At 58.5% G+C, this 114,074-nt stretch carries 102 protein-coding genes (1 of these 102 running past the window's edge); 39 read left to right on the top strand and 63 right to left on the bottom strand.

The annotated features are described in order from the left end of the window. Positions 1–355: 355 nt before the first annotated feature. Together ACP7E4_RS20460 and ACP7E4_RS20465 are read right to left on the bottom strand one after the other, a co-directional pair. The gene (locus ACP7E4_RS20460) at positions 356–1,579 is read right to left on the bottom strand and encodes a CaiB/BaiF CoA transferase family protein (protein WP_426118258.1); all 1,224 of its coding nucleotides are present in this window, start codon (positions 1,577–1,579) and stop codon (positions 356–358) included. A gap of 11 nt (positions 1,580–1,590) precedes the next feature. Further along, complete coding sequence (locus ACP7E4_RS20465; RefSeq protein WP_065833841.1) at positions 1,591–2,772, bottom strand: acyl-CoA dehydrogenase; 1,182 nt, start codon at positions 2,770–2,772, stop codon at positions 1,591–1,593. A gap of 159 nt (positions 2,773–2,931) precedes the next feature. Here ACP7E4_RS20465 and ACP7E4_RS20470 point away from each other — a divergent pair, with 159 nt between their 5' ends. From ACP7E4_RS20470 to ACP7E4_RS20515, 10 genes are all read left to right on the top strand, one after another. Continuing rightward, positions 2,932–3,852, top strand: a complete 921-nt coding sequence (locus ACP7E4_RS20470; RefSeq protein WP_426118252.1) for a LysR family transcriptional regulator — start codon at positions 2,932–2,934, stop codon at positions 3,850–3,852. A 416-nt stretch (positions 3,853–4,268) separates the two neighbouring features. After that, a complete protein-coding gene (locus ACP7E4_RS20475; protein ID WP_426118250.1) occupies positions 4,269–5,390 on the top strand; it encodes a Re/Si-specific NAD(P)(+) transhydrogenase subunit alpha in 1,122 nt (373 codons plus the stop codon). An 11-nt stretch (positions 5,391–5,401) separates the two neighbouring features. Continuing rightward, positions 5,402–5,725, top strand: coding sequence for an NAD(P) transhydrogenase subunit alpha (locus ACP7E4_RS20480; protein ID WP_003438157.1), 324 nt, complete (start codon positions 5,402–5,404; stop codon positions 5,723–5,725). Next, positions 5,722–7,167, top strand: coding sequence for an NAD(P)(+) transhydrogenase (Re/Si-specific) subunit beta (locus ACP7E4_RS20485; RefSeq protein WP_426118248.1), 1,446 nt, complete (start codon positions 5,722–5,724; stop codon positions 7,165–7,167). The genes ACP7E4_RS20480 and ACP7E4_RS20485 overlap by 4 nt, the downstream gene beginning before the upstream one ends. Positions 7,168–7,350: 183 nt before the next feature. After that, on the top strand, positions 7,351–8,844 hold the full coding sequence (locus tag ACP7E4_RS20490) for an acetyl-CoA hydrolase/transferase family protein (protein ID WP_426118246.1): 1,494 nt from the start codon (positions 7,351–7,353) through the stop codon (positions 8,842–8,844). Between the two features lie 319 nt (positions 8,845–9,163). After that, a complete protein-coding gene (locus tag ACP7E4_RS20495; RefSeq protein WP_020291569.1) occupies positions 9,164–9,379 on the top strand; it encodes a DUF1127 domain-containing protein in 216 nt (71 codons plus the stop codon). Between the two features lie 380 nt (positions 9,380–9,759). Beyond that, positions 9,760–10,077, top strand: a complete 318-nt coding sequence (locus ACP7E4_RS20500; protein WP_020291570.1) for a DUF2388 domain-containing protein — start codon at positions 9,760–9,762, stop codon at positions 10,075–10,077. A 102-nt stretch (positions 10,078–10,179) separates the two neighbouring features. Further along, positions 10,180–10,485 (top strand): DUF2388 domain-containing protein, encoded by a 306-nt coding sequence (locus tag ACP7E4_RS20505; RefSeq protein ID WP_426118244.1) that lies wholly within the window; start codon positions 10,180–10,182, stop codon positions 10,483–10,485. A gap of 38 nt (positions 10,486–10,523) precedes the next feature. After that, positions 10,524–10,844 carry a DUF2388 domain-containing protein gene (locus ACP7E4_RS20510; RefSeq protein WP_426118242.1) on the top strand — a complete coding sequence of 107 codons (321 nt, stop codon included), beginning with the start codon at positions 10,524–10,526 and terminating at the stop codon, positions 10,842–10,844. After that, complete coding sequence (locus ACP7E4_RS20515; RefSeq protein ID WP_426118240.1) at positions 10,841–12,802, top strand: DUF4105 domain-containing protein; 1,962 nt, start codon at positions 10,841–10,843, stop codon at positions 12,800–12,802. Before ACP7E4_RS20510 ends, ACP7E4_RS20515 begins: the two co-directional genes overlap by 4 nt. Before the next feature lie 10 nt (positions 12,803–12,812). Here ACP7E4_RS20515 and ACP7E4_RS20520 read toward each other — a convergent pair whose 3' ends face one another. The 17 genes from ACP7E4_RS20520 to tssA all read right to left on the bottom strand — a co-directional run bounded on the left by ACP7E4_RS20520 (position 12,813) and on the right by tssA (position 33,006). After that, positions 12,813–13,193, bottom strand: coding sequence for an SCP2 sterol-binding domain-containing protein (locus ACP7E4_RS20520; protein ID WP_426118238.1), 381 nt, complete (start codon positions 13,191–13,193; stop codon positions 12,813–12,815). 206 nt (positions 13,194–13,399) lie between these two features. Next, positions 13,400–13,855, bottom strand: a complete 456-nt coding sequence (locus ACP7E4_RS20525; protein WP_047577457.1) for a hypothetical protein — start codon at positions 13,853–13,855, stop codon at positions 13,400–13,402. A 231-nt stretch (positions 13,856–14,086) separates the two neighbouring features. Beyond that, entirely contained in the window at positions 14,087–15,067 is a 981-nt protein-coding gene (locus ACP7E4_RS20530; RefSeq protein WP_426118236.1) for a serine/threonine-protein kinase, read from the bottom strand. Then, positions 15,064–15,789 (bottom strand): PP2C family protein-serine/threonine phosphatase, encoded by a 726-nt coding sequence (locus tag ACP7E4_RS20535; protein ID WP_426118234.1) that lies wholly within the window; start codon positions 15,787–15,789, stop codon positions 15,064–15,066. Before ACP7E4_RS20535 ends, ACP7E4_RS20530 begins: the two co-directional genes overlap by 4 nt. After that, positions 15,789–19,301: a type VI secretion system membrane subunit TssM gene (tssM, locus tag ACP7E4_RS20540; RefSeq protein WP_426118232.1), complete on the bottom strand. Its 3,513-nt coding sequence runs from the start codon at positions 19,299–19,301 to the stop codon at positions 15,789–15,791. Before tssM ends, ACP7E4_RS20535 begins: the two co-directional genes overlap by 1 nt. 14 nt (positions 19,302–19,315) lie before the next feature. After that, positions 19,316–20,185, bottom strand: a complete 870-nt coding sequence (gene icmH, locus ACP7E4_RS20545; protein ID WP_426118230.1) for a type IVB secretion system protein IcmH/DotU — start codon at positions 20,183–20,185, stop codon at positions 19,316–19,318. A gap of 6 nt (positions 20,186–20,191) precedes the next feature. Continuing rightward, positions 20,192–21,523 carry a type VI secretion system baseplate subunit TssK gene (gene tssK / locus ACP7E4_RS20550; protein ID WP_426118228.1) on the bottom strand — a complete coding sequence of 444 codons (1,332 nt, stop codon included), beginning with the start codon at positions 21,521–21,523 and terminating at the stop codon, positions 20,192–20,194. After that, positions 21,520–22,008 carry a type VI secretion system lipoprotein TssJ gene (tssJ, locus tag ACP7E4_RS20555; protein WP_426118226.1) on the bottom strand — a complete coding sequence of 163 codons (489 nt, stop codon included), beginning with the start codon at positions 22,006–22,008 and terminating at the stop codon, positions 21,520–21,522. Before tssJ ends, tssK begins: the two co-directional genes overlap by 4 nt. Before the next feature lie 10 nt (positions 22,009–22,018). Next, positions 22,019–23,221, bottom strand: a complete 1,203-nt coding sequence (gene tagH / locus ACP7E4_RS20560; RefSeq protein ID WP_426118224.1) for a type VI secretion system-associated FHA domain protein TagH — start codon at positions 23,219–23,221, stop codon at positions 22,019–22,021. Between the two features lie 19 nt (positions 23,222–23,240). Continuing rightward, the gene (locus ACP7E4_RS20565) at positions 23,241–23,381 is read right to left on the bottom strand and encodes a type VI secretion protein (RefSeq protein ID WP_426118222.1); all 141 of its coding nucleotides are present in this window, start codon (positions 23,379–23,381) and stop codon (positions 23,241–23,243) included. A gap of 89 nt (positions 23,382–23,470) precedes the next feature. Beyond that, the gene (gene tssH / locus ACP7E4_RS20570) at positions 23,471–26,086 is read right to left on the bottom strand and encodes a type VI secretion system ATPase TssH (protein ID WP_426118220.1); all 2,616 of its coding nucleotides are present in this window, start codon (positions 26,084–26,086) and stop codon (positions 23,471–23,473) included. After that, positions 26,077–27,099, bottom strand: a complete 1,023-nt coding sequence (gene tssG / locus ACP7E4_RS20575; RefSeq protein ID WP_426118218.1) for a type VI secretion system baseplate subunit TssG — start codon at positions 27,097–27,099, stop codon at positions 26,077–26,079. Before tssG ends, tssH begins: the two co-directional genes overlap by 10 nt. Continuing rightward, positions 27,063–28,850, bottom strand: a complete 1,788-nt coding sequence (gene tssF, locus ACP7E4_RS20580; protein ID WP_426118216.1) for a type VI secretion system baseplate subunit TssF — start codon at positions 28,848–28,850, stop codon at positions 27,063–27,065. The genes tssG and tssF overlap by 37 nt, the downstream gene beginning before the upstream one ends. Before the next feature lie 137 nt (positions 28,851–28,987). Next, positions 28,988–29,395: a type VI secretion system baseplate subunit TssE gene (gene tssE, locus ACP7E4_RS20585; RefSeq protein WP_426118214.1), complete on the bottom strand. Its 408-nt coding sequence runs from the start codon at positions 29,393–29,395 to the stop codon at positions 28,988–28,990. 13 nt (positions 29,396–29,408) lie between these two features. Next, positions 29,409–30,884: a type VI secretion system contractile sheath large subunit gene (gene tssC / locus ACP7E4_RS20590; RefSeq protein WP_426118212.1), complete on the bottom strand. Its 1,476-nt coding sequence runs from the start codon at positions 30,882–30,884 to the stop codon at positions 29,409–29,411. Between the two features lie 28 nt (positions 30,885–30,912). After that, positions 30,913–31,419: a type VI secretion system contractile sheath small subunit gene (gene tssB, locus ACP7E4_RS20595; protein ID WP_426118210.1), complete on the bottom strand. Its 507-nt coding sequence runs from the start codon at positions 31,417–31,419 to the stop codon at positions 30,913–30,915. Positions 31,420–31,452: 33 nt separating this feature from the next. Next, entirely contained in the window at positions 31,453–33,006 is a 1,554-nt protein-coding gene (gene tssA / locus ACP7E4_RS20600) for a type VI secretion system protein TssA (protein ID WP_426118208.1), read from the bottom strand. Positions 33,007–33,437: 431 nt separating this feature from the next. Between tssA and ACP7E4_RS20605 the strand changes: the two genes are divergently transcribed. Together ACP7E4_RS20605 and ACP7E4_RS20610 are read left to right on the top strand one after the other, a co-directional pair. After that, positions 33,438–33,956: an Hcp family type VI secretion system effector gene (locus ACP7E4_RS20605; protein WP_426118206.1), complete on the top strand. Its 519-nt coding sequence runs from the start codon at positions 33,438–33,440 to the stop codon at positions 33,954–33,956. A gap of 426 nt (positions 33,957–34,382) precedes the next feature. Beyond that, entirely contained in the window at positions 34,383–34,664 is a 282-nt protein-coding gene (locus tag ACP7E4_RS20610; protein ID WP_426118204.1) for a hypothetical protein, read from the top strand. Between the two features lie 98 nt (positions 34,665–34,762). Here the strand turns inward: ACP7E4_RS20610 and ACP7E4_RS20615 are convergent, their stop codons facing one another. The 3 genes from ACP7E4_RS20615 to ACP7E4_RS20625 form a co-directional block, all read right to left on the bottom strand. Then, complete coding sequence (locus tag ACP7E4_RS20615; RefSeq protein WP_003213368.1) at positions 34,763–35,038, bottom strand: HU family DNA-binding protein; 276 nt, start codon at positions 35,036–35,038, stop codon at positions 34,763–34,765. 188 nt (positions 35,039–35,226) lie between these two features. After that, complete coding sequence (locus ACP7E4_RS20620) at positions 35,227–36,375, bottom strand: NAD(P)/FAD-dependent oxidoreductase (RefSeq protein ID WP_426118202.1); 1,149 nt, start codon at positions 36,373–36,375, stop codon at positions 35,227–35,229. 38 nt (positions 36,376–36,413) lie between these two features. Next, positions 36,414–36,581 carry a rubredoxin gene (locus ACP7E4_RS20625; protein ID WP_426118200.1) on the bottom strand — a complete coding sequence of 56 codons (168 nt, stop codon included), beginning with the start codon at positions 36,579–36,581 and terminating at the stop codon, positions 36,414–36,416. Positions 36,582–36,781: 200 nt separating this feature from the next. Between ACP7E4_RS20625 and ACP7E4_RS20630 the strand changes: the two genes are divergently transcribed. Continuing rightward, on the top strand, positions 36,782–37,342 hold the full coding sequence (locus tag ACP7E4_RS20630) for a chorismate--pyruvate lyase family protein (protein ID WP_426118198.1): 561 nt from the start codon (positions 36,782–36,784) through the stop codon (positions 37,340–37,342). After that, positions 37,342–38,232 (top strand): 4-hydroxybenzoate octaprenyltransferase, encoded by an 891-nt coding sequence (gene ubiA / locus ACP7E4_RS20635; RefSeq protein ID WP_426118196.1) that lies wholly within the window; start codon positions 37,342–37,344, stop codon positions 38,230–38,232. Before ACP7E4_RS20630 ends, ubiA begins: the two co-directional genes overlap by 1 nt. Positions 38,233–38,273: 41 nt before the next feature. Here the strand turns inward: ubiA and ACP7E4_RS20640 are convergent, their stop codons facing one another. Next, complete coding sequence (locus ACP7E4_RS20640) at positions 38,274–38,651, bottom strand: COG4315 family predicted lipoprotein (protein ID WP_426118194.1); 378 nt, start codon at positions 38,649–38,651, stop codon at positions 38,274–38,276. Positions 38,652–38,811: 160 nt separating this feature from the next. Here ACP7E4_RS20640 and phoB point away from each other — a divergent pair, with 160 nt between their 5' ends. From phoB to ACP7E4_RS20655, 3 genes are all read left to right on the top strand, one after another. After that, entirely contained in the window at positions 38,812–39,501 is a 690-nt protein-coding gene (gene phoB, locus ACP7E4_RS20645) for a phosphate regulon transcriptional regulator PhoB (RefSeq protein ID WP_020291598.1), read from the top strand. A gap of 51 nt (positions 39,502–39,552) precedes the next feature. After that, positions 39,553–40,866, top strand: coding sequence for a phosphate regulon sensor histidine kinase PhoR (gene phoR, locus ACP7E4_RS20650; protein WP_426118191.1), 1,314 nt, complete (start codon positions 39,553–39,555; stop codon positions 40,864–40,866). A 110-nt stretch (positions 40,867–40,976) separates the two neighbouring features. Continuing rightward, positions 40,977–42,317 carry a hemolysin family protein gene (locus ACP7E4_RS20655; protein WP_331149753.1) on the top strand — a complete coding sequence of 447 codons (1,341 nt, stop codon included), beginning with the start codon at positions 40,977–40,979 and terminating at the stop codon, positions 42,315–42,317. 213 nt (positions 42,318–42,530) lie between these two features. On the opposite strand, the gene ACP7E4_RS20660 is transcribed toward ACP7E4_RS20655, so the two are convergent. The 8 genes from ACP7E4_RS20660 to ACP7E4_RS20695 form a co-directional block, all read right to left on the bottom strand. Then, positions 42,531–43,427 carry a peptidoglycan DD-metalloendopeptidase family protein gene (locus tag ACP7E4_RS20660; protein ID WP_426118189.1) on the bottom strand — a complete coding sequence of 299 codons (897 nt, stop codon included), beginning with the start codon at positions 43,425–43,427 and terminating at the stop codon, positions 42,531–42,533. Between the two features lie 342 nt (positions 43,428–43,769). Continuing rightward, positions 43,770–44,663: a response regulator gene (locus tag ACP7E4_RS20665; RefSeq protein ID WP_426118187.1), complete on the bottom strand. Its 894-nt coding sequence runs from the start codon at positions 44,661–44,663 to the stop codon at positions 43,770–43,772. Positions 44,664–44,869: 206 nt separating this feature from the next. Then, positions 44,870–45,631 carry a phosphate signaling complex protein PhoU gene (gene phoU / locus ACP7E4_RS20670; protein WP_426118185.1) on the bottom strand — a complete coding sequence of 254 codons (762 nt, stop codon included), beginning with the start codon at positions 45,629–45,631 and terminating at the stop codon, positions 44,870–44,872. A gap of 75 nt (positions 45,632–45,706) precedes the next feature. Further along, positions 45,707–46,540 (bottom strand): phosphate ABC transporter ATP-binding protein PstB, encoded by an 834-nt coding sequence (pstB, locus tag ACP7E4_RS20675; protein WP_426118184.1) that lies wholly within the window; start codon positions 46,538–46,540, stop codon positions 45,707–45,709. 73 nt (positions 46,541–46,613) lie between these two features. Further along, positions 46,614–48,230, bottom strand: a complete 1,617-nt coding sequence (gene pstA, locus ACP7E4_RS20680; protein ID WP_426118256.1) for a phosphate ABC transporter permease PstA — start codon at positions 48,228–48,230, stop codon at positions 46,614–46,616. Positions 48,231–48,299: 69 nt separating this feature from the next. After that, positions 48,300–50,585 carry an ABC transporter permease subunit gene (locus tag ACP7E4_RS20685; protein WP_426118182.1) on the bottom strand — a complete coding sequence of 762 codons (2,286 nt, stop codon included), beginning with the start codon at positions 50,583–50,585 and terminating at the stop codon, positions 48,300–48,302. A gap of 137 nt (positions 50,586–50,722) precedes the next feature. Continuing rightward, positions 50,723–51,718, bottom strand: a complete 996-nt coding sequence (locus ACP7E4_RS20690; RefSeq protein ID WP_426118180.1) for a phosphate ABC transporter substrate-binding protein PstS family protein — start codon at positions 51,716–51,718, stop codon at positions 50,723–50,725. Positions 51,719–51,878: 160 nt separating this feature from the next. Continuing rightward, entirely contained in the window at positions 51,879–53,171 is a 1,293-nt protein-coding gene (locus ACP7E4_RS20695; RefSeq protein ID WP_426118178.1) for an MFS transporter, read from the bottom strand. Between the two features lie 440 nt (positions 53,172–53,611). Here ACP7E4_RS20695 and ACP7E4_RS20700 point away from each other — a divergent pair, with 440 nt between their 5' ends. Then, positions 53,612–54,013: an acyl-CoA thioesterase gene (locus ACP7E4_RS20700; RefSeq protein WP_020291610.1), complete on the top strand. Its 402-nt coding sequence runs from the start codon at positions 53,612–53,614 to the stop codon at positions 54,011–54,013. 97 nt (positions 54,014–54,110) lie between these two features. Then, a complete protein-coding gene (locus ACP7E4_RS20705) occupies positions 54,111–55,016 on the top strand; it encodes a D-hexose-6-phosphate mutarotase (RefSeq protein ID WP_426118177.1) in 906 nt (301 codons plus the stop codon). 96 nt (positions 55,017–55,112) lie between these two features. Here the strand turns inward: ACP7E4_RS20705 and ACP7E4_RS20710 are convergent, their stop codons facing one another. From ACP7E4_RS20710 to purE, 4 genes are all read right to left on the bottom strand, one after another. After that, positions 55,113–55,646 (bottom strand): DUF3299 domain-containing protein, encoded by a 534-nt coding sequence (locus ACP7E4_RS20710; protein WP_426118176.1) that lies wholly within the window; start codon positions 55,644–55,646, stop codon positions 55,113–55,115. Between the two features lie 86 nt (positions 55,647–55,732). Further along, a complete protein-coding gene (locus ACP7E4_RS20715; protein ID WP_020291613.1) occupies positions 55,733–55,978 on the bottom strand; it encodes a GlsB/YeaQ/YmgE family stress response membrane protein in 246 nt (81 codons plus the stop codon). Between the two features lie 205 nt (positions 55,979–56,183). Then, positions 56,184–57,266 carry a 5-(carboxyamino)imidazole ribonucleotide synthase gene (locus ACP7E4_RS20720; protein ID WP_426118175.1) on the bottom strand — a complete coding sequence of 361 codons (1,083 nt, stop codon included), beginning with the start codon at positions 57,264–57,266 and terminating at the stop codon, positions 56,184–56,186. A 9-nt stretch (positions 57,267–57,275) separates the two neighbouring features. Continuing rightward, positions 57,276–57,767, bottom strand: coding sequence for a 5-(carboxyamino)imidazole ribonucleotide mutase (purE, locus tag ACP7E4_RS20725; protein ID WP_020291616.1), 492 nt, complete (start codon positions 57,765–57,767; stop codon positions 57,276–57,278). A gap of 375 nt (positions 57,768–58,142) precedes the next feature. Between purE and ACP7E4_RS20730 the strand changes: the two genes are divergently transcribed. Then, complete coding sequence (locus ACP7E4_RS20730; RefSeq protein WP_426118174.1) at positions 58,143–58,784, top strand: hypothetical protein; 642 nt, start codon at positions 58,143–58,145, stop codon at positions 58,782–58,784. A gap of 47 nt (positions 58,785–58,831) precedes the next feature. Here ACP7E4_RS20730 and ACP7E4_RS20735 read toward each other — a convergent pair whose 3' ends face one another. Further along, positions 58,832–59,743 carry a LysR substrate-binding domain-containing protein gene (locus ACP7E4_RS20735; RefSeq protein ID WP_426118173.1) on the bottom strand — a complete coding sequence of 304 codons (912 nt, stop codon included), beginning with the start codon at positions 59,741–59,743 and terminating at the stop codon, positions 58,832–58,834. Positions 59,744–60,046: 303 nt separating this feature from the next. On the opposite strand from ACP7E4_RS20735, the gene aspA reads away from it, so the two are divergent. From aspA to ACP7E4_RS20750, 3 genes are all read left to right on the top strand, one after another. After that, positions 60,047–61,471, top strand: coding sequence for an aspartate ammonia-lyase (aspA, locus tag ACP7E4_RS20740; protein ID WP_065833974.1), 1,425 nt, complete (start codon positions 60,047–60,049; stop codon positions 61,469–61,471). 229 nt (positions 61,472–61,700) lie between these two features. Beyond that, positions 61,701–63,152: an alanine/glycine:cation symporter family protein gene (locus ACP7E4_RS20745; RefSeq protein WP_426118172.1), complete on the top strand. Its 1,452-nt coding sequence runs from the start codon at positions 61,701–61,703 to the stop codon at positions 63,150–63,152. A gap of 56 nt (positions 63,153–63,208) precedes the next feature. Then, positions 63,209–64,201 carry an asparaginase gene (locus ACP7E4_RS20750; RefSeq protein ID WP_426118171.1) on the top strand — a complete coding sequence of 331 codons (993 nt, stop codon included), beginning with the start codon at positions 63,209–63,211 and terminating at the stop codon, positions 64,199–64,201. 69 nt (positions 64,202–64,270) lie between these two features. Here ACP7E4_RS20750 and ACP7E4_RS20755 read toward each other — a convergent pair whose 3' ends face one another. The 5 genes from ACP7E4_RS20755 to ACP7E4_RS20775 are packed head-to-tail and all read right to left on the bottom strand — an operon-like array spanning position 64,271 to position 69,315. Continuing rightward, entirely contained in the window at positions 64,271–65,230 is a 960-nt protein-coding gene (locus tag ACP7E4_RS20755) for an isoaspartyl peptidase/L-asparaginase family protein (RefSeq protein WP_426118170.1), read from the bottom strand. Next, entirely contained in the window at positions 65,227–66,000 is a 774-nt protein-coding gene (locus tag ACP7E4_RS20760; protein ID WP_020291623.1) for an amino acid ABC transporter ATP-binding protein, read from the bottom strand. Before ACP7E4_RS20760 ends, ACP7E4_RS20755 begins: the two co-directional genes overlap by 4 nt. After that, a complete protein-coding gene (locus ACP7E4_RS20765) occupies positions 65,997–67,091 on the bottom strand; it encodes an amino acid ABC transporter permease (RefSeq protein WP_426118169.1) in 1,095 nt (364 codons plus the stop codon). The genes ACP7E4_RS20760 and ACP7E4_RS20765 overlap by 4 nt, the downstream gene beginning before the upstream one ends. 2 nt (positions 67,092–67,093) lie before the next feature. Next, entirely contained in the window at positions 67,094–68,248 is a 1,155-nt protein-coding gene (locus ACP7E4_RS20770; RefSeq protein ID WP_426118168.1) for an amino acid ABC transporter permease, read from the bottom strand. Between the two features lie 29 nt (positions 68,249–68,277). Then, positions 68,278–69,315, bottom strand: coding sequence for an amino acid ABC transporter substrate-binding protein (locus ACP7E4_RS20775; RefSeq protein ID WP_426118167.1), 1,038 nt, complete (start codon positions 69,313–69,315; stop codon positions 68,278–68,280). A 156-nt stretch (positions 69,316–69,471) separates the two neighbouring features. Here ACP7E4_RS20775 and ACP7E4_RS20780 point away from each other — a divergent pair, with 156 nt between their 5' ends. The 3 genes from ACP7E4_RS20780 (at position 69,472) to ACP7E4_RS20790 (ending at position 71,435) form a co-directional block, all read left to right on the top strand. Beyond that, complete coding sequence (locus ACP7E4_RS20780; RefSeq protein ID WP_426118166.1) at positions 69,472–70,344, top strand: LysR family transcriptional regulator; 873 nt, start codon at positions 69,472–69,474, stop codon at positions 70,342–70,344. 183 nt (positions 70,345–70,527) lie between these two features. Then, entirely contained in the window at positions 70,528–71,115 is a 588-nt protein-coding gene (locus ACP7E4_RS20785; RefSeq protein ID WP_426118165.1) for a hypothetical protein, read from the top strand. A 2-nt stretch (positions 71,116–71,117) separates the two neighbouring features. Continuing rightward, a complete protein-coding gene (locus ACP7E4_RS20790; protein WP_426118164.1) occupies positions 71,118–71,435 on the top strand; it encodes a hypothetical protein in 318 nt (105 codons plus the stop codon). Between the two features lie 337 nt (positions 71,436–71,772). On the opposite strand, the gene ACP7E4_RS20795 is transcribed toward ACP7E4_RS20790, so the two are convergent. Then, on the bottom strand, positions 71,773–72,657 hold the full coding sequence (locus ACP7E4_RS20795) for a bestrophin family protein (RefSeq protein WP_331151402.1): 885 nt from the start codon (positions 72,655–72,657) through the stop codon (positions 71,773–71,775). Between the two features lie 240 nt (positions 72,658–72,897). Here ACP7E4_RS20795 and tkt point away from each other — a divergent pair, with 240 nt between their 5' ends. Continuing rightward, on the top strand, positions 72,898–74,982 hold the full coding sequence (gene tkt, locus ACP7E4_RS20800; RefSeq protein WP_426118163.1) for a transketolase: 2,085 nt from the start codon (positions 72,898–72,900) through the stop codon (positions 74,980–74,982). Between the two features lie 13 nt (positions 74,983–74,995). Here the strand turns inward: tkt and ACP7E4_RS20805 are convergent, their stop codons facing one another. Both ACP7E4_RS20805 and ACP7E4_RS20810 read right to left on the bottom strand, forming a co-directional pair. Beyond that, positions 74,996–76,207: a YeeE/YedE family protein gene (locus ACP7E4_RS20805; protein WP_426118162.1), complete on the bottom strand. Its 1,212-nt coding sequence runs from the start codon at positions 76,205–76,207 to the stop codon at positions 74,996–74,998. Positions 76,208–76,485: 278 nt separating this feature from the next. Further along, positions 76,486–78,033 (bottom strand): PLP-dependent aminotransferase family protein, encoded by a 1,548-nt coding sequence (locus ACP7E4_RS20810; protein ID WP_426118161.1) that lies wholly within the window; start codon positions 78,031–78,033, stop codon positions 76,486–76,488. Positions 78,034–78,121: 88 nt separating this feature from the next. Here ACP7E4_RS20810 and ACP7E4_RS20815 point away from each other — a divergent pair, with 88 nt between their 5' ends. Genes ACP7E4_RS20815 through ACP7E4_RS20825 form a run of 3 tightly spaced genes read left to right on the top strand, consistent with a single transcriptional unit; the run spans position 78,122 to position 79,886 of the window. Then, positions 78,122–78,745 carry an FMN-binding negative transcriptional regulator gene (locus tag ACP7E4_RS20815; RefSeq protein ID WP_426118160.1) on the top strand — a complete coding sequence of 208 codons (624 nt, stop codon included), beginning with the start codon at positions 78,122–78,124 and terminating at the stop codon, positions 78,743–78,745. Positions 78,746–78,756: 11 nt separating this feature from the next. Further along, the gene (locus ACP7E4_RS20820) at positions 78,757–79,203 is read left to right on the top strand and encodes a GNAT family N-acetyltransferase (protein ID WP_426118159.1); all 447 of its coding nucleotides are present in this window, start codon (positions 78,757–78,759) and stop codon (positions 79,201–79,203) included. A gap of 11 nt (positions 79,204–79,214) precedes the next feature. Then, positions 79,215–79,886, top strand: coding sequence for a GNAT family N-acetyltransferase (locus ACP7E4_RS20825; protein ID WP_426118158.1), 672 nt, complete (start codon positions 79,215–79,217; stop codon positions 79,884–79,886). A gap of 217 nt (positions 79,887–80,103) precedes the next feature. On the opposite strand, the gene ACP7E4_RS20830 is transcribed toward ACP7E4_RS20825, so the two are convergent. The 4 genes from ACP7E4_RS20830 to ACP7E4_RS20845 form a co-directional block, all read right to left on the bottom strand. Further along, complete coding sequence (locus tag ACP7E4_RS20830) at positions 80,104–80,382, bottom strand: helix-turn-helix transcriptional regulator (protein ID WP_426118157.1); 279 nt, start codon at positions 80,380–80,382, stop codon at positions 80,104–80,106. After that, a complete protein-coding gene (locus ACP7E4_RS20835) occupies positions 80,379–81,653 on the bottom strand; it encodes a type II toxin-antitoxin system HipA family toxin (protein ID WP_426118254.1) in 1,275 nt (424 codons plus the stop codon). The genes ACP7E4_RS20830 and ACP7E4_RS20835 overlap by 4 nt, the downstream gene beginning before the upstream one ends. 451 nt (positions 81,654–82,104) lie before the next feature. Then, the gene (gene oadA / locus ACP7E4_RS20840) at positions 82,105–83,913 is read right to left on the bottom strand and encodes a sodium-extruding oxaloacetate decarboxylase subunit alpha (RefSeq protein WP_426119279.1); all 1,809 of its coding nucleotides are present in this window, start codon (positions 83,911–83,913) and stop codon (positions 82,105–82,107) included. Between the two features lie 103 nt (positions 83,914–84,016). Further along, entirely contained in the window at positions 84,017–85,432 is a 1,416-nt protein-coding gene (locus tag ACP7E4_RS20845; protein WP_065832691.1) for an acetyl-CoA carboxylase biotin carboxylase subunit, read from the bottom strand. Positions 85,433–85,651: 219 nt separating this feature from the next. On the opposite strand from ACP7E4_RS20845, the gene ACP7E4_RS20850 reads away from it, so the two are divergent. Beyond that, the gene (locus ACP7E4_RS20850) at positions 85,652–86,596 is read left to right on the top strand and encodes a LysR family transcriptional regulator (protein WP_331151409.1); all 945 of its coding nucleotides are present in this window, start codon (positions 85,652–85,654) and stop codon (positions 86,594–86,596) included. Here the strand turns inward: ACP7E4_RS20850 and ACP7E4_RS20855 are convergent. From ACP7E4_RS20855 to ACP7E4_RS20865, 3 genes are all read right to left on the bottom strand, one after another. Further along, entirely contained in the window at positions 86,556–86,774 is a 219-nt protein-coding gene (locus ACP7E4_RS20855; RefSeq protein ID WP_426119281.1) for a PA3496 family putative envelope integrity protein, read from the bottom strand. The two genes, ACP7E4_RS20850 and ACP7E4_RS20855, sit on opposite strands and share 41 nt — an antisense overlap. A gap of 192 nt (positions 86,775–86,966) precedes the next feature. Then, positions 86,967–87,833, bottom strand: coding sequence for a transcriptional regulator HexR (hexR, locus tag ACP7E4_RS20860; protein ID WP_065832694.1), 867 nt, complete (start codon positions 87,831–87,833; stop codon positions 86,967–86,969). 151 nt (positions 87,834–87,984) lie between these two features. Next, positions 87,985–90,492, bottom strand: a complete 2,508-nt coding sequence (locus tag ACP7E4_RS20865; protein WP_426119283.1) for a putative bifunctional diguanylate cyclase/phosphodiesterase — start codon at positions 90,490–90,492, stop codon at positions 87,985–87,987. 244 nt (positions 90,493–90,736) lie between these two features. On the opposite strand from ACP7E4_RS20865, the gene uvrD reads away from it, so the two are divergent. The 3 genes from uvrD to ACP7E4_RS20880 all read left to right on the top strand — a co-directional run bounded on the left by uvrD (position 90,737) and on the right by ACP7E4_RS20880 (position 94,643). After that, positions 90,737–92,920 carry a DNA helicase II gene (uvrD, locus tag ACP7E4_RS20870; protein WP_426119285.1) on the top strand — a complete coding sequence of 728 codons (2,184 nt, stop codon included), beginning with the start codon at positions 90,737–90,739 and terminating at the stop codon, positions 92,918–92,920. A 329-nt stretch (positions 92,921–93,249) separates the two neighbouring features. Next, positions 93,250–94,101, top strand: a complete 852-nt coding sequence (locus ACP7E4_RS20875; protein ID WP_426119286.1) for a Tim44 domain-containing protein — start codon at positions 93,250–93,252, stop codon at positions 94,099–94,101. 134 nt (positions 94,102–94,235) lie between these two features. Beyond that, entirely contained in the window at positions 94,236–94,643 is a 408-nt protein-coding gene (locus tag ACP7E4_RS20880) for an SMI1/KNR4 family protein (RefSeq protein ID WP_020291645.1), read from the top strand. Between the two features lie 38 nt (positions 94,644–94,681). On the opposite strand, the gene ACP7E4_RS20885 is transcribed toward ACP7E4_RS20880, so the two are convergent. Beyond that, on the bottom strand, positions 94,682–96,445 hold the full coding sequence (locus ACP7E4_RS20885; protein ID WP_426119288.1) for a cation:proton antiporter: 1,764 nt from the start codon (positions 96,443–96,445) through the stop codon (positions 94,682–94,684). A gap of 298 nt (positions 96,446–96,743) precedes the next feature. On the opposite strand from ACP7E4_RS20885, the gene ACP7E4_RS20890 reads away from it, so the two are divergent. After that, complete coding sequence (locus ACP7E4_RS20890; RefSeq protein ID WP_027901706.1) at positions 96,744–97,229, top strand: acyl-CoA thioesterase; 486 nt, start codon at positions 96,744–96,746, stop codon at positions 97,227–97,229. 155 nt (positions 97,230–97,384) lie between these two features. On the opposite strand, the gene pdxY is transcribed toward ACP7E4_RS20890, so the two are convergent. Further along, complete coding sequence (gene pdxY / locus ACP7E4_RS20895; protein ID WP_426119289.1) at positions 97,385–98,251, bottom strand: pyridoxal kinase PdxY; 867 nt, start codon at positions 98,249–98,251, stop codon at positions 97,385–97,387. Positions 98,252–98,365: 114 nt separating this feature from the next. On the opposite strand from pdxY, the gene ACP7E4_RS20900 reads away from it, so the two are divergent. After that, positions 98,366–98,758, top strand: coding sequence for a DUF3301 domain-containing protein (locus ACP7E4_RS20900; protein ID WP_426119291.1), 393 nt, complete (start codon positions 98,366–98,368; stop codon positions 98,756–98,758). Positions 98,759–98,786: 28 nt separating this feature from the next. Here ACP7E4_RS20900 and ACP7E4_RS20905 read toward each other — a convergent pair whose 3' ends face one another. Then, positions 98,787–99,758 (bottom strand): CobW family GTP-binding protein, encoded by a 972-nt coding sequence (locus ACP7E4_RS20905; protein ID WP_426119292.1) that lies wholly within the window; start codon positions 99,756–99,758, stop codon positions 98,787–98,789. Between the two features lie 62 nt (positions 99,759–99,820). On the opposite strand from ACP7E4_RS20905, the gene ACP7E4_RS20910 reads away from it, so the two are divergent. After that, positions 99,821–100,192, top strand: a complete 372-nt coding sequence (locus ACP7E4_RS20910; protein WP_426119293.1) for an NADH:ubiquinone oxidoreductase — start codon at positions 99,821–99,823, stop codon at positions 100,190–100,192. A gap of 123 nt (positions 100,193–100,315) precedes the next feature. Here ACP7E4_RS20910 and ACP7E4_RS20915 read toward each other — a convergent pair whose 3' ends face one another. The 3 genes from ACP7E4_RS20915 to ACP7E4_RS20925 form a co-directional block, all read right to left on the bottom strand. Then, a complete protein-coding gene (locus tag ACP7E4_RS20915) occupies positions 100,316–100,966 on the bottom strand; it encodes a DUF1826 domain-containing protein (RefSeq protein WP_426119294.1) in 651 nt (216 codons plus the stop codon). Next, on the bottom strand, positions 100,966–102,174 hold the full coding sequence (gene zigA, locus ACP7E4_RS20920) for a zinc metallochaperone GTPase ZigA (RefSeq protein ID WP_426119295.1): 1,209 nt from the start codon (positions 102,172–102,174) through the stop codon (positions 100,966–100,968). Before zigA ends, ACP7E4_RS20915 begins: the two co-directional genes overlap by 1 nt. A gap of 145 nt (positions 102,175–102,319) precedes the next feature. Further along, positions 102,320–103,552 carry an N-acetylmuramoyl-L-alanine amidase gene (locus ACP7E4_RS20925; protein ID WP_426119296.1) on the bottom strand — a complete coding sequence of 411 codons (1,233 nt, stop codon included), beginning with the start codon at positions 103,550–103,552 and terminating at the stop codon, positions 102,320–102,322. 103 nt (positions 103,553–103,655) lie between these two features. Between ACP7E4_RS20925 and folE2 the strand changes: the two genes are divergently transcribed. Next, positions 103,656–104,552 (top strand): GTP cyclohydrolase FolE2, encoded by an 897-nt coding sequence (gene folE2 / locus ACP7E4_RS20930; RefSeq protein WP_426119298.1) that lies wholly within the window; start codon positions 103,656–103,658, stop codon positions 104,550–104,552. Positions 104,553–104,566: 14 nt separating this feature from the next. On the opposite strand, the gene ACP7E4_RS20935 is transcribed toward folE2, so the two are convergent. Continuing rightward, positions 104,567–105,088 (bottom strand): DUF3617 domain-containing protein, encoded by a 522-nt coding sequence (locus tag ACP7E4_RS20935; protein WP_426119300.1) that lies wholly within the window; start codon positions 105,086–105,088, stop codon positions 104,567–104,569. A 169-nt stretch (positions 105,089–105,257) separates the two neighbouring features. On the opposite strand from ACP7E4_RS20935, the gene cls reads away from it, so the two are divergent. Further along, positions 105,258–106,697 (top strand): cardiolipin synthase, encoded by a 1,440-nt coding sequence (gene cls / locus ACP7E4_RS20940; RefSeq protein WP_426119301.1) that lies wholly within the window; start codon positions 105,258–105,260, stop codon positions 106,695–106,697. Between the two features lie 117 nt (positions 106,698–106,814). Here the strand turns inward: cls and cfaB are convergent, their stop codons facing one another. The 5 genes from cfaB to hflK (ACP7E4_RS20965) form a co-directional block, all read right to left on the bottom strand. After that, a complete protein-coding gene (gene cfaB / locus ACP7E4_RS20945; protein ID WP_426119302.1) occupies positions 106,815–107,999 on the bottom strand; it encodes a C17 cyclopropane fatty acid synthase CfaB in 1,185 nt (394 codons plus the stop codon). 276 nt (positions 108,000–108,275) lie between these two features. Then, positions 108,276–110,219, bottom strand: coding sequence for a heavy metal translocating P-type ATPase (locus ACP7E4_RS20950; protein WP_426119304.1), 1,944 nt, complete (start codon positions 110,217–110,219; stop codon positions 108,276–108,278). After that, complete coding sequence (gene hflK / locus ACP7E4_RS20955) at positions 110,216–111,292, bottom strand: protease modulator HflK (protein ID WP_426119305.1); 1,077 nt, start codon at positions 111,290–111,292, stop codon at positions 110,216–110,218. The genes ACP7E4_RS20950 and hflK (ACP7E4_RS20955) overlap by 4 nt, the downstream gene beginning before the upstream one ends. Continuing rightward, positions 111,289–112,314 carry a protease modulator HflC gene (gene hflC / locus ACP7E4_RS20960; RefSeq protein ID WP_426119307.1) on the bottom strand — a complete coding sequence of 342 codons (1,026 nt, stop codon included), beginning with the start codon at positions 112,312–112,314 and terminating at the stop codon, positions 111,289–111,291. The genes hflK (ACP7E4_RS20955) and hflC overlap by 4 nt, the downstream gene beginning before the upstream one ends. A gap of 11 nt (positions 112,315–112,325) precedes the next feature. Next, positions 112,326–114,074, bottom strand: partial view of a protease modulator HflK gene (gene hflK / locus ACP7E4_RS20965; RefSeq protein WP_426119309.1) — the 3' portion only. The gene runs 198 nt beyond the window's last position; only the last 1,749 of its 1,947 coding nucleotides appear in the window; its start codon lies off the right edge, out of view; its stop codon occupies positions 112,326–112,328.

Raw genomic sequence — 114,074 nt, forward strand, 5'->3', positions numbered from 1 at the left:
CAGCGCCAGTTACTGTCAAGCGGTTATTTTCTGAAGCTTTCAAAGTTTCCTCTGCAACTTCAACCACTTGCGCTTCGATCAACTTCACGTTGCTCGTGAGCGGGAGGCGAATTCTACAGCGTTACAACCTGCTGTCAACCACCTTTTTTCACCGCCTCCGATCAACTCATCGAAACCTCTTCCTCGCCAATCAACCCGGCTAACTACTTGATTACCAAGGAGTTTTCCGTTTCATCTGCTCCGGAAGAGGTGCGAATTATAGACAGATTAGAGAGACCGTCAACCGTTAATTCATGCTTTTTGCAAAAACGCTTAAAAGGGCCTGGAAAAGGCGCTTCTTCTATATATAGAAGAACTACAAAACCCCCGCCTCACGCAGCAGGCATACCTCTTCCGCCGGAAGCCCTAATACAGCCTGAAGCACTTCGGACGTATGCTCACCCAATAGAGGCGGCGCAAAGCGATACTCAACAGGCGTTTCGGAAAGTCGGATCGGGCTGGCAACTGAAGGCACGTTCCCGCCCAGCGCATGGGGCAGGCTCATCGCGAGACCCCGCGCCTGGACTTGCGGATCAGTGAACACCTGCGCAAGGTTATTGATCGGCCCACAAGGCACACCAGCCACCTCCAGCTCGCCAACCCACTGCGCGGTCGTCTTGAACACGGTCGCCTGGCGAATCAGCGGGATGAGCTGCGCCCGATTGGCCACTCGCAGCTTATTAGTAAGGAAACGCGGATCGTCCGCCCACTGCGGCTGCCCCGCAACTTCGGCAAACTTGCGGAATTGATTGTCATTGCCCACCGTCAGAATGAAATCGCCGTCCGCAGTAGGAAAATCCTGATAGGGGACAATATTAGGATGCGCATTACCCAGTCGATTTGGCGCAGCTCCCGTGGTCAGGTAGTTCATTGCCTGATTGGCTAGACATGCCACCTGCACATCCAGCAACGCCATATCGATATGCTGACCTGAGCCGCCCTGATCACGATGCGCCAAGGCAGCCAATATCGCAGTAGTCGAATACAGCCCAGTCAGAATATCCGTCAGCGCAACGCCAACTTTCACCGGCCCCGCGCCCTCTTCTCCCTCAGGCCGCCCGGTCAGGCTCATCAGCCCACCCAAGCCTTGAATCATGAAGTCATAGCCGGCGCGCCTGGCATAAGGTCCAGTTTGTCCGAAGCCAGTGATCGAGCAATAGATTAGCCGCGGATTAACTGCTTTCAGCGACTCGTAATCCAGACCGTACGCAGCCAGGCCGCCCACTTTGAAGTTCTCTATCACGATGTCAGATTTGCCAGCCAGCTCCCTCACCAGTTTCTGACCTTCAGGTCGGGTGAAGTCGATGGTGACTGACTGCTTGTTCCGATTCGCGGAAAGGTAGTACGCCGCCTCGCTGGTATTTTCGCCATCGGCATCTTTCAGAAAAGGAGGCCCCCAGGCACGTGTATCGTCGCCATTGCCCGGACGCTCTACCTTGATGACCTCGGCACCAAGGTCCGCCAGGATCTGCCCGGCCCACGGCCCAGCCAAAACCCGCGATAGATCCAACACTCTTATATGTGAAAGCGCGCCCATGATCGGCCCCTCTATTAATAGAAAGCCTGGATACCGGTTTGGGCGCGCCCGAGAATCAGCGCATGGACGTCATGCGTCCCTTCATAGGTATTAACCACTTCCAGGTTGACCAGATGGCGCGCGATGCCGAACTCGTCGGAGATCCCGTTACCGCCCAGCATGTCGCGAGCCATACGCGCGATATCCAGCGACTTGCCGCAAGAGTTGCGCTTCATGATGGAAGTGATTTCCACCGCCGCAGTGCCTTCGTCCTTCATACGACCCAGACGCAAGCAGCCTTGCAATGCCAAAGTGATTTCAGTCTGCATGTCTGCGAGCTTTTTCTGGATCAGCTGATTCGCTGCCAGCGGGCGGCCGAACTGATGGCGATCCAGCGTGTATTGCCGAGCGGTGTGCCAGCAAAATTCGGCGGCGCCCAATGCGCCCCAGGAAATACCGTAGCGAGCCGAGTTCAGACAGGTGAACGGACCTTTAAGGCCGCGCACATCCGGGAAAATGTTCTCTTCCGGCACAAACACGTTATCCATGACGATTTCGCCGGTGATGGATGCGCGCAAACCAACCTTGCCATGAATCACCGGCGCACTCAGCCCAGACCAACCCTTCTCCAGGACGAACCCGCGAATATCACCCGCGTCGTCTTTACCCCAGACCACGAAGACATCGGCAATCGGGCTGTTGGTGATCCACATCTTGCTACCCGACAACCGATAACCGCCGTCGACCTTTCTGGCACGGGTGATCATCGCGCCAGGGTCCGAACCATGATTGGGCTCGGTCAGGCCGAAACAGCCGATCCATTCGCCGGAAGCCAGCTTGGGCAGGTACTTCTGTTTTTGTGCCTCGGTGCCAAACTCATTGATCGGCACCATCACCAGCGAGGATTGCACGCTCATCATCGAACGATAGCCGGAGTCCACGCGCTCTACTTCCCGAGCGATCAATCCGTAACACACGTAATTCAGGCCGCTACCGCCGTATTCCTCGGGAATCGTTGCGCCCAGCAGGCCGATTTCACCCATCTCGCGAAAAATCGCCGGATCGGTTTGCTCATGACGAAATGCTTCGAGGACTCTGGGCGCCAGCTTGCCTTGGGCGAACTGCGCGGCGCTATCGCGAACCATGCGCTCTTCTTCAGTGAGCTGTTGATCCAGCAGCAGTGGATCGATCCAGTTGAAGCTTGCCTTGGCACCCATGAAAAAACCCTCACTCAGTCATGCAGATTTGTTGTGCATTGATCCTAGCCCCGCATCGGCCTTGCCACAAACGAGGATTTCGCAAGCTCTTGTGCTAATTTCTCACTCCGAGATTGTTCAAACCACTACATTGACTGCTGATTAGTGAGCGCTACGAACATGCGTCGCAAAATACCCAGCACCGCCGCCCTGGTCAGCTTTGAAGCCGCTGCACGTCATGAAAGCTTTACCAAGGCCGCTGACGAACTTTCGCTGACCCAAAGCGCTATTTGCCGACAGATCGGCAGCCTTGAGTCTTTCCTCGGCGTGGAGTTATTCCGACGCTCACGGCGCGGGGTGAAACTGACAGAAGCAGGCCTTTCCTACAGTCGACGCGTAGCGATGCAACTGGACGCTGTCGAGCGGGACACCTTGTCAGTCATGGGCCAGCAAGGGACAAACGTCATCGAACTGGCGGTCGTGCCGACTTTCGGCACTCAGTGGCTGCTGCCACGCCTCAAGGATTTTCAAAAACTACATCCTGAAGTGACGGTCAATCTCACCAACCGCACGCGTCCTTTTCTATTTGCAGATACCGAATTCGACGCTGCGATTTATTTTGGCGATGCCGACTGGCCGGGCACAGAGTCTTATCGTTTGATGGGCGAAAATCCCATGCCTGTGTGCAGCCCGACACTGCTGATTGGGCGAAGCGTTCTAACTCCCGACGAAATAGCCGAGCTGCCGCTCTTGCAGCAAACCACGCGCCCCTATGCGTGGCGGCAGTGGTTCGGCGGGCTTAACTTCACTGTCCCGCGCGATATGACCGGCCCGCGCTACGAACTGTTCTCGATGCTTGCTCAGGCCGCCATTCATGAAATGGGCGTTGCGCTGATACCGCCCTTCCTGATTCAGCGGGAGCTGGCAGAACGGCGCCTGGTGATTGCCAATGCTTACGCGCTATCGAGCATCAAGGCCTATTACCTGATGATTCCGGTACGAAAGGCCGAATCGGCCTCTTTACGAGCATTTCGGGACTGGCTGATAGAACAGGCAAAAGCCTACGAACTAATGAAAGCAGGGGCTTCAGCGCCTCCATAATTATGTAGCGCTACATTTTAATAACTACATATATAAACTTATGTCGCCTTGATGAAATTGCATTCCCGTCAGGAATAGCAGCTATAAAGTGCCGGAATACATGGCCTGCAGGCCTATTTGAGCCAACTTTTGTTGTTTTTCATTTTTTAAATCATCAACTTCTAAAAAATCGTCTATTTTCCCTTAAAGCCCCGTATATAAAGGGCTGTGGTCGACCGTTGCGACATTAGGTCACAGCATGACTTGTAGTTAATTTATGGTCTCATTACAGAATCTGTTGAAGAGACCGAACTTCGCCTGCAAAATGCCGCGCCCGCCCTTGTTCGGCTGGGTCGTGCTGATCGGCAGCTTAAAAGCACCGCTTTGGCGCTCTCGACTCATTGAGAACTATAAAAAGATCACGCAGGAGACTTCACGTGCATATTGGCGTTCCTCTCGAGACCCAAACGGGTGAAAAGCGGGTAGCTGCAACTCCGGAAACCATCAAGAAATTGATCGGTCATGGCCACCGCGTCACGGTGCAAAGTGGCGCGGGCGTCAACGCCAGCGTCCCGGATAGCGCTTATGAAGCGGCCGGAGCCGTGATTGGTACGCTCAGCGACGCCTTGGGCGCCGAGTTGCTGCTCAAGGTCGCAGCCCCCAACGATAGCGAGCTGTCGCATATAAAGAGCGGCGCGATCGTTGTCGGAATGCTCAACCCCTTCAACAGCGAAACCATCGGCAAGATGGCCGCGCAAGGCATCACCGCTTTCGCCCTCGAAGCCGCGCCGCGTACCTCCCGCGCACAGAGCCTCGATGTGCTGTCTTCGCAAGCCAACATCGCCGGTTACAAAGCCGTGCTGCTCGGCGCGCATCACTATCCGCGCTTCATGCCGATGCTGATGACCGCCGCCGGCACCGTAAAGGCGGCTCGTGTTCTGGTGCTGGGCGCTGGCGTGGCAGGTTTGCAGGCCATCGCCACGGCGAAACGTCTGGGCGCAGTAGTCGAGGCATCCGATGTGCGTCCTGCCGTGAAGGAGCAGATCGAATCGCTGGGCGCCAAGTTTATTGATGTGCCTTACGAAACCGACGAAGAACGCGAATGCGCGGTCGGGGTTGGCGGTTATGCGCGCCCGATGCCCGCAAGCTGGATGCAGCGCCAGGCCGTTGCGGTGCACGAGCGCGCCAAACAATCGGACATCGTCATCACCACGGCGCTTATTCCCGGTCGCAAGGCACCGGTGCTGCTCAGCGCAGAAACCGTGGCGCAGATGAAGCCCGGTTCGGTGGTCATCGACCTGGCAGCGGCGCAAGGTGGCAATTGCCCACTGACGGTTGCTGATCAAGTCGTGGTCGAGAACGGCGTGACCATCGTTGGCCACACCAACCTGCCCGCGATGGTCGCCGCTGACGCGTCAGCGCTTTACGCCCGCAACCTGCTGGATTTCATGAAGCTGCTGTTCGACAAGGACGGGCAACTGCACATCAATCTGGAAGACGACATCGTCGTCGCGTGCCTCATGTGCCGCGATGGCCAAGTCATCCGCAAGAACGGTTAAGGATAAAAATAATGGAAGAGCTGATCTCCCCAGGTATCTACAACCTGATCATCTTCGTTCTGGCGATCTACGTGGGTTATCACGTGGTCTGGAACGTTACACCCGCCTTGCACACTCCGCTCATGGCCGTGACCAACGCGATCTCGGCCATTGTGATCGTCGGCGCCATGCTGGCCGCTGCACTCACCGTTACACCGCTGGGCAAAACCATGGGCACGCTGGCCGTTGCCCTGGCCGCCGTCAATGTGTTCGGTGGCTTTCTGGTCACCCGACGCATGCTGGAGATGTTCAAGAAAAAAGCACCTAAAGCCAAGGAAGAGGTGCGCAAGCCATGAGCATGAATCTCGTCACCGTGCTGTATCTGGTCTCTGCGATCTGCTTCATTCAAGCGCTCAAGGGGCTCTCTCATCCGAACACATCCCGCCGGGGTAACCTGTTCGGCATGCTGGGCATGGGGCTGGCGGTGATTACCACCATCGGCCTGGTCTACAAACTGGCGGCGCTGTCCAACACCAGCGCTGGCATTGGTTACATCGTGATCGGCTTGCTGGTCGGCGGCACCGCTGGCTCGATCATGGCCAAGCGCGTCGAAATGACCAAGATGCCGGAACTGGTTGCCTTCATGCACAGCATGATCGGCCTGGCTGCGGTGTTCATTGCCATTGCTGCAGTGGTCGAACCGCAATCGCTGAATATTGTGCCGAACCTGGGCGATGCGATCCCGGCGGGCAATCGCCTGGAGTTGTTCCTCGGCGCAGCTATCGGCGCAGTGACCTTCTCCGGCTCGGTGATCGCGTTCGGCAAGCTTTCGGGCAAGTACAAGTTCCGCCTGTTTCAAGGCGCACCGGTACAGTTTGCGGGTCAGCACAAGCTGAATCTGATGATTGGCCTCGCCACGCTGTTTTTCGGCCTGATCTTCATGTTCACCGGCAACCTGAGCGCTTTTGCCGTGATGCTGGCTCTGGCGTTCGTGATCGGTGTACTGCTGATCATCCCGATTGGCGGCGCAGACATGCCGGTCGTGGTGTCGATGCTTAATAGCTATTCAGGCTGGGCAGCGGCGGGTATCGGCTTTTCGCTGAACAACTCGATGCTGATCATTGCCGGCTCGCTGGTGGGATCTTCCGGCGCGATCCTCTCGTACATCATGTGCAAGGCGATGAACCGTTCGTTCTTCAACGTGATCGGCGGCGGCTTCGGCGGGGCCAAGGACGTTGCCGGCCCGGCGGGTGCCACGGAAGCACGCCCGGTCAAGTCCGGTTCAGCCGACGACGCGACTTTCCTGCTGACCAATGCCGACACCGTGATCATCGTTCCCGGCTACGGCCTGGCAGTGGCGCGGGCGCAACATGCGCTTAAAGAGCTCACGGAAAAACTCACCCATCACGGCGTCACGGTGAAGTACGCGATTCACCCGGTTGCCGGACGCATGCCCGGCCACATGAACGTGCTGCTGGCCGAGGCCGAAGTGCCTTATGACCAGGTGTTCGAGATGGAGGACATCAACTCCGAGTTCGGCCAAGCCGACGTGGTGTTGGTACTGGGCGCCAACGACGTGGTCAACCCGGCGGCGAAAAACGATCCCAAGTCGCCCATCGCCGGGATGCCGATCCTGGAAGCGTTCAAGGCCAAGACCATCATCGTCAACAAGCGCTCGATGGCCAGCGGCTATGCCGGTCTGGACAACGAGTTGTTCTATCTGGATAAAACCATGATGGTGTTCGGAGACGCCAAAAAGGTGATCGAGGACATGGTGAAGGCAGTCGACAACGCGTAGCCTCTAAACGCGCTTTTCGAAGCCCCAGCACGCTAGTCGGCTGGGGCTTTTTACATTCCATGTAACAGTGTTTTGCGTTGCAACCCGCTAATTAGAGCCTCCAGATGCGACCTTGGTAGCGGGACGAAAAACGCCCAAATCACTAAACTGGGCCCTCGCTTCCACCCCCGAGATAAGAATCCAATGTACCGTGACCGTATCCGCATGCCTTCGCTCATGAGCAAGGTGATGAGCGCGGCAGATGCCGCAGCCTTGATCCAGGACGGCATGACCGTCGGCATGAGCGGCTTCACCCGTGCAGGTGAAGCCAAGGCGGTGCCCAAGGCACTGGCCGAACGTGCCAAAGATTTCCCACTCAAGATCAGCCTGATGACGGGCGCCAGCCTGGGCAACGACCTGGATAAACAGCTGACTGAAGCCGGCGTGTTGTCGCGGCGCATGCCGTTTCAGGTCGATAGCACACTGCGCAAGGCCATCAACGATGGCTCGGTCATGTTCATCGACAGCCACTTGTCCGACACCGTCGAGCAACTGCGTAATCGGCAGATCAAGGCCGTGGATCTGGCCGTGATCGAATGCGTGGCGATCACCGAGGAAGGCCATTTGGTCCTGAGCACCTCGGTGGGCAACTCCGCGAGTTTCGCCATCCTAGCCAAAGAAGTGATCGTCGAGATCAACCTCGCCCAGCCGCTGGAGCTGGAAGGCCTGCACGACATCTATATACCCAGCTACCGCCCGACCCGCTTGCCGATTCCGGTACTCAACGCCGATACGCGAATTGGCAACACCGCCGTGCAGATCGACCCGGCGAAAATCGTCGGCATTGTCATCAGCAATCAGGCCGATTCGCCTTCCACAGTGCTGCCGCCGGACACCGACACCCAGGCCATCGCCAATCACCTGGTCGAGTTCTTCAAGAAAGAAGTGCGCGAAGACCGGCTGACCAACACGCTCATGCCGCTGCAGGCCGGGATCGGCACCATCGCCAACGCGGTGATGCATGGCCTGGTTGATTCGCCGTTCCACGACATGACCATGTATTCCGAAGTCTTGCAGGATTCAACATTCGAACTGTTTGACGCAGGCAAACTCAGTTTCGCCTCCGGCAGCTCGATGACCTTGTCGGCGAGCAAACACGCTGAAGTCTTCGCTGACTTCAACCGCTACAAGTCGCGACTGGTGCTGCGTCCTCAGGAAATATCCAATCACCCGGAAATCATCCGCCGCCTCGGCATCATTGGCATCAACACCGCCCTTGAGTTCGATCTGTACGGCAACGTCAACTCCACTCACGTGTGCGGCACACGCATGATGAACGGCATAGGCGGCTCCGGCGATTTCTCGCGAAACGCGCACCTGGCGATTTTCGTCACCAAGTCGATTGCCAAAGGCGGCGCTATTTCCAGCGTCGTGCCCATGGTTAGTCATGTGGATCACACCGAGCACGACGTGGACATTCTGGTTACCGAGCAAGGCCTGGCCGATCTGCGTGGCCTCGCACCTCGGGAACGCGCCCGGGTAATTATCGACAACTGTGTGCACCCAGCCTATCGCGACGCGCTCAACGCCTACTTCGAAGCCGCTTGCGCCAAAGGCGGACACACCCCGCATGTGCTGCGCGAAGCACTAAGTTGGCACTTCAGGCTGGATGAAACCGGAAGCATGCTGCCGGCCTGATACAAACAGTTGCGAGTGAGCTATACAATTTCTCGCCCGCCCGCAAACTGAAATCGCCATAACCGGCAAAACTGTACTTCTGTACCGGTCATTTCCAAGCCCTAAAACGTCAATTTCACTGCTTTAGCGCACAAAACGCACCACTTAGGTGCAGACCGGTACAGTTGCCCCATTTATGAACAAAACAGTGCCTTTAAACAGTTAACTGAACCCTCACAATACAAGTGAACTGTGTCTACAGAGACTGGCCAACTGAGAGGAAGATTGGCACCAGTCAAGCCACTATCTAAACCCGCCACAAGCGGAAGGAAGTCACACCATGGAACGTACAGTCAGTTCCGACATGTTCTACGAAAACACCGCTACTACCGCTCAAGCTGCATGGCCAATGCGCGCATTCGCTAACCTGATGCTCTGGCAGCGTCGCCTTTCCAGCCGCCACCAATTGGCTCGCCTGGATTCGCGTTTGCTGGCTGATGCTGGTATCAGCGAATCGCAACGTTACGAAGAGCTGAGCAAGCCGTTCTGGCGCTGATTTAGCGCACGCTGGTCCCTGACCTTCCAGGTCTCTCACCAGCAACCCGAATTGCTACATACAAGACCCGTCGCAGGCAACTGCCGACGGGTTTTGTCATTTCAGCATCTGTGATTTCGCCTGGGCAAATGGCACACGCAGAACCAGTCGACGCCATCGGGGACAAGTCCCCTCCTACCGAAACAGGTACAGTTTTAGCTAATCAAATAACTACCTGTACAGTTTTGCCACGGTCACCGGTTATCCGCCGCGATGGCACAGGTGCGATTGCTGGGATAGGCTTAATGGTTATTACGGCCACGCCTGATGAGACAAACTCCCTGGCTTGGCCTTGTTCGGACCAAAAAACACCCGCGTTTCCTTACTAATGGAGTTTCACCATGTCCCGCCTACGTTTGCTCAGCGCTGTAGTCCTGCTGGCCGCCGCAACGAGCGCCAGCGCTTCCAGCTTTGTCGTCACTACGGATGCGGTCGTGCGTGCAGTGGATGCTTCCACCAACGCCACATCGAACATTTCGTCCTCTTTCAAGGATGACAAAATCGTGCGCGCTGCTCGCGACGACGCGGCAAGCTTCGTTGCCAGTGCCGGCGAGATCCGTGGCGTTCAGCTGGAAGGCGCCTTCCAGCACATCCGTCAATTGGCCCCACAGCTGGACGCTACCGATGCTCAGCTGGCTCAAGCCATCCTGACCATCTGATTGACCTGGGCGGCAGTCGACACTGCGTCGTCGATCTGCCGGGCTGGCTCTGGAACGGGCATTGCGCTAGCCTTGCGCCTCGTTTTGCCAGTTCTCGAGACCATGCGTTTACTGCCACTCCTATTGCTGACGCCCTTGGCGACCCTGATTTGGGCCGCCCAGGCCCAGGCGTTCGATATGACCACGCAAAGTCTGGTGATCAGTGGTTATGCCACCAGCCAGGTGACGACCGGCCCGTTCGATAACAAGCTGATAATTGCCGCCCAGGATGACGCTGCAGTGTTTATCGCCACTGATGGCCAACTGCGAGGAGCACAGCTTGAGTCGGCGCTGCTGTATTTGCGTCAGGCCCAGCCAAAACTTCGTGCCAGCGACCTTGAACTGGCGCAGGCAATCCTCGTCCAATAACCGCTTTCTACTCTTCTGCATTTTTTTGGAGACGTTTCATGCGTACCCCGCTGATTGCCGCCACCTTGGGCCTGCTGTTGCTGGCCAACGTTGCCCAGGCTGAAACCGTCGTACAGACCAGTCACATCATTGTTAACGCGTTTGCCCGCACCATCGACTTCACGTCGGACACCACCACCTCGGTGCGCGATTCCAAACTTGTCGTCCAAGCCAAGGACGACGCAGCCAGCTATGTCGCCAGCCGTGGCGATATCCGTGGCGCACAACTCGAAGCCGCCTTCGACATGCTGCGCACCCGCGTTCCCGAAGCCCGCAATGCCAGCGACCAAGCCCTCGCCGAAGCCATCCTCGCACTGTGAGGCACCTGGGTGCCTGGCTGTTGGCGTGCGCACTGGCGCTGACCGCCACGAGCGCCTTCGCCAGCCTGAGCCTGTCGCTGACAACCGACGGGCTTGACGCTGCGCAACAGCAAGCGACCCAGACGCTGCTTGACGAAGCGCTGCTCGCGCTGCCGCCGAGTTTTGTCCGCGACCTGGATCGGCGCGTTGAAGTGCGCTGGTCCGCCGACATGCCGGCCAACGCCTATGGCCAGGCGTCCGGGCCTTATCGATTGGACCTCAACAGCAGTCTGCTGGCCGGCCTTACTGACGGCTCGGCGGCCACCGCGAAAACCAATCGCCCCCACGGCACCGTGCGCAACGAAATGCTCGCGACCGTGCTGCATGAACTGACTCACGTTTATGATCGCGCCCGACTCTGGCAAGCGCCGCAACGCTCGCTGATTATCAAGTGCTCGCGACGCAGCAACACCTTGGGCAAAGTCGGCTTGCCGGAAGACTGCCGGGGCGAAACCGATCGGCGCTTCACCCTCAGCGACGACCCGCGCCTGCTGGACCTTGCCGGCTGGCCGCAATACGTCGGCCGTCGAGGCGAGCGTGAACAGCACAATGGACAGGTCGCGCGCAGCCCGGACATCTACGAAATCACCAGTCCGCTGGAATTCGTCGCGGTCAACATGGAGTATTTCCTGCTTGATCCGGCCTACGCCTGCCGCCGCCCGGCGCTGTATGACTATTACAAGCAGCACTTCGGCTGGGCACCCAAGGCGAAAGACGCTTGCCCGACGTTCTACCCCTACCTGAACGCCGGCAGCGACTTCGGTCGCCAGCCGCTGGGCAAGCTCGATCCCGAGCGCGTCTACGAGGTCGACTACCTGCTGGCCGAAGCCAACCAGAACATGATGAGCCGCTGGGGCCACAGCATGCTGCGTCTGGTGATCTGCAAACCCGGTCGCCCGCGCGGGCCCGACTGCCGACTGGATCTGGACCAGCATCTGGTGTTGTCCTATCGAGCTTTCGTCGGCGACGTGCAGTTGTCGAGCTGGGATGGTTTGATGGGCGCTTATCCATCACGGCTGTTCGTCCTGCCGCTGGGCCAGGTCATCGACGAATACACCAAGACCGAACTGCGCAGCCTGGCCTCGGTGCCACTCAAGTTGTCCCGCCCGGAAATCGAAGGACTGGTGCAACACGCGGCAGAAATGCACTGGAGCTACGACGGCAATTACTTCTTCATCTCCAATAACTGCGCCGTGGAAAACCTCAAACTGTTGCGCAGCGGCACCAATAATCCACAGCTTGGCGATCTGGACAGCATCCTGCCCAACGGCTTGCTGGAAGTGTTGAAGGGTCGCGGACTGGCTGACACCAGCGTGCTGGACGATCCCAAGGAAGCCTTGCGCCGGGGCTATCGATTTGACTCCTACCGTGACCGCTATCAAGCGATGTTCGAAGTCGTGCGCAAGCGCCTGCCTATCAAGCAGACCACGGTCGAAGACTGGCTTTCGCTACCCGCTCAGGAGCGCAAGCCATGGTTCGCCAAAGCCGACCTGCAGAGCAGCGCGGCGATGCTGCTGCTTGAACAAGCCAGCCTGCGTCGGCAATTGCTGACCGCTCAGGATGAGGTGAAGCAACGCTACCTGAGCGCGCGCGAACAAAAAGACGGCAGCGTCTCCAAAGCCACCCAGACGCTTCAGGAAATTCTCGCCAGCAGTGGCTTCCTGAGTCGACCGGCCGAACTGCTGGACAGTGGCGGCTATGGCTTGCCGCAAGCAGCGGAATGGAAACGCCTGGAAGATGAAAGCGGCCAGCGCCAGAAGCAACTCCAGCGCCTGAGCGGTGACCTCGACAAAGAAGTCCGCGCGTTGCTAGAGCCCGAACGCGCCGCCGAAATCGCCGCCAACGAAGCCAACCTCAAACAACTGGGCGAGCACCTGCGGGCACTGCATAAAGCGGCGGGCGGGCTGGAGTTGCCTTGATTCAGCCGTCTCAGTCGACCTTCTTCTTTTTCGGCTTCAGGTACTTCATCAAGCCCTGAAACCAGATCACCAGACCGGGATTGCCCTTGATCTGGATATCCTGATCCTGAATACCCTTCATGAATGCCAACTGCTTGTTCCTGGCCTGCATCGTGGCAAACCCGAAAGCGGCATCCTTGAAACAAATGGCGAACGCTGGTTCAGCAACGGCACCGGCACGACTGGTGATGCGCTGGTCACTGACCACGAAATGCCGCGCCACCTTGCCATCGAAGGTTTGCAGCTGAAAAGTCAGCGCCTTGCCGGCTAACTGTTGTTGAAACGCAGGATTGCTGCGACTGGCCCGAGACATCAAAAGGCCGAGCATCCAGAGTAGAAAACGAAACTTCATGACACTGCCTCGGTAGAGAATTCCGGTCGGAGCAACCGGCGCAGCAGTGTAGCGGTTCGCATGATGCACTTCAGCAGGAAAATGATTCCTGTTCGGCGAAGATAGCGACAATACCGTGACTGATCGGTCACTATTTTCCTCGACAAGCAAAGCGCCAAGCTGAGAAAGAATGGCGCTTGCCGGGGGTTCAACGGATCAAACAGGAATCAGCGAATGCTGCTGATGCTGCCTTTGTTGCCAGTAACCTTGACGTCGACCTTCTTGAAGATGAAGTAGTCTTTGATGTTCACTTCATAACGAGGTGCAACGATCAGGTCAGCACCCGAAGACTTCACAGCCTTGTAGGCCGCAGCTGCCTTGGCCTGTGCCACAGGATCAGGGATTGGCAGACCCAGGCCGCCCAATGCGCCGCCACCACCGCCGCCAGCGCCATACACCACGCCGTCCGCGAATTGAGTGTCGCCACCAAAGGCAAAGAAGTTGAACAGGATATTGGTCGACGATTGACCACTGATGGATTCGCCAACCTTGACGTCTGCTTTCAGATCACTTTTGACAACGCCTTCCAACGGCGCACTTGGCTGACTCATGTTGTAGCTGACGCAGCCGCTGGTGGTCGCAATCAAGGTCGCAATCGCAGCAGACATCCATAGCTTTTTCATAACACTTTCCTGGGTAGTTTTTTAGGGGTTATCAACAGCGGCGGAACTTTAAGGGAATAAGAAATTTTAAAAAGTCGGAAAATTCCTAGGATTACGTAGTCCCCAATACTTAGTTGTAGGGAAATTTCGGACACAGCAATACCCGGACAAAACTTGAAAAGTCCTGACATAAAGTAGGAAAAATATTGCCAGGACGTAGTTGATTGACAGACGAAGTGCCGGGGTCGTCGATCAGAACTGCATGCGGCCGATGGGCACGGTGCTGAACGCATCGCGCAGTTCGCGGGCGGTGATGGTTCGGATGTCTGCATCCAGCGCCAACGCCAGACGTAGGGCGGGCCAGAAGCGAATGGGGAGATTGGCAGGAGGACGCAGCCGGGCCCAAAGCCGTTCCGCTTTGGCCTGAGTCGATAGCATCTGCGGGAAGGGATGTTTGCCGCACGCCAGTTCATAAAGAACACAGCCCATGGCAAACACATCCGTGCGAGTAGATAGCGGAGCCCCCTCAAGCAGCTCCGGGGCGGCATAGCCCGGCGTCCAGGCCTTGAAACGCTCACGGCTCAATTTGGGCAGTCCAGGCAAGACGCCCTCCAACGCCCGCCCCAACCCGAAGTCAAAGATTCGCGGGCCGTCATCCGTAAGCATCAGATTGCCTGGCTTCAAGTCTCCGTGCAGCACGCCACGTTCGTGGGAATAGGCGAGTGCATCTAGTAATGGCACAGCAACGCGTTGCAATTCGCCGACGCAAAATCCGGCTAGCCGCTCAATCAGCAGCTTGTCCAGCCCGATACCCCGCATCAATTCCTGGGTAACAAAAGCTCTTTGGCACTCCGGTTCGACCTCGAATGCATGCAGGCGGATCACATTGGGATGGCGCAAATGCCGCGTCAGGGCAAATTCGCTGTACAGCAATACGTCCGCATCCGGTGCGTCGACAAATTCATCGCTGAGCAGCTTCACCGCCAGGTAAGGGTCCGGCTCGCCGTGCTGCTCATGGACCAGATCCCTGGCGCGATACACCACGCCCATGCCACCAGCGCCCAGCACGTCCTCCAGTTGATAGCGCCCGCAGAGTATCTGCGGTAAATCAGCCAACAGCGCTTTGGACGATGCCGGCAAAGGCTGCGCCGAGCCCAGCCCTCCGGCTAAAGCAAAACAGGTCAACTGGCCAGCCTGATCCTCACTGCCGACGAGGGCCTTGGGCTCGCTCATGGCCGAATCACCACCGCAGTCAGATTGTCGCTGGCCGGGCCGAGCAAAGCGCGTTCGAATAACAGGTCCAATGCCAGGCCGGAAGAATTCATGCTCAGCGCGTCGCTCAACGCATGGGGCCCGAGCGCTTGATAAAGCCCGTCGGAGCACAGCAGGAACACATCGTCTCGCTGCAGATCGAGTTCGATCACATCCAGGCGAAGTGAATCATCGGCACCAACGGCGCGGGTCAAGGCATGAGCGGCCGGATGCTGCGTGGCCTGATCCAGGGTCAACCGCTTGCTGTCCATCAGATGCTGCAACATCGAGTGATCGCGTGAAAGTTGGTAGAGCCGGTGATCTCGCCATAGGTAACACCGGCTATCTCCAGCCCACAAACAGGCAGCACGCTTGCCCTCGACCAACAGCGCGACCACCGTGCTGCCGATGGTTGAGTCCTGTCCGGGAATGACGGTCATTTCCCGGCCAAGACGCCGATTGACCCATTGCAGGCACTGACGCACCGCATCCAGTCGCTCGTCAAGACAACCCAGCCAGTCCAGCCCGGCAAGACTGCTCACGATCAACTGGCTGGCGATATCTCCGCCTCGGTGACCGCCCATGCCATCGGCGACCACCCAGAGACCACGGTCGGGGCAGTCGAGAAATGCATCTTCATTGCGCGTCCTGACCTTACCCTGATCAGTTCGCGCCATGCTTCGGTGAGCGCGTAGGTAAGTCATCAAAGCTGTCCCGGCAACCGGAAACGCCGGACGGCGCTCAGATCAAAGGGGTTCGGTGAACGCTGACTGGTGAGCAGATAGTTGGCCCGCAAGCCACCGACGTTGGCCTTCAGAATCATGACGTCGCGCCCTCGCAAATATTCGGTCTGCATCAGATCGAACAGTCGGAACAGCGACCAGGGCCCGGTATTTTCTTCCAGCCCCAAAGCTCGACCGGCGATTTTCTCCAGTACCAGACTGGTGCGACCATCGTCTGCGTCAGTAGGCCATTTGAAGGAGGCCGGGACGACCGGACCATGGCGATATTCCATCTGCTGGTGCCCCAATCGAAACTCGGCACGGCTGACACTCGGGTCCAGCGTGTACGGCTCAAGCTTGAACAGAATCTGCGGCTCGTTCGGGTTCTCGGCAAAGAAGCTGCGACGTATTACGCTTGCATGTGACATCTGCTCCAGAAACACCCGTGACATCGGCAGCGTCCGTCCATCAACGCTGCGCAGGCGGTAACTGCCGGGGTCACCACTGACGAAGGGACGCATCAAGGTGTCGAAAAACTTGTCCGCGACACCCTGAGCCCGGAAGAACTCGCGGAAGTCATTGAGCGCCACATCGCTGGTGCTGTGAGCGTTGAACGGATAACGCTTGTCGATGGCCTTGCCGTAGAAACTGTACAGCTCGTTCTGGTAACGCTGATTGAGGTATTGATACGCGTCGCCTAGCACCATCGACCACGTGTCATCGGCAACTGCGCTGAACCAACCGTTGACCGGCTGCGGCAAGCGCGCGGATGTATTGCGCAAAGCGCTCAACACATCACGCTGACCTCCCATGCGCGCCTTGGCCAACTCATAGGCGCTTTGATCCTGCTGACTGGAACGCGCCAGACTCGACAGCTGCAACTGCAGCTCATTGAGCGCTTGAAACGCCGGGGCCAGATCGGCAGCCGGGCCATTGCTGTCATCGAGCAATCGATGCAAAGGCTCAAAACGACGTTGCATCGACTTCTTGGCGGTGTCGGGCAGGTTCTTGGCCAAGGCATCCTTGGCCTGTTCGGCGGCAGCGGCGGCGACTTTACCGAGTGCGCCAGCCTTGGCAGGCTCGGCAGGCGTAAGCGCCTCGACACTTTCAGCGGTGGCCTGGAAGCGGGTGTGATCCCGCACCTCCATGAGCAACTGCAACAACGGTGAACTGGCGGCGGTCAGACTCGCCACCTGATCGGCACCGTCGGCGGCAAAGGTAAACGACTGCAATCGCACCCGACCGACCGCCTCACTCCAATGATTGGAATAATCCCGGAAATAGAACTGTTCAAGCTCGACCATCAAACGACGCAGATCCATGCCGCTGATCTCGGTCCCCTCCCCCAGAACCCAGTTATCGCGCAGGATGCCAGTCACCAGCGCGGGGCCTTTCACCACGAAGTTCTGCTGATAACCGCGTTGGGTATAGAAGCCCGGAATAGCGTAATCAGTCCCGGTAAATATCGAACCTTGCGGCCCGAGATGCTGATTCAGGCGATACTGCGGCAAGTCCTGAGCCTGATCACGCAGCGCGCGATAAACCACGGTCGCCAGCGACTCACTGCGCAATACCTGACGCGCCTGCGAGACCAGCTCGGTGTTCAGCGAATGGCTGAACGGGCGATTGAGCAGGCGCTGCAAATGTTCGTTGAGACTATTTTGTGCCACTGTGTTTCCGCTGAAACGCACAGACCAATCCGCTGCAACCCACTCCTTGAGCCATGCCGCATCCCGGCGCTCCTGAAGGCTAAGCATCAGATAAGCGCGCAGGCTGCCTGTTAGCTGTTCGCGATCCTGAAGGTTCGAGCGAATCTGCACCTCCAGAAGGCGGGCAACCCGCGGTAATAACAGAGTTTCCAGTTCGCCCCGGTAAGCCGCATCCAGCACGAGGTTACTGGGCTCACCCTGATACAGGCCGTTGCGCTCATGCAAACCGATCTGCTGCTTGTCAGGGAATACATTGCTGGCTTGATAGCTCAAGTCCAGAGCCTTGAGCGCCGCCAGCTCATCATCCTGCGACCTCAGCGCCGAGCGCTCCTGGGTCAGCTGTCTGGCCAGGTCGCGCAAACTCTCAAGCCGCTGATGGTTCGCCGAAAAGCCACTCGCCCAGGCCAGTGCGAACAGGCTTAAAGCCGCTAGCGACCCACCGTACAGAACACGATGTCGCCAGTGGATGCGGTGCGCCTCACGCTTGTCGAGTCCGGCCAGTTCGGCCTCAGGAAAGATCACGCGAGCCAACAGATTATTGATGAACAAGGCGCGCCCGCTACGCAGGGTCGGCAATACGCTGCTTGCCATGCCGGAACTTGCGCCGATGGCGGCGGTGTCCTTGTTCAACTTATTGGCAAGGTGAGGCGCGCTGGTCAGGTAAAACCCGCGCAATTGGCTGCAGCGCTGATAGCGGCTGCCGGTGAAGGCCATGTCAACGAACAGGCAAAGCCGTTCGCCAACCATCCCGAGGCGATTGGGAAACTCCAGAATCAAACCTCGGCGTTTGACATCCCGATCAAGATGCATTCGGCTGACCACCTGCTTGTTCAGGCGTTGCAACAGAGCGTCGAACGCGGCGCGCAGGATGACCGCGTCAGTTCCGTTCTGACCCTTGCGAAAAGTCGCCCCTAATACTTGCTCGGTCTCTTCGCGGGAAAGTTGATCAAAAAACGTGCTGAAACCAGGCAGCTCGTCCGCTTTGCTCAACACCAGATAGATCGGAACATCCACATGCAACCGTTGATGGATTTCCTGCAGACGCGAACGCACCTGACGGGCCAGGTTTTCCAGTTCGTCCTCGGAGCCGCCCAGGGTTTCGATGTCCACCGACACCAGAATCCCATTGAGCGGGCGATTGCGGCGGCGCGTACGCAGCAAGCCAAGCAGCGTTGACCACGACGCTCTATCGACTTCTTCTTTTTGAGACAGATATCGGCCAGCCGTGTCGATCAGCACCGCGTTATTGGCGAAGTACCAATCGCACTGACGCGTGCCTTGAGTATCGCGGGTCAGCTTGCGTTCTATTTTATTGAGCGGGAAATCCAGCCCGGAAAAATCCAGCAGACTGGTCTTGCCTGTTCCAGTTGGCCCAATGACCAGATACCAGGGCAATTCATCGCGCCAGCGTTCACTGCGACCACGGTACAGGCTTGAGGTTTTCAGGGTATGCACCGCCTCGGCAAACCGGCCGTGCAGCTCTTTCTGTTCATCGGCTATTTTCTCGGCATTCTGCAAGCGCTCCTGCCCGACGGCACTTTCCTCTTCCCGTTGCTTGCGAACATTGCCACGCCAACTGACGAACACCATCAGCAGCGCCCACAGCAACAGCACCACGCAGATGCTCAGCAGCCGGGTAGCAGAATCCTCCCAGAGTCGATGATCCGAAATCGCAACCAGCGGCCCGACACACCAGATCAATAGTGCAACCGACAACACCAGAAGCAACGACCAGACCCAGGTTTTGCGCAGCGCAGCGGCCAGCTTCTTAAAAAAATCTTTCATGACACTTCTCTGTATTACGACCGGGGCTGACCCGATAAAGGATCGAGCAACTGATAAGGCTGGAGGACTGTTTCGCGCTGCTCGCCCAACACCCAGGCAAAACCGGAATACATCGCCGCAAGGCTGATCAGCGTGAAGATCACCACCAACCACCAGGGAACAATACGTATCAGGCTGCGACGCCCGTCATTGAGGCCTTCCCAGTGAGGTGAAAGCTCGCGTGGAATCTCGCCTCGCTGGTTGAGGATCTGGCGGTACAGGCTGTCGCGTATGGCTTCCAGCTCGACGTTGCCTCGGGGGACGACTCGGTACTTACCCTCAAAGCCGAGTGAAAGGCAGACGTACATAAGCTCAAGCAAGGGCAGATATTTCGACGGGCTTTGCAGGACTCGATCGAGCAGATGAAAGAACTTCTCTCCGCCGGACGTCTCGCCCTGGAATTTACTCAGCAGACTCATCTTCGACCATTCGCTGCGATCGCCCCAGGGCGACATCACCACTGCCTCATCAAGGACAGTACACAGCACATAGCGAGCGGCCTGAACCTGGCTGCTCTCGGCGCCGCCTTGCGCGGCAGCCACATCAAACGCCCGCATGCTTTCGCACAACCGGGCATTAAGCTCGGCGAGTCCTTCCTTTTTATCCTCGCGCTTGAGACTGGTCACTTCGCCAAGCAGTGGTGCAGCCGCAGCGACCAGCACGTTCATGCTGACGCTGAAGGACTCTGCCGGCCGGATGCGCGCGGCATACACCAGACGATCTTCAAGGCGCTCGACGCGTGACTCCGGTTTGAAATCAGTCAGCGGGCTTTGGGGCGGTCCTGGCCGGTCCGTACCCAGAAAAACCGTCTTGTTGTCCCCAGGATTTTCGATATCCATGCTCATTCAGGTTCAGCTCCTTATGGCCCAGAAGTTCAGATCAAGCCCGTCGAAGTCTCCGGAAACGTGGAAGGCAAAACCTCCAGAGCTTTCCAGCTGGGCGAGTTCCTGCGAATGAAGTTCGAGCAGGAAATAGGTTTTATTGGCATGAAAGGGTATTTGCCGCGGTGCGACCGGCAGCGGCTTGACCTTGATGCCGGGCAGGTGCAGGTTCACCAACTGACGGATGCTTTCGACGGGCGCGACCTTCAGGTGTGCGGACAGGCGCTTGCGCAACTCTTCGGAATCGCAGTGCGCGCTGGCGGCAAGGACAAAAATGGAAGAACCCAACAGTGATCGATCCAGCAACGGCGCGACGAGAATGCCGTACTGGCGCTCCTGCAAAGGCAGGGCAACCGCATGTTGCTCAAGTACCATCGACAGCAGTTGTCGGGCCTCGCCCATCAGCTGCCGCAAGCAGCCCGCCTGATCAGCGTGTGAATAAAACGTTTCCAGACGTGGACGCTTGCTGTCACTGGCAAACGTCGACAACTCGCCCAGCATGCCTAGCAACACGGTGTACAACTCTTCGGGATGGACCTGATCAAGCTCCAGCATTTGCCGCAACACCAGCTCCGTGCGATTGATCAGCTGCAACATCATGAAGTCACCCACTTCCGCCGCGCCGCCTTTGCCGCTGGCCTGAATACGCTCGGCGATGGCTTCACCACGCAGGGTCAACAACGCAATGACCTCGTTGAGACAGGCCAGCAGATACTCGCCGTGGCGCAGATGCAGAAACGTCGCGCAGAACTCGGAGTTGAGCGTGATCCCGCTGTTGGCCGTCACTCCCGTCAATTCGCACAGCTTGAGCTTCACAAACGCCTTGTCGGTGAGCTCATCCCCCACCAGCAGCCGGAAATCCGGGCGTCCACAGCTGATATCACTGCGCGAATCACTGCCAGCATTTGAATCGGAAATCTCGTCTGTATAGCGGGTGTAGCGGGCCAGCACGTCGACCTGCTTCGAATCCCGGGACTCAACGCTATCGCCCGCCGACAGCGGCAAGGCGAGGTACACCGAGGTGTTACCACTGTCCGGCGCGATATCCAACGTGAGCAACTGCTTGCTGAAGGCCAAATCAAAGAAAGTGCCGTCCGGAAACACGCCAGAAGCGTGAGTGACGACGATCTTGCTCATATTGAAGTACTGCGGATCAATCGCCAGATTGAAGAAGCCCCACGCGTTGCGTTTGAGCCGCAAAGTGTGTGCCTTGATTTGACTCTCGAAATAACGATCGTTGTGTTGAAAATGCTGCGGGCGAAGCAGCATGCCTTCCTGCCAGATGACTTTATGGTTGTTCATTGGCCATCCACCCTGGCGAGCGCCTCACTGCCATCGCGGATACCACGGTGATCGAGGCTCAGCTCTGCACGGGTCATGTCGTCCGGCGTCACGCGGATCACATGACGCCATTTGGTTTCTGGCAGATCACGATAAGCCGCCAGCACGCCGACGTAGCGACTGCCTTCCTTTACGTGCAGCTTGAGCTGCAACCGCTCCCCGGGCCGCAACTCAAGCTCCTCGCTGGCGACCAGATCCGGCGCCAGTAGCTCCTTTGACTGGCTATACAGGCCAAAGAAGTCCACGGTCTCGAACAAGACCGGACTTTTCAGTTCCAACAGGCGCAACACAATGGGCGACGGGCGACCGTTGATATCGGGGTTTAGATGATCGCTGGCAGTGAGTTCAAGCTCCAGACGAGTCTGGGTCGAATATGGCGAAAGCGCCGAGCAGCCGACAAGCAGCAAAACAAGGCCCAACAGGATCGGGGCACAAAAACGCAACATGGGGATATCCTCAGTTTCCGGAATGCAGAGTGGCAATCAAACGCACTTGATCGGCGTAGACCTGGGCAAAGTCGCGGGCCAGCAATCGCTCGCTCCAGTCATCGTCCTGGCGCAACGTCTGGTAGTACCGCTCATAGGCGCGCCAGCGCATGCCTGCAGTGGTGAGCAGCGATTTGCGAGTGTCGCGTTCGAAACGCAATGTCAGCTGCGCGGGCGAAAAATGCTCAAGAGCGCCACGCAGCGCCGCCCGGCTTGCCGCCAACATGGCCACCTGATGGGCTTGAACATCTCGAAATCCCTGGGCGACCGTCTGTTGCGCGGTTCGCTGCCCTGATTTTGGGGGTTGCAGCAAAAGGCCGAGCGCTTCACCGGCATCCCCGGTGTACTTGAGGGGATTAAGGCTGCTGTGTTGCGCGGTGCTTTGCGCCAGGCGTAACTCGTTTTTCAGCTCGCTTCGGGTGCGCAGGCTCTGCTGCAAACCACCAATACTCTGCTTGAGCAGTCGCGCAGCTTCGATCGCCAACGTCTCGCGACTGTCCTGATCCATTGCATCCATTTCGACCCCAAGCGCCGCCCCAAAACGCTGCCAGAAATTATCGCTTTGGCGCTCGGGCTCCACCGGATCGGGCGGCAACAAAATTTGAGGGGCGGCGATTAGCTCCGGCACGAGCAGGCTTTGTGTATCGGCCGGCCCGTAATCCACCCCTTGCTCGGAGGCTTGCTGAGCCAGGCGTGGAGACAGAAGTTCGTCGAAATCCGAACCGCGACTCGCCTGTTGAGCCATATCCGCCAGCAGATCGAGTTCAAGAAAAGCATCATCCGGAATGAGATGCCCGGCCAATGGCGGGCGATCAACGACAGCGACATCCATACCGATAAAACTGCCAGGATCCCTAATCAGACGCGCACGGATCTCGAACTTGCCCAGCCGATAGATGCTGCCATGCTCAATACGATGACTTTCGCCTCTGCGCAGGGACTGTTCATTCGCGGCGACACACGTGCCATTTGTGCTGAAGTCGGTCAGGTAGAAATCGCCATCACGGAAAGTCACCTGTGCGTGCGTGCCGGACATGTAGCACTCGTGATCCAGAATCATCCACTCGCAGTGCTTGTCTCGACCGATCAAACCTCCCGCTTGCTTGAACACCCTGTGCAGTGCCTGTCCAGCAGCGATGTGACCGTTATCAAGCAACTCGAAAATCAGCTCCATATTGAGTTTCTCCTTGTTGTCAGTTGCCGCGATTAATGGTTTGCGGATCACCGAGAGCACGGTATTCGTCGTCGCTGAATTTGTACTGGCCCGCGCAGCCAGTCAGGCCAAACGCGACAATGAGCGAAACCAGCACGATTTGCCGGAGGCGAGCAGACATCAAAGAGTTCTCCAAAAACACAGAATGGAAGCAGCGGCCATGAGTCTTGCAAGGCCGCGCAAAGGAGTTGTAGAAAGGGAATTTCATGATCACGCGAACTCACACGCGACGCTGTTTTCATCGAGCGTGGCGTGCACTTGAGCCAAGGTTTGCCCAGCTGCCATCACCTCCAGGAGTCGGTCGGCAATCAGTGGCAATAGGTGAAGGTCAATCAGGTGATCGATAAGCCGGGCGCCGCTTTCGCCTTGCACGCAACGCTCGGTCAGGTGATCGACCAGTAACGGGCTATAGCTGAACGCGAGCTTGCGTCGACGCAGACGCTCACCGAGGCGTTGAAGCTTGAGCTCGACCAGCTCGCGCATCACCGGACCGCCGACCGGGTAGTAAGGGACAACTCGCATCCGTGCCAACAGGGCGGGTTTGAAATGCTTGCTCAGTGTCGGCCGAATGGCAGCCTCAAGCACATCTGCTTCGGGTCGATTGCCATCCCGGCACAACGCTTCGATCCGGTCACTCGCCAGGTTCGACGTCATCAGGATCAACGTATTGCGGAAATCGATTTCGCGCCCTTCACCATCGTTGGCGATGCCCTTGTCGAAGATTTGGTAAAACAGGTTCAACACGTCCGGATCGGCTTTCTCGACCTCATCGAGCAGCACCACCGAATAAGGTTTCTGGCGTACCGCCTCGGTGAGCATCCCGCCCTCGCCATAACCGACGTAACCCGGAGGCGCACCGATCAGGCGTGACACAGTATGTTTTTCCTGGAACTCCGACATATTGATGGTGGTGACGAAGCGCTCACCACCATACAAAAGGTCGGCCAATGCCAATGCGGTTTCGGTCTTGCCTACCCCACTGGGGCCGACCAGAAGAAGCACACCTACTGGCGCATCGGTCTTGTTCAAACCTGCTGCGGTGGCGCGCATCGACCGGTCGAGCGCATGCACCGCCTGATCCTGACCGCGAATGCGTTGGCGCAAGTCCACCGCGAAACTCGCGACCCTGGCGTTGTGCTCCCGTGCCAGTTGCTCGAGCGGAACGCCCGTCCACGCACTGACAACTTCGGCGACCAGCCTTGGGCAAACTTCAAAGCTCACCAGACGCTCGACGGCCTGCGCTTGCGTCAGCGCCTGCTGGATTTGCTGCAGTCGGGTCTCAATGCTGGCCAGATTCGCAATACTGCCTTGCGACGCGTCATCTACGGATGTCTCGCTGCCAGCGACCGGCGCACTCGCCCGCAGCTGGCGCAATTCAAGAAGCTGCTGCGCCAAACGCTGTTGTGCGAGCCAGCGTTGTTGCAGCTCCTCTTCCTCGCTGCGGGCCTGAGCGAGACGACTGCCCAGCGCATCAAGGGCCTCTCGGGCCACGGGCAGACCGGCTTCGGCATCGCGACACAACGCTTGTTGTTCCCGGCTACCCTCGGCCAATTCACTGCGTAGACGTTCCAGACTTTGCGGCGCGGCGGCGAGGCTGATGCGGACTCTGGCACACGCCGTATCCAGTACATCCACCGCCTTGTCGGGCAGTTGCCGCCCCGTCAGATATCGCGCCGACAACTCGGCGGCGGCCACCACCGCATCGTCCCGCAGATAGATGCCATGGCTTTGTTCGTAGACCGATGCCAGGCCACGCAATATGGTTACCGCTTCGCTTACCGTGGGCTCATGCAGTTGCACAGGTTGAAAACGTCGCGCGAGCGCCGGATCTTTTTCGAAATATTTTTTGTATTCCGCCCATGTAGTCGCAGCGATCGTGCGCAGCTCGCCCCGAGCCAGTGCTGGCTTGAGCAGATTCGCCGCGTCCGAGCCACCGGCCTGCCCGCCTGCACCGATCAAGGTATGGGCTTCGTCGATAAACAGCACGATGGGCTTTGGCGACGCCTTGACCTCATCGATCACCCCTTTGAGTCGGCGTTCGAATTCACCTTTGACACTGGCGCCCGCCTGCAGAAGGCCCATGTCCAGAGACAGCAGCTCGACACCTTTGAGGGCTTGCGGCACTTCGCCAACAGCGATCCGCGACGCCAGCCCTTCCACTACGGCGGTTTTGCCCACGCCCGCTTCACCCACGACAATCGGGTTGTTCTTGCGTCGACGCGCGAGGATATCGATCATCTGGCGGATCGCATCGTCACGGCACAGAACCGGATCCAGGTTGCCGTCCCGCGCTTGCTGGGTCAGATTGTGTGTGAAGCGCTGCAATAGGGATTCACGCTGCGGCCCAGAGCCTTTTGAGGTTGGATCGGATTTCTCGGATAACGCAAAATCACGTAGCCGCTCGCTGTTCAATCGACTCAGCAACGGTTGGTAGCGAGTGCCCGCATAACGAAGCGGATTACGCAGCAAAGCGAGGATCAGCGCTGCTTGCTCGACCTGGCTCTGACCCAGTTCAAGATTCGCAACCAACAGTGCATCCTGCAGCCATTGCACCAGTTCGGGGGCAAATACCGGGTTGCGCGACCCGCTGTGTTCCACATGCGGATGCAACGCCGCCGCCAGCTCTCCTGCGTCAACTTCGGCATCCAGCATCGCGCGAGCCAGAAGCCCTTGGGGTCGCTCCAGCAGCGCCAGCAGCAGATCCTCGATCAGGATTTTGCTGCCACCGCGCGCCACACAACGCTCGGCGCAAGCTTCAAGGTCGCGCCGGGTTTCGGCGTCCAGCGCCTGAATCAGCTGTTGCAGGTCTACATTGATCATGGGCATCGGTCCTTATGAATATGTCTGCCGAGGGTCACAATTCCGTCGGCCGTTTCGCGTCCAAGCCAGCTGGTCCAGCCAAGACGGCAAGCGCTCTGCGCGCACAGGCGTAACTCGTGGATTTCTTCATGGCGCAGCGCCAGACGAATGTCGTAGTCCAGCGGGTCTCGCAGACTGAATCTCACCAGTGCGCAGAGCGGCTGATAGCCGGTGCCGATTGGCAGGAATTCATGAAAGCGCTGCCAATCAAGCTCACGAATGTGAACCCGGAATTTGCCGCTGCGGTCACGCACACGCTCGCCAAGCACCAGGTTGTGGTTCAGATGGCTGTTCTTCTGGCCGAGGCTGTTTTGCTGATCCTTGAGAATGTCCACAACACGCGGTACGCATTGCTCGATATCCAAGTCGGCGTGCTTGAAGTAGTAACGCAGCACCGCCTCGATCAACGCGGCGGAGTGGGCGCGCAGGCTGAGCAAACCGAGGTATGGCAGCAGACGTTTCCAGTTGATCTCCTTGGCCAGGCGAATCTTGTCGCCACCCAGTCCGACCAAGGCGAACAAGCGTTGTGAAAAGGGATCGACCGCGCCTTTCTGAAAACTTGCTCGATAGCGATACTTGCACCAGATTGGCGTCATCAAACGGTGCAGCCGATGATTGATCAGATCAAGAAACATCCGAGTCGTATTGGCATCATCACCATCGCCCAATGACTGTTCCGCGTAGAACACCGGCAACGGCGATCCAGCGCCAGAGAGGCCGAGCAGGTTGAGCCGCATGCGTGCGCGAAGCTTCCCGTCCTCCCTGAAAAACTGCACACGGTCGACATCGCTCCCCGGAAATCCAAGGCTCGGATTGGCCTGAAACTCGAGCTGATCGTAAAGCTGTTCTTCGCTCAGATCCGGACAGGCTTCGCGCACAGTGTCCAGCGCCAGCAGCACGGCCTGGAACAGCGAATACTCGCGGATCGTCCGCGTCAGCCCATTCAGAGCAGGGGTTGTTGCCCCATTCGTGGCGTCCATGAATACACCTCTCCTTTAATGGTTTTGACGCGAAGCTCGTGAAACGAATTGAGGCTGGCGTACAGCGCAAAGAACTCGTTGAGCACCGAGGCGAAGACGAACACATCCCCTTCGCAGATGAACTGTTCCGAATCGATCAACAATTCGGTGCGCACCCCACGCAGCGGCAATCCCTCGAACAAGCGATCGGTCGCTACATGACGAATCGACTTGAGTCCGCCAAGCATCTTGCGGGTGACGCTTGCCGCATTGCGGTCGTAGTACTGTGCGAAGTCGTAGGTTTCGAGAATGACTTTCAGCGCATCGACGTTCTCCAGAGAGAGGTAGTTCAGCGACATATTGCTGATCAACTTCCAGAGAAAGTCCTGCGTTAGCGGCGGTGCGTAGTGGGGAGTGCAAGCCGTAATATTCCGAAAACCAGCGGTCTTGGGCGCGCCCTCGCCGCCTAAGCGTATGTCCCCATCCTTGAGCCGTAGCGGCAGATTCTGGTTGGTGCAGACAATATCAATGGACAGCGCCTCCTGCCTGTCGCAGTGACGAATATCGAAACCAAGATAGGTATCCAATCCGCTGTGGGACAGCGACGTCCGATGCCGAACGCTGTAATACGGGGCCGCCTGCAGCACGTCGAAACTGGGGTCATGCTTGAACGATTCGAAAGGCACGTAATGCCTCTCGCCGCCGCCCGTTTGCTCGCGGCCAATGACACTTTCAATCGAGTAGACGCCGCAATGTTTCTGCTCAAGTCTGGAAGGCAACAACAAATACTCATCCTGCTTGCCATCAAGGCGAATAGGCAGGGCATCTTCATTGAAAAGGTTCACCACAGGCGTGCAATACAGCCTGATGTTGTCCCTGGTAGGGCGCGCCCGCTGGATGGCGTTTTTCTGAACCGTGAAACGCAATTCAAAACCGACCGCCTGCTTGAGAATGTCTTCCGGCACTGCACCAATCTTCTCCAGGCCATTAACGTCGACGAAAAGAAACTTGTCCTGCAACGCAAAATATTCCTGGAGGTATCGATAACCCCGGAAGGTGTTCAGCGGATAGGGAATCAGTGCCTGATCGTCGGCGAAACCCACCGGCTGAACATCTGTAACTCCAAGTTTGAATGACACCACACTGCCGCCATCGGGCTTGAGTGGTTTGTGATCCGAATCAAGCAACACGACTTCAATGCTGCCGAGATTGCGCAGCATGTTCAGATAAAGCGTTTGGCTGATGTAACGCTCTCCGGCGAAATGCAGCCGCAGGCGATCAAGCGTTAGCTGGCCGAGATGGCCGCTGCCTTTGAGGGTGAGTTGCACGCTCAGCAAAGCGCCTTCACCCTGCGCCGAGTAATTCAAGTCACTCAGTTCAAGAGGCTGAACCTCGGTAGCGAAACAGGTGCGAAAACGACAACCGACGCCTTCAACTTCTTCGCTGCTGACCGGCGTTTCGCGCTCTACATGGACTGCCGGCCCTGCCTGATCCAAAGGCTGAAACTGCACAATGCTGAATGATGGCAATGGCCGCATGTAGTTGGGCCACAGCAACTGCATCAGGGAATGCGTCAGCTCTGGCCATTCATCGTCGAGCTTCTGACGCAGGCGCCCGGTGAGGAACGCAACGCCTTCCAGCAGACGCTCGACATCCGGATCGCGACCACTTTGTCCAAGGAAAGGCGCCAGTGCGGGATTACGCTCAGAAAAGGTGCGACCCATCTGCCGTAAAGCAGTCAACTCGCTTTGATAGTAATCATTAAAAGACATGGAGCGTCCTGTTCCCTGGAAGCACGGAAAAACGCACTGACAAAACTGGCAGCACTTGGTTGGTCAACTGGATGCAATGGCTGAAACGGGTAATCTCGAAACTCTTGAAACAACAAAACTTCTTAGTGCCTGATGCCTCAAGTAACCTTCACGTTCCCGGAAGCATCCAGGCGCGCGGAAAAGCTGACTTGCCGTTTGACTCCGGCAACTTCAAGCAACCCATGAATCGCGAAGGCGAGACGAAACGGATCGCCATCTTGGGGAAGGGAAATAACCTCCACTTGTGTAAGACGCGGCTCATACAACCCGATGAAACTTTCAATGGCCTGACGCGCTTGCATCAGCGAGTCATGCAGACTCAGGCGCATGTCATTCAGGTCCGGTAGGCCATAAGCGGGCAGCGTCTGCACACTGCCCGCGCGGGTACTGAGCATTTTCGCCAAGTGAGCAGCCACTGAGGCAACGGCACTATCTTCGTGTTTCCAACTGGCGCGCTTGTCGGCTTCGCCAGCAAGACGCTCAAAAAGGCTGCCATACCCGGACATCGCTCAGCTCCGCTTACTCTTTGTCGAGTTTGCCAACCAGCGACAAGGTGAAGTCGGCACCCATGTACTTGAAATGCGGTCGCACGTTTAGATTGACGCGATACCAGCCCGGCTCACCTTCAACATCGCTGACGACAATTTTGGCGGCGCGCAATGGACGGCGACCACGTACCTCAGCGCTGGGATTTTCCTGATCCGCTACGTACTGACGAATCCACTTGTTCAGCTCCTGCTCAAGATCCGTGCGCTCTTTCCAGGAACCGAGCTGTTCACGCTGCAGCACTTTCAAGTAATGAGCCAGACGATTAACGATCATCAGGTACGGCAGCTGAGTACCGAGTTTGTAGTTGAACTCCGCATTTTTGCCTTCTTCACTGATACCGAAGAATTTCGGCTTCTGGGCCGAACTGGCTGAGAAGAACGCTGCGTTATCGCTGCCTTTGCGCATGGTCAGGGCGATAAAACCTTCTTCGGCCAACTCGTACTCACGGCGGTCGGAAACCAGCACTTCGGTCGGAATCTTGGTTTCGATCTCACCCATGCTCTGGAAGTGATGCAGGGGCAAATCTTCAACTGCACCACCGCTTTGCGGGCCGATGATATTCGGGCACCAGCGGAATTTGGCAAAGCTGTCGGTCAACCGCGTACCGAATGCATAGGCGGTATTGCCCCACAGATAATGCTCGTGGCTATTGGCAACGTTTTCCCGATAAACGAACGTCTTCACCGGGTTTTCTTCAGGGTCGTAGGGGTTGCGCAGCAGGAAGCGTGGCATGGTCAGGCCGACGTAACGCGCATCTTCCTGCTGGCGGAAACTTTGCCATTTGGCAAACTGCGGGCCTTCGAAATGATCCTTGAGATCTTTCATGTCCGGCAGGCCGGTGAAACTTTCCAGGCCAAAGAATTTCGGACCTGCTGCCGCGATAAATGGCGCGTGGGACATGCAAGCGACGCTGGAAACGTACTGCATGGTCTTCACGTCAGGTGAGCTTGGAGAGAAGAAATAGTTGGCGATGATTGCGCCTACTGGCTGGCCACCAAACTGACCGTACTCGGCGGTGTAGATATGCTTGTACAGGCCAGCCTGCATCACTTCGGGCGAGTCTTCGAAGTCGTCCAGCAGGTCCTGCTTGGAGACGTTCAGCACCTCGATTTTGATGTTTTCGCGGAAATTCGTGCGCTCAACCAACAGCGACAGGCCACGCCATGAAGACTCCAGCGCCTGGAATTCCGGATGGTGCAGGATCTCGTCCATTTGCCGACTGAGCTTGCTGTCGATCTCGGCAATCATGCGATCGACCAAGGCCTTTTTGACAGGCTCTTCACTGTTATGAGGCTTGAGCAATTCTTCGATGAATGCCGCGACGCCGCGCTTGGCGATGCCATAGGCATCGTCAGTCGGTGTCAGACTGGTTTGGGCAATGATCTGGTCAAGTATGCCGAACTCGGTGGCTTCGCTGTTTTTCTGCTGTGCTGCACGGGTGCTCATGGTGTTGGCTTCCTTATCTGTTACAGACTCAAGCGTCCTTCAGGGCGGGCGCATCCAGACCGATCTCACCCAGCACTCGGCTGCGCGAATCCTCGTCTTCCAGAACGCTTTCAATAGCCTTGCGGAATGCTGGAGCATTGCCGAGGGGTCCTTTGAGGGCCATCAATGCGTCGCGCAGTTCCATCAGCTTCTTCATCTCCGGCACTTGCTCCACAAGGCTTGCCGGATTGAAATCCTTCATCGAATTGATACGCAGATCCATCGCCATTTCCTGAGAGTCGTCCTCGTCCTGCAGACGGTTCGGCACACTCAAGGTCAGGCCTAGCTTCTGGTTGGCGAGCACTTCGTCGAAGTTATTCTTGTCGATACTGATGGGCTTGCGATCTTCCAACTTGCGCTCATCGGCCTGCTGGGTGAAGTCACCCAAAACCAGCAATTTCAGCGGCAGCTCAATTTCTTCCTGGGCACCGCCGATTGCGGGCTTGAAAGTAATATTGATGCGTTCCTTTGGGGCTACCGAGCCTTCTTTGGCCACAGTTTTTCTCCTTCACTGTTATGACCCGAGGGCCTATTCGAGTACCACTTCAAGATCCAGGTGGCACAACCTGCGATAAATCTCGTCCTTGCGCTCCCGTACCTCGTGACCTTGGGACAGCAATCCGTAACAGCCGTGGAGCAGGTGCAGGACTTCCAGTGCCAGATCCGGTTCCCAAAGATGCAAACCTGATTGCTGCAGCTGTTGATCAAGGGTTTCCAGCTGCGCCCTTGCCAGGTCGTATTTCTTGGCCCGGTGACACAGGCGAGCGAGGCTGAACTGCCAGAAAAACCGCTCACGGCCGCCTTGAGCGCTCTGCAAACCTTGCTTCATTTCCTGAACCGCAGCCTTCAAACCGCCCTTGCGCAACATGGGGATGCTTTTCTCCAGGGCGATTTGCCAGGCAGGTGCAATACCGGCGTCTTCTACCTTACGGGGCGCCGCGATTGGCTGGACACGCGGCATCACATGCACAGCTATCCAGTCCCGCGTCTCGACGTTCGCGAACTCCACGCCATCGTGAAACCGCAGCTCGACGACTCCCGGCAGTCGCTGCAGGAATAGCGCGAAATGAATCTCCAGCTCTTGTTTGGCAACCTCGGCATCAAGAGCATCCAGACACTCCCAGACCATGCGCTGACCATCAAGCCAGAACGGCGCTCGGGCTATGCTGGCTTCGAGCTGGACGAGCAGGTCCGCGTACTGCCCCTGCTCGAACAGGCTGCGATAGCTTTTGAGCTTGTCCGTCGGTGGCGCTCGAAGATCGGTAACTCGCTCCGCGCTCTGCTGGGGTACTGAAGTTATCGATAGCCAGGTCAGGGTCCGATTGAGCCGCAAAGCACGAGGGTCGGTCGCGTTCTGGCGTAGCCACCACGCACACAACGCAAGGCCATTTTCCTGCTGGCCACGCAATGCCTTCTGCGCATCCTTTTCATTTTCGATCACAGAGTCGCCAGCAAACCACTGCGTGGCGGTCTGCTTGACCTGCGCTATCGCGGCTTCCACTGGACCCGGTTCAGGCCGGTTATCCGAGGCACGCTGGACCATGCTCGCCAGGCGCCTGCGCAACGGCAATATCAGCGGGGCGTCGGCCTTCAGATACTGCGTAAGAACCGCATCCAGCTCCTCAAGCAGTTTTACCAACTGGCGGAATAATTCCAGTTGATCCTTAACGGGAACATTGGAGTCCAGCGCCTTTTCGAGCCTCATGATCAACCAGCTGATTGCAGCCGAACGCGTACTCGATTTGGCTGGATGAATTAGCGCCCAGTGGTGTGTGCAGAAATGGCAAAGCATGCCGAAACCGGCAACCAGCCCCGCAAACGACTGGAGCTGGTAAAGCGCCCAACTCAACCAGCAGACGACGCGTAAATCCTTGGAAAGGGTCGTGAGAATAGCCTCGCTGTGCTCCTGTACCTTTTGCCAGTCGACTCTGCCGTTTTCATGCAACGACAACACTTTCGACAACTCGACTTCAAGCGCCTCATACTCTGGCGAATAGCGAACATCCAGCCCTGAATAATTGCCTTTGGAAATTGGAGTCTGGGCGATTTTCAGATAGCGGGCAGCAGCGTTAGTTGGGGACATAGCTTTTAGACTTCGCTAAAACAGGTATGGAGAAACATCAAATATGCATAACAACGAGCACGATGCCATAAACAAACTATAGAAAGTGTTTAAACATGTTTAAAACCCGCGAACCTGGCACATCACGACTCAAGAGCGGGCCGGAGTAAGTGCGGCAATACTAGCCAGCAAAAGCCAAAGCGCGCAAGAAAAAAATCCGGGAAATTAGATAATTAACACATCGAACAACATCTCACTCTCTTTAATGATTTTTCCTACAGCATCGTACAAACAAGGACTACAGAGTTGCCCATTTAAAACTCGTAAAGTGCGCGAGCGTGCTGAAGATCACCCTCACCACGGATGCCTGCTTCTTACGATCGCGTCCAATTACAAGTCAGTCGCCATGAAGAGTTACTCCATTATCGTTATAAGCCGTCAGGAGCTCATAGATGCCAACACCAGCGTATCTTTACATCGAATCAGAGAAAAATGGGAATATCACTAAGGATACGTTTACTGCAGACTCTGTAGGTAACATCTATCAAGAGGGGCATACGGACGAGATTCTCGAGCAAGCTTTTGACCATCAAGTCATTATCCCACGCGATCCACAGTCTGGCCAACCGACAGGCCAACGCGTTCACAAACCGCTGATGATTACCAAAGTCTTCGATAAATCTTCACCTCTGATACTCGGCGCACTTACAACCGGCGAACAGCTTACTAAAGTACTACTAAAATGGTATCGAACATCATCAAAAGGGACTCAGGAGCACTATTTCTCGACTGAGCTGGTGGACGCAATCATTGTAGATGTGCGTTCATATATGCCGAACTGTCAAGATCCTGGTCAGTCTCACTTCACCCATCTGGAAGACGTCTATTTCACATACCGTAAAATCATCTGGACCCACGAAGTATCCGGCACTTCTGGCTCCGATGACTGGCGCGAACCTGTAGCAGGTTAAAGCCAACGCAACTACTGCTGATAGAAAGGGCACCCAACTTAATGTTGGCGTGCCCTTTCTTGTGCTACACATTTCAAATCCCCCTTCGCAGGAAAGCCTCGCGCCAACGGGCGCGTTTGCAGTACGCACTCGCCACGCCTTGTTGCACTTCGCCACTTCAAATATTTCGAACAATAGTTATAAATACCGCACTTGCGCTCTGCTGGACCTTTAACCTTTGCATCGTCGTTGTTAGTCAACGACCGGATTTGACGATCCGACAAGGGACGGTACTGCAGAAACCATGTTATGGCGGCTGCACGCGGGAGACCTTCGGGTCTACCGGGTTCATGTACCTCCTACCGGTTCGTCAACCCGCGTTCAGCCGCCGCCTTATTTGCTTGACGACATTAGAGGCGGTTTCATTTAGTAAAGGAGGTTCAATCTATGACCCACAACCCCCGCTACATCCCCCTAACCCATCACGGCCTCGACGGCGCCGTTCTGCTGCTCGACAGCCAGGCGCCGCTCAAAGACCTGCACGCCTGCGTCGAATTGCGGGTGCGTCTGGCCACGGAGTTCCTCGACGCCGTGTCAAGCAAGAAGCCGGGGAGCGCCGACGATTACGATCTGAGCGCCATGGCAGGTACGGCTCATTTATTGATGCAGGAAGCCTGCGATATGAATCGCGTAATTGAAAAAAGGCTGTGGGAACGTAGCCCGGCCTAGGTGCGTATAAAAAAGCGCCCACAAAAAACGGGCACCCAACCTCGTTGGTGTGCCCGCTCTTTCACTGCTCGCCTTGCGTCAAGGCGTACAGCTGGTATCTATGGATTCACGCTGTCCTTGAGTGACTTGCCGGGTTTGAAGGCTACCGTGTTGCTGGCCTTGATTTTCACAGGCTCGCCCGTTTGCGGGTTTTTGCCGGTGCGGGCGCCGCGATGGCGTTGCAGGAAGGTGCCGAAGCCGACGAGCGTGACGCTGTCCTTGCGGTGCAGGGCGCCGGTAATTTCTTCGAGGACGGCATTAAGAACGCGGTTGGCTTGTTCTTTGGTGAGGTCCGCCTTTTCAGCAATGGCGGCTGCAAGTTCTGGTTTACGCATATGAAGCCTCTTTTACGGTTTTTTGTTTTTATGTCCCGTGCTGCCCATCCGGAGCAGCCCAAGGCGCCGCAACGGCTCTACGTTGCGGCAGTCAAGAATGAGGATGGCACGCCGTACAGGCCCGCGCCAGTGCGGGCTTGAGGTTTATGTGAACAAAATCGCGGCTTATCCGACAGAACGACCCGTATTCAGGCCAGCAAAGCCGGGAGCGTCTTGTTGAGGGCGAGCTTTTCCATCACGGCGGTGCCGGTCAGCGCATAGCCCAGCAGGTTGCCATCCGCGTCGTGGCACAGCGCTTTGATGTCGGCGCCCTGCCCTTCGACGCTCCACACGCCGTTGGTCCCGCGCGGCGGCGGGGAAACCACCAACGGGCACACCGGGGTTTTGACCGTGATCGGCATCGGCCCGTATTTAACGGCAGTCGGCGTGCCCGCCAGGGTTTGCGCCAGCGCACGGGCGCAGCTCATCAGCGGCATGACGTAAAGCAGGTTCAGGCCATCGACTTCCGCACAATCGCCCAGGGCATAAATGTTGGCGTGGGAGGTTTTCAGTTCGCGGTCGACGAGGATGCCCCGGCTGGTCTGCAAGCCTGCCGCTGCAGCGAGATCAACACGTGGGCGCAGGCCGATGGCCGACACCACCAGATCGCAGGCAATCACTTCGCCATCGGACAGATGCGCTTCGAGCCCGCTGTTGGTGCGCAGCAAGCGGGTCAGTACCGGTCCGAGGTGGAAGCGCGCGCCGAGGCTTTCGAGGCCTGCGCGCACCGCCGCCGCTGCGGCCGGGTGCAGCAAGGTGGGCATGACTTGCTCACAAGGCGCGACCAGATCGACTTCGTAACCGCCGAGGATCAGGTCATTGGCGAATTCACAACCGATCAGGCCGGCACCGAGGATCAATACGCGCCGCTTGCCCGCCGCCGCGTCACGAAACAACGCGTAATCTTCCAGATCGTTGATCGGGAAGACAGCATCGGCTGCATCGCCTTCGATGGGCACGCGAATGGTTTCCGCGCCCCAGGCCAGGATCAGGTCGCGGTAGTACACCGCTTCTTCGCCGATCCACAGGCGTTTGTGCCCCGCATCAATCCCGCTGATGCGGGTGTGGGTGCGCACTTCGGCGTTGAGTTGCACGGCCATGGCGCCTGCCTCGGCCATGCTCAGGCCGTCAGCGGGTTTGTTTTTGCCGAAGCCCGTGGAGAGCATCGGCTTGGAATAGGAGCGACCGTCATCGGCCGTGATTAGCAGCAGCGGCGTTTCGCCATCGAGCTTGCGAAATTCCCGGGCCAGGTTGTAGCCCGCCAGGCCAGTGCCAATTATCACGACAGGTGCGTTCATTCGGTTTTCCAGGAAGTTAAGGACAGTTGAGGCCTGAATCAGTTGATTTCGATCATTTCGAAATCGATTTTGCCAACGCCGCAGTCCGGGCACAGCCAGTCTTCTGGAACGTCTTGCCACTGCGTGCCCGGCGCGATGCCGTCATCCGGCCAGCCATCAGCTTCGTTGTAGATCAGGCCACAGACAATGCATTGCCACTTTTTCATCAGAATTTCTCTCAGGTTTTCAGGGTGTCGCCGGCATGGCGGTCGATGGTATCGCGCTTGCCACCGTGCTCAGGGCGTTTTGTACTGATCGGGGCGCCGAGATGCAAGCCCGGGATTGTCGCGAGACGTTGTGGGTCATCGGTTGCGACGGTCAATCATGCTAAGCTCGCCGCCTTTATAAATGCCAATAACTGCTCATTGTGACCCAGCTAAAACCTGCATTTCCCACCCCGATCTGGCTGGAGCGCGAGTCTCTCATCGAGACGCCTGCGCCGGTGGTCCTTGAGTGGCTGTTCCATGAGGATTCTCTGACTCGCCGCCTGACCGCGCTGTCGGGCAAGCGCTTTAGTGTCACGCCGCTTTTCGAGGGCTGGCAACCGCTTCGCGACGACGAGTGTGCGGCGCTGGATCTGCCTGAACAGAGCATCGGCTGGGCCCGCGAGGTGTACCTGCGCGGCCATGACGAAAAGTGGGTGTTCGCCCGCAGTGTCGCGGCGCGCAGTGCCTTGCACGAAGGCGGCTTGAATATGGATGAGCTGGGCACGCGCTCACTGGGCGAATTGCTGTTCTGCGACGAGGCCTTTCTGCGCGGCCCGTTGCAGATCTGTCATTACCCTGCGGCCTGGCTGCCAACGCCGGACGCCGCCGACAATTTATGGGGACGCCGCTCGTGCTTCAGTCGCGGCCCTTTGCAAATACTGGTCGCCGAAGTGTTCTTGCCAACGCTCTGGCAGGCGATTCAATCCGGGGAACCCTGCTGATGTACCTGACGCTGCTCAAATCCCTGAATCACCTGAATCCACGCGCCTGGGATTTCATCCAGTTGATGCGCGTGGATAAACCCATCGGCATTTACCTGCTGCTGTGGCCGACGCTGTGGGCATTGTGGATTGCTGGTAAAGGTGCGCCGTCGCTGGCCAACATCCTCATTTTCGTCGTCGGTGTGTTCCTGATGCGCGCCGCCGGTTGCGTGATCAATGATTTCGCCGACCGCAGAGTCGACGGCCACGTCAAACGTACGGAACAGCGACCGCTGGTCAGCGGCAAAGTCAGCTCGAAAGAGGCGTTGATGCTGTTTGCGCTGCTGGTGATCGTCAGTTTCCTGCTGGTCCTGCTGACTAATCCCACAACGATCTGGCTGTCGTTCGGTGGCCTGGCGCTGGCCGCGTGCTATCCGTTCATGAAGCGTTACACCTATTACCCGCAAGTGGTGCTGGGCGCGGCGTTTTCGTGGGGCATGCCGATGGCGTTCACCGCGCAAACCGGGGATCTGCCTGCCGCAGCATGGCTGCTGTATATCGCCAATCTGCTGTGGACCGTCGCCTATGACACGTACTACGCGATGGTGGATCGTGAAGACGATCTGAAAATCGGTGTGAAATCTACGGCGGTGCTGTTCGGCGATGCTGATCGGGTGATCATTGTGACCCTGCAAGGTCTGGCGCTGGGCTGCTTGCTGCTGGCGGGCGGGCGCTTCGAGATGGGAATTTGTTTCTACCTGGGCCTGCTGGTGGCGGCCGGGTGTTTCGCCTGGGAGTTCTGGTCAACCCGCAGTCGTGATCGACAGGCGTGCTTCAAGGCGTTTCTGCATAATCATTGGGCGGGGCTGGCGATCTTTGTCGGGATTGTTGCCGATTACGCGCTGCGCTGACTGACAGGTTCGTGGCCGGCAGTCAGCGCTGATGCTGGCGGTTATGGCTTGGCTACGTGCCAGACATCACCTTTGCCATCACCGGTATCGTCGCCTTCTTTCTTGTCATCCTTATAGAAGTACAGGGGTTTGCCGTCATAGGCCCACTGCATGGTGCCGTCGTCACGCTTGATGACGGTCCATTTGCCCGAGGCTTTGTCAGCCGCCGAGGCAGTCAAAGGCGGCCAGTTGACTGCGCATTTGTCGTTGCAGACCGATTTTCCAGCAGCATCTTTATCAAAGGTATAAAGCGTCACGCCTTTGTGATCGACCAGGATGCCATCCTTGGTCATCGCAGGCTCGGCAGCAAACGCCAGGCCGGAGGATGCCAGTGCAGCGGCGGCCAGCAGGCCCAGCAAAGTGGATGAAAATTTAGCCATTTCGTAATCCTCTATTGTTGTAAAAATTATTCCAGGACAGACCCGCAAGCTTAGACCTGTAACAACGTGGCATGCTAGCCCTGTCCACAGCTGTCACACGACTGCAATAATTCCGTTATCTAATGCGCCCCAAGACAGTTAAATGACAAGAGGTTCGAGCATGGTTGGCAGGAGCATTCTGATCGTTGACGACGAAGCGCCTATTCGCGAAATGATCGCCGTTGCATTGGAAATGGCCGGCTATGACTGCATGGAAGCAGAGAACTCTCAGCAAGCCCATGCAATCATTGTCGACCGCAAGCCGGACCTTATTCTGCTCGACTGGATGCTGCCCGGCACATCAGGCATCGAGCTGGCTCGCCGCCTCAAGCGTGACGAGCTGACCTGCGACATTCCAATCATCATGCTCACGGCCAAGGGCGAGGAAGACAACAAGATCCAGGGCCTGGAAGTCGGTGCCGATGACTACATCACCAAACCCTTTTCGCCACGCGAACTGGTCGCACGCTTGAAAGCCGTGCTGCGTCGCGCCGGTCCGACGGATGGCGAATCGCCGATTGAAGTGGGTGGTCTGTTGCTTGATCCAATCAGTCATCGGGTCACCATCGACGGCAAGCCTGCGGAAATGGGGCCGACCGAATACCGTTTGCTGCAATTCTTCATGACCCATCAGGAACGCGCCTACACGCGCGGCCAACTGCTGGACCAGGTCTGGGGTGGCAATGTCTATGTCGAAGAACGCACCGTTGATGTTCATATCCGTCGCCTGCGCAAAGCCCTCGGCGATGCCTACGAAAATCTGGTACAAACCGTGCGCGGCACGGGTTATCGGTTTTCCACCAAGAATTGATTGCCGTTTTGTTAGCAGACAGCGCAACCGCGAAGCCCGCGCTCGACAAGGATGTGCTTTCAATTGAATCAAAACTGGTATGGCACCCTGATCCGCCACATGTTGATGCTGGTTACGGCCGCTCTCGTGGCCGGCCTGATCAGCAATCAATATGGCTGGAGCCTGGCAATCGGACTGGGGCTTTATCTGGCCTGGACCCTCAAGCAGCTATTGCGCCTGCATGACTGGCTGAGCAGTCATAAAGCCGATGAGCCGCCGCCGGATGGCTACGGTTTGTGGGGCGAGGTCTTCGACAGCATCTATCATCTGCAACGCCGCGACCAACGGGTGCGCGGGCGGCTGCAAGCGGTGATCGACCGCGTTCAGGAATCCACGGCGGCCCTCAGAGATGCCGTGATCATGCTCGACAGCGAAGGCAATCTTGAGTGGTGGAACCGCGCCGCCGAGACACTGCTCGGGCTCAAGACTCCGCAGGACAGCGGCCAGTCGGTGAGCAACCTGGTGCGCCATCCGCGCTTCAAGGAGTATTTCGAGCAGGGCAACTATGCCGAACCGCTGGAAATCCCCTCGCCGACCAACGATCGGATGCGCATTCAGCTATTGATTACCCGCTACGGCAATAACGAGCATTTGATGCTGGTCCGTGACGTCACGCGGATTCATCAACTGGAGCAGATGCGCAAAGATTTCGTCGCCAACGTTTCCCATGAGTTGCGCACGCCGCTGACGGTGATTTTCGGCTATCTGGAAACCCTGCTCGACAACGTCGAAGAGGTGAATCCGCGCTGGGTCCGCGCCCTGCAACAGATGCATCAACAAGGCGGCCGTATGCAAACGCTGCTCAATGATTTGCTGTTGCTGGCCAAACTTGAAGCCACTGACTATCCGTCAGACAGCTATCCCATCGAAGTGGACACGCTGCTCAAGACGATCAAGGGTGATGCGCAGGCGCTGTCGGCCAACAAGAATCAGCAGATCAGCCTTAACATCGAAAGCGAAGTGCAGCTCAAGGGCAGCGAAACCGAGCTGCGCAGTGCATTCTCCAATCTGATCTTCAATGCGGTGAAATATACGCCGGCCGAAGGCACGATCCACATTCGCTGGTGGGCCGACGAGCATGGCGCGCATTTGAGCGTGCAGGATTCGGGGATCGGCATCGAAACCAAGCATCTGCCCCGCCTCACCGAACGCTTCTATCGCGTGGATTCCAGCCGTGCGTCGAATACCGGCGGCACCGGGCTGGGCCTGGCAATCGTCAAGCATGTGCTGCTGCGCCATCGCGGCACACTGGAAATCAACAGCGTACCGGGCAAGGGCAGCGTTTTTATCTGCCATTTTCCGGCCATCCAGCTGATCAATCCCTGAAGCGCGACTAGGCAAGCTGGCTTCTAGCCGCTACATTGCCGTTCTTATGCCCTCGATCCTGATGCGGCAGCCTTCTTCTTCAGTCATAACGGAACCTGTAAACCTCCACCATGGACCCATCCCCTAGTTTTAACTTCGCGTCACTTTTCGCCGACTTCGGCATGATTCTCTTCGCAATGGTTCTGGTCTTGCTCAACGGCTTTTTCGTTGCGGCAGAATTCGCCATGGTCAAACTTCGTTCGACCCGGGTCGAAGCCATTGCTGAAAAAAACGGCTGGCGCGGACATATCCTGCGCACCGTACACAGCCAGCTGGACGCTTATCTGTCGGCTTGCCAGCTCGGTATCACCCTCGCTTCCCTCGGCCTGGGCTGGGTCGGCGAACCGGCGTTCGCGCACCTGCTGGCGCCGCTGCTGAGCGCCGTGGGCGTGGACTCGCCGGAAGTGGTCAAAGGCGTGTCGTTCTTCTCCGCCTTCTTCATCATTTCTTACCTGCACATTGTGGTCGGCGAACTGGCCCCCAAATCCTGGGCCATTCGCAAACCCGAGCTGCTGTCGCTTTGGACGGCCGTGCCGCTGTACCTGTTTTACTGGGCCATGTACCCGGCGATCTATCTGCTCAACGCCAGCGCCAACGGCATTTTGCGCATTGCAGGCCAGGGCGAACCCGGCCCGCATCACGAGCACAGCTATAGCCGCGAAGAATTGAAGCTGATCCTGCATTCCAGCCGTGGCCAGGACCCGAGCGACCAAGGCATGCGCGTGCTGGCGTCGGCGGTGGAAATGGGCGAGCTGGAAGTGGTCGACTGGGCCAACTCCCGTGAAGACCTGGTGACCCTGGATTTCAACGCGCCACTCAAGGAAATTCTCGCGCTGTTTCGTCGCCACAAGTTCAGCCGCTATCCGGTCTACGACGCGGTACGTGGCGAATTCGTCGGTCTGTTGCACATCAAGGATCTGCTGCTGGAGCTGGCCGCGCTGGATCACATTCCCGAATCGTTCAATCTGGCCGAGCTGACGCGCCCGCTGGAGCGCGTCTCCAAGCACATGCCGCTCTCGCGTCTGCTGGAACAGTTCCGTCAGGGCGGCGCGCATTTTGCGCTGGTGGAGGAAGCCGACGGCAAGATCATCGGTTACCTGACCATGGAGGACGTGCTGGAAGTGCTGGTCGGCGACATTCAGGACGAACACCGCAAGGTCGAGCGCGGCATCCTCGCGTATCAACCGGGCAAGCTGCTGGTGCGTGGTGACACGCCACTGTTCAAGGTCGAGCGCCTGCTGGGCATCGATCTGGACCACGTGGAAGCCGAAACCCTGGCTGGCCTGATCTACGAAAGCCTCAAACGGGTGCCGGAAGTCGAGGAAGTCATGGAAGTCGAAGGGCTGCGCATCATCATCAAGAAGATGAAAGGCCCGAAAATCGTGCTGGCCAAAGTGGTCAAGATCGATTGATGGCCTGACTCAATTCAACCGTGGGAGCGAGCTTGCTCGCGAAGGCATAGGGTCAGCCTGATGTATCTATTCGCGAGCAAGCTCGCTCCCACAGGTGAAATGCGGCCATCCTGTGGGACCGGATTTATCCGGGAAGGCGTCGGTGCAGACACCACATCTGCGGCGTCTGTGGGTTGCCCTCAAACATAGAGTCTCCCACAGGTTCTTCAACCCTCAATTCCCGCCCACCGCAAAGTTGGGCAGGCTTTGTACCGGTTGGGCGAATTCGTAGGGGATGGATTCCAGCGCCAGACCGACGTTGCGCTGGATCACGAAATGGAGGTGCGGGCCGGTGCTGTTGCCGGTGTTGCCGGAGCGCGCCAGTGCGCTGCCGACACTGACATGCTGACCTTCCTTGACGCTCACCGAACCTTTCATCAAGTGCAGATAGACGCCCATCGTGCCGTCGTCGTGCAGGATGCGCACGAAGTTGCCTGAAGCGTTTGATCCCTTGCCACTCTGCTCATTCTCGGTCTTGATCACCACGCCGCCCCGCGCCGCGACAATGGGCGTGCCTTCGGGCATGGCAATGTCCATGGCGTACCGGCCCTTGGCACCGAAATGGCTGTATTTGCCGTTCGGCCCCTGACTCAGTCGAAACGGTCCACCAATCCACGGCAGTGGATAGCGGTAAGCCAGGCTCGAACGCTGGGGATCCCCCACGATGGAGCGCAGGCTGGTCTTGTAACTCATGGCCCGACTGGCCACCTGCGGACTCAACACCACCAGCCGCTCGTTACTGCGCGGGGCAATGGTGCGCCGGATGGATCGGTCCGACACGCCGAGCACATTCTTCACACCGGAAAGCTTGAGTTCGACTTCAACCGGCGCGTACAGATCGTTGCGCACGTACAGGCTGTCCACGCCCTTTTCTTTCTTGGTGGTCAGACGTACCTGACGCTCGATGTGCTCAACCATGCGATCGCGAAACACCATCACCGACGCGCCCGGTGTCGGCCGGTCGGTAAACGACACGACGCCATTGGCATCGGTGAATTTATAGATAGTGACGGCCCCGGCCGATTGGGCGGCCAGCAACAGAGCACACAAGATCAATAAGCGCTCAAGCATGGGATTCAGTCTGGGTTGTAAAGAAGTTGGGCCAGCCTACCAGTGATCCGTGCAGATGAGGACTTAGCTGTTTCAATCGGTAATAGAAGGAGCGTCAAGGAAATCGCGCCAGATGCTGAGTGGAGCGTTTTGGCGCGAGGCTCGCCCGCGAAGGCCTCGTTCGCAGGCAAGCCTCGCCAACGGATCTGCACGTACAGCCGATGCATTTGCGTCTACTGGAATGCCGTCTTCCCGGCTAAAGCCGGTCCCACAGTGGGACCGGCTTTAGCCGGGAAGACGTCAGTTCAGACAATACGTCTGGCGCCTGGCGGTTGCCCCCAGACATAGAATCTCCAACAGGTTTCAGCCGCCCGGCACAAAGTGCTTCTGAGCGGTGCCACGCGCAATCAGGCGGGACACGTAGTCCAGCTTTTGCGCATCCTGGTCAGTAAAGCGGAAGGTCAATTGCAGCCAGTCGCTGTCGGGCTTCTGCTCAAAGGCCACAATGGCGTGCAGATAGCCGTTAAGGCGTGCAACTTCAGCGTTTTCGCCCTGCTCCAGATCAAGCACTGCCTGTTCAAGGATCTGCGGCAGGCTGTCGGTGCGGCGCACGATCAGCAAAGCTTCCTTGAGTGTCAGGGCCTTGATCACACACTGCTGAATGCCGCTGGACAGACGCAACTGGCCTTGCCCACGACCCGTTGGCGCTTGTGCAGGCGCTGCCGCGACCACTGGAGGCGGCTTGGCGATGCCGGCCGAGGCGCTTGCTGCCGGCCTGATGACTTCGGCTCTGCCACCCGTGAGCGCGCTGAGCGACTCATTGATGGGCGATGCCATCCGGCTTGGGGCGCTGGTCATCACGGCATCGAGTTTGCCGACCCTGGCCAACGCCTTCTTGACCTTGCTCAGCAGCTGTTCATTGGTGAACGGCTTACCGACGAAATCGGTAACGCCTGCCTGGATGGCCTGTACGACGTTTTCCTTGTCGCCACGGCTGGTCACCATGATGAACGGCACAGTCTTCAGATAGCCGTCCTGCTGGCGACACCAGGTCAGCAGCTCAAGGCCTGACATTTCCGGCATTTCCCAGTCGCACAGAATCAGGTCGAAGCTCTCCCGGGTCAACATCGTCTGGGCCTTGCGACCATTGACGGCGTCTTCGGTATGAATCCCGGGAAAATAATTGCGTAGGCCTTTCTTTACCAGATCGCGAATGAAAGTCGCGTCATCCACAATCAATACACTGACTTTACTCATCGACGCTCCTGCGGGCGTGTCCGCCATGACTGGCGAACCGCGGTGATGCTGACACGCCCTTTATTTCGGCAAGCATAGCGCTGGCTGATGGCCAGCGGCCAAACTGTTGACGACGCCAGGACATTTAATTCGCGGGCGGCTGAAAAATTCAAAGCCGGAGAATGCAAAACGCCCAGCATGCTGGGCGTTTTTTTTCGCAGGCAGTCTTATTTATCGTCAGGTTGGGCCGGAACATTAGGAGTTTCGGTCGATATACCCTGCACTTCTTCTTTCATGCGCTTGAGGCCCATGTGGCGCACGTCGGTGCCGCGCACCAGATAGATGACCAGCTCGGAAATATTGCGCGCATGGTCGCCGATGCGTTCCAGCGAGCGCAGCACCCAGATCACGTTGAGAACCCGGGAAATGGAGCGCGGGTCTTCCATCATGTACGTCGCCAGCTCACGTAGCGCGGTCTTGTATTCGCGGTCGATGATCTTGTCGTATTGGGCAACCGACAAGGCCAGCTCGGCGTCGAAGCGCGCAAAGGAGTCCAGCGCATCACGGACCATGTTGCGGACCTGATCGCCGATGTGCCGCACTTCGACGTAACCGCGCGGCGATTCGCCTTCTTCGCACAGCTGGATGGCGCGACGGGCGATCTTGGTGGCTTCGTCACCGATGCGCTCCAGGTCGATCACCGACTTGGAGATGCTGATGATCAGGCGCAGGTCCGAGGCCGCGGGCTGCCGACGGGCAAGAATGCGCAGGCATTCCTCGTCGATATTGCGCTCCATCTGATTGATGCGGTCGTCAACCTCACGAACCCGCTGGGCCAGCCCCGAATCGGCTTCGATCAAGGCGGTCACCGCATCATTGACCTGCTTCTCGACCAATCCGCCCATTTCGAGCAAATGGCTACGCACTTCTTCGAGCTCGGCGTTGAACTGTTGTGAGATGTGATGCGTGAGGCTGTCTTTATGGATCATGCTTGGTGTCCTTGGAACGTCCGATTGAGTGCAAAAACGCAGCGGTGGTTCAGGGGCTGACGAAGCACATCTCACCTAGCCATAACGACCGGTGATGTAGTCTTCCGTCTGTTTTTTCGCCGGATTGGTGAACAGTGTGTCTGTATCACCGAACTCGACGAGTTTGCCCATGTACATGAATGCGGTGTAATCCGAGACCCGCGCCGCCTGCTGCATGTTGTGGGTAACGATCACAATGGTGTATTTGGATTTCAGTTCGTAGATCAGTTCTTCGACTTTTAGCGTCGAAATCGGATCAAGCGCCGAACAGGGTTCGTCCAGCAGCAACACTTCAGGCTCGACCGCAATAGTGCGAGCGATGACCAGACGTTGCTGCTGACCGCCGGACAAGCCCAAAGCGGACTCGTGCAGGCGATCCTTGACCTCGTCCCACAACGCTGCACCCTTGAGCGCCCATTCCACGGCCTCATCGAGCACGCGTTTCTTGTTGATGCCCTGAATCCGCAAGCCGTAGACCACGTTTTCGTAGATGGTCTTGGGGAACGGATTGGGCTTCTGGAACACCATGCCGACGCGGCGGCGCAGTTCGGCAACATCTTCGCCCTTGCGATAGATGTCATGGCCCCACAAGTTGATTTCACCGTCCACACGGCAGCCATCCACCAGATCATTCATGCGATTGAACGTGCGCAGCAGCGTTGACTTGCCACAACCGGACGGACCGATGAACGCCGTCACGCGTTGCTTGGGAATATTCAGGCTGATATCGAACAGCGCCTGTTTGCCGTCGTAAAACAGATTCAGCCCCGGCACTTCGATGGCCACGGTTTCGTCGGCCAGATGCAGGCTTTGTCGCTTGCGTCCCAGTGTCGTCATGTTGACACCGTGGGTCGGGTTGTCTTGCTGCATGGATTGCTCCCTACGCTAACCATTCTGTTCATCGAACCGCCCTCCTTCTGTGAGGGAGCGGTGCTGTTGCAAATCAGCTGTCCAGCGCTTTGTATTTCTCGCGCAGGTGGTTACGAATCGCCACCGCAGACAGGTTGAGCAAGGCGATCACCAATACCAGCAGCAACGCCGTGGCGTACACCAGCGGACGCGCGGCCTCGACATTCGGGCTTTGGAAGCCGACGTCGTAAATATGGAAACCCAGGTGCATGATCTTCTGGTCCAGATGCAGATAAGGGTAGTTGCCATCCACCGGCAGCGACGGTGCCAGCTTGACCACACCCACCAGCATCAGCGGCGCCACTTCACCAGCGGCGCGGGCCACGGCGAGAATCAGGCCAGTCATCATCGCCGGGCTGGCCATGGGCAAAACGATCTTCCACAGGGTTTCAGCCTTGGTTGCGCCCAGCGCCAGCGAGCCTTCGCGCAACGTACGCGGTATGCGCGCCAGGCCTTCTTCGGTGGCGACGATCACCACCGGCACGGCCAGCAGCGCCAGCGTCAAGGACGCCCAGAGCAAGCCCGGCGTGCCGAAGGTCGGCGCAGGCAAGGCTTCGGGGAAGAACAGCCGATCCAGCGAACCACCCAGCACATAAACGAAGAAACCCAGGCCGAACACGCCATAGACAATCGCCGGAACGCCGGCCAGATTGTTCACGGCGATTCTGATCAGGCGCGTCACCGGGCCTTGCCGGGCGTATTCGCGCAGATAAACCGCCGCCAACACGCCAAATGGGGTAACGATCACCGCCATGATCAAAGTCATCATCACGGTGCCGAAAATCGCCGGGAAGATCCCGCCTTCGGTATTGGCTTCACGCGGGTCTTCGCTGAGGAATTCCCAGAGTTTCTTGAAGTAGAAGCCGAGCTTGGTAAACGTACCCATCGCATTGGGCTGGTACGCATGCACCACTTTGCCAAGGCTGATTTCGACTTCTTTGCCGTTGGCATCCCGCGCGGTCAGGCTGTCGCGGTCGAAGGCGGTGTGCAGCGCACCCAGTTGCGCTTCGATGTCTTTATAGCGATGGTCCAGCTCCGCGCGCTCGCTGGCCATGTCGGCCTGGGCTTGCGGGTCCAGCTTGCCTTCCAGCTCCAGTTTGCGAGCCTGCAGGCGCAAGCGTTCAATGCCGTGGTTGATGGCGCCGATGTCTTTCTTTTCCAGCCCGTTCAATTCACGAGCCAGACCATTGATGCGCTGGATGCGTTCCTGCAAGGTCGGCCAGGCCGCTTCGCCTTCAGCAACGACTTTGCCGTTTTCCTTCACGTTGACCAGATAACCGTAGAAGTTGCCCCACTCGCGGCGTTCCAGGGTCATCAGTTCCGGCGGTTTGCTCTGCTCGGTCAACCATTCGCCCACCACCCAGGTGAAATCACTGGGGTTGAGGTCGCGATTGCCGACCTTGACCAGCTCGCGGGTCATGAATTCCGGGCCTGCATCGGGCACCGGCAAGCCTGAGCCTTTCAAGCGTGCGCGCGGCACTTGTTCCTGCTCGACCACTTCACCGATCAGAACATGCTTTTCCTGATTGGGTACGTCGTACTGCGCGTAGGTCAGGTCCGCCGGCCAGAAATGCCCGAGGCCGCGCACGGCGATGACCGCCAGCAGGCCGATGGTCATGATCACGGCAATGGAGACGGCACCCGCACTCATCCAGACGCCGGGGGCGCCGCTTTTGAACCAGCTCTTGAGGGAGTTCTTTTTCACGAACTTCTACCTTCCTTAGAGAGACGAGTATTGCTTGCGCAGACGCTGACGAATCAGCTCCGCCAAGGTGTTCATCACGAACGTGAACGTCAGCAGCACCAGGGCTGCGAGGAACAACACTCGATAATGACTGCCTCCCACTTCCGACTCCGGCATCTCCACCGCGACGTTCGCCGCCAGCGTGCGCATGCCTTCAAACAGGTTCATGTCCATGATCGGCGTGTTGCCGGTGGCCATCAGGACAATCATGGTTTCGCCCACTGCACGGCCCATACCGATCATCAGCGCCGAGAACATCCCCGGGCTGGCGGTGAGGATGACCACGCGGGTCAGGGTTTGCCACGGCGTGGCGCCCAGCGCCAGCGAGCCAAGCGTCAGGCCGCGCGGCACGCTGAACACCGCGTCCTCGGCAATCGAATAAATATTGGGGATGACCGCGAAACCCATGGCGATGCCGACCACCAGCGCGTTGCGCTGATCGTAGGTAATGCCCAGGTCATTGGAGATCCACATACGCATGTCGCCGCCGAAGAACCAGTTCTCCAGATGCGGACTCATGCCCAGCGACGCCCAGCCAATCAGCAGCACTACCGGCAGCAGAATCGCGCTTTCCCAGCCATCGGGGACGCGCAGACGAATCGAATCAGGCAAGCGGCTCCAGGCGAAACCGGCCACCAGAATGCCAATCGGGGTCAGCAGCAACAGGCTGAAAATCCCCGGCAAATGCCCTTCCAGATACGGTGCCAGGAACAGCCCGGCGAAGAAGCCGAGAATCACCGTCGGCATGGCTTCCATCAGTTCGATCACCGGCTTGACCTTGCGGCGCATCCCCGGTGCCATGAAGTAAGCGGTATAGATTGCTGCCGCAATGGCCAGCGGCGCGGCGAGCAACATGGCGTAGAACGCAGCTTTCAGCGTGCCATACGTCAGTGGCGCGAGGCTCAGCTTGGGTTCGAAGTCGCTGTTGGAAGCCGTGGACTGCCAGACGTATTTGGGCTCGTCGTAGTTTTCGTACCAGACCTTGCCCCACAGTGAACTCCAGGACACTTCCGGGTGCGGATTTTTCAGGATCATCGGCAATAACGCACCGCCCTGCTCGACCACGATGCGATCCGCGCGCGGCGACATGGCAAAGATTCCGGCGCCGTCGGCCACCTGATCGACCAGCAAGGTGCGATGCGCCGTGCTGTGGAACACGCCGAGCTTGCCGGAGGCATCCAGCGCGATGAAGCCCTTGCGCCGTTGTTCAGCGGTGATTTTCACGATGGGCGTGGTGCCCATCCGGAAATCGCGGATGTGCATGAAACGTTGTTCGCCATCGACGTCGCGGGCCATGAACCACTGGGCCATGCTGCCTTTGGAGTTGCCGATAACCAGCGAGATACCGCCCACCAGTTGCGTGCTGGCGGTGATTTCGGCGTTGCCGTCTTCAAGCAGTTTGTAGCGGCCATTGAGCGTGCGGTCGCGCAGGCTGAACACGTCCGCTTGTGCGCGGCCGTTGATCACATAGAGCCATTGCTGGCGCGGATCGATGTAGATCGCTTTGACGGCGGCCGACATCTGCGGCAATTCAATACGGCTCAACTCGCTGCTGAGCTCGCCGGTCATCATGTTTTGTTTGCGCTCAAGGGACAGCACGTGCAGCTCGGATCCCGTCGAACCGGCTATCAACAGGCTTTCCCCGTTGGCGTTGAGGCTGACATGCTCCAGCGCACGCCCCTGTCCATCCAGCACCAGCGGCGCTTCGCCGTAGGGCCAGCTGATGGTCGGCGAGATGGTTTTCTTGTTGTCCGGGTAAGTAACCGGATAGTTGTGCTTGAACACCAGCACCTGTCCGTTGGACAACCCAAGAGCAATCAGCGGCGTACCAGGCTGATCTTCGCCAAGCGAGGCAACGCTGACCCCTTCGGCCAGCGGCAAGCGGATGCGCTTGAGTTCAGCCCCGTCCTGAATGCTGAAGAACACCGCTTCGCCCTTATCGGAAATCCGCATGCCGACCTGATTCTGTTCCTCGATGGACAGCATCAGCGGCTTGCCGGCGTCGTTCAGCCAGGCGGGTTTGACCGGGGTTTCCTGAGTCAGGCTCGCGCCTTGAAACAGCGGTGCCACGACGTAGGCCAGATAAAAGAAGATCAGGGTAATTGCCGCAAGCACGGCAAGGCCGCCGATGGCCACGTACCAACGGGTCAAGCGGTCCTTGAAAGCACGCACGCGGCGCTTGCGCTGCATCTGCGGCGTATTGAAATCAATGCGCTTGGCGGGTGAATTCTGATTCATCGAAGGCTTGGCCAAATCATTCATGCGCACACCCTAGCGGTCCTGTATGACAAAAACATTACAGCGAGGTGACGCAAAAAAGCCCGCCACCCACGATCCTGGCAGCGGACTGTACAGTTAATAGCGAAGCCTGATTCAAGCAAGCCTCGTCGGGTTCACGCTTATTTCGCCGCGACTGCACCTTCCTGCAAGCCCAGATCCGCCAATGCCTTGGCTACGACCTTCGATGGCAGCGGAATATAGCCGTCTTTCATGACCACTTCCTGACCTTGGCGAGACAACACCAGCTTGATGAATTCGGCTTCCAGCGGCGCCAATGGCTTGTTCGGTGCCTTATTAACATAGACATAAAGGAAGCGCGCCAGCGGATAGGTGCCGTTGAGCGCGTTGGCCTCGTTGTCTTCGACAAACTCGGCGCCTTCTTTCTTGGCCAGCGGCACTGTGCGCACACTGGACGTTTTATAACCGATGCCCGAATAACCGATGCCGTTCAGCGAACTGCTGATGGAGCTGACCACCGAAGCCGAGCCGGGTTGTTCATTGACGTTGGCCTTGAAGTCACCTTTGCAGAGCGCTTCTTCCTTGAAGTAGCCATAAGTGCCGGACACCGAGTTGCGACCAAACAATTGAATCGGCTTGCCTGCCAGGTCGCCGGTAACTCCGACGTCGGCCCAGGTCTTGGCATCAGTCTTGGCACCGCACAGACGCGTGACGGAGAAAATCGCGTCCACTTGCGCCATGGTCAGGCCTTTGATCGGGTTGTCCTTGTGTACGAAAACCGCCAGCGCATCGACCGCAACCGGGATCGCCGTAGGTTTGTAGCCGTGCCGTTGCTCGAAGGCCGACAGTTCACCGTCCTTCATCTTGCGGCTCATCGGCCCAAGGTTGGCGGTGCCTTCGGTCAAGGCAGGAGGCGCAGTGGAAGAACCCGCCGCCTGAATCTGAATGTTCACGCTGGGATATTCTTTTTTGTAGGCCTCGGCCCACAAGGTCATGAGATTCGCCAGGGTATCGGAACCCACACTGGACAGATTGCCCGACACGCCGGAGGTCTTCACATAAGGCTTGATCGCAGGATCAACAGCGGCAAAGGAATGGGCAGTCGCCACGCCAGCGGCTACGAAGGTCAGTGCAGTCATCAAACGCTTGAGTTTCATACCTTGCTCCGAGCGAGGTGAGTCAAAAAATCCGTGACCGTCAGTATTGGCGGGCCGCGTGACGACTTTATGAAAAGATTGTGACAATTAAATGAAAGGCCGCCACTCGTTTCCAAGTGGCGGCCTTTTATCTGCAGCGATGCGAAGTGCGTAATGCCGCTTAGCGTTTTTTGCTCAACAAATACACACCCAGCGCCATACCCATGCAGCACAGCGCCGCGACATACCACGCCGGCCCCATCGGGCTGGACTTGAGCATGAAGGTCACGACCATCGGTGTCAGACCGCCGAAGATGGCGTAGGACAGGTTGTAGGAGAACGACAGACCCGAGAAGCGCACCGCTGCCGGGAATGCCTTGACCATCACGTATGGCACCGCGCCGATGGTGCCGACGAACAGACCGGTTACCGCGTACAGCGGGAACAACCAGTCCGGATGCGCGCCGAGGCTGTGATACAGCGTCCAGGAACTGATCAGCAAACCGAGGCTGCCCAACAGGAACACCCAACCCGCGCCGAAACGGTCGGCCAGCGCACCGGCCGCCACGCAACCCAGGCTCAGGAAGACAATCGCCAGGCTGTTGGCTTTCAACGCAACAGCAGCCGGGAAGCCGAAGGTCGCGCTTTGCAGAATGGTCGGGGTCATCAGAATGACCACAATGATGCCCGCCGACAGCAGCCAGGTCAGCAGCATCGAAATGGCGACGGCGCCGCGATGATCACGCAACACAGCCTTGAGCGGCACTTCGTCGGCCAAGGCCTTGCGCAGTTGCAGCTCGGCAAACACCGGCGTTTCGTGCAGCCAGCGACGCAGGTAAACCGACAACAGGCCAAATACGCCGCCGAGCAGGAACGGGATACGCCAGGCGAAGTCGGCGACTTCAATCGGGGTGTAGATGCTGTTGATAAAGGTAGCGACCAGCGAGCCCAGCAAAATCCCGGCGGTCAGGCCGCAGGTCAGCGTGCCGCAGGCGTAACCGATATGCCGCGCAGGAACGTGTTCGGAGACGAACACCCAGGCGCCTGGCACTTCGCCGCCAATCGCCGCACCTTGAATAACGCGCATCAGCAACAGCAGGATGGGTGCCCACATGCCGATTTGTGCGTAAGTCGGTAACAAACCCATGATCAGGGTAGGGACCGCCATCATGAAAATGCTCAGGGTGAACATTTTCTTGCGCCCCAGCAGGTCGCCGAAGTGCGCCATGATGATGCCGCCCAGCGGTCGAGCCAGATAACCGGCAGCAAAGATGCCGAAGGTCTGCATCATGCGCAGCCATTCGGGCATGTCCACGGGGAAGAACAGCTTGCCGACCACGGTCGCGAAAAACACGAAAATGATGAAATCGTAGAATTCCAGCGCGCCGCCCAATGCGGACAGCGACAACGTCTTGTAGTCGTTACGGGTCAGCGGGCGCGAGGGCTGCGCGGTACTTGAGGGCACTGTTGACATGGCAAGGCTTCTTCTCTTGTGAACATCTCTTTTATGGGTAAGCGATAGCAATGCTGACTGCGGCGGGGTGGCGTGCAGAAGCGATTCTCTCAGGCAAGAGGTGCAGATAGGCACCAAAATTGCGTGATACAAGCAGTCATGCCGCCTGATCGGGTCCGGCACGATAGCAAATTGTTTCAAAAAGCACACAGATAGAAGCTGCAAGTGGTCTAAATCGCCAGTCAACGGGTCGTAGCCTGACGCGTCGCCCGATATACTCGCAGACCGCGAATTGCTACATCTTGTGTGAAAACGTATCGGGGTACTGTGCGAAATCAACTGTCCGACAGCCGCTTTCGCAGAGTTTCCCTTCAGACGCCTCGCCCCATCAACCGGGTCGTGTCGAGCGTCTGTCCACCGCGGCAAAGACTTAAGCGTCATGGGTCAGAGGCACCCTATGCATGATCGAGCTCGAACAAGAAGATCCAATTCCACAAGGCGACCTGGCCTTGCAAATCACCGCATTGCCCCGTGAAACAAATGGTTTCGGCGATATTTTCGGCGGCTGGCTGGTGTCCCAGATGGACCTGGCTGGCACCGCAATGGCCAGCAAGGTCGCGGGCGGGCGCGTTGCGACAGTCGCTATCGACCGCATGGCGTTTCTGGTGCCGGTTGCCGTTGGCGCGCAGTTGTCCTTCTACACCCAGGCCCTGGAAATCGGCCGCAGCTCCATCCAGATGATGGTTGAAGTGTGGAGCGATGACCCGCTGTCCAGCGAATGGCGCAAGGTTACTGAAGCAGTGTTCGTGTTCGTTGCCATCGACGGCAGCGGTCGCACGCGTTCAGTCCCCGCGCGGCGGTAATTTGCCGCACCTGAGGCATGCAGTGGCCGCTTCACGGTAAACTCGACGACTTTTGCACGGTCTACTACTGTCACCGTCCTTGAGCGAGAACTTACCTATGCCAACGCCCCAGGTTGAAACCGTCACTATCGATGAGCTGAATTGCTGGCGCATCCGTCACGGCGACGCCGAGCTGGTTGTTGCCCAGCAAGGCGCGCACATCGTCAGTTATCAGGTTGACGGCCAACCGCCGCTGATCTGGCCCAACGAGCAAGCCGCGTTCAAAAAAGGCAAAGCGATTCGCGGCGGCATGCCGGTTTGCTGGCCCTGGTTTGGCAACCTTGAGCGCAATCCGCAAAGTGTCCAGGCCATGCGCCACAGCGACGAACCGGCCAAAGCCCACGGTGAAGTGCGGGCCATTGATTGGGAATTGCTGGGGGTTGGCGAAGATGGCGACGCGCTGCTCGTCGAGTTCATCCAGCCCCTGGCCGAAGGTCAGTTGCCGGGTTGGCCGCATAACGTGGCGCTCAAGCTGAGCATTCGCCTGGATGAAGCGCTGAACGTCAGCCTCGTCAGTTACAACAGCGGCAGCGAAACCGTGAGCTTCAGCCAGGCATTGCACAGCTACTTCGCTGTCAGCGATGTCCGCGAGATCAGCATCAAAGGCCTCGACGGCCTGCGCTATATCGAAACCCTGGAAAACTGGGAAGCGCGCGAGCAATCCGGCGAACTGCAATTTGCTGGCGAGACCGACCGCATCTACCTCGACACTCCCGACATGCTGAGCATCGTCGACCCGCAATGGCAGCGCAAAATCCACATTTGCACCAGCGGCTCGAAGTCAGCCGTGGTGTGGAACCCGTGGACGGAAAAAACCAAAAAGTTTGACGACATGGCCGCTGATGGCTGGCAAGGCATGGTCTGCGTCGAAACCGCCAACGTGCTGGACGACATCGTGACGCTCGCGCCGGATGAGATGCATGTGTTGGCGCTTAGCGTGTGGGCTGAGGCGATCGAAGCCTGAAATAAGTAATCAGCCGGGAAGACGGAATATCTGGCAAAAAAATGCCGTGAATGTCCCAATCTCTTCCCGGCTAAAGCCGGTCCCACAGAATTCGGGCTAAAGATCCGCCTCAACCACAACCCGCACCTTCGCCGCTTCCATTGCGTAAGCCGCATCCGCCAGATCATTACTGACCTTCTCGACTTTCAGCGTGCCGATCACCCAAAGCGGTGTGTAGATGTCGTCGATTTTCAGGCCTTTCGGGTAACGCACCAGGACGAGCTGGTTCGGCGGCGGTGGTGGCACGTGGATGCAGGCGCCTGGATATGGCACCAGGAAAAATAACGTGCTGCGGCCTTTCGCGTCGGTTTCCAGCGGAACCGGATAACCACCCAGACGAATCTCTCTGCCATTCATGGTCGGCACAGTCTTGGCCGAATACATCACCGCGGGCAGACCTTTGCTCTGCTTCAAGCCGCCCTTGCTGTCGAACGTTCCCTGCGCTTCGGGCGAGTTGTGGTCGATTTCGGGCATGGCCTCAAGGGCTTTTTGATCCGACTTGGGCATCAGTTCCAGCCAGTCGGTTTCGGGAATTTCAGCGTGTGCCAGGCCGCAGGTCAGCAGCACAGCAATAAAAAGAAGACGTCGCATTGGCAAGCTCGGCTAGGGGAAGTTGAAACAAGCCCGGCATTCTAGCCCTCTACGCGCCGAGTGCGCAGAGGGCCAGCTACTGACTGTCAGTTCTTTCTGATCAGGCCGTACAGCACCAGCAGCACAACTGCGCCAACCAGCGCGCCGAGGAAACCTGCGCCCTCGCCTGCCTGATAGATACCCAAAGCCTGGCCACCGTAAGTTGCTGCCAGAGAGCCACCGATACCCAACAGAATGGTCATGATCCAACCCATGCTGTCATCACCTGGCTTAAGGAAGCGAGCCAGCAGGCCCACGATCAAGCCAATGAAGATGGTTCCAATAATACCCATGTCATTCCCTCTGTATGAATTGGACACACCAAAGTGCAGATAAGACGCTTGGTGTCCTGCCATCTGAGAACGTACAGCCCAGAATGGTTCCACACTATAGGCGTTGCATTGCAATTTGATGGGGCGTAAATCGGCGGAGGAAGCAGCGTGCAGATGAATCAGCCCGACCTCCCGTTGCAGGAGGCCAGGTATTGGTGACCAGCAATCAGCCTTTGATCAGCGCTTCGACCAACTTCACCTGACGATCCAGGGTTGCACGGTCGGCGCTGCGCACAGTCGCATGACCCACTTTGCGACCGACCTTGAAAGCCTTGCCGTAGTGGTGCAAATGGCAATCGTCGATGGCGATGACTTTATCCACCGCTGGCACTTCACCGATGAAGTTGAGCATCGCGCTCTCGCCTATCTTGGCGGTTGAGCCCAACGGCAAACCCGCTACTGCCCGAAGATGGTTCTCGAACTGGCTGCATTCGGCGCCTTCGGTGGTCCAGTGCCCGGAGTTATGCACGCGCGGTGCGATTTCATTGGCTTTCAGGCCGCCGTCGACTTCGAAGAACTCGAATGCCAGCACACCAACGTAATCCAGCTGCTTGAGCACGCGACCGGCGTAATCTTCAGCCAGCGCCTGCAACGGGTGATCGGTGCTGGCGATGGAAATGCGCAGGATGCCGTTGTCGTGGGTGTTGTGCACCAGTGGATAGAAGCGTGTTTCGCCATCGCGAGCACGTACCGCGATCAGCGAGACTTCGCCAGTGAACGGCACGAAGCCTTCCAGCAGGCAGGCAACGCTGCCCAGCTCGGCGAAGGTTCCGGCGACATCGGCCTGGGTGCGCAGTACTTTCTGGCCCTTGCCGTCGTAACCCAAGGTGCGGGTTTTCAGCACCGCAGGCAGGCCAATGCTGGCGACTGCTGCGTCCAGATCCGCCTGGGACTGGATGTCGGCGAACTCAGGCGTGGGAATGCCCAGGTCCTTGAACATGCTCTTCTCGAACCAGCGATCACGGGCGATGCGCAAGGCTTCGGCGCTCGGGTAGACCGGCACGAACTGCGACAGGAACGCCACGGTTTCGGCGGGCACGCTTTCGAACTCGAAGGTGACCAGATCCACTTCATCGGCCAACTGGCGCAGGTGATCCTGATCGCCGTAATCGGCGCGTAAATGTTCGCCCAGCGCAGCCGCGCAAGCGTCTGGCGCCGGGTCCAGGAATGCGAAATTCATCCCCAGCGGGGTGCCTGCCAACGCCAACATGCGACCCAACTGGCCGCCACCGATTACACCGATCTTCATGGAAAAACCTCAGGCGTCGCGCGGGTCTGGATTGTCCAGGACGCTGTCTGTCTGCTCAGCGCGGAATTTCTTCAGCACTGCGTGGAATTGAGGATGCTTGGCGCCCAGGATGCTCGCCGACAACAATGCGGCGTTGATCGCGCCAGCCTTGCCGATGGCCAGGGTCGCAACCGGAATACCCGCAGGCATCTGCACGATGGACAACAGGGAATCGACACCGGACAGCATCGAAGACTGCACCGGAACGCCGAGTACCGGCAGGTGCGTCTTGGCCGCACACATGCCCGGCAAATGCGCCGCGCCGCCCGCGCCCGCGATGATGACTTCAATGCCACGGCCTTCGGCCTGCTCGGCGTACTGGAACAGCAAATCCGGTGTCCGGTGGGCCGAAACCACTTTGACTTCAAATGGAATGCCGAGCTTTTCCAGCATGTCGGCGGTGTGGCTAAGGGTGGACCAATCGGACTTGGAGCCCATGATCACGCCAACCAGTGCGCTCATCGTCGTGCCTCTTCATCGGGCGCCCGCAGGCGCGTCAAAAAACAAACAAGCCACGCGGGAGACCGGCGTGGCTTGCTGTACGAATAATGACCGATCGAACCGGCCAAAGGCCGCGCAGTATACCGTAAAGCTGACAGATGACAGCCCCCTTCACGACCATCTGCATGCAGGCGGTTTTCGGGCTCGTTCAGGTGCACGGCTGGCCGACACACATTGCAACCAACATCCTACGTACCCGATCCTGAGCTTATGACTGTAGCTGTCGAACCCGTGAACTTTATAACCGGGGCTGGTTGTATTTAACTTTGCTTATTCCGTTATGGATTGACGGATTCCCACTTTTAAAAACACAAACCAGTTAATGGACCCACTCAAATGAAAATGGATTTTCAGAAACCGATGATGCTGCTTCTTGTACTTTTTGCCCTGCTCTGGCAACCCGCTGTTGCAGATAATCCACGGGAGAGGCACCCGATTTTTCTTACTGTGTTCCTGCACGACGATATCCCCCAGGCCGAGCGCCAGACTATTCGCCGCGATTATTTTGTCTGGCTGCTCAAAGACCTTGAAAGCGTCAGCGGACGCACGGTTTACCTGGATTTTGTCGAGCGCCGAGGGGCGCTCACGGCCTTTTCTTATCAGGGTGAAGACGATGCAAGAGCGCTTGGCAATTGGACACGGTTGGTCGATCAATACATTGATGAGAATAATCGCCCAAGGGTGAGCACTCAGAAATACTTGCTTCTAACCCGCAACAGAATCAATGAATCCACCTTGGGTCTTACCCGGTCCGGCCATTTTGCGGCAATCGCATCGATGGCAACCTACACAGCGCCAGCCCATGAAATAGGTCATATGTTCGGCGGCAGCCACGAAGCGTCGGAAGTCATCTACAAGGACGGCTGGTGGTGCGAAACAAACATCACGCCAACGCGCCTGAACCTTAGAGCCAATTGCTACCTCTACAGTGATCAAAACAGAAAGATCATGCTCGGCTATTTAAACAAGGCACCTTGAAGTGACGCCTGGGCCGCTCGATTACACAAGCAATCGAGCGGCCCACTTCAACTCTGCTCCTGCGCCGCCCCGCCTTCCAGCTTGCGCCAAAGCAGGCGCACGTTGGCCTTGCGCACCAGTGCGCAACGATAAAGCCGAATCTCCAGCGGCACCTGCCATTGCGCGCCGCCGCAGACCACCAGTTCGCCCCGCGCCAGCTCGGCACGCACGCTTAACTGCGGCACCCATGCGATGCCCAGACCTTCCAGAGCCATGCTTTTCAGGCTGTCGGCCATGGCGGTTTCATAGACCGTCGTGAAGCGCAGGCTGCGTTGACGCAACAGCAGATTCACCGAACGGCCCAGAAAAGCGCCGGCGCTGTAGGCCAATAACGGCACGCTGCCTTCGCCTTCCAGATCAAACAGCGGCTTGCCCTCAGCGTCCGCCGCGCAGACCGGCAGCATTTGCGTATCGCCAAGGTGCAGCCACGGGAAAATTTCGGCGTCCATTTGCAAAGCAGCGTCCGGGTCGTAGAACGCCAGCATCAGATCGCAGCCGCCTTCACGCAAGGCATGCACCGCATCACCGACGTTGGTCGCCACCAGTCGCGTGGCGATGTTCAAGCCTTCGTTGCGCAATTGGGCAATCCAGCGCGGGAAGAAACCCAGCGCCAGCGAGTGCGCGGCAGCAACCTGCATGACTTCACCCTGCCCGCCTTCCAGGTGATGCAAATGCCGCAGCACCTCGCCCAATTGTTCGACCACGGTGCGCGCCGTAACCAGAAACAGCTGGCCGGCGGCGGTCAGCTCAATGGGCGTGCGCGAGCGATTGACCAGCGTCAGCCCCAACGCGGCTTCCAGGCTGCGAATGCGCCGACTGAACGCCGGCTGCGTGACGAAGCGCCGCTCGGCAGCCTGTGAAAAGCTGCGAGTGGCGGCCAGGGCACTGAAGTCCTCAAGCCATTTGCTTTCCAGATTCATCGGGTTCTCCGGGGCCATTGCTTGTCAAAAAGTTTTTGAGAAACCGTGGGAGCGAGCTTGCTCGCGAAAGGGCTTATACAGCTGGCAAATCTACCAATCTGAACCATTGCCTTCGCGAGCAAGCTCGCTCCCACAAATAAACATCGCAACGCTTCACACGTTCGTCACATCTTGCGCGTCACAACCACATTATGCCGATTGTGCATGGGCCAGCGGTTAACAGCATTGGTCAAGTTTAGCCTGAAAGCCCAGTATTCGAAGCGCTCCGGCATGTCCCATGCCCTTTTTGAGATTATCTCTATCATGTCCTCGCCTGCATCATCGCGCATCGAAAAAGACCTGCTTGGTGTTCTCGAAGTACCCGCTGACGCGTATTACGGTATTCAGACCCTGCGAGCGGTGAACAATTTTCACCTCTCCGGCGTTCCGCTTTCCCACTACCCGAAGCTGGTTGTAGCGCTGGCGATGGTCAAGCAGGCAGCCGCCGATGCCAACCATCAGCTGGGCCACCTCAATGCGACCAAGCATGCAGCGATCAGCGAGGCGTGTGCGCGTTTGATCCGTGGCGATTTCCACGATCAATTCGTGGTGGACATGATTCAAGGCGGCGCTGGCACTTCGACCAACATGAATGCCAACGAAGTGATCGCCAACATCGCCCTTGAAGCGATGGGCCTTGAGAAAGGCGATTACAACCAGTTGCACCCGAATAACGACGTGAACATGGCGCAGTCGACCAACGATGCTTACCCGACGGCCATTCGCCTGGGTCTGCTGCTGGGTCACGACGCCCTGCTCGCCAGCCTCGACAGCCTGATCCAGGCGTTCGCGGCCAAGGGCCAGGAATTCAACCACGTGCTGAAAATGGGTCGTACCCAGTTGCAGGACGCTGTGCCGATGACCCTCGGCCAGGAATTCCGCGCCTTCGCCACCACACTCAACGAAGACCTGAACCGCCTGCGCAGCCTCGCGCCGGAGCTGCTCACCGAAGTGAACCTGGGCGGCACCGCCATCGGCACCGGCATCAACGCCGATCCGGGCTATCAGCACCTGGCTGTTTCGCGCCTGGCGACCATCAGCGGTCAACCGTTGGTTCCGGCGGCCGACTTGATCGAAGCCACGTCCGACATGGGCGCCTTCGTGCTGTTCTCCGGCATGCTCAAGCGCACTGCGGTCAAGCTGTCGAAGATCTGCAACGACTTGCGCCTGCTGTCCAGCGGCCCACGCACCGGTATCAACGAAATCAACCTGCCAGCGCGTCAACCCGGCAGCTCGATCATGCCCGGCAAGGTCAACCCGGTTATCCCGGAAGCGGTCAATCAGGTGGCCTTCGAAATCATCGGCAACGACCTGGCGCTGACCATGGCGGCTGAAGGCGGCCAATTGCAGCTCAACGTGATGGAGCCGCTGATTGCCTACAAGATTTTCGACTCGATCCGCTTGCTGCAACGCGCCATGGACATGCTGCGCGAGCACTGCATCGTCGGCATCACCGCCAACGAAGCACGCTGCCGTGAACTGGTGGAACACTCCATCGGACTTGTCACTGCGCTGAACCCATACATCGGGTACGAAAACGCCACGCGTATCGCCCGAATTGCCCTGGAAAGCGGTCGGGGCGTTCTGGAACTGGTGCGCGAAGAAGGCTTGCTCGATGACGCCATGCTGGCCGACATCCTGCGCCCGGAAAACATGATCGCTCCACGCCTTGTGCCGCTGAAGGCATAACGCAATCCGTTTTACGCACCACGCTCACCAGGCTGAGGGCCTAGACACCCCTCTCCCTTTTGAGGGTCCAGAGATCATTCTCTCGGACCCTTTTTTTTACCCGCAAAACCGAAAGCGGCTACAAACCTCAAGGAAGTCAGTGCGTTACAAAAAGGAAACCGATTGCAGACGCAACACCAGCGCACCGGTATAGTGCGCGCCCCCTAAAAACAACAGCGAGGATTTACCAATGCTTGAAGTCATCAACGACTTCCTCTCGGGCAAAGTGCTGATCGTACTGATCGTAGGGCTAGGCAGCTATTTCACGATTCGTTCGCGATTCGTGCAGTTCCGCCACTTTTTCCATATGTTTGCCGTTTTTCGGGACAGCCTGCGCAGCAGCTCGGGCCAGCTCAGTTCATTCCAGGCATTGATGCTCAGCCTTGCCGGCCGCGTCGGCGCGGGGAACATTGCCGGTGTCGGCATAGCCGTCACCATGGGCGGCCCGGGGGCCGTGTTCTGGATGTGGGTCACCGCACTGGTCGGCATGGCCAGCAGCTTCTTCGAATGCTCGCTGGGTCAGCTGTACAAACGTTGCGACTCCGAAGGCCAGTATCGCGGCGGTCCGTCGTATTACATCCAGCACGGTCTGGGCAAACGCTGGCTGGGCATGGTCATGGCGGTTTTGCTGCTGGTGACCTTCGGCTTCGCGTTCAACGGCCTGCAATCCCACGCCGTGACCGACTCGCTGAACGCTGCATTCGGCATTGACCCGCTCAAGACCGGGATTGCCCTGGCGGCGTTGCTGGGTCTGGTGTTCGTCGGCGGGATCAAGCGTATCGCGGCCATCGCTGACTTGCTGGTTCCGGTCAAGACGCTGGTTTACATCGCCGTCACCATTTACGTCATCGTGCTGCAGTTCGACCATGTTCCGGCCATGCTGGAAACCATCGTCAAGAGCGCCTTCGGTCTGGACCCGGTATTCGGCGGCCTGATCGGCAGCGCCATCGTGATGGGCGTGAAGCGCGGCGTATTCGCCAACGAAGCGGGTCTGGGCAGCGCGCCCAATGTGGCGGCGGTAGCACAAGTCGAGCACCCGGTTGCACAAGGTGTGGTCCAGGCATTCAGCGTGTTCCTCGATACCTTCGTGATCTGCACCTGTACCGCCTTGCTGATTCTGCTCTCGGGTTTCTACACGCCCGGCTTCGAAGGCAACGGCATCGCTTTGACCCAGAACTCCCTGGCGGCAGTGGTCGGCGACTGGGGCCGGATGTTCATCAGCGTCGCGCTGGCGTTGTTCGTGTTCACCTCGATCCTCTACAACTACTATCTGGGCGAAAACAGCCTGCGCTTCCTGATCGGCGAGAGCCGCAAGGCATTGATCGGCTATCGTGCGCTGGTGTTGGTGCTGATCATGTGGGGCGCTGTGGAAAACCTCGGTACTGTGTTTGCGTTCGCCGACATCACCATGACCTTGCTGGCCTTCGTTAACCTGATTGCGTTGGCGATGCTGTTTAAAGTGGGGATGCGTATCCTGCGGGACTACGACGACCAGCGTAAGGCGGGGATCAAGACGCCAGTGTTCGATTCGAGCAAGTTCCCGGATCTGGATCTGGACCTCAAGGCCTGGCCGAAAAACCCGACCGTTCAGGCTGAAGCCGAAACGGCGGTTGCCGGCAAGCCCGTCACCGACGCCCGTTAATCATCCGGCAGGCTTTGCCGGCCTGCCGTTTGTTTGATCACTCAGAGGAAAAGCGTATGCATCGCGAAGCTCGAAACGTCATGGTCCTCTACACCGGCGGCACGATTGGCATGCAAGCCACTGCCAATGGCCTGGCTCCGGCATCGGGCTTTGATGCGCGAATGGCCGAGCAATTGGCTGATCAGCCCGAGCTGGTCGTTCCGCAGTGGCGCTTTCGCGAGATGTCGCCGCTGATCGACAGCGCCAACATGACGCCGTCCTACTGGCTGCGCCTGCGCGAAGCGGTGGTCGAAGCCGTTGATGTCGATGGCTGCGATGCGGTGCTGGTGCTGCATGGCACCGATACCCTGGCCTACAGCGCGGCGGCGCTGGGTTTCCAGTTGTTGGGACTCGACGCGCCGGTGGTATTCACCGGGTCCATGCTGCCAGCGGGCGCGCCCGGCAGCGATGCCTGGGAAAACGTCAACTGTGCCTTGCTCGCCCTGGGTAAAGGTCTCGCGCCGGGAGTGCATCTGTACTTCCACGGCGAACTGCTGGCACCGACACGCTGCGCGAAAATCCGCAGCTTCGGACGCCATCCTTTCGCTGCGCTGAATCGCTCCCATGGCGGCGAGTCCGCCTATCCGCGCCCTGCACAGCTGGATTACCGTCAGCCAAAAACCCTGGCCAGCGTTGCCGTCCTGCCGCTGTTCCCCGGTATCGGCGCCGCTCAGGTGGATGCCATCATCGAAAGCGGTATTCAGGGGCTGGTGCTGGAATGCTTCGGCAGCGGCACCGGGCCGAGTCATGACGCCCAGTTCCTTGCAAGCCTCGACCGGGCCTACCGTCGCGGGATCTGCGTCGTGGCGATCACTCAATGCCATGAAGGTGGTGTCGAGCTGGACGTCTACGAAGCAGGCAGCCTTTTGCGTGGAGTCGGCGTGCTGTCCGGCGGCGGCATGACCCGCGAAGCGGCGCTGGGCAAACTGCATGCATTGCTGGGTTCAGGGCTGGATACCGAACAGGTGCGGCAGTTGGTTGAGCGGGATTTGTGTGGGGAACTGCGTTAAACAGCAGATTGCCGGCAGCCAGGGATGTAGGACTTGTCCCTGGCTCCGCGCTTACCCACCGCCTACAACTCAAGCGCGGTGACAGCGATCATCCTCGGCATAAATCGCCGTATGCAGATCACCTTCCGCATCACGCCATGCCCGATACATGCCAGGCGTATTGAAGCTCAGCACCGTCTCACCTGAGGGAGAGACTGCGATCACCCCGCCATTGCCGCCCATGGTTTTCAGTTCGCCACAGACAACGGTATCGCAAGCAGTGTGAAGGTCTTCGCCGACCAATAGCACGCGGGACGCGATGTTGTGCGCGACCACTGTGCGAATGAAAAACTCGCCGTGCCCGGTCGCCGAAATGGCTGCGCTGCGGTTATCGGCCCAGGTGCCGGAACCAATCAACGGTGAGTCGCCGATTCGTCCGTAACGCTTGTTGGTGATGCCGCCCGTGGAGGTGGCCGCTGCGACATGGCCGTGGCGATCCAGGGCAACCGCACCAACGGTTCCGAACTTCTTGTCGATGCCGCCCGGCTCCAGAGAGACGCTATCCGGTTGTTGGCGTTGCATTTCCCATTGCCGACGGCGCAGGTCAGTGTCGTACCAGTCGTTATCGACCCGCTCCAGATTCTGCTCGGCAAGAAAGCTGTCCGCGCCAACGCCAGCAAGCAAGACGTGCTCGCTGTGTTCCAGTACCGCTCGCGCCGCCAGAATCGGATTGCGCACGTTGTGAATACCGGCCACAGCGCCAGCTTGGCGATTGCCGCCGGTCATGATCGCCGCATCCAGCTCGTGATCGCCCGCATGGGTGAACACCGCGCCTTTGCCCGCATTGAACCAGGGACACTCTTCTAGCTCGACGACCGCTGCCTGCACGGCATCCAGACTGCTGCCATCCTGCTCCAGCAATGCCAGCCCGGCTTTGAGGGCACGCAACAACGCGTCGTGAATTGCGTTTTCATCGTCCACGGTCAACAAACCGGGGGTCAGTACGCCTGCGCCGCCATGCAGCGCGATAGCGATTGGATTGGCCATCATGCATGGACTCCGTGATCGAGAATCTGATTGAGAAAGCGTCGGGTGCGCTCTGATTCGGGCGCCGAGAAAAAGCGTTCCGGCGTGGCTTGCTCGACAATTTCCCCCTGATCCATGAACACCACGCGATCCGCGACTTTGCGGGCGAAGCCCATTTCGTGGGTCACGCAGATCATGGTCATGCCGTCCTGGGCAAGACCGGTCATGACCTCCAGCACTTCGGCGATCATTTCCGGGTCCAGGGCCGAGGTCGGTTCGTCGAACAACATGACTTTGGGCTGCATGCACAGCGCCCGGGCGATGGCGATGCGTTGCTGCTGGCCGCCGGACAGCTGGGAAGGAAACTTATTGGCGTGGGCGCGCATCTGGACTTTGTCCAGCAACGTCAGCGCGCGCTCAATCGCTTCATCCTGCGGCACACCGAGGTTGGAGGTTTGCGGCAAGGTGCAGTTTTTCAGCACGGTCAGGTGAGGGAACAGATTAAAATGCTGGAAGCACATGCCGACCTGGCGACGAATCCGCTCCAGCCGCTTCACGTTGTCGTCCAGCACTTCGCCCAGCACCTCGATAACGCCCTGCTGGTGGTGTTCCAGCTGATTGATGCAGCGGATCAGGGTCGATTTTCCCGAACCCGAAGGCCCGCAGATCACGACCTTTTCGCCTGGCTTTACCGAAAGGGAGATGTCCCGGAGCACATGCGCGTTGCCGTACCATTTGTTCAGGTTTTCGATGCGCACGATGGGCGCTGCGTCAGTCTCGCGATGATCAGTCATGAGCGGTTCTGTTCCAGTTTCTTTTCAAGGTGCCGGGCATAGCGCGACAGTGCGAAGCAGACGACGAAGAAATAAATCGCCAGGAATATGTAGATCTCATGGCCATAGCCCACCCATTCCGGTGCGGCCGCCGTACTCATGGCGATGCCGACGATATCCAGCACACCCACGATCATCACCAGCGTGGTTTCCTTGAACAGGCCGATGAACTGCGTCAGCAGCGGTGCAATCGACTGCTTCAGGACTTGCGGCAGAACAATCTGGCCCATGGTTTTCCAGTAGCCGAAGCCCAACGCCAGCGCCGCTTCGTATTGGCCCTTGGGCAGGTTCTGCAAGCCGCCGCGCAGGGTTTCCGCCATGTACGCCGCCGTGAACAGGATCAGGACCAACTGCACCCGCAGCAGGATGTCGAACATCGAACCCGGTGGCAGGAACAGCTGGATCATCAGCGACGCCATGAACAGCAACGAAATGACCGGCACCGAGCGCACCAGCTCGATATACATCACGCTAAGGATGCGAATCACCGGTTTCTTCGACCGCCGCCCCAACGCCAGCAGGATGCCCAGCGGCAAGGCGAAGATCATGCCCACGGTGCCGAGGAACACCGTGACCATCATCCCGGCGAACTTGGTCGATGAAATTTCCGGCAGGCCAGCGCCGCCCTTGAGCAGCCACCACATGACCACTGGCAGCAAGGCCAGATAGCCGATCAGCAGGCGACGATCCAGACGCCGGAAAAACAGCAGCACAAACGCGGCGACGGCCAACACCAGCGCCAGCGTCACCCGCCAACGCTCGGCTTCGGGATAGAAGCCGTAGACGAACAGATTCCAGCGTTGGGTAATCGGCAACCAGCACGCCCCGTGGGGATTGCATTCTGTGCGGCTGGTGCCGACGAACGTGGCATCAAAAATCAGCCAGCTCATCGCTTTTGGCACCAGCCAGAACAACAGGCCGAGCACCAGCACAGTCAGCAGGCCGTGGCCGATGCTGGGAAATAAATGTTTATGGGTCCACGTCTGAGCGCGTACCAGCAATGGCTGGCGCGGCGGCAAGCGTAAGGCGGCAGCTTGATTGATCGCGTTCATCCTCAATGACCCCGCAGGCTGATACGGTGGTTGTAGATATTCATCGCAATGGAAATCAGCAGGCTGATCACGCAATACGTGCCCATGACCAAGGCGATGCATTCAATGGCCTGTCCGGTCTGGTTCAAGGTAGTGCCGCCGGTTGACGACACCAGTTCCATGAAACCCACCACGACGCCCAGCGAGGAGTTCTTGACGATGTTCAGGTAGGTGTTGGTGATCTGCGGAATCATCGGGTAAACCGCTTGCGGCACGATGAGCTGGCGCATGGTCGACCCGTATTCGAAACCCAGCGCCCTGGCCGCTTCGTACTGGCCGCGCTGTACCGATTGAATGGCGCCGCGCACGGTTTCAGCGATGTAACTGGCGCTGTAGAACGACAAGGCCAACCACAAGGCGAGCATCTCCGGCACCAACGCTACGCCGCCGTGGAAACCGAAGCCTTTGCGGGCCGGGACTTCCCAGGTCAACTGCGCATCGCTCAGCGCATAGACCAGCAGCGGCAACAGCACAGCGCCCGCCAGCAGCCAGGGCCAACGCCGCCCGGCAAAACCATGCCACGGCGCTTTGGCTTCCCGCACACGGCAGCTGACATAAGCCAGCAATGCGCCGATCACCATCAACAGCACGCCCCAACCGACCAGCGAACCCTGGGCCAGCCACGGCAACATCAAGCCGCTGTTGCTCAAATAAGCCACATCGAACAACGAAATCGCCTGCCGCACGCCGGGCAATGCCAGCGCCAGCCCGTACCACCAGACCAGATGCACCACCAACGGCACGTTGCGCAGAAATTCGATACAGGCACCGGCCAGGCGACTGATCAACCAGTTCTCCGAAACCTTACACAGGCCCAACGCCACGCCGAGCACCGTTGCCATCACGATGCTCATCACCGACACCAGCAAGGTGTTGAGCAGCCCCACCAGATACGCACGAGCGTAGGTATCGTTAGGGGTGTAATCGATCAATTTGAAGCTGATGTCGTAACCGGCACGCTCATCCAGAAAGCCAAACCCAGAGGCGATATTCAGCGCTTTCAAATTGAGGCTGGCGTTGTGCGCCAACAGGTAAAACACAGCTGCAACAACGGCCAGCACAAGCCCTTGTTGCAACACGCTCAGCACTCGAGCGCTCTGCAGGCGTTGGGTCCACATGACAGTAATTCCGTTCGGTGGTGATTCGATCAGCGAATAGGCGGCGCGTAGAGCAAGCCTTGGTCTTTCCACGAGCGGTTCAGGCCACGGGGAAAGTTGAGGACGGTTTTTTCGCCCAGATTGCGCTCATAGATTTGCGCGTAGTTGCCCACTTGCTTGATCGCCCGATACGCCCAGTCGTTATCGAGGCCGAAGGATTTGCCGACAGTCCCTTCCTTGCCCAGCAAACGTGCAACGTCAGCTGATCCACCCTTCTTGTCGCGCATCTCATCGACGTTTGTCGAGCTGATGCCGAACTCTTCGGCAGTCATCAATGCATAGGCGGTCCAGGTCACCACGTTGCGCCAGACCGTATCGCCCTGCGCCACGAATGCGCCCAAAGGCTCTTTGGAAATCACTTCAGGCAGCAGCGCGTAGTCTTGCGGGTTGTTCATGATTGCACGGCGCGAAGCCAGACCGGACAGGTCGTTGGAGATGGCATTGCAACGCCCGCTTTGAAAGGCCGCAAACAGCTCGGGGCTCTTTTCAATGATCACGGTTTTGTACGTCAGGCCGCGCTGGCCGAAATAGTCTTCCAGGTTCTGCTCTGAGGTGGTGCCCGGTGACAGGCAGAACGTTGCACCATCCAGATCTGTGAGTTTCGCGATACCGTCCTTGGCGTGAGTCATGAAACCCTGGCCGTCGTAGAACCACACGGTGGTGAAGTCCACACCAAGGCTGGCAACACGATCAGCAGTCCAGGACGTGGCGCGCGACAGCACGTCGATTTCACCGGACGCCAGGGCCGTGAAACGATTCTTCGCGGTAGTCGCGATGTACTCGACCTTATTGGCGTCGCCCAACACCGCAGCGGCTACGGCACGGCATAGATCTACATCCATGCCCGTCCATTGGCCTTTGTCGTCGATCAACGAAAACCCTGGCTTGTCACTGGCAACACCACAGCGCACCGCGTCGTGGGCCTTCACTTTATCCAGCACACCTGCCTGCGCAGCGGCAGCGCCCAGAAGGCTGGCCAGCAGCATTGATGAAGTCAGAAAATTCTTTAGGCCATTCCGTTTTTGCATAACATGCTCCTTCTACAGCGTTCTAATTCTTATTGGGATGAACCACGACGTATCGGCAGGTGGCGACTGCCTGCACAATAACGACAGAAAACAGGCATGTGTTAGTAACTGTTGATCCACTATGCTGAACAGGCTATCGAATTTCGGAATAACACCATGGACATCGATTGGTATCAGGATTTTCTTGCGCTGGCCGACACCGGTAAATTCACGGCAGCGGCCAGCATGCGCGGCTCGTCACAATCGGCGCTCAGCCGGCGTATTCAACTGCTGGAAGCGTATCTGGGCGCGACCCTGATTGATCGGAGCAAGAACCCGATCCGCCTGACCGCCGCCGGTGAAGCGCTGCTGCCCAATGCGCTGGAACTGGTGCGCCTGGCCCGCGATTGCGAGCAAAGCGTGAAGATCCTCGATAGGCCGCTGACCTTTGCGTCGCTGCATACCCTGGCGTGTAACTTCTTCCCGGACTGGATCAGCCAATTCTCGTCGCCGCAAATCCCGATGTTCACCCGAATCGATACCGGCTACCGCAGCACCGACGATTACTACATGGCGCTGATGTCGGGACGTTGCGACTTCATTCTGTTTTATGGCGATGCGCAGACCGAGCCGTATTCGCGGCAGAGTGAGTTTGAAGTGTTATCCCTGGGACATGACGAGCTTTATTGGGTGGCAACGCCCGAGCTGGCGGCACGCTGTGCGGCGTCGGACGAACCCATTCCCTGGCTGACTTACGCCCGCAGCGCGCAGTTGCACGATCTATCCCGCGTTCAAATCGAGCGCCATCCCGAACCGCATCGCTTGCGACGGGTGTTCGAAGCCACCGTTTCCGAAGCGCTCAAGCCAATGGCGGCCAGCGGCCATGGCGTCGCCTGCATGCCACACACGATGGTCGCGCCCTTGATCGAACGCCAGGAATTGGTCCGCCTGTATCCAGACATGCAGTCCGATCACCTCGAAGTCATCCTGGTCCGCTGGCGCGGCAACCGTAATCCCGAGGCAGATGCGTTCTGGCAGAGAATTTCCTGAGATCCTATGGCATCGGTTTGGTTCGCTGCCGTTGCGGCTTCCGATATTTACGGCCGCCTAATCAATAACTTAGGATTTTCACCATGAGGCGATATTTCCTACGTTATATCCAGAATCAGCTTATAGAAATGAATCACAATATAGAAAGAAACTCTCACCACTCCTGTGAGAGGCTTGATATCGATGCGAAAAGATCCGCTGTTTACTATAGCCGTTTTAATTTTTAGCTCGGCAGCCTGGGCTGACAGTTGTGTTTTAAAGCCACCAGACTCAAAGTTTCTTGATTATCACCAAGGCAAAGGCCTGCGTGTTATTGCAGGTCCGTACCAGTTTGACTTAACTGAAAGACCAGACGCACTTCTAGCCTTTGATGGCGTCATGGCAACCTATCCGGAAAAGGAATATATCAGCTACCAACTAATAACAGACAACAGCATAAGTGAAACACTTTCAAAGTTCACAACCCGCCGCATTTCTGCCGCCAAACTCGATAGTTATTTATACGGCCTCGATAATATTTCCGATCTTAACAAAGCCGATCAAAAGCTCATCGACAACATGCGTTCAGATTTGAAAATTAACTGTCAGACCCAACTGACAAAATACAGCATTGGCCCAGAATTAGAAGCCATATTCCAGGAAAAATCTGCCTCAGACGCTGAATATCGCATCCTGGTTTTTTCGGGTAAGTCGACTCATCTCATTAGTGTCAAAGGGACACTAGAGCGAGCCAAGGAGATTCTGAAAAGCATTAAAAAGCGGAGTTTTTAATCATGGATGAAAAAGATAAAAGAGAGTTGAAAGAAGTGCTCGTCGCCTGGTACGGGCCTCAAGCTGAAAACTGGGAAATGACTACGGAGTTACTGAATCTGGTGATGGAAATGATGAGGGAGATGCGAAGCTGTACTGCCGCCATGATTCTTGTCCCGGAGCCAGTCACATTTGGAAATGCGCTATCACAACTGGCCAAGTCCGCGATAACACGCTTCATAAAGCGACTGAATGATGATTCGAAAATCTTCAAAGCCTGTGGAGGGAGGGTGTTGTTGAACTATAAAAGCAGGGTTGCAATGGCTGGCATGGGGATCTAGAACTCTCCAATAGTTCTTGGCCAGGCTATTAGGTCGGTAGGAGATTCCCCGTCGTCCAGACGCCGCGCTGTCGCGCAGCAAACAGTTCAGTGGGACCGGATTCATCCGGGAAGAGGTCGGTACATCCGCTGCGTCTTCCTCGTCAGAAATGCCGCTTTCCCGGATAAATCCGGTCCCACGGTTCCTCGTCACGCCATATGGATATGTGTTGTTTGATGAGAGGGGACTTGTCCCCGAATGCGACCGTCCTGACGACGAAAATCCGGAAGGTTAACGCCACTGGAGCTATCGCTTTCGGGGACAAGTCCCGTCCTACGTCAAGGGCGCGTGGCGCGACTCAAACTGTACTTTCCACCCGCGCATCCCTGAGCATTGAATCCAGGTTACGTTCGATGTTGTCGCACAGCGCGGTCATCTGGATTTCGTGCTCGCTGGCGCTGAACGGGCTTTGCAGGTCGGTGCCGATTTTCTCGATGGCCAGCAGCATGAAGCCAACTACGGTGGACGCCAGCGGGGTGAACCAGCCGAGGGTGTCGACCAGACCGATCGGCACGATCACGCAGAACAGGCTGATGAACAGCCGCGGAAACGCCACGTACGGGTAAGGTAACGGCGTGTTGGCGATCCGTTCCATGCCGCCCTGGCAGTTGGAAATTTCCACCAGCGTCGTCTCGATGCGCGCCAGGCGAATGCTGTCCAGGCGACCGGCGTCGTATTCCTTGGCGAGCAGCGCGGCGGACGCGTTGAGCACGTCGTTGGGGAAGTTATTGGTGTCGTGGCGCCGCGAATATTCCTCGCGGGTGATCAGCGACTGCACTTCTTCACCGCATGAGCCGCCTTTCAAATGCGCGGACAGGCATTTCACGTAGGCCACATGCCGACGCAGCAGTACGGCCTTGGCCGGATTGATGTCGCCGTCATCCTCGATCAGCGTCAGCACTTGTCTGGCGAAGCTGCGGGAATTGTTGACCAGTGCGCCCCACAACGTGCGCGCTTCCCACCAGCGGTTGTACGCACTGGAGTTACGAAAACTGGTCAGCACCACCAGCGCCGAACCCAGCAACGTCAGCGGCAAGGCGGGCAGGCTGATCTTGCGATCCAGGAACAGCATGAAGTCGACCGTGACGATCACGTCCCAGATCAACAGCCAGAACAACGACCAGCCGACGTAGCCAATGGTTTTAATCAGAAATCGGTATTTCTCGATGATCGCTTGCTGCAATGGGGCTACCTCATGGCTACTGCGTAGTACACGCCGATACCCTGCTTCGAATGTGTTTGCGGCATATGGTTCGCACGCGGGGGAAGAAATCGCTGAATCGTTTAAGTTTCGCGTGAATCTGTGACACACGACCACTCGCCGCCCAGCTTCGGGAAACCAAAACTTCAAGGAACAAACCGCCCCCGGATGTGCTCCACACTTATCTGGATGTTCAGCAGCACGTCACCGAGGGTAAATTCAATGGGCTCGTCTTCAACGTCAATCTCCAGCGAACAACACGCCGCACGCGACCAACTCTGTATCAACACCATTCGCACACTGGCCATGGATGCCGTGCAGAAGGCCAACTCCGGCCACCCAGGCACGCCGATGGCGCTGGCCCCCGTGGGTTACACGCTGTGGAACCGGTTTCTGCGCTATCACCCTGAACATCCCGACTGGCCCAATCGCGACCGTTTTGTGCTGTCTGTCGGCCATGCGTCAATGCTGCTGTATTCGCTGCTGCACCTGGCAGGCGTTATCGAAATCGATGAACACGGCAATTCGTCCGGCAAACCGGCAGTGAGCCTGGAAGACATCGAGCAGTTCCGTCAGCTCGACTCCAAGACGCCCGGCCATCCGGAATACCGCATGACTACTGGCGTGGAAACCACCACCGGCCCGCTCGGTCAGGGCTGTGCCAACAGCGTCGGCATGGCCATGGCCGAACGGTGGCTGGCTGAGCGTTTCAATCGTCCGCAAAAAACCTTGTTCGATTACAGCGTCTACGTGCTGTGCGGCGACGGCGACATGATGGAAGGCGTGACCGCCGAGGCCGCGTCCATGGCCGGGCACTTGAAACTGTCCAACCTGTGCTGGATCTACGACAACAACACCATCAGCATCGAAGGCCACACCGAGCTGGCGTTCAGCGAAGACGTGCAGACCCGCTTCGAAGGCTACGGCTGGAATACCCTGCATGTCACCGATGCCAATAACACCGCAGCGCTGGCCCGAGCCATCGAAGTCTTCAAGCAGACCGACGATGCGCCGACCCTGATCGTGGTCGACAGCGTGATCGGCTACGGCTCGCCGCACAAACACAACACGGCTGCGGCCCACGGCGAACCCCTGGGCGCCGACGAAATCAAGCTGACCAAAAAATTCTATGGCTGGGATGAGAATTCCAGCTTCCTCGTCCCGGAAGAAGCCCGCGATTGCCTGCGCGAGAGTTTGATCCGCCGCAACGCCGGCACTTACGAGGCCTGGGAGGGCACGCTCAACGAACTGAAACGCAGCGATCCGCAGCTGGCTGAGCAATTGCGCCGCATGCGCGCTGGCGAGATGCCAGAGCAATGGCAGGATGAGCTGGAAACCTTCGACACCGACGCCAAAGGCATCGCGACCCGGGCTGCCGGGGGCAAGGTGCTCAATGCATTCGCGGCGAAAATCCCGTGGCTGTTGGGCGGCTCGGCAGACCTCTCGCCGTCGACCAAAACCAACCTGACCTTCGATGGCGCGGGCAGTTATTCGGCCAAGGACTACAGCGGACGCAACCTGCACTTCGGCATCCGCGAACACGCTATGGGCTCCATTGCCAACGGCATGGCGCTGTCCTACATGCGGCCTTACACCTCGACATTCCTGGTGTTCAGCGACTACATGAAACCGCCGATCCGTCTGGCGTCGATCATGGAATTGCCGGTGATTTTCGTTTTCACCCACGACTCCATCGGCGTTGGCGAAGACGGCCCGACGCATCAGCCTATCGAACAACTCACCCAATTGCGTGCCACGCCGGGCGTGCTGACCTTGCGGCCCGGCGATGCCAACGAAACCGTGCAGGCCTGGAAAACCGCCCTCGCCCAGACCAACCGGCCATCATGCATCATCCTTTCGCGGCAGCCGATGCCCACGCTGGATCGCAACCAGTACGCCTCGGCCGAAGGTCTCGCGCAAGGCGCCTATGTGCTGGCGGATGCGCAGGACGGTGAACCGCAGGTGATTCTGATCGCCACCGGCAGTGAAGTCGGCATGACGGTGCAGGCTTACGAGCAGCTGAAAGCCGAAGGCATCGCCGCACGCGTGGTGTCGATGCCGAGCTGGGAATTGTTCGAGGATCAGGACCAGAACTACCGCGACAGCGTGTTCCCGCCCAGTGTGACTGCGCGGGTTGCCGTGGAACAGGCGGGCCCGATGGGCTGGGATCGCTACGTGGGCAACACTGGCGCGAAAGTGGTCATGAACACCTTCGGCGCCTCAGCACCCATCGAGAAACTGCAGGCCAGGTTTGGCTTCACCGTTGAGAACATCGTGAAGCTGGCGAAGGAGCAGATCAGCAAATAACGTGTGGGGCTTTTCAGCAACCGGTCAACCCAACCTGCGGCCGTTCGCCAACAAAGAAGAACGGCCGGAATTTCACGCCGACCACGTTCCCGACATACGCCGCCACCAACCACAGCCAGCCATGCAGGCTGCCGGAGGCGATGCCGCTGAAGTACGCGCCGATGTTGCAACCGTAAGCCAGACGCGAGCCGTAACCCAGCAGCAAACCGCCGATCACCGCTGCCACCAGCGAGCGCGCCGGAATCTTCAGGTTCGGGGCGAAACGTCCCGCCAGTCCGGCTGCCAGCAGCGCGCCGATCATGATGCCGATGTCCATCACGCTGGTAATGTCCTGCCACACCGGAGCAGCCAGCGCCTTGGCGTTTGCCGGCATCTGCCAGAACGCCCAGCTGCCAACATCAACGCCCAGCGAGCCCGCGACCTTTGCGCCCCACAAGGCGAAGGCCGAGGTGATCCCCCAAGGACGTCCGGCCAATGCCAGAGTCGCATAGTTGAGCAACGCCAAACCTATCGCGCCCCACACCAGCGGCCACGGACCGTGCAGGAAACGCCGCAGCCCGACGTGTTCGCTGGTGACCGCAGCTTCCAGCTGGCCGTGACGGCGCTTTTCCAGGCGCTGGGTGACAAAGGCGATCAAGGCAAATACCGCCAGACTCAGTACCAGCGCCGGAAGCACGCCAAAGCTTTTCACGATAGAGGTCGCCGGGAACGACGGCAGCGAGAACCACCAGTCGACGTGATGCGTGGCGATCAGTGAACCGATGATGAAGAACAGCAATGTCACCAGCATCCGCGCGTTACCGCCGCCGGCGGTGAACAGCGTGCCCGACGCACAACCGCCGCCCATCTGCATGCCGATGCCGAAGATGAACGCGCCAAACACCACGGACACGCCAGCTGGCGCGACCAGTCCGGTGACCGGCTGACCAAACAACGTGCCTGCGCCCAACGCCGGGAAGAACAGCACCACGGCGATGGCCAACATCACCATCTGCGCCCGCAGCCCCGCGCCACGCCGCTCGCGGATGAACACCCGCCACGCTGACGTGAAACCAAAGGCCGCGTGATACAGCGTCAAACCCAGCGCCGCGCCGACAATCAGCAACAGCACCTGGCGAACGCCGACGCTGCTGAGCAGAAACATCGCCGCGAACAACAACAAAAACGCAGCAATCAACGCTGCACCCGGCTTGCGCGCGGGAGCCGCAGCAAGAGAAGTAGTCATGAGAAGTCTCGGTTGAAAGGTGATGGCGGCGAGTATATCGCGCTAACTCCCTCTATGTTCCGTGGGACCGGCTTTAGCCGGGAAGGCGAGGGTTCTGACGACGCAGTTAATGTGAATGGACTGGCCTCCTCCCGGCTAAAGCCGGTCCCACTGGATCGCGCTGATTGTGGGACCGGATTTATCCGGGAAGACGGCATTCCAGTAGACGCAAATGCATCGGCTGTACATCCTATCGCGAGTGTTGCAGAGGTCGGTTGGAGCGAGGCTCCGGTGCCCTTTCAATCCCGCCAAACCTCCCGCAACTTCTCCAGCGCCACTTCAATATCCGCCTCCGGCACCGCCGCGAATCCCAGCACCAATCCGGCGCGGTTATCCACAGGCTCGCTGGACTCCGGCAGCCAATAATCGCTGAGCGGAGTGATTTCGACGCCGACGCTTTCGGCTTTCTCGATCAGCTCCTGTTCCCTGGCGAGGCTGTCCACTCGCACCGCAACGTGCAGCCCGGCAACGACCTTGGGCATCGGGCTGCAACCGCGCAGGCCTTCGGGCCAACCGGCCAGTAACGCGTCGCGTCGGTTCAAGGCGGCGCGGCGCATGCGGCGGATATGCCGCTGAAAGTGCCCGGAAGCAATAAATTCAGCCATCACCGCCTGCGTGCTGACCTCCGAATGGCGCATGTCCACGGCACGCCGCTGGCTGAACGGCTCCACCAGGCCAACCGGCAAAACCAGATAACCCAGACGCAGTGCCGGATAGGCGATTTTGCCGAACGTGCCGACATACAAGACCCGACCAAAACGATCCAGCGCCGCCAGCGGAGCCAAGGGCGCGCCGCTGTAGCGGTACTCGCCGTCGTAGTCATCCTCGACGATCCAGCTTTGATTTTTCTCCGCCCAGGCCAATAAATCGAGGCGTCGCGCCAGACTCATGACCACACCGGTTGGATACTGATGCGACGGCGTGACGTAGGCCAGTTTGCAGGCGCTGTGCTGCAGTTGCGCGCTGCACATGCCCTCGCCGTCCACTGAAATGCCCTGCAGTTTTGCCCCGGCAATGGCAAACGCATGACCCGCCGCGCGATAGCCGGGATTCTCTATTGCGACGCCATCGCCCGCCTCGATCAGCAGCTGTGCACAAAGGCTAATCGCTTGCTGCGCGCCGCTGGTGATTACTATTTGCTCAGCCGCGCAATGCAAGCCTCGTGAAGTGCGCAAATACACGGCGATCAATTCCCGCAAGCGCCAATCCCCCGCAGCCTCGCCGTAACCCAGGGTGCGCAAGTCCGGCTTGCGCCAAAAAGCCGCGTGCAGCTTGCCCCAAACGGCAAACGGGAACAGATCGAACGCAGGAATACCTACCCGAAAAGCCCGTGGCGCGCCCGTTGACGGCTTATTCAGATGATGACGCTTGAGCAATTCCAGCGCCGGGCTGTGGATAACTTCTTCAGAGGAAATATCATCAGTTTCGAGTGAATTTGTGGATAAGGCTGTGGGTAACCTTGTTGATAAGCCTGTGGATGGTTTTGTGGATAATTTTTTCAGCGGGATGGTCTTGTCGGGTAACAAGGCCACATAAGTGCCGTCGCCGATTCGCCCGTCGGTGAAACCCTCCGCGTAGAGCTGATCGTAGGCGCGCATCACGCTGTTTCGCGAAATGGACAGCGACTCAGCCAGATCCCGGCTGGCAGGCAAACGCGTGCCGCTGCTCAGACGCCCATCAAGAATCCGCTGACGTAATGCTTCGTACAGCTGGCGACTCAAACCGTGGCGGCGGTCCAGTTCAATGCCCGCCAGATTGAAGGGGAAAGACAACGGACGCTCAGACATGAATTGGTCCTATCAAATTTGCCAGTAATGGCTCTTACATAGAACCAATAGGCTGCCTAGGATTACTCCATTCGCCAAGGAGAATTTCATGTACACGCCAGCCGCCTTCAAAGATGACGACCTCAACCGTTTGCACGGGTTGATGGACCACACGCGCCTGGCGATTCTGGTCACCAGCGACGACGACGGAATCCAGGCCAGCCATCTGCCGTTGCTGCTGCGCCGTGAACAAGGCGCATACGGCACGCTTTATGGGCATTTGGCCAAGGCCAATCCGCAATGTCAGGCGCTGGCCAAGGGCGCGCAGGTCATGGTGATTTTCCCCGGCGCAGACGCTTACGTCAGCCCGTCGTTTTACCCGGCCAAAGCCGAACACGGCAAAGTGGTGCCCACCTGGAATTACATCGCCATCCACGCTTACGGGGTTGCCGAGGCGTTCACCGATGCTGCGCGTTTGCTGGAAGTGGTCAGCGGCTTGACCGACAAACATGAAGCCGGCCGCGCCAGCCCTTGGGCAGTAGCCGACGCGCCCGCTGATTACATCGAAAAAATGCTCGGCGCCATTGTCGGTTTCACGCTGCCCGTCGAGCGTCTGGAAGGCAAACGCAAGCTTGGCCAGAACCGCTCAGCCGCTGACGTCGCGGGTGTTCGCGACGGGCTGGCTGCCAGCGCTGATCTCAAAGACCAGGAACTTGCTCACTTGATGAGCTGAAGGAGAATGTTGTGACCGATACTCAGATCCGTCCTGTCACTGCGCAAGATCACGCCGCCTGGCTGCCGCTCTGGCAGGCGTATTTGCAGTTCTATAAGACGCAACTGCCGGACAGCGTCAGCGAGTCCACATGGCAACGTCTGCTCGACGCCAACGAGCCGACCAACGCTGCGCTGGCCTGGAAAGACGGCAAGGCCGTCGGCATGGTGCATTTCATCTACCACCGCTCGAACTGGAGCATTGCCAACGCGTGTTACCTTCAAGACCTGATCGTCGCCCCGGAACAACGCGGCACGGGAGTCGGCCGGTTGCTTATCGAGCATGTGTACGCGACGGCAAAAGCCGCTGGTTGCGACAAGGTTCATTGGCTGACCCACGAAACCAACGCCACCGGGATTCAACTGTACGAACGCATCGCTGAGCGCCCCGGCTACATTCAATTTCGCAAAATGCTTTAGGAAGTCTGCCCATGTCCACCGATCAACTGCACTGGCAACCGGCCAATCTACCGAACAGCACGACCCTCGAAGGGCGCTTCATTCGCCTGGAGAAACTCGACACCGCGCGCCACGGCGATGCGTTGTGGACGGCACTGGAAGGCCCGAACTCAGACCCGAAACTCTGGGATTACCTGCCTTACGGTCCGTTTGATCAGCGTGAAGAATTCAACGCCTGGCTGGCGCGCCACGCCGCAGACACCGATCCTTGGTTCTACGCCATCGTCGATCAGGCCACTGGCGCGGTGGATGGCATCCTGAGCCTGATGTCTATCGTTCCAGCCCACGGCCGCATCGAAATCGGCCACGTCACCTTCGGCGCCGCCATGCAGCGCACGCCCAAAGGCACCGAAGCGATTTACCTGCTGGCCAAGGAATCCTTCGCGCTGGGCAATCGTCGCCTGGAATGGAAATGCAACGGCGACAACGCCCGCTCCAAACGCGCCGCCGAGCGTTTCGGCTTCAGTTACGAAGGCACTTTCCGCCAGCACATGGTGGTGAAAGGGCAGAACCGCAACACCGCCTGGTATTCGATACTCGACAGCGAATGGCCTGAACTGCAAAACGCGTTCGAAGGTTGGCTGGCCGAGGGTAATTTCGAGGCGGGGCAGCAGGTGAAAGGTCTGGAGGCGTTTCGCGGGTAGTCACTGCTGCTTCAGCCGTAGTCCGTTGGAGATTCTATGTCTGGGGTCAACCGCCAGGCGCCGCAGATGTACTTGTCTGAACCGACGCCTTCCCGGCTAAAGCCGGTCCCACTGGATCGCGCTGATTGTGTGGGACCGGATTTATCCGGGAAGACGGCATTCCAGTAGACGCAAATACAGCGGCTGTACGTCCTATCGTGAATGTTGCGTAGACCCATCAACTAATCTGCCGATGCCGCCGCACCACGCCCATCTGCAAACCGAACGGTCGCAAGACGGCATTCAGCGATTTCAGGGTTGGATTGCCTTCGCCTTGCTCGATTTGAATCAGCGTGCGGACCGAGATCTTGCACATCTTGGCGAACTGACTCTGATGCAGACTCGCCCCTTCGACGCGCAGGCGTTTGACGGCCGCGCCGATCTCCAGGCTGCCGTCGGCAATTCCCTGCTGAACGCTGTCGATCAGCAGCGCGCGCGCATCCATGGACAATGTCATTGCAGCCCCCAGGCAAGCAGACGCTGGTCGAGGTTTTTCAAGGCGATGGCGGGATGGTTGAACGTCGCTTGGGGCAAGCCGCTGTCGCGCAGCAGGTCCGGCAAGGCGCGCAGTTGCCGGGCGTCATGCCGCAAGCGCTCGAATGCGTCCTGCGGATTGAGAATGTCGGCTAGCGCATCGCAGGCCGCGCGCCAATCGACTTCACCTGCCCGCTCGATTGTCCTCGGCCACTTGGTGCTTCGGGTTATGCCTTCCACATCCATGACCATCGGTGCCAGGTCAAAAATCGGCGCCAGACGATAGCTGTCATGACCGCGAATGACGGCGGTGTTGCGGCCATGATTATCCGGGTTGCCCAGGATCTGATTGATCAGGTCGCGGCGCAGGTATTCAGCCACCAGATCCGGCACTTCGGCTTGCTGCCCGGCCTGCGACCAGAGCCCCGCCAACAACGTGATGACTTCCAGATGACTCATTGGACTACCCGGCAGCGTCACACCGGCCAGCGAATAAACCGATTCCACCGCCAGCCGCTCGACGTCTTGCGCTGTCACGCGACGATCAAAGCGTTGCATCCACAGGCTCGGTTTGTTGGCTTCTTCCAGGGCCAGATCCGCAGTCGCAACGGTCTCGATGCCGAGCGCTTGCAGGGCCTTGTAATACAAATGCTCGCTGCGAAGAATGTCCTGATCGTTGGTCAGCGCCTGATTGCGCGCGAACTTGATAAACCAATGCTCGCGCGCCTGCGCGTCGGGAAGGATCGCATCTGGATAAAGCAGGCCGTCGGCTCCCTGGGTCATCAATAATTTCGGCGCTTCACCGCCCGCGCCAGTAGCACCGCCAATGGCTGCGCCTTGCTCGTAGGCGTATTCCAGAAAGCGCTGATCGCGACTGACCACATCCTCGCGGCTGAATCCCAGCGGGTCGTCTTGCTCCAGCGCTTCGACCGACTCTTTAATCCGAAGGTTGCCGACCGGGGCTGGCGTGCTGCGGCCCAACAAATACAGGTCATCGCTCATGCCGTCAGGCTTTTCCCGGCCCATGTGCGCGATGAGAAAGCGTTTGGCTGCACCTGATGGCACGATGTCATAGAGGAACGCTGGCGCGGCAGGCAATGAAATGGAATCAAAATCCAGCGGCAGACGCGCGCTCACCGCTTGGGCGAAAGGGCTTTGGTAGGCGCCGAGATTGGCGTGGACGTAGGCTGACTTATACGCAAAGCGACAAGGGCCAAGAAACCCTACGGCAGGCTCGGCAAAAGATAAGGTCATGGCGTCTTGCCAAATTCCGTTGCCGTAGACCTGGAGGGTGAGATTCAATTTTAGGCACCTGCATTTTATTGCACTTCAGGAGCATTAACAGTTACATGATCTGCACTATAGTGCATTTTTCACGTAAAAGCCTCGCCGTAAACGCAATTTAATGCAGTTTCCATAACTCCGTTGGAGATTCTATGTTGGGGGCAACCGCCAGGCGCCAGATGTATTGTCTGAACCGACGTCTTCCCGGCTAAAGCCGGTCCCACTGTGGGACCGGCTTTAGCCGGGAAGACGGCATTCCAGTAGACGCAAATGCATCGGCTGTACGTGCAGATCCGTTGGAGATTCTATGTTCGCGGGCAAGCCTCGCAACAAATGAAACTTACGATAACCAGGCGAAAAAAAAGGGAGCATTACGCTCCCCCAGAGGTTAATCGTTAAAGCTGTGTGTCGAAGGCTGCGATCAGCCTTCGATCTCGATCAGGATTTCGCCCGGATTCACGCGATCGCCCTTGGCCACGTGGATTGCCACGACCTTGCCGGCAATGGACGCCTGAACTTCGGTTTCCATTTTCATGGCTTCGGTGATGAGCACCGCCTGGCCGGCCTTGACCATGTCGCCTTCCTTGACCAATACATCGACGATGTTGCCCGGCATGGTGGTGCTGACGTGGCCCGGCGCGTTGGCCTGGGCGCGTTTGCTGGCGCCGCCGCTGACGAATTCATTGAGCGGTTCGAACACCACCTCTTCAGGCATGCCGTCGATGGACAGATAGAAGTGGCGCTTGCCTTCGGCCTTGACGCCCACGCCGGTGATGTCGACGCGATAACTTTCGCCGTGCACATCGATGACGAACTCGGTCGGTACGCCTTCGCCGCCCACCTTGCTCACGCCGCCAGCTTCCGGAATCGGCAACAGCACTTCTGGCTTCAGGGTGCCCGCCGAACGCTCTTCGAGGAACTTGCGGCCAATGTCCGGGAACATGGCGTAGGTCAGCACGTCTTCTTCCGACTTGGCGACGTCGCCGATTTCCCCGCGCAGCTTGGTCATTTCCGGCTTGAGCAAATCTGCCGGGCGCACGTCGATCAGCTCTTCGTTGCCGATGGCCTGGCGACGCAGCTTCTCATCCACCTCGCCTGGCGCTTTGCCGTAGCCGCCTTGCAGATAGAGCTTCACTTCGTTGGTGATGGTTTTGTAACGCTCGCCAGCCAGCACATTGAAGAACGCCTGGGTGCCAACGATCTGCGAGGTCGGCGTCACCAGCGGCGGGTAACCGAGGTCTTTGCGAACCCGTGGAATTTCGGCCAGCACTTCGCTCATGCGATTGAGTGCGCCCTGCTCTTTCAGCTGATTGGCGAGGTTGGAAATCATCCCGCCCGGCACCTGATTGATCTGCACACGGGTATCGACAGCGGTGAATTCGCTTTCGAACTGGTGATATTTCTTACGCACTGCGTAGAAGTACAAACCGATTTCTTGCAGCAATTCCAGATTCAACCCGGTATCGAACTCGCTGCCCTTGAGCGCAGCGACCATCGATTCGGTGCCCGGATGGCTGGTGCCCCAGGCGAAACTGGAGATGGCGGTGTCGATATGATCGGCGCCGTTCTCGATAGCCTTGAGCTGGCACATGGCGGCCAGGCCTGCGGTGTCGTGGGAGTGGATGAACACCGGCAGCGATTGCTCGGCCTTCAGCGCCTTGACCAGTTCGCCCGTCGCGTAGGGCGTCAGCAAGCCGGCCATGTCCTTGATGGCGATGGAGTCGCAACCCATGGCTTCCATCTGTTTGGCCTGAACCACGAAGGCGTCGATGGTATGCACCGGACTCGTGGTGTAAGCGATGGTGCCCTGGGCGTGTTTGCCGGATTCCTTCACCGCTTCGATAGCCACGCGCAGGTTACGCACGTCATTCATGGCGTCGAAAATGCGAAACACGTCGATGCCATTTTCGGCGGCCTTGGCAACGAAAGCCTTGACCACGTCGTCGCTGTAATGGCGATAGCCCAGCAGGTTTTGGCCGCGCAGCAGCATTTGCAGACGCGTGTTGGGCAACGCCGCGCGCAGTTGACGCAGGCGTTCCCACGGATCTTCTTTGAGGAAGCGCACACAGGCGTCGAACGTCGCGCCGCCCCAGCATTCCAGAGACCAGTAGCCGACCTTGTCGAGCTTGTCGCAGATCGGCAGCATGTCTTCGGTGCGCATGCGGGTCGCCAGCAGCGACTGATGAGCGTCGCGCAGGATGGTGTCGGTTACGAAAATTTGTTTGCTCATATTCGGATCTCCTCGTAGCGGCAAGCTCCAGGCTACAAGCGGCAAGTAAGAGCAAATCTGCTTTTACTTGAAGCTTGCGGCTTGAGGCTTGCCGCTGGCTTATTCATAAGCCCGCATGGGCGGCAATGGCGGCGGCGATGGCCAGGGCCAGCTCTTCGGGTTTGCGCTTGATCGAGTAGTTGGTCAGTTCCGGGTGAGCTTCGACGAAGCTGGTGTTGAACTGACCGCTACGAAATTCCGGGTTACGCAGGATTTCCTGGTAGTACGCGGCGGTGGTCTTCACGCCTTGCAGACGCATGTCGTCCAGGGCGCGCAGACCGCGATCCATCGCCTCTTCCCAGGTCAGCGCCCAGACAATCAGCTTCAGGCACATGGAGTCGTAATACGGCGGAATCGTGTAGCCGGTATAGATCGCCGTGTCGGTCCGCACGCCGGGGCCGCCGGGCGCGTAATAACGGGTGATCTTGCCGAAGCTGGGCAGGAAATTGTTCTTCGGGTCTTCGGCGTTGATCCGGAATTGCAGGGCAAAACCGCGATGGATGATGTCTTCCTGCTTGACCGACAATGGCAGGCCGGAGGCGATGCGGATCTGCTCACGAACGATATCGATGCCGGTGATTTCTTCGGTGATGGTGTGTTCCACCTGCACCCGGGTGTTCATCTCCATGAAATACACCTCGCCCTCGGCGAGCAGGAATTCCACGGTGCCGGCGTTCTCGTAACCCACCGCCTTGGCCGCACGCACCGACAGATCGCCGATGTAGGCGCGTTGTTCCGGCGTGAGCTGCGGGCTTGGCGCGATTTCGATGAGCTTCTGGTTGCGGCGCTGGATCGAGCAGTCGCGCTCGAACAGATGCACCACATTGCCAAAACTGTCGCCCAGAATCTGCGCTTCGATGTGCTTGGGATTGACGATGCATTTTTCGAGGAAGACTTCGGCCGAGCCAAACGCCTTGGTCGCTTCCGAGATCACCCGTGGGAATGCCTGCTCCAGTTCTTCACGGCTGTTGCAGCGACGAATGCCACGCCCACCGCCACCGGAAGTGGCCTTGAGCATCACCGGATAGCCGATGCGGTCGCCTTCGACCAGCGCTTCGGCGATGTCCGCGACATTGCCTTCGGTGCCAGGCGTAACCGGTACGCCTGCCTTGATCATGCTGCGTCGGGCTTCGGTTTTGTCACCCATGCGACGGATGACTTCTGCCGAAGGTCCGATGAATTTGATTCCACGTTCGGCGCAGATATCAGCAAGTTCGGCGTTTTCCGAGAGGAAGCCATAACCGGGGTGCAGCGCATCACAACCGGTTTCCACGGCCAGGTTGACCAGCTTGCGCGGGTTCAGGTAACCGGCCAGCGGTTCGGCACCAATACTGTGGGCCTCGTCAGCGCGTTTGACGTGCAGCGCATGGCGGTCGGCGTCGGAAAAGATCGCTACGGAGCGGATGCCCATTTCGGCGCAAGCGCGCACGATACGGACAGCGATCTCACCGCGGTTGGCGATCAGGATTTTTGTTATCACGAGTATTTCCTCGACCATTGAACAGACGAAGCGACAAAGCCGCTCGGCGCAGGACCGGATATCGCTTCGGTCGCTGCTTTTTTGTAACTGCACATGTGGTTTCTTGTCGCACGACAACCCTATGCCGGATCAGCGATAAACAAAAATGAGTAAATATTGGGATGACTATAAGTAAAAGCTTATAGTTGGCACTTCAGCTATTCGAAGGAGCCGTTAAGAATGCGTAAGTCATTGATGCGTATGACATTACGTCAGTTACGGATTTTCAACGAAGTCTGTGATCTGCGTTCTTACAGCCGCGCGGCGGATGAAATGGCCCTCACGCAACCGGCTGTCAGCTTGCAGATACGGCAGCTGGAAGAGCTGATCGGCCAGCCGCTGTTCGAATACATCGGCAAAAAGCTCTACCTGACCGAGGCCGCCGAGGCGCTGCAACTGGCCAGCCGCGACATTTTCGGGCGCCTGGAAAGCCTGGATATGCAGCTCACCGATTTGCAGGGCTCGCTGCAAGGTCAACTCAAGCTGGCGGTCGAGTCGAGCTGCAAATATTTCGTTCCGCACCTTTTTGCCGCCTTCAAGCGCAACTATCCGGAAGTCATCCTTAACCTGACGGTCGTCAATCGTGCCCAGGTCATCAGACGGCTTTCCGACAATCGCGACGATCTTGTGGTGATGTCCATGGTGCCCCAGGACATGGGCCTCGAATTCCTGCCCTTCCTCAACAATCCGATTGTCGCGGTCGCGCCGCCGGACCATCCGCTGTGCAACGGGCAAGCTTTGGCGCTTAAAGATCTGGAACCCTATCCGCTATTGATTCGGGAAAGCGGCTCGGGGACGCGCAAGGCGTGTGAGGAATACTTCAAGGACAAGCGCGTGCATTTCACACAGACGCTGGAGGTTGCGTCCCACGAGGCGCAGCGCGAATGCGTCGTGGCCGGGCTGGGCATTGCGCTGCTCACGCGCCATGCGGTCAGCCTCGAACTCGCCACCGGCATGCTCGTCGAGCTGCCCGTGGCGGAGCTGCCGCTGTATCGCAGCTGGTGCGTGGTGCAAGCCAGGGACAGACGTCTATCGCCGGTGGCTCATGCCTTCCTTGGTTTCATCCGCACCGAACGCGCGCAGATCAGCCAGCTTGTCGAGCGTTTCGACGGACGCCTTCGCTAGCACCGGAAGCTTGCCAGAAACGACCGGAAATACTGTCGTCGAAATCCGAGAGCGCTTGATTTAGCTTGCGCTCTTCCGAATAGCTTTCGATTGCACGGCGAAATTCCATCCGACGCTGGTCTTCCTGCTGACGACGGGTTTTGACGGTGCTGTTCGAGTCATCATGATGCCGAGCCATATCCTGTCTCCCAATGCGTGTGTGGGAATACAGAATGGGCGGGAATGGTGACAAAACGATGAAACCGTGGGGGCGAGCTTGCTCGCGAAGACAATTTTGCAAACCATGAAAAATGGCTGGGTGTGCGGACCTCTTCGCGAGCAAGGTGGATCGCCACCCCGGTCGCTCCCACAAAATCAAAACGGCGTGTTATCAATCCTCGTGGGATTTGACTGACTTGGGCGACAGACGAAGGCTGCGCAGGCTGCGTTTGACGCTTTTCAGGTGGTTGACCAGGCTCGGGCCGCGCGCCATGGCGACGCCCATCGCCAATACGTCGATCACCACCAGGTGGGCGATACGCGAGGTCAGCGGGGTGTAGATTTCCGTGTCTTCATGCACGTCGATGGCCAGGTTGACCGACGACAACTCGGCCAACGGCGTCTGGCTCGGGCACAGGGTAATCAAGGTCGCGCCGCTTTCGCGCACCAGATTCGCGGTAATCAGCAGATCCTTGGAGCGTCCGGACTGCGAGATGCACACCGCAACATCCGTAGGCTTCAGGGTCACGGCGGACATGGCCTGCATGTGCGGATCGGAATAAGCCGCCGCGCTGAGCAACAGCCGGAAAAACTTGTGCTGGGCATCCGCCGCCACTGCGCCGGACGCGCCAAAACCGTAGAACTCAACCCGCTTGGCCGCTGCCATGGCGCTGACCGCCAGTTGCAAAGCATGGGGATCGAGGTTCTCGCGCACTTCCATCAAGGTGTGCAACGTGGTGTCGAAGATCTTCAGGCTGTAATCAGCGACCGAATCATCTTCATGAATCGCGAACTGACCAAAACTCGCCCCCGCCGCCAGGCTTTGCGCCAGCTTGAGCTTCAGATCCTGAAAGCCAGTGCAACCAATGGCGCGGCAAAAACGCACGATGGTCGGTTCGCTGATGCCAACGCTGTGCGCCAGATCCGCCATGGAACTGTGCATCACAGCCGCAGGGTCAAGCAGCACGTGATCGGCGACCTTGAGTTCCGATTTGCGTAGCAGATGGCGCGACTGGGCAATGTGTTGCAGCAGATTCAAGGGGCAGACTCGATAATGGTGCGTTGGCCGGGATGTAGCTTTCTTGTAGTTATACTACATGACCTGCGGGACGCCCAGTTAAACGAGCTTACCCGGTCTTACACCAGAGATTGAATGACCTATCCAGCAATTGCGTGGGATCAATCCGACGTCAACTGCCGTCCCTGGCGGCATATTCATTCAAAACCCCCGCCAACGCCCCCGCCTCAATCGGCCGGCTGATCAGGTAACCCTGCACTTCGTCGCACTCGTTGACCTTGAGGAAATCCAGCTGCACCTGATTCTCGACACCTTCGGCCACGACTTTCAGCCCGAGGCTGTGGGCCATGGCGATGATCGCGCGGGTGATCGCTGCGTCTTCGGTTCCTTCGCCAAGCCCGCGAATAAAGGCCTGATCGATTTTTACGTAGTCCACCGGGAAGCGTTTCAGATAACTCAAGGAAGAATAGCCGGTGCCAAAATCGTCGATAGCGAGTTTTACGCCCAGCTCGCGCAACTGATGAAAGGTCGCAATGATGTGTTCGACGCTGTCCAGCAGCTGGCTTTCGGTCAGTTCAAGCTCCAGCCATTGCGGCGCCAGACCGGTTTCTTCGAGGACCTGGCGCACCAGGCTGACCAGCTTGCCCTGACGCAACTGGTGCACCGACAGGTTGACCGACACGCGAATCGGGGCGAGCCCCTGACGCTGCCATTCGCAGGCCTGGCGACAGGATTCGCGCAGCACGAATTCGCCGATGGCACCGATCAAACCGGTCTCTTCGGCCAGCCCGATAAAATCCCCCGGCGGCACCATGCCCATGACTGGATGCCGCCAGCGCACCAACGCCTCGACAGCATCCAGCCGACCTGTGGCCAGGCACAGTTTGGGCTGATAGAAGACTTCCAGCTGCTTCTCTTCGATGGCCTTGCGCAGCTGAATTTCCAGCTGCAAACGCTCCAGCGTGCTGGCTTGCAGGCTTTCGGTATAGAACTGGAAATTGTTGCCGCCCAAGTGCTTGGCATGCTGCATGGCCATGTTGGCCTGGCTGACCAGCGCCGGGATTTCCCGGGCCGAATCAGGCAGCAGGCTGATACCCACCGACGCGCTGACCACCAGTTCATGCCCGCCCACCGAAATGGGCGTGCGCAGTTTGGCCAGCAACCGGCTGGTTACCCGTGCAAGGCTGGACAGATTGGCGTAGGCATCGAATAACACCGCAAACTCGTCGCCGGACAAGCGGGCGATGGTGTCGGCTTCTGGCAGCGCGCTGCTCAGCCGTCGCGCAACCTGCTTGAGCAACTGGTCGGCGACTTCATGCCCGAGGCTGTCGTTGAGCAGCTTGAAACGGTCCAGATTGATGTGCAGCAACGCCAGGCTTCTTCCGCCCTGGCGCACGCGTTTGTTGGCTTCACGCAGGCGCTCGGTGAACAGCGAGCGATTGGCCAGCCCGGTCAGCTCATCGAAGTGGGTCAGATATCGCATGCGCTCTTCAGATTCGCGGCGCGCGGAAAGATCGGCGAAGAAGCCGACAATATGACTCATCTTGCCTGCACCATCGCGCACTACGCTCAGTTGCAGCCACTGCGGATACAGCTCGCCGTTCTTGCGGGTTTCAACCAGCTCGCCTTGCCAGCTGCCGATTTGCTCAAGCGCCTGATGAATGGCCGAAAAATGCCGCCGCGCATCGCGACTGCTGGCAACGTCGGTCACTTTACGTCCGACCAGATCCTCCGGCTGATAGCCACTGACCCGACTGAACGCCTGATTGACCGTCAGAATGTTGTACTCCGGATCGAAGATCACAATGCCTTCACTGGCGGCTTCAAATACCGTCGCGGCCAGACGCGGCGGGCTTTGGCTGAGCGTCTGATTAGCCTCTTCCAGCTCAAGGGTGCGTTGCGCAACACGTTCTTCGAGGCCCGCCTGCGCATCACGCAAATCGCGCTCGGCATTGCGCCGCTGCTCGATTTCCCGGGCCAGCTCCTGATTGAGCTGGTCGCTTCGGGCTTGCGCTTGCTGCAGGTTCTCGATCAGGGCCTGATTCTGAAAACGCCGGATCAGACCGCGCTGGATCAGCCGATTGACCTGCCAGGCGACCACGATCAGGGCGAACAACAGGATCAGGCCCAGCCAACCCCAACCGCGCAACGGCACGTCACCACCCCAGAACAGGTAAATGATCGGCGGCAGCAGGCACGGTACGGTAAAGGTCAGGAATGCCGTGATGCTCGCGGCGTAAGCAATGCTGGCAGATAAGGTCGCCGCGCCGATCAGGCCAAACACCCAGGCTTGTTGCTGGAAGTTTTCCGCGGGCACCAACACCAGCGCGGCGCTGGCCAGGGTCAGCCCGCTGACCCCAGCCCCGAGCAAGAACATTCGTCCCCAGATCGGCTGAGCCTGGCGCTCGGCAGAAGCACTGCGAAAAGCGGTCGCCTGAATGACCCGCAAGCAAATCAAGGCCGAAAGCCAGCCAAGCCAGATACCCACCAGCAAATAGCGTTGCGGGCTCCACAACAGCCAGGCGCAGACCAGGCCATTGATAAACATGAGCAGGGTTGGCAGTAGCGAACCCTGGTACAGCAGGCGTGTGCGCTCGACCGCCAACTGGGTGGCGAACTGCTTGCTAATGTTGCGCCGGTCAGCAGCTGTCGCGTCCTGGGCACTGGAGCTGAATGTCATGGCAGATTCTTATAATGATAGGGCCTTGAGCGTGCACGGAGCATACACAAGCGATGTCACAGACCAAACTGTCCGAGCTCATATAAATAGCGGTTAGTCGGTTACTTTGGTCGTAGATGCTTGATCTTTTCGGTGCCGATGCACGCTTGTGGGGACTGACTTACCGGTCGTCCGGAACCCTGCGTTTATCGCCTGGTGCAAAGCATGGTTTGCCCGGCTTCGCTCGGCACCCTAGAATGCGCCGATGCGCGATGACCTCTCCCTTCTGCTTAATTCCCTCAACGATGCCCAACGCCAGGCCGTAGCTGCCTCCGTGGGTCGTCAGTTGGTCCTGGCCGGCGCTGGTTCCGGCAAAACCCGTGTGCTGGTGCATCGCATCGCCTGGTTGATCCAGGTCGAGCAAGCCTCGCCACACTCTGTCCTGTCGGTGACGTTCACCAACAAGGCGGCTGCGGAGATGCGCCACCGCATCGAGCAGCTGATGGGGATCAACCCGGCGGGCATGTGGGTCGGCACCTTCCACGGCCTGGCGCACCGCCTGCTGCGTGCGCACTGGCAGGAAGCCGGTCTGGCGCAGACGTTCCAGATCCTGGACAGCGATGATCAGACCCGGCTGGTCAAGCGGGTGATCCGTGAGCTGGGCCTGGACGAACAGCGCTGGCCGGTCAAACAGGCCCAGTGGTTCATCAATGGCCAGAAAGACGAAGGCCTGCGCCCGAAACACATTCAGGCCAGCGGCGATTTGTTCCTGGCGACCATGAAGTCGATCTACGAAGCCTACGAAGTCGCCTGCCAGCGCGCCGGGGTCATCGACTTTTCCGAATTGCTGCTGCGCGCCCTTGACCTGTGGCGCGACAATCCCGGTCTGCTCGCCCACTACCAGCGGCGCTTCCGGCACGTTCTGGTGGACGAATTCCAGGACACCAACGCCGTGCAGTACGCCTGGTTGCGCCTGCTCGCCCAGGGTGGCGACAGCCTGATGGTGGTCGGCGATGACGACCAGTCGATCTACGGCTGGCGCGGCGCGAAAATCGAGAACATTCACCAGTATTCCGATGATTTTCCTGACACCGAAGTCATCCGTCTGGAACAGAACTATCGCTCCACCGCCAGCATCCTCAAGGCGGCTAACGGCCTGATCGTCAATAACAGCGGCCGCATGGGCAAAGAGCTGTGGACTGATGTCGGCGATGGCGAGCTGATCAATCTGTATGCCGCCTTCAACGAGCACGATGAGGCCCGCTACGTGGTGGAAACCATCGAAAGCGCGCTCAAGACCGGCCTGGCGCGTAGCGACATCGCCATTCTTTACCGTTCCAACGCCCAGTCGCGGGTTCTCGAAGAAGCGTTGCTGCGCGAGCGGATTCCGTATCGCATCTATGGCGGCCAGCGCTTCTTCGAACGCGCCGAAATCAAGAACGCCATGGCGTACCTGCGTTTGCTGGAAGGTCGTGGCAACGATGCGGCCCTTGAGCGCGTGATCAACGTGCCAGCGCGTGGAATCGGCGAAAAAACCGTCGAAGCCATTCGTCAGCACGCGCGCCACGCCGATGTGTCCATGTGGGAAGCCACGCGCCAGCTGATCGCCAATAAAGGCCTCACTGGGCGCGCTGCTGGCGCTTTGGGGCTGTTCGTCGAGCTGATCGAAAATCTTGCAGCCAAGGTCATGGAAATGCCGCTGCACCTGATGACGCAAACCGTCATCGAGCAGTCCGGCCTGATCAACTATCACAAGGAAGAGAAAGGCGAAAAAGGCCAGGCTCGGGTGGAAAACCTTGAGGAATTGGTCAGCGCCGCGCGCAACTTCGAGAACGCTGAAGAAGACGCTGAGCTGACACCACTGGCGGCGTTCCTTGGTCATGCGTCGCTGGAATCGGGCGACACTCAGGCTGAAGAGCACGAAGACAGCATTCAGTTGATGACGCTGCACAGCGCCAAGGGCCTGGAATTCCCCTATGTGTTCCTGGTGGGCATGGAAGAAGGCCTGTTCCCGCACAAGATGAGCCTTGAAGAACCGGGCCGTCTTGAGGAAGAGCGTCGTCTGGCGTACGTCGGCATCACCCGCGCCATGCAACAGCTGGTGATGACCTACGCCGAAACCCGACGTCTGTATGGCAGTGAGACCTACAACAAGGTCTCACGCTTCGTACGCGAGATTCCGCCATTGCTGATTCAGGAAGTGCGCCTGTCCAATAGCGTGAGTCGGCCTTTTGGTGGTACGCAAAAAGTCAGCACCAGCAGTCTGTTCAACGGCACCGGAATCCCGGAAACCGCGTTCAGCCTGGGCCAGCGCGTGCAGCACGCCGTGTTTGGCGAAGGCGTGATCCTCAACTTCGAAGGCGCCGGCGCCCAGGCGCGGGTGCAGGTCAATTTCGAAGAAGGCAGCAAGTGGCTGATGATGGGGTATGCGAAGCTCGAAGCGATTTGATTCGAAACTTTGTGCGACCGGCTTAGTGGGACCGGCTTTAGCCGGGAAGAGGGTTATACATCCGCCGCATCTTCAGCGTCAGAAATGCCTCCTTCCCGGCTAAAGCCGGTCCCACGAGGATCACAGCTTGAATCTCCCACCCGTCAGCTCCATATAGATGACTACGCCCAACGGCGGTGTCCTACAGAACTTTTACCGAAGCCCTACAGACCAACCTTTATAGGGTCTTCGGGCTCTTACGCAAAAGCCGGAAACATTTGGCCACTAGCTATACACCTATGCCCTATGCAATATGGCGCGCGTGCAATCCATAAAACGGGAATACCCTTATGCAACGTTTTCTAAGCATCGCTCTGGCGCTGTGCATCGGGCTCACCATGAGCCTTGACGCCAGCGCCGCGCGTTTCGGTGGCGGCAAGAGCATGGGCTCGGCGCCGACTCACCAGGCGCGCCAAACTGCTCCGTCCACCCCTGCCGCTGCGCCTAACGCTGCCGGTCGTCCTGCACCTGCTGCAAGCGGTGCTTCGCGCTGGCTCGGCCCGTTGGCCGGTATCGCTGCCGGCGGCCTGCTCGCTTCCATGTTCATGGGCGACGGCTTCCAGGGGATGCAAATCTTCGACATCCTGATCATGGCGGTCATTGCCTTCCTGATCTTCCGCTTCATCGCGGCCCGTCGTCGCAAGCAACAAGGCCCGCAAATGGCCACTGCTGCCGGTCCTGCTGCGTTTCAGCGTGAAAGCGTTGAACAGCCTGCGCAGAACTCGATCTTCGGTGGCGGTTCTTCCGCTGCAGCGCCAGTGATCAACGCGCCAGCATGGTTCAACGAAACCCGCTTCCTCGAAGCCGCTCGTAGCCACTTCCAGTCGCTGCAACAGCACTGGGATGCCAACGAGATGGACAAGATCTCCGAGTTCGTGACCCCGCAAATGCTGGAGTTCCTGAAAAAGGAACGTGCCGATCTGGGCGAAGGCTTCCAGTCGACGTTCATCGACAACCTGAACGTGCAACTCGACGGCCTGGATGATCGTGCAGACAAGACCATCGCGACCCTGACGTTCAGCGGCGTCTCCAAGACTTCGCGCTTTGACCAGGGTGAAGTGTTCAGTGAAAGCTGGAACATGGAACGCCCTCAAGGCGACAACCAGCCTTGGCTGGTTGCCGGTATCCGCCAGAACGGCTGATCCGCTGCGTCATGAAAGCTGCATCCAAAACCCCGGACTCGTCCGGGGTTTTGTCTTATCTGTTCGAATAGTTATTTTGAGAAAGGCTTTAGGCTACTGTATAACCCGCGCCATCAGTTTAGAGGAGCCAGGCCGTGGAAGAAGTCATTGAACAATTACGTGAAGCGAATGAACCAGTCCCGGTTCCGCTTGAATTGCCCGACGAAGACCAGCTGGTAGAAGTCGAGGAACAGCTGTTCATCAACATCCCGTTCGTCTTCAAAGAGTTTTTGCTGACGGTCAGTGATGTGGTGTACGGCAGCCTTGAGCCGGTGACGATCACCGATCCGCAATCGCACACGTACTTGCCTGAAGTTGCCGCGAACGCGTGGGACATCGGCGTGCCGCGCGAGCTGATCCCGATCTGTCAGGATGGCGAAGACTACTACTGCGTCGAAGAAGACGGCACCGTCGTGCTGTGGTCCGGCGAAGAAGAGCTGGTTACCGAAGAAAGCTGGGAATCGGTCTGGCACTGGGCGCGGGACGTCTGGCTGGAAAGCTGAGTCCGCGTTAATCGGGAGCCGACCGAGCCAGGGCAATCCTAATGCTCGGACGGCTCCTGATGATTGCCCAGGGTTTCCAGCAACGCGATCTGCATGCGCGTATGCACCCGGATGAACCAGCGCCAGGCGACGGCAGCCACAATCGCCGCGATGACTGCGATCAAGATCAGCAGTTCGCTGGTCGGCAGAATGCTCGCCGACAACGCCGCCAGCAGCAGGAAAATCACCAGTAGCGACAACAACGGAATCACCTCGGCGATCACCTTGCGCACCCGTGCAGTGTGGCGACCGGCCATTTCCGGCTTCACGCCCATTTCCGCCAGCAACATCGACAGGGCCTTGAGCTTGCGATACGCAGCGATCAGGAACGGCAGCGACAGCAACAAAGCTGCGCCGCAGATCCAGGCTTTCTGCAGGCTCTCATCGGCGATCCATTCGCTCATGTACACACCGATGCGCTCGGCGAAATAACCGCCGCTGAAGAAAATCGCCATCACCAATGCCAGATTGATCCCGACTTGTAGCAGGATCTTGCGGATCATCGACGCCAGCAACGCGCCTTCGCCTTGTGGCTGAATGCTGCGCAGCCATTCGCCATACATGCCGAACACCCGGGCCACGCGCTGCGGCACGATACCGGCCAGCTTGTGCGACAGCGGATCTGCACCGCGAATCAGATAAGGCGTCAGCAGCGTCGTTATCGCAGACACCGCCACCGCGACCGGATAGAGGAAGTCGCTGGTGACCTGCAACGTCATGCCCAGGGCCGCGATGATGAAGGAGAATTCGCCAATCTGCGAAAGCCCCATCCCGACCCGCAGGGATGTTTTGCCGTCATTGCCGGCGATAAACGCACCAAGGCCGCAGGAAATCATTTTGCCCAGCACCACAGCGACGGTGATAACGGCGATGGGCCAGGCGTAATCCAGCAGGATCATCGGATCGATCATCAAGCCAATAGCGACGAAGAAGATTGCGCTGAACATGTCGCGAATAGGCTCGATCAGGCGCTCGATTTTCAACAACTGCCGGGACTCGGCCATGATCGCCCCGATCAGGAACGCGCCGAGAACCATGCTGTATTCCAGCTTGACCACCAGCAGGCAGAAGCCAAAACACAGGCCCAGAACGGTAATCAACAGCATCTCGTTGCTTTCGAATTTGGCGACGTAAGCCAGCAATCGCGGCACCAGCAGAATGCCGATGACCAATGCCACGATCATGAACAGCGACAGCTTGCCGACCGTGGAAAAAACCTCCCCGGAACTAACCGTGCCGCTCACTGCAATCCCCGACAACAGCGCGATGATGCCAATACCCAGAATGTCTTCAACGATCAGCACGCCGAAAATCAGCTGCGCGAAGTGCTGGTTTTTCATCTTCAGGTCGTTGAGCGCCTTGACGATGATGGTGGTCGAGGAAATCGCCAGGATCGCGCCGAGGAACAGCGAATCCATGGAATTCCAACCGAAGAACTGGCCGATCTCATAGCCGATCCAGATCATCAGGGTGATTTCGAGAAACGCGGCGATAAACGCCGTGGCACCGACCTTGAACAACTTGCGCAGGCTGAATTCGAGGCCCAGGCAAAACATCAGGAAAATCACCCCCAGCTCGGCGAGGGTCTTGATGGTCTGCTCGTCATGGATGAGCCCGACCGGCGGCGTGTGCGGGCCGATGATGAAGCCGGCGACGATATACCCGAGGACCACCGGTTGTTTCAGGCGATGAAAGACGATCGTCACGACACCGGCCACCAGCATGATCACTGCCAAATCCTGAATAAAACTGATGGCATGCATGGTTCCGGCTCCTTGAGAAATCGACAGCGCGAGCCCGTTAATGCCTGGCCGTCGCGACGAAAATTCTGATGAATATGTAGGAATTAACCCGATCCACGGGCTTTTGCAGGTTAACACCGCACATTCATTGCGAAAGCCGGTGCAATATATGGAAACAGATCGGCTTGAGCGCGTGACGGCCCTGAGCCAGCAAGCGTCCCGATAACTGTTCTTTGTTGATTAGCTCTTTGTTGATCAATAGCCCGAAAGCACCGCCATAAGGTGCAAACCTCTGAACCGCCTTGATCGTGAGTACGCTATGGAACCCGGAAACGCCCAGCTGTCGATGACTGTATTGATGACCCCGGACATGGCCAATTTCTCTGGCAACGTGCACGGCGGTACCCTTCTGAAATACCTCGATGAAGTCGCCTACGCCTGCGCCAGCCGCTATGCGGGCCGCTACGTCGTGACCTTGTCGGTGGATCAGGTGATTTTCCGCGAACCGATTCATGTGGGCGAGCTGGTAACGTTCCTGGCGTCAGTCAACTACACCGGCAATACATCGATGGAAGTCGGCATCAAAGTGGTGACGGAGAACATCCGCGAGCGCTCGGTGCGCCACACCAATAGCTGCTTCTTCACCATGGTCGCCGTAGACGACCAGCGCAAACCGGCCAGCGTCCCGCCGCTGGAGCCGGAAAGCCCTGACGGCAAACGCCGCTACATCCAGGCCCAGCAGCGTCGGCAGATTCGTCAGGAGCTGGAAAAGCGCTATCAGGAAATCAAGGACGAAACACTGTAATTCAGAAGAGCCATCTGTTGTAGGGACGAGTTTGGGTGGGAGCGAGCTTGCTCGCGAAGAGGTCATACGACCCACGCGTTTCTGGTGGCTGAACCACCACCTTCGCGAGCAAGCTCGCTCCCACAGGTTCGTGCCTTACAAGTTTACTGCTGCCCTTACAACCGCACCGCCTCGAACTTCACCCGCGGATGAGCGATTCGGTCCTGGGCGCGCACCAGTTCCAGTTCGTAGCTGCCGCAAGCCTGGGTTTCCAGCAGCACCTCATGAACCGCCGCTGCGGCGAATTCGAAAGCAGCCACCGGCGCGTCCCCCAACAGGATGCGCGCCAGGAACAACCCGGAGGTCAGATCGCCAACGCCCACTGGCTGACGCGGAAAGGCCAGTAGCGGGCGGCGCAGGTGCCAACTGGCATCGGCAGTCACCAGTAACATCTCAAAGCCGTCAGCGGCCTTGCCGGGGTAATCCAGGTGTTTGACCACAATGGCTTTCGGCCCACGCGCCAATAAAGCCCGGGCCATGCTCAGGCAATCGAGCAGCGATTCGGGTTTGCGCCCAGAGAAGCTGTCCAGCTCCAACTGGTTGGGGCACATGAAATCCGCCACCGCCGCCGCTTCTTCCAATAGAAAATCACTGACCTCGGCTGGCACGCTGCAACCCTTCTCCGGATGGCCCATTACCGGGTCGCACAGATACAACGCCTTGGGGTTGGCCGCCTTGATCCGCGCAACGCCCGTGAGAATCGCCCGCCCCTGCGCCGCACTGCCCAGATAACCCGAGAGCACCGCATCGCAATTGCCCAGCTCGCCGATGGCGGCGATGCCGTCGATCAACGCAGGAATCTGCTGCGGCGCCAGCACTTCGCCGGTCCATTGCCCGTATTGCGTGTGATTGGAGAACTGCACCGTATTCAGCGGCCAGACATTGACCCCGACACGCTGCATCGGAAACACAGCAGCGCCGTTGCCAGCATGGCCGAATACAACATGAGACTGGATGGCGAGCAAATGGGGTGTACGTTTCATGACAAGATCCTGAACACGATGCAAATGCAGTAAGAAGAAATTTAAGTCGCGCAGTATGGCTGGAAATCATTAGAGACGGTTAAGCTGGAGACTCTTCGTTGGAGCGCCCTTTTCATGCTGACCTTGGGAAACATGTTCGTCTTGATGCTGCTTGCAACCGGCGCTGCCTGGTTGTGGCATTCCCATGGCTTGCGCGAACGCGCGCTGGAGCGGGTCAAGCAACATTGCGCCCGACTGGAACTGGAACTGCTGGACGGCAACGTGGCATTGCGTCGCCTCACCTTCGCCCGCGATGCCCAAGGCCGTAAACGCTTGGCGCGGGTGTATAACTTCGAATTCACGGTCACGGGCGAGCATCGGCATCCCGGCACCATCACCATGTTCGGCGCCCACAGTGCGCAGATCGAGCTGGCGCCCTACCCGTTTGAAATCAAAACGCCGCCGCCGTCAGCGCAAATCATTCAATTGAGTGAATGGCGTCAGGAACACAACAAGTGGAAGCAGTAACGCACAAACTTGCTGTGGATAACTTGAGCTAGAGCAAGCACGCCGCCAACTGCGCCTGCAATCGGGCCTCGTCCTGAGCCTCGCTGAAGATCAGTTCCAGGCGGGAATCCTTGCGCCATTCGCTGATGTGCCACTCAATCGCAGCGCCTTCCAGAGCATTGGCCGAAAACCAGCCAGCCGGGCTGTGGATAACCAGCTTCGCTCTTCGCCAGGACAGGTTTTCCAGCCACTGCTGAATGCGCGTCAGGTCGAAACGCTGGCCGGGATGCCAGCGCCAGCCGATGCTCCAGCCTTCCACCTGACCCTGACTGAGGCAGATCGGCTGGTGTGGATCAGTCCAGATCGCGGGCATCTGCGCCAGGCTTTTCGGCAGAATCAGCTTATCAACAGCTGAGTTATCCACAGCCCCTTGCTGATTAACTCCCGGTAACTCCGACAGCGGCAGCGCACCCAGTTCCGTCCAGATCAGAGGTCGATTCGGCAATGTCTCGACGATGCGCTTTCGCTCATCTTCACTCAGCTGCGCGGATTTATTCAGCACCAGCAAACCCGCGTCCGCCAGGGCATCCTGCTGGCTGGGCGGCAGCGCCTGACCCTTCGCCAATGACACTGAATCAAGCACCATCACACTTGGCTGCACCGCCAGCACGCCTTGCCATGGCGCTTCACGCAACTGCTTGAGCAATTGCGCCGGATGGCCGAGACCGGAAGGCTCGATCAACAGACGATCCGGCCTGGATTTGCGCAACAAACGGCCCAGGCCGATCTGGAATGGCGCGCCGTTCACGCAGCAAAGGCAGCCACCAGCCACTTCGCCAAGTGAGATACCATCGGCGGCCGTGGCCAAGAGCGCGGCATCCAGCCCGATCTGACCAAACTCGTTGATCAGGATCGCCCAGCGTTCATGCACGGGCTTTTGCGCCAGCAGATGCTTGATCAGGCTGGTCTTGCCGGCGCCCAGAGGGCCGCTGATGACGTGGGTCGGGATGTTTTGCAGCATGTGGATCGCTTCTGAAGATGGCGAAATAACGAACTATCGATATGAAATTCAGGAAGGCAATAATGCGCGTGATCAAGCGGCCGTTGTGGCTGGCATTGGTGCTGTTGGCGATGACGTCGAATCAGGTCCTGGCCGAGGCGTGTTTGGTGCATACCCAGGCCGAGCGACTCGACGTGAAAGTCTGCCAGGAAAACCGCACCATTCCGCAAAAGCTCTTCAAGGAAGGTTTCTGCCAACCGCAGCTGGCTGGACAGAAAGTCGACGTCACCTACTCCGAGCAATGCCCGGCGGGGGCTTTCGGCGTGTGCAGCAACGCGCAAGTCGCCAATATGCCCTATCGCGAGAACATTCACTATTACGGCGTCGCCAGCGACGCGCATTACCTCAAGCCGTTTTGCGAAGGGCAAAGTCAGGGGCAGTGGTTGGTGCCGTAAGGACGCTGAATCACAGCGGGATTACCGTGGGACCGGATTTATCCGGGAAGGCGTCGGTTCAGTCAGAGAGATAGCCGGAGCCTGTCCCGGCCTCTTCGCGGGCAAGCCTCGCCAACGAGCATTTCAATCCAGCCAATCCAGGCTCAACAACAAACGGCGCCCGTCCTTGCGCGGTTGCGGCGAGCGGTGGATCAGGCCGAAGCCTTCATTGCCGATCCAGCGTTCGCCCTTGAGCAGCGCGACGTCGCCACTATTGATCTGCTGGATCTTCAGCGCATCCTGCGGCTCGGCTTTCGCCCTGCCCAATTGGCTGCGATCCATGGTGCCCTCTTTCAACCATTGGCTGCCGATTCCGGCATAGGTCGTGATCAGCCGCACCGGAACGTGATCAACATGAAAGCGTGGGCACATCGCCTTGTCCAATACCCGCAGGCGCAGGCCAATGCACTTCGCGCCCAGCAGACACGCGTAAGCGCTGACCAGCCACGATACGTCGGCAATAAACCCCGAATACCCTTCGAGATCCGCATAGGCTGAGGCCAGGCCGCGCAGCTCAGGCTCGGCGTCGTCATCAGCCATTTCCAGGGTCATGGATTCGGCCAGAGGTTCGTTCAGCGACAGCAGCAACTGGCCGAAGTCTTCGATGTGCGCTGGCAGTTGACGTTGCCAGATAGCCAGATTGACGTCCTCCTCAAGGATTTTTCCAAGGATCTCCGGCTTGTCGGCCTGAACCTGGCGAACCAGCGGACGCCATTTCAATGCGGGTGCCAGCATCAGGCGGCCTCCTCGTCATGCCAAGGGCCGAATGGGTCCGGCAGCTGACCCCAGCCGTCGATTCCGAGCGCCATTTCCGCGTCGGTCAGCAAACAATCGTCCAACTCAGCCGCGAGCTGGGCGAAGTCGATGTTCTGGCCGATGAAGACCAATTCCTGACGACAGTCGCCAGTTTGCGAGCTCCAGGTCTGCATGATCGCCGCGTTGCTTTCTTTGTCCTCCGGCCATTGCACAGCAGGCACAAAACGCCACCAGCGACCGGCGAACCCGTGACGCATCAATCCGCCAGCCTGAGACCAGCTGCCCGCGTCTTTGGGTTTGCTGGCCAGCCAGAAAAAACCCTTGGAGCGCAGCAGCTTGCCGTTGGTCCATTCGCGATCAATGAAGCTGAAAAACCGCTCGGGATGGAACGGGCGACGCGCGCGGTAAGCCGTGGACGCGATGCCATATTCTTCGGTTTCCGGCACATGCTCGCCACGCAGCTCTTTGAGCCATCCCGGCGCCAGGGAAGCGCGCTCAAAATCGAAACGCCCGGTGTTGAGGATTTTCGCCAGTGGAACCTCGCCCATGACCATGGCGATGATTTCCGCATGGGCATTGAGGCGCTGCAAAATCGCCATCAACTCCTGGCGTTCGCTGGAGCTGATCAAGTCGATCTTGCTGATCAGGATCACGTCGGCGAATTCGATCTGCTCGATCAGCAGGTCGGTGATCGAGCGTTCGTCATCATCTCCCAGGGTTTGCCCGCGACTCGCCAGACTTTCAGCGGCCTGGTAATCGAGCAGGAAATTTACCCCGTCGACCACCGTGACCATGGTGTCCAGGCGGGCCATATCCGCCAGGCTTTTGCCCGCCTCGTCGCGAAAGGTAAAGGTTTCCGCCACGGGCAGCGGTTCGGAAATCCCGGTGGATTCGATCAACAGATAATCGAAGCGCCCGTCCTGAGCCAGGCGACTGACTTCTTCGAGCAGGTCTTCGCGCAAGGTGCAGCAAATGCAGCCGTTGCTCATCTCGATCAGTTTCTCTTCGGCACGGTTCAGGCTGACATCACGCTGAACTTCGCTGCCATCGATGTTGATCTCGCTCATATCGTTGACGATCACCGCCACCCGCAGGTTTTCACGGTTGCGCAACACGTAATTGAGCAAGGTACTTTTGCCCGCGCCAAGAAAGCCGGACAGCACAGTAACGGGAAGACGATTGGGCATGAGGGTTCTCATCGGCGGCTTGGGACAGGTTGCAGGATGTTTATGTTATAATATAACAATACAAACATGCCAATCTTTCGATTACGTGAAGATCCGTTGACGCGAGGCTTGCCCGCGAAGCAACGCCCCGCCAACAAGTTAGCCCCTACACCTGCCCTGCTTTCTGCCCCTGCTGCCACGCCACATACGAATCAGCCGGCGGGTTGCGTTGGAAATAACGTTGCAGCCCTGCAAACAATCCATCAGCCACAGCCTGCTGATGACGCGCCGTGACCAAACGCTGGCTGTCGCGCACGTTGGAGATAAACCCGGTTTCCACCAGAATCGACGGCACATCCGGCGACTTGAGCACAGCAAACCCGGCCTGTTCGACGCGTTTTTGGTGCAGCGTGGTGATGTCAGCCAGGCTGCCGAGAATGGTATTGCCCAGTTGCAGGCTGGCGGCGATGGTGGCATTCATCGACATGTCGAGAATCACTCCCGCAAGCATCGGGTCCTTGTCCTTGAGGTTCAGCAGGCTGGTAGCGCCCAGCAGATCCGCGCCGTTTTCCCGCTGCGCCATGAAGCGCGCCGTCGCCGACGTCGCTCCGCCTTCCGACAACGCATACACCGAAGCGCCGGACGCTGTGAGCCGTGGCGCGGCATCGGCGTGGATCGAGATAAAGATATCGGCGTTGTATTTGTGCGCGACGTCCACGCGTTTGCGCAGCGGCACGAAGAAGTCCTCGTTGCGCACCAGACGTACGTCGAAGCCTTTCTCGCGCTTGATCCGCTTGGCCAGCAGCTGGGCAATGGACAGCACCACGTCTTTTTCCCGTTCGCCTTTGGCCCCAATCGCGCCTGGGTCTTTGCCGCCGTGACCAGGATCAATCACCACCATGACATCGCGCTTGGGATGGGCCTTGTCGAGCAACGGTGAGGGCTGCGGCGCAGGCGGCTGTGCGCCCACCGCAGCCAGTTGCACGGGCGTATGCAGCGCTGCACCCAGGTCCAGAACCAGTCGATGCCCCTGGCTACCTTCCGGCCCCAGCAGAAAACTGTTGAGCTGCACCGGCGCGGTCAGATCCAGCACGATGCGTGTGTCATCGCCCTGACCGTAATGGCCGGAGCGAATCGACTTGATCGGCGTATTGGTCAAGGCGAGCTGGCTGAAATCTCCGGTAAGACGCGCGCCACTGATATCGATGATCAACCGGTCCGGCGCGCCCAGAGAGAAGGTCTTGTAGTGCACCGGGCCGCTCAGATCCAGCACCAGCCGCAGCTTGTCATCGGTCCGCCACAAACGCGCGTTGCGAATCTGCGCAGCATCAGCACCCAAAGGCAAAACCAGTGCAGCGCTGGCCAGTAAGAGATTGAGCAAAATTTGACGTCGGTGCATGGCATGGCTCACTAAAGTTGCAGAGCATCCCAGCCCAAAAAGTAATCGTCGGTCTAACTGTAATAATATAACATGATGTTTTAACCTCCAGGCGGCCCCTTTCATGAATGTTGCGACACTTCCGGATATCGCCGCGCAAGCTTCAAGACAGGCCCTGCCACTGGATTGGGTCGGCATGTGCGGCATCGCGCTGCCGATTCTGATGGAGGGCAAACGCCTGATCGCCAAGGCAGATGTTGGCGTGAGCCTCGATGACGGCGCTGCTCGCGGCATTCATATGTCGCGGCTATATCTGGCGCTGGAAAAGCTGGAAAACGAAGACTTGACGCCCGCGTCCATGCGCCGGCTACTTGAGAGCTTTCTACAGAGCCATGAAGGGCTTTCGAACAATGCTTATCTGAACATTCACGTGGAATCTCTGCTGAAACGACCTGCGCTGGTAAGCGCACTGGCTGGCTGGAAATCCTATCCAATCAGCATCTTCGCTCGCTTGAAAAACGGAATGTTCCACGTGGAACTAAAAATTGACGTGAGTTATTCATCTACCTGCCCCTGCTCGGCAGCGTTGGCGCGTCAGCTGATTCAGCAGCAGTTCATCGAGGATTTTCCCGCCAAGCAGCTTGAATCAGCCGCAGTCCTGGAATGGCTAGGCAGTACCGAAGGAATAGTTGCGACGCCGCACAGCCAGCGAAGTACCGCGCAGATTCACGTGCAACTCAATGAATTTGTTAGTGAATTCCCAACACTGCAATTGATTGATCAAGCAGAAGCGGCGCTGGGAACAGCAGTGCAGACCGCAGTAAAGCGCGCCGACGAGCAGGCGTTTGCCTTGGCGAATGGGCAAAACCTGATGTTCTGCGAAGATGCAGCACGACGGCTGCATCGAACGTTCAAGCGCAACCCGGCGCTAAAAGGCTTCACGCTGAAGGTCATCCACGCCGAGAGCCTTCACGCTCACGACGCGGTTGCGCAGAGTTCATGCAATTGGCTCTGCGCGTAACTGCTGGCTGAAACTCAAGTGCGCGGTTTAACCGCGCCGCATTGCTGACCGAGCCAGACCGCACGCGTATCCATGCTGCCGTTTTGCTGCTGACCGGTGGCGTTGAACGTGCCGATCACTTTGGTGGTGAACTCGCGATCACTCAGGAACTGCGCTTGCCCGGTGCCTTGCGCTTTCGGGCAGCTGAACTTGAAGTTCCAGTTCTTGCCATTGCGCGCCGTCACTTGCTGATTGCACCCGGATTTCGGATCAGTCAGCGGGATGTCGTCGGATTTGACCTGAGACTCAGTCAAACAAAACCGCACGCCCTTGCCGCCCAACGTCACGCCTTGTTTTTCCATCATGCGTTCCATCATGGCGCGCTGTTCAGGTGGCAGGTTTTGTAGCTGACCGAGCATCAGTTGCAGGTCCGGCAGTGGCTGCCCGTCAACCAACATATTGCTGGAAGTCAGCTCCCAGAGTCCCGGTTGAAGCATTTGGGCTTGCGCCAGCGGCGCCGCGAGACAACACATCAACGCCAACATGGGTTTGTTCATTTGTGAATCCTTGTTTCAAACAATTGATTGAGAAGACAGCCCGTCACAGACTGCGAACAATGAGGCTTAGACGACAGATCCGCCAGCCAGTTGCACGGCGAATTAAATAGCGACATTCACCATCGCCTGTGGTCTGTTAATGAGCAAATGGCCCGGAGCAAGATTGCGCATGGATTATCACAGCCCGTATTTTTTCGGCTATGTCATTGGTTTCATCCATCTCGTTGGAGCGGGTGCAGCAATTCACGCGTTGCTGACCGTACGCACTGCACAAGGCGCCATCGCCTGGGCCATGCCGCTGCTGTTCATCCCCTACGTCGCGTTGATTCCCTATCTGGTGTTTGGTCGCAGTTCGTTCGACGCCTACATCAAGGCGCGACGTCAGGCCAACGAAGAAATGCGCTCCGCGATCAGCGACCTCAACTGGCGGCCATGGATTGAAGAAGCTGTAGCTGCGCGCCGATCCGAGGCGTATGCATCCCTGCGCGCCATGCCCAAGTTGGGACGCATGCCAGCGCTGGCGAATAACGAAGTGAAGTTGTTGATCAACGGCGACGCGACCTTCGCTGCGATCTTTGAAGCCATCAGCCAGGCGAAAGAAACCGTGCTGATTCAGTTCTTCATCATTCACGACGACGAACTGGGGCGCAGGCTACAGAATCTGTTGCTGGAAAAAGCCGCTGAAGGCGTGGCGATCTACGTGCTCTACGACCGCATCGGCAGTCATGCCTTACCCGGCAGCTACAGCGAAAAATTACGCGCCGGTGGCGTGCAGATCAAAGCTTTTGCGACGCGCAGTGGTTGGCTGAACCGTTTCCAGATCAACTTCCGCAACCATCGCAAGATAGTAGTCGTCGACGGCGAACAAGGCTTTCTCGGCGGGCATAACGTCGGCGACGAGTACGTCGGTCTCAAGCCGCCGCTCGCACCGTGGCGCGACACCCATGTGCAAGTGATTGGTCCGGTGGTCGCGTGCTTGCAGGAATCGTTTGCCGAAGACTGGTTCTGGGCCACGCGGGAATTGCCACCGCTGAGCCTTCCCGAGTCATTCCCGGAAGACGGCGTGCTGTGCCAGTTGCTCGCCAGCGGCCCGGCCGACGCCCAGGAAACCTGCTCGCTGTTCTTTGTCGAAGCTATTCATTCGGCAACCGAACGGGTGTGGATCACCAGCCCTTATTTCATTCCGGATGAGGCCGTATCGGCGGCATTGCGCCTGGCGGTATTGCGCGGTGTCGACGTGCGGCTGTTGCTGCCTTCGCGCCCCGATCACTACATCGTCTACCTCGCCTCAAGCCTGTTTGCGTTTGAAGCGGTGCGTGCTGGCGTGCGGGTATTTCGGTACTTGCCGGGTTTCCTGCACCAGAAAGTGGTGCTGGTGGACAACGAGATCAGCGCCATCGGCAGCGCCAATCTGGACAACCGTTCTTTCCGTCTGAATTTCGAATTGATGCTGCTGACGGTGGACAGCGACTTCGCCAGCGAAGTGGAACACATGCTCAACGACGACTTCGCCCAGGCCCATGAAATCTCGATTCAGGAGAGCCGTGAAACTCACCATCTGCAACAACTGGGCATGCGCATCGCACGATTGATTTCGCCGATTCTGTAGGCGACGCAAAAACTTGTGGGACCGGATTCATCCGGGAAGAGGGTCGTACATTCAACAAATATGTGTCGACTGGAAAGCCGTCTTCCCGGATAAATCCGGTCCCACAGATTTAACCCGTTACCGATAAATATCCTCCCGCGTCCAGGGCAATTCGTGCCTGCCATCGGTATAAGGTTTTACCGCGAGGATCTGATGCAGATTGATCCAGCCACGGGCGAATGCGTAGGAACAACCGGCCAGGTACAGACGCCAGATCCGCAGGGTTTGCTCGGGCACCATCGCCGCAGCTTGGTCGAGCCTGGCTTCCAGTCGCGAGCTCCAATGCCCCAGCGTCTTGGCGTAGTGTAGGCGCAAGCTTTCCACGTCCACCACCTCCAGGCCCGTTTCGCTGATGTGGGCGCTGATTTGCGACACGTGCGGTAACTCGCCATTAGGAAACACATAGCGGCCGATGAACTCACCAGCGCCCCGCCCAACCGGACGGCCGTCGGTGTGCTTGGCGGTGATCCCGTGATTCATCACCAGCCCACCCTCGCGCACCGCGCCAAACAGCCGCTGGGCGTACAACTCAAGGTTGGCGTGGCCGACGTGCTCGAACATGCCGACGCTGACGACTTTATCGAAGCGACCGTCCTGGGGCAGGTCGCGATAATCGAGCAGTTGCAGATCTACCTTGTCCTGCAAGCCTTCGGCTTTGACGCGCTCGCGTCCCAGCTCCAGTTGTTCGCGGCTCAAGGTAATACCGAAGACTTTCACGCCGTACTCACGCGCAGCAAAACGCGCCAACCCGCCCCAGCCGCAACCGACATCCAGCAGATACTCGCCGGGCTTGAGCCGCAGCTTGCGGCACAGGTGATGAAACTTGTCTTGTTGCGCCTGTTCCAGCGATTCTTCGCCGGTCTTGAAGTAGGCGCAGGAATAGACCATCTCTTTGTCCAGCCAGAGCTGGTAAAAATCATTGGAAAGGTCGTAGTGATAGGAAATCGACGCGGCATCGGTGGCTTTGTCGTGTTGCGTCGACGAGTGGAATTCGCCGTCTTCATCGTCGACCAGCGCCTGGCTGAGTTCGTCACAGACCCTGACCACTTCACTGATCGAGCCCTCCATCTCCAGCCGGCCTTCGACAAACGCACTGCCGAGCAGACCAAGGCTTGGATGAGTGAATTCGGACACCAGCCGGGGATCCTTGACGACAATGGTGACGCTGGGCGCAGGTCCCAGATCCAGCTCATGGCCGTCCCAGAGCTTGAGGCGCAGCGGTAAATGAAGATTCTGTAAGGCCGGTGGAAGTTGCGCGAGCATTTGAGTTAACCCCCTGATCCAGAAACTCGAAAAGGGTAGTCCAATTCCAGCCCGGATTAACGGGCTGAAAGGCTATAGGCTTTATAGCAAAACTATAAAAATCGACTTCCGGGAACGGCCTTGTGCCCACTGATACGAGCCCACATTGCAGCCTTGTATTGAACACCCTTACCTTGAATGACCTCTAATTTGTAACAGAGTTCTTCAAAGCTCAAGCGAATTTTTATACTTAGCCTACTGCTCTAGCTCAAGCCTTTGCGCTAACCCAAGGTTTTTTCAGGCCTGTGGCGTTGTATCCAACTTTAGTAGCGGCTCCTGAAAACGCAACAATCTGCCCGCGTTTCCCAGCACCAGCAGCGTACTCAGATTGTGCAGAATGGCGGCGACCATCGCCCCTGCCGCGCCCAACAGACCAAAGGCTGCGAAAGCAACGATGGCCAGCGTCCAGCCCAGACCGATAATCACGTTGACTTGCAGGGTTCGCCGACACTGGCGGCTCAAACGCACGCACGTGCCCAGGCGGCGCAGGTCGCTGCCGATCAGCACGATATCCGCCGAAGCCAGCGCAATATCGGCGCCGCCCGCGCCCATGGCTACGCCGACGACTCCGGCCTTGAGGGCCAGCGAATCGTTGATGCCGTCGCCCACCACCATGGGCCGGAAGCCACTGGCGATTTCGCCCCGTACCCGGGTGAGTTTGTCTTCCGGCAATGCCTGGGATTCCACATCGGCGATGCCGACTTCCAGCGCCAGGCTGTCGGCCACGGTTTTGCGGTCCCCGGTCAGCAGCAGTTGCCGCCCCATGCCCAGTTCCCGCAGCTCAGCCAAAGCAAAACGCGCTTCCGGCTTGAGGCTGTCGGCGAGTAACAGCCAGGCAAGGAACACTCCGTCCATTGCCAGGCCAGCGATAGGTCCGTCGTGATTGGGCACAGCTGAAGTCGGGATGTTCAGTTGCTCGAACAGCTCGGGACGCCCCAGCGCTGCTTCGCCGTGTTCAGTGAACGCGATTACGCCCAAACCTTGCCGCTCACGAATATCGCTCAATACCAGCAGTTGATCCTTGCTCACCAGACCAGCCAGCGCGCGGCTGACCGGGTGACTGCTCGCCGAGCCTAGACTGGCCGCAAGGGGCAGCAAGTCCGGACGCTCGACGCCGACGGCCTGCACGGACTCAAGGCGCAGCGTGCCAAACGTCAGCGTGCCGGTTTTATCCACCACCAGCGAAGTCAGATCGGCCAGCTCTTCGAGAAATGCCGAGCTGCGAATCAGAATCCCGTGACGCGCCGCCACGGCAATTCCGGCAATGGCCGTCGCCGGAGCCGACAACACCAGGGCGCACGGACAAGCCGCCACCAATACCGCCAACATGGCCTGGGCATTGTTGGTGATGAACCAGGTCACAGCGGCAATCAGCAACACCAAGACCATGTAGCTACCGGCGTAACGTTCCAGCAGCCGGGTGATCGGCGGCTTGGAGCGCTCGGCGCTTTGCATCAGCGCGATCACTTTGCCCAGCGTCGATTCATTGCCGATGCGTGTCACTTGGATGCGCAGCAAGCCGTCGAGGTTAATCGCCCCACCGAACACTTCGATGCCCGCCCTCGCCTCCAGCGGTACGGATTCGCCTGTGATTGGCGCGGTGTCGAGACTGGCCTGCCCGGAAATCACCATGCCGTCGGCGGGTACGCGATCCCCGGCGCGGACTTCCACTTGATCCCCGGCCACCAGCGTCGAGTTATCCACTTCGCGGATGCTGCCATCGGCGTCGATCAGCCGCGCATGGCTGCGGGTCAAACGGCCCAGCGCCTGAATCGCTTCCTGCGAGCCAATCACGCTGCGCTCTTCCAGCACATGACCAAAGATCATGATGATCGGCAGCAAGGCGGCGGTCATCAAATCGCCAGTAGCCCACGCGCCGAGCATGGCCAGTGCGATCAGCTGATCGGTGATGCCGTGCAGGCTCGGGTGACGCAGGCTGTGCCAACCGGCGCTGACCACGGGAATCGCCACCAGCAGCGATGCCGCGCCCAGCAGCAACTGACTGACGCCGGTTTGCTCCGGCGCCACAAAGCGCCAGACCAACCCGAGCCCGAGCAGACCCAGGGCCAGCATCGCCAAGGTCAGTTGCCGGGCCGCGCTGCGTTGTTCCGCGCCGCTGAGCATGCTGCCCGCAGGTTGCGGCGCGGCGTGGCTGTGATCGTGAACGGCTTCGCCAGTCATTTTTCTGCTCCCTGAATAATCAGGCGGGAATCATCTTTGGGATCGACCGTGGTCACGGAACCTGCCTGACCGAGAATCTTCGGCACTCGTTCGCGATAGATGCGTTGCAGCAAACCGGGGTCGCTCTGGTTCTGGATCGACTGCGCGAGGCTGGTCACCGTGGCAGTGTCGGTCTGGGCCTTGGCCAAACGCTCCGAAGCCTGAGCATGGGCGACTTGCAACGTGCGGTCGGCTTGCTGATTGGCGGACTGATTGAGCTTTTCCGCGTCATTGCGCGCGTTGGCAACGGCTTGATCTGCCAACTGGCTGGCAGTCAGCACAGCGTTGAAGGCATTGACCGCCGCCGTGGGCAGACTCGATTGCACATCGACCCGCGCGACTTCGATGCCGATGCCCACGCCAGTAGCATTGAGTTCAGCCAGGCGCTGATTGATGCCGCGCACCAGATCGCCGCGCAGACGTTCCCGGCGCTCGGCGGCCTTGCTGTCAGCGGTGACCAGCTCGGGCCGGGCAACCAGAATCGTGTCCAGATCTCTGGCGGCCGTCAGCGCCACGGCACTGCGATTGACCAAGCGATCCAGCGCCGGCAAGACATGATCGCCTTGCAGCACGAACGCGTAAGGGTCGGTCACCTTGTAGTACACCGTGACGTCCAGCTGTACGACACCGGCGTCACCGGTCAACAGAAAACCGGAACCCGCCAGGGCATCGCTCATCGGCGCCGCAAAACTCGCGACCCGATCGGCCTGTACTGCCTGGAACGAACGCAGCAGCGTTTCGACCCGACGTTCGATGACTCGATCCGCCGAAGGCAGTAACACGACCTGCTCGAACGGCTGCGGCCACGCGGTCAGCAAACCGGCGTTCTGGATTCGTTCCAGCGCGCCGAGCCGCAACACCACCGCACGATTCTGCGGATCGATTTGCCGCACGTTGGACAACGCCCAGCCCAGCGCAGCCAGCAAGGTGACGCCGTACAGCGCAATAAACGCCAGACGACTGGCTTGCAGCCACGGGCTGTTCACCGGTGGCCGCTGGTTGTCCGCAGCGTCAGGCGCTACATGCTCGCTCATGGCTGCAATCCGCTTTTAGCGTCGAGCGTGGGCGGGCCGTCGATCAGCACCCGGAACGGCGCGGCGTCGGTGCGCAGAATCAACTTGGTGCCCGGCGTAACGATGGTGCCCAGCGTGTCCAGCGAACGCAGCAGGTTGTACAGCTGCGGCGAACCCGCGTAGGCACGGCCGTAAATCTGCGCGGCCTCGACCCGGGATTGCGCTTCGATGTCCGCCGCCTTGACCGTCGCATCCGCCTCGACAATGCGCGCGTCGCGTTCGGCAGCCGAGCGAATCTGCGCCGCTTCGCGCTTGCCCACGGCGGTCCGTTCAGTGGCGATGGTTTCGCGCTCGGCGCGCATCCGGTCAACCGTGGCGTTGAGAGTTACCGAAGGCAATGTCAGACGCTCGACGCCGACTTGCAGGACGCGCACGCCGTAAGTCGTAAGCAACTGCTGATCGATCTGCTGCCGCAACTGGTTTTCGAAATCGGCAATCCGCACCTGGCTGGCATCGGTATTGACCAGACTCGACAGATCGAAGCTGCTGGCGGTGGTTTCCAGCGCCGAGCCGACGAACGTGCGGATCTGGCGGGCGGCTTCGTCCGGCTGGTTTTGCACGGCGCGCATGAAGCGCTGCACGTTGTCCGGATCACCTTGAACCTGCCAGGCCACATAAGCCTGAACGATGATGCGCAGGCCATCGCGCGTACCGACGTCCTGCAGGCCGCTGGAAGTCGTGCGCAGGCGCAAATCCACGGGAATCGTGGCCTCGAACGGCGCCGGCCAGCGCCAGCTCAGGCCCGGCTCCAGCAACACGCGGGATGGATTGCCGAAGCGCGTGATGACCGTGGCTTCGCCCGAGCGGACTTGCACCAGGCTGGCCGCCGCGACTGCGAAAGCAATCAACACCGCCGCCAATGCCGCTCGCCGCCAGGGGAACGCCGCAGGACCTGCGTCTTCGCCAGGGTGATGCCCGTGATGATGGCCGCTGTGATCGTGTCCGGCGTGATCGTGATGATCGTGGTTATGAAACAGACTCAAGGGTCGACTCCTTATTGAACGGCTTTACTCGGCGCCGTTGGGTCTGCCGGTAGAGTGAAAGTACGCAGGTCGATGGTCGGCGCATTGTTCGCGCCGCCCAGACGGTGATCGAGCACCAGCAATTTGGCGTGGGTCAGGCCCTGGCTCAATTGGGTCAGGTATTGCTCCAGCAGAAAGGCTTGCCCGGCCTTGGCGAAACCCTGGCGCTCGGCACTGAAGCGCAGGTCCGCGCCTTGCGCCGTGGCCATGACTTCCCGGGCATTGGCCGTGGCCTGATCGTGAGCAATGCTGGCGTTTAGCTGCGCCACGTTGGCCTTGTCACTGGCCGCGCCGCGCTCCCGGGAAATCAGCGCCTGGGCACTGATCTGTGCGGCTTGCACCGCGTGATAGGCATTGGCAGCGCCCGCTGGCGGATGAATGGCTTCCACCACCGTGGCGAGGATTTCCACGCCGCTGTCCAATTGCTTGAGATCGGCCTGCACCGCCTTGCCAATGTCGTCGGCCAGACCGGCGCGTTGTTCGCCCAGCAGCTCGTCGAGGGTTCGCGAAGCAAAGTCATGCACCAGCACCCGGCTGGCGGTGCTGCGGATCAAAGTCGGCACATCGGCGGCGTTATAGGTCGCGGCCATCGCCGCTTGATCAGTCAGGCCAATGCGGTAGACGAAACGCACGTCCATGTTGACGATCTGGAAGCCCTGCTTGGCTCCGGCGCTGCTGGCGATCACCTGGGATTTCTCGTTGATGTGGCTGGCGTCCCACAACCGGTTGGCGGTCAGCGGCGGTGGGCCTTCAGCGGGGTCTTGCACCTGTTCCTGGGCGCCGGAATCGGAAACACTGGTCGCCAGCTCATGCACTACGCCGTTTTCCACCGCGATTACCCGTCCGAACGGCCAGGGCAATCCGGCATGCAGGCCGGGGCCGAAAACCTCCACCGGTTTGCCGAAGCGCTCGTAGATGCCTCGGCCTTGCATGGGGATTTCATGAACCCCGCTCAGCACCCAACCCAGCGCCACTACTACCGCCAGCACCGGAAGAAAGGCGCGACGCATGTAGGTAAACGCCCAGATCTGCCGCAGATCGATGCCGAAACGGTTATGCAATTCATGTTGCAGCGCCAACAGCGGCTGTGGCGGCCAGCGCAGCAGACCGGCGACAAAACTGCTGGCAGTCAGGCGCGGCTCAATGCGCACGTTGCGCGGGCTGAATAACGACAGCGCGGCGCGCAGCAGGAATTCGACCGCTATCAATCCCGGCAGCAGACCGATCAACACCGTCAGTCGCGCCGGCCACACGCGGTCGGCACTGGAGAAAAACAGACACAGCGCGCCGACCAGCAACACCGCAATCGCTACACGGGTCAGCTGCGCCAGTTGCCCGGCTTCAGGCCATTCGGCGGCAAGCTCGGAACTGAACTGTCGCTCAAGCACCAACAAGCCAAACGCCAGCAACAGAATCGCGCCGCCCGCAAGATTACCGAGCTGCGAGAGATTGCTGCCCGGCAGCGTCAGGTTCCAGACCAGCTGGATGCTGATCAACGCCAGCAACGCCCAGCCGCCGAGCCATAACGTCGACTTGCCAATCTGCGCCACCAGCGATGTTCCGCTGCCGCTGATGCGCGCCAACAGCCGCTCGTACCAGCCGGTCTCTTCTGTCAGGTTTTGCTTGATGACCCGCGGAGCAACGCTGCCAAGTGCCCGCGCGCGCCACAAAGCAACGCCATGGGCCGATTGCAACCCGCCAGCGAGCAGCAATAATGCAGC

Origin of the sequence: Pseudomonas sp. DSP3-2-3, assembly GCF_049898225.1 — a bacterium.
Classification (GTDB): Bacteria; Pseudomonadota; Gammaproteobacteria; order Pseudomonadales; family Pseudomonadaceae; genus Aquipseudomonas.

What these genes read in the sequence shown, in the direction of transcription:
- ACP7E4_RS20465 (WP_065833841.1), bottom strand. Translation starts at nt 2,772, where the DNA reads ATGGGTGCCAAGGCAAGCTTCAACTGGATCGATCCACTGCTGCTGGAT.
- ACP7E4_RS20470 (WP_426118252.1), top strand. Translation starts at nt 2,932, where the DNA reads ATGCGTCGCAAAATACCCAGCACCGCCGCCCTGGTCAGCTTTGAAGCC.
- ACP7E4_RS20480 (WP_003438157.1), top strand. Translation starts at nt 5,402, where the DNA reads ATGGAAGAGCTGATCTCCCCAGGTATCTACAACCTGATCATCTTCGTT.
- ACP7E4_RS20485 (WP_426118248.1), top strand. Translation starts at nt 5,722, where the DNA reads ATGAGCATGAATCTCGTCACCGTGCTGTATCTGGTCTCTGCGATCTGC.
- ACP7E4_RS20490 (WP_426118246.1), top strand. Translation starts at nt 7,351, where the DNA reads ATGTACCGTGACCGTATCCGCATGCCTTCGCTCATGAGCAAGGTGATG.
- ACP7E4_RS20495 (WP_020291569.1), top strand. Translation starts at nt 9,164, where the DNA reads ATGGAACGTACAGTCAGTTCCGACATGTTCTACGAAAACACCGCTACT.
- ACP7E4_RS20500 (WP_020291570.1), top strand. Translation starts at nt 9,760, where the DNA reads ATGTCCCGCCTACGTTTGCTCAGCGCTGTAGTCCTGCTGGCCGCCGCA.
- ACP7E4_RS20505 (WP_426118244.1), top strand. Translation starts at nt 10,180, where the DNA reads ATGCGTTTACTGCCACTCCTATTGCTGACGCCCTTGGCGACCCTGATT.
- ACP7E4_RS20510 (WP_426118242.1), top strand. Translation starts at nt 10,524, where the DNA reads ATGCGTACCCCGCTGATTGCCGCCACCTTGGGCCTGCTGTTGCTGGCC.
- ACP7E4_RS20520 (WP_426118238.1), bottom strand. Translation starts at nt 13,193, where the DNA reads ATGAAGTTTCGTTTTCTACTCTGGATGCTCGGCCTTTTGATGTCTCGG.
- ACP7E4_RS20525 (WP_047577457.1), bottom strand. Translation starts at nt 13,855, where the DNA reads ATGAAAAAGCTATGGATGTCTGCTGCGATTGCGACCTTGATTGCGACC.
- ACP7E4_RS20530 (WP_426118236.1), bottom strand. Translation starts at nt 15,067, where the DNA reads ATGAGCGAGCCCAAGGCCCTCGTCGGCAGTGAGGATCAGGCTGGCCAG.
- ACP7E4_RS20535 (WP_426118234.1), bottom strand. Translation starts at nt 15,789, where the DNA reads ATGACTTACCTACGCGCTCACCGAAGCATGGCGCGAACTGATCAGGGT.
- tssM (WP_426118232.1), bottom strand. Translation starts at nt 19,301, where the DNA reads ATGAAAGATTTTTTTAAGAAGCTGGCCGCTGCGCTGCGCAAAACCTGG.
- icmH (WP_426118230.1), bottom strand. Translation starts at nt 20,185, where the DNA reads ATGAGCATGGATATCGAAAATCCTGGGGACAACAAGACGGTTTTTCTG.
- tssK (WP_426118228.1), bottom strand. Translation starts at nt 21,523, where the DNA reads ATGAACAACCATAAAGTCATCTGGCAGGAAGGCATGCTGCTTCGCCCG.
- tssJ (WP_426118226.1), bottom strand. Translation starts at nt 22,008, where the DNA reads ATGTTGCGTTTTTGTGCCCCGATCCTGTTGGGCCTTGTTTTGCTGCTT.
- tagH (WP_426118224.1), bottom strand. Translation starts at nt 23,221, where the DNA reads ATGGAGCTGATTTTCGAGTTGCTTGATAACGGTCACATCGCTGCTGGA.
- ACP7E4_RS20565 (WP_426118222.1), bottom strand. Translation starts at nt 23,381, where the DNA reads ATGTCTGCTCGCCTCCGGCAAATCGTGCTGGTTTCGCTCATTGTCGCG.
- tssH (WP_426118220.1), bottom strand. Translation starts at nt 26,086, where the DNA reads ATGCCCATGATCAATGTAGACCTGCAACAGCTGATTCAGGCGCTGGAC.
- tssG (WP_426118218.1), bottom strand. Translation starts at nt 27,099, where the DNA reads ATGGACGCCACGAATGGGGCAACAACCCCTGCTCTGAATGGGCTGACG.
- tssF (WP_426118216.1), bottom strand. Translation starts at nt 28,850, where the DNA reads ATGTCTTTTAATGATTACTATCAAAGCGAGTTGACTGCTTTACGGCAG.
- tssE (WP_426118214.1), bottom strand. Translation starts at nt 29,395, where the DNA reads ATGTCCGGGTATGGCAGCCTTTTTGAGCGTCTTGCTGGCGAAGCCGAC.
- tssC (WP_426118212.1), bottom strand. Translation starts at nt 30,884, where the DNA reads ATGAGCACCCGTGCAGCACAGCAGAAAAACAGCGAAGCCACCGAGTTC.
- tssA (WP_426118208.1), bottom strand. Translation starts at nt 33,006, where the DNA reads ATGTCCCCAACTAACGCTGCTGCCCGCTATCTGAAAATCGCCCAGACT.
- ACP7E4_RS20605 (WP_426118206.1), top strand. Translation starts at nt 33,438, where the DNA reads ATGCCAACACCAGCGTATCTTTACATCGAATCAGAGAAAAATGGGAAT.
- ACP7E4_RS20610 (WP_426118204.1), top strand. Translation starts at nt 34,383, where the DNA reads ATGACCCACAACCCCCGCTACATCCCCCTAACCCATCACGGCCTCGAC.
- ACP7E4_RS20615 (WP_003213368.1), bottom strand. Translation starts at nt 35,038, where the DNA reads ATGCGTAAACCAGAACTTGCAGCCGCCATTGCTGAAAAGGCGGACCTC.
- ACP7E4_RS20620 (WP_426118202.1), bottom strand. Translation starts at nt 36,375, where the DNA reads ATGAACGCACCTGTCGTGATAATTGGCACTGGCCTGGCGGGCTACAAC.
- ACP7E4_RS20625 (WP_426118200.1), bottom strand. Translation starts at nt 36,581, where the DNA reads ATGAAAAAGTGGCAATGCATTGTCTGTGGCCTGATCTACAACGAAGCT.
- ubiA (WP_426118196.1), top strand. Translation starts at nt 37,342, where the DNA reads ATGTACCTGACGCTGCTCAAATCCCTGAATCACCTGAATCCACGCGCC.
- ACP7E4_RS20640 (WP_426118194.1), bottom strand. Translation starts at nt 38,651, where the DNA reads ATGGCTAAATTTTCATCCACTTTGCTGGGCCTGCTGGCCGCCGCTGCA.
- phoB (WP_020291598.1), top strand. Translation starts at nt 38,812, where the DNA reads ATGGTTGGCAGGAGCATTCTGATCGTTGACGACGAAGCGCCTATTCGC.
- phoR (WP_426118191.1), top strand. Translation starts at nt 39,553, where the DNA reads ATGTGCTTTCAATTGAATCAAAACTGGTATGGCACCCTGATCCGCCAC.
- ACP7E4_RS20655 (WP_331149753.1), top strand. Translation starts at nt 40,977, where the DNA reads ATGGACCCATCCCCTAGTTTTAACTTCGCGTCACTTTTCGCCGACTTC.
- ACP7E4_RS20660 (WP_426118189.1), bottom strand. Translation starts at nt 43,427, where the DNA reads ATGCTTGAGCGCTTATTGATCTTGTGTGCTCTGTTGCTGGCCGCCCAA.
- ACP7E4_RS20665 (WP_426118187.1), bottom strand. Translation starts at nt 44,663, where the DNA reads ATGAGTAAAGTCAGTGTATTGATTGTGGATGACGCGACTTTCATTCGC.
- phoU (WP_426118185.1), bottom strand. Translation starts at nt 45,631, where the DNA reads ATGATCCATAAAGACAGCCTCACGCATCACATCTCACAACAGTTCAAC.
- pstB (WP_426118184.1), bottom strand. Translation starts at nt 46,540, where the DNA reads ATGCAGCAAGACAACCCGACCCACGGTGTCAACATGACGACACTGGGA.
- pstA (WP_426118256.1), bottom strand. Translation starts at nt 48,230, where the DNA reads ATGAGTGCGGGTGCCGTCTCCATTGCCGTGATCATGACCATCGGCCTG.
- ACP7E4_RS20685 (WP_426118182.1), bottom strand. Translation starts at nt 50,585, where the DNA reads ATGAATGATTTGGCCAAGCCTTCGATGAATCAGAATTCACCCGCCAAG.
- ACP7E4_RS20690 (WP_426118180.1), bottom strand. Translation starts at nt 51,718, where the DNA reads ATGAAACTCAAGCGTTTGATGACTGCACTGACCTTCGTAGCCGCTGGC.
- ACP7E4_RS20695 (WP_426118178.1), bottom strand. Translation starts at nt 53,171, where the DNA reads ATGTCAACAGTGCCCTCAAGTACCGCGCAGCCCTCGCGCCCGCTGACC.
- ACP7E4_RS20700 (WP_020291610.1), top strand. Translation starts at nt 53,612, where the DNA reads ATGATCGAGCTCGAACAAGAAGATCCAATTCCACAAGGCGACCTGGCC.
- ACP7E4_RS20705 (WP_426118177.1), top strand. Translation starts at nt 54,111, where the DNA reads ATGCCAACGCCCCAGGTTGAAACCGTCACTATCGATGAGCTGAATTGC.
- ACP7E4_RS20710 (WP_426118176.1), bottom strand. Translation starts at nt 55,646, where the DNA reads ATGCGACGTCTTCTTTTTATTGCTGTGCTGCTGACCTGCGGCCTGGCA.
- ACP7E4_RS20715 (WP_020291613.1), bottom strand. Translation starts at nt 55,978, where the DNA reads ATGGGTATTATTGGAACCATCTTCATTGGCTTGATCGTGGGCCTGCTG.
- ACP7E4_RS20720 (WP_426118175.1), bottom strand. Translation starts at nt 57,266, where the DNA reads ATGAAGATCGGTGTAATCGGTGGCGGCCAGTTGGGTCGCATGTTGGCG.
- purE (WP_020291616.1), bottom strand. Translation starts at nt 57,767, where the DNA reads ATGAGCGCACTGGTTGGCGTGATCATGGGCTCCAAGTCCGATTGGTCC.
- ACP7E4_RS20730 (WP_426118174.1), top strand. Translation starts at nt 58,143, where the DNA reads ATGAAAATGGATTTTCAGAAACCGATGATGCTGCTTCTTGTACTTTTT.
- ACP7E4_RS20735 (WP_426118173.1), bottom strand. Translation starts at nt 59,743, where the DNA reads ATGAATCTGGAAAGCAAATGGCTTGAGGACTTCAGTGCCCTGGCCGCC.
- aspA (WP_065833974.1), top strand. Translation starts at nt 60,047, where the DNA reads ATGTCCTCGCCTGCATCATCGCGCATCGAAAAAGACCTGCTTGGTGTT.
- ACP7E4_RS20745 (WP_426118172.1), top strand. Translation starts at nt 61,701, where the DNA reads ATGCTTGAAGTCATCAACGACTTCCTCTCGGGCAAAGTGCTGATCGTA.
- ACP7E4_RS20750 (WP_426118171.1), top strand. Translation starts at nt 63,209, where the DNA reads ATGCATCGCGAAGCTCGAAACGTCATGGTCCTCTACACCGGCGGCACG.
- ACP7E4_RS20755 (WP_426118170.1), bottom strand. Translation starts at nt 65,230, where the DNA reads ATGATGGCCAATCCAATCGCTATCGCGCTGCATGGCGGCGCAGGCGTA.
- ACP7E4_RS20760 (WP_020291623.1), bottom strand. Translation starts at nt 66,000, where the DNA reads ATGACTGATCATCGCGAGACTGACGCAGCGCCCATCGTGCGCATCGAA.
- ACP7E4_RS20765 (WP_426118169.1), bottom strand. Translation starts at nt 67,091, where the DNA reads ATGAACGCGATCAATCAAGCTGCCGCCTTACGCTTGCCGCCGCGCCAG.
- ACP7E4_RS20770 (WP_426118168.1), bottom strand. Translation starts at nt 68,248, where the DNA reads ATGTGGACCCAACGCCTGCAGAGCGCTCGAGTGCTGAGCGTGTTGCAA.
- ACP7E4_RS20775 (WP_426118167.1), bottom strand. Translation starts at nt 69,315, where the DNA reads ATGCAAAAACGGAATGGCCTAAAGAATTTTCTGACTTCATCAATGCTG.
- ACP7E4_RS20780 (WP_426118166.1), top strand. Translation starts at nt 69,472, where the DNA reads ATGGACATCGATTGGTATCAGGATTTTCTTGCGCTGGCCGACACCGGT.
- ACP7E4_RS20785 (WP_426118165.1), top strand. Translation starts at nt 70,528, where the DNA reads ATGCGAAAAGATCCGCTGTTTACTATAGCCGTTTTAATTTTTAGCTCG.
- ACP7E4_RS20790 (WP_426118164.1), top strand. Translation starts at nt 71,118, where the DNA reads ATGGATGAAAAAGATAAAAGAGAGTTGAAAGAAGTGCTCGTCGCCTGG.
- tkt (WP_426118163.1), top strand. Translation starts at nt 72,898, where the DNA reads ATGGGCTCGTCTTCAACGTCAATCTCCAGCGAACAACACGCCGCACGC.
- ACP7E4_RS20805 (WP_426118162.1), bottom strand. Translation starts at nt 76,207, where the DNA reads ATGACTACTTCTCTTGCTGCGGCTCCCGCGCGCAAGCCGGGTGCAGCG.
- ACP7E4_RS20810 (WP_426118161.1), bottom strand. Translation starts at nt 78,033, where the DNA reads ATGTCTGAGCGTCCGTTGTCTTTCCCCTTCAATCTGGCGGGCATTGAA.
- ACP7E4_RS20815 (WP_426118160.1), top strand. Translation starts at nt 78,122, where the DNA reads ATGTACACGCCAGCCGCCTTCAAAGATGACGACCTCAACCGTTTGCAC.
- ACP7E4_RS20825 (WP_426118158.1), top strand. Translation starts at nt 79,215, where the DNA reads ATGTCCACCGATCAACTGCACTGGCAACCGGCCAATCTACCGAACAGC.
- ACP7E4_RS20830 (WP_426118157.1), bottom strand. Translation starts at nt 80,382, where the DNA reads ATGACATTGTCCATGGATGCGCGCGCGCTGCTGATCGACAGCGTTCAG.
- ACP7E4_RS20835 (WP_426118254.1), bottom strand. Translation starts at nt 81,653, where the DNA reads ATGACCTTATCTTTTGCCGAGCCTGCCGTAGGGTTTCTTGGCCCTTGT.
- oadA (WP_426119279.1), bottom strand. Translation starts at nt 83,913, where the DNA reads ATGAGCAAACAAATTTTCGTAACCGACACCATCCTGCGCGACGCTCAT.
- ACP7E4_RS20850 (WP_331151409.1), top strand. Translation starts at nt 85,652, where the DNA reads ATGCGTAAGTCATTGATGCGTATGACATTACGTCAGTTACGGATTTTC.
- ACP7E4_RS20855 (WP_426119281.1), bottom strand. Translation starts at nt 86,774, where the DNA reads ATGGCTCGGCATCATGATGACTCGAACAGCACCGTCAAAACCCGTCGT.
- ACP7E4_RS20865 (WP_426119283.1), bottom strand. Translation starts at nt 90,492, where the DNA reads ATGACATTCAGCTCCAGTGCCCAGGACGCGACAGCTGCTGACCGGCGC.
- uvrD (WP_426119285.1), top strand. Translation starts at nt 90,737, where the DNA reads ATGCGCGATGACCTCTCCCTTCTGCTTAATTCCCTCAACGATGCCCAA.
- ACP7E4_RS20875 (WP_426119286.1), top strand. Translation starts at nt 93,250, where the DNA reads ATGCAACGTTTTCTAAGCATCGCTCTGGCGCTGTGCATCGGGCTCACC.
- ACP7E4_RS20885 (WP_426119288.1), bottom strand. Translation starts at nt 96,445, where the DNA reads ATGCATGCCATCAGTTTTATTCAGGATTTGGCAGTGATCATGCTGGTG.
- ACP7E4_RS20890 (WP_027901706.1), top strand. Translation starts at nt 96,744, where the DNA reads ATGGAACCCGGAAACGCCCAGCTGTCGATGACTGTATTGATGACCCCG.
- pdxY (WP_426119289.1), bottom strand. Translation starts at nt 98,251, where the DNA reads ATGAAACGTACACCCCATTTGCTCGCCATCCAGTCTCATGTTGTATTC.
- ACP7E4_RS20900 (WP_426119291.1), top strand. Translation starts at nt 98,366, where the DNA reads ATGCTGACCTTGGGAAACATGTTCGTCTTGATGCTGCTTGCAACCGGC.
- ACP7E4_RS20905 (WP_426119292.1), bottom strand. Translation starts at nt 99,758, where the DNA reads ATGCTGCAAAACATCCCGACCCACGTCATCAGCGGCCCTCTGGGCGCC.
- ACP7E4_RS20910 (WP_426119293.1), top strand. Translation starts at nt 99,821, where the DNA reads ATGCGCGTGATCAAGCGGCCGTTGTGGCTGGCATTGGTGCTGTTGGCG.
- ACP7E4_RS20915 (WP_426119294.1), bottom strand. Translation starts at nt 100,966, where the DNA reads ATGCTGGCACCCGCATTGAAATGGCGTCCGCTGGTTCGCCAGGTTCAG.
- zigA (WP_426119295.1), bottom strand. Translation starts at nt 102,174, where the DNA reads ATGCCCAATCGTCTTCCCGTTACTGTGCTGTCCGGCTTTCTTGGCGCG.
- ACP7E4_RS20925 (WP_426119296.1), bottom strand. Translation starts at nt 103,552, where the DNA reads ATGCACCGACGTCAAATTTTGCTCAATCTCTTACTGGCCAGCGCTGCA.
- folE2 (WP_426119298.1), top strand. Translation starts at nt 103,656, where the DNA reads ATGAATGTTGCGACACTTCCGGATATCGCCGCGCAAGCTTCAAGACAG.
- ACP7E4_RS20935 (WP_426119300.1), bottom strand. Translation starts at nt 105,088, where the DNA reads ATGAACAAACCCATGTTGGCGTTGATGTGTTGTCTCGCGGCGCCGCTG.
- cls (WP_426119301.1), top strand. Translation starts at nt 105,258, where the DNA reads ATGGATTATCACAGCCCGTATTTTTTCGGCTATGTCATTGGTTTCATC.
- cfaB (WP_426119302.1), bottom strand. Translation starts at nt 107,999, where the DNA reads ATGCTCGCGCAACTTCCACCGGCCTTACAGAATCTTCATTTACCGCTG.
- ACP7E4_RS20950 (WP_426119304.1), bottom strand. Translation starts at nt 110,219, where the DNA reads ATGACTGGCGAAGCCGTTCACGATCACAGCCACGCCGCGCCGCAACCT.
- hflK (WP_426119305.1), bottom strand. Translation starts at nt 111,292, where the DNA reads ATGAGCGAGCATGTAGCGCCTGACGCTGCGGACAACCAGCGGCCACCG.